Origin of the sequence: Microvirga splendida (genome assembly GCF_016427565.1) — a bacterium.
Taxonomy (GTDB): Bacteria; Pseudomonadota; Alphaproteobacteria; order Rhizobiales; family Beijerinckiaceae; genus Microvirga; species Microvirga splendida.
In genome coordinates this window covers 115344-230686 of record NZ_JAELXT010000005.1, presented here as the reverse complement: position 1 = coordinate 230686, position 115343 = coordinate 115344, and the positions used below count along the sequence as shown (strand labels likewise).

At 66.0% G+C, this 115343-nt stretch carries 97 protein-coding genes (1 of these 97 only partly in view); 62 read left to right on the top strand and 35 right to left on the bottom strand.

Annotated features, from left to right (window positions below):
- Positions 1 to 78 precede the first annotated feature (78 nt).
- Entirely contained in the window at positions 79 to 1710 is a 1632-nt protein-coding gene (locus JAO75_RS07830) for an alpha-D-glucose phosphate-specific phosphoglucomutase (RefSeq protein WP_199048061.1), read from the top strand.
- 25 nt (positions 1711 to 1735) lie between these two features.
- On the opposite strand, the gene JAO75_RS07825 is transcribed toward JAO75_RS07830, so the two are convergent.
- Entirely contained in the window at positions 1736 to 2149 is a 414-nt protein-coding gene (locus JAO75_RS07825; protein WP_199048060.1) for a VOC family protein, read from the bottom strand.
- Positions 2150 to 2509: 360 nt separating this feature from the next.
- Here JAO75_RS07825 and JAO75_RS07820 point away from each other — a divergent pair, with 360 nt between their 5' ends.
- Positions 2510 to 2890 (top strand): hypothetical protein, encoded by a 381-nt coding sequence (locus JAO75_RS07820; RefSeq protein ID WP_199048059.1) that lies wholly within the window; start codon positions 2510 to 2512, stop codon positions 2888 to 2890.
- A 7-nt stretch (positions 2891 to 2897) separates the two neighbouring features.
- Here the strand turns inward: JAO75_RS07820 and JAO75_RS07815 are convergent, their stop codons facing one another.
- Positions 2898 to 3305, bottom strand: a complete 408-nt coding sequence (locus tag JAO75_RS07815) for a hypothetical protein (protein ID WP_199048058.1) — start codon at positions 3303 to 3305, stop codon at positions 2898 to 2900.
- 136 nt (positions 3306 to 3441) lie between these two features.
- Positions 3442 to 4518: a LacI family DNA-binding transcriptional regulator gene (locus JAO75_RS07810; protein ID WP_199048057.1), complete on the bottom strand. Its 1077-nt coding sequence runs from the start codon at positions 4516 to 4518 to the stop codon at positions 3442 to 3444.
- A 257-nt stretch (positions 4519 to 4775) separates the two neighbouring features.
- Between JAO75_RS07810 and JAO75_RS07805 the strand changes: the two genes are divergently transcribed.
- From JAO75_RS07805 to JAO75_RS07775, 7 genes are all read left to right on the top strand, one after another.
- Positions 4776 to 6296, top strand: a complete 1521-nt coding sequence (locus JAO75_RS07805) for a sugar ABC transporter ATP-binding protein (RefSeq protein WP_199048056.1) — start codon at positions 4776 to 4778, stop codon at positions 6294 to 6296.
- Positions 6293 to 7291 (top strand): ABC transporter permease, encoded by a 999-nt coding sequence (locus JAO75_RS07800; RefSeq protein ID WP_199048055.1) that lies wholly within the window; start codon positions 6293 to 6295, stop codon positions 7289 to 7291. The genes JAO75_RS07805 and JAO75_RS07800 overlap by 4 nt, the downstream gene beginning before the upstream one ends.
- Positions 7292 to 7358: 67 nt before the next feature.
- A complete protein-coding gene (locus JAO75_RS07795; RefSeq protein WP_199048053.1) occupies positions 7359 to 8309 on the top strand; it encodes a substrate-binding domain-containing protein in 951 nt (316 codons plus the stop codon).
- 249 nt (positions 8310 to 8558) lie between these two features.
- A complete protein-coding gene (locus JAO75_RS07790; protein WP_199048051.1) occupies positions 8559 to 9620 on the top strand; it encodes a sugar phosphate isomerase/epimerase family protein in 1062 nt (353 codons plus the stop codon).
- An 18-nt stretch (positions 9621 to 9638) separates the two neighbouring features.
- Positions 9639 to 10814, top strand: a complete 1176-nt coding sequence (locus tag JAO75_RS07785) for a Gfo/Idh/MocA family protein (protein ID WP_199048049.1) — start codon at positions 9639 to 9641, stop codon at positions 10812 to 10814.
- Between the two features lie 127 nt (positions 10815 to 10941).
- Complete coding sequence (locus JAO75_RS07780) at positions 10942 to 11352, top strand: Fur family transcriptional regulator (protein WP_199048047.1); 411 nt, start codon at positions 10942 to 10944, stop codon at positions 11350 to 11352.
- A gap of 201 nt (positions 11353 to 11553) precedes the next feature.
- The gene (locus JAO75_RS07775; RefSeq protein ID WP_199048045.1) at positions 11554 to 12006 is read left to right on the top strand and encodes a Fur family transcriptional regulator; all 453 of its coding nucleotides are present in this window, start codon (positions 11554 to 11556) and stop codon (positions 12004 to 12006) included.
- Between the two features lie 81 nt (positions 12007 to 12087).
- Here JAO75_RS07775 and JAO75_RS07770 read toward each other — a convergent pair whose 3' ends face one another.
- Both JAO75_RS07770 and JAO75_RS07765 read right to left on the bottom strand, forming a co-directional pair.
- A complete protein-coding gene (locus JAO75_RS07770) occupies positions 12088 to 15183 on the bottom strand; it encodes an efflux RND transporter permease subunit (protein WP_199048043.1) in 3096 nt (1031 codons plus the stop codon).
- 9 nt (positions 15184 to 15192) lie between these two features.
- Positions 15193 to 16326: an efflux RND transporter periplasmic adaptor subunit gene (locus tag JAO75_RS07765; RefSeq protein WP_199048041.1), complete on the bottom strand. Its 1134-nt coding sequence runs from the start codon at positions 16324 to 16326 to the stop codon at positions 15193 to 15195.
- A gap of 162 nt (positions 16327 to 16488) precedes the next feature.
- Between JAO75_RS07765 and JAO75_RS07760 the strand changes: the two genes are divergently transcribed.
- The gene (locus tag JAO75_RS07760) at positions 16489 to 17058 is read left to right on the top strand and encodes a TetR/AcrR family transcriptional regulator (RefSeq protein ID WP_199048039.1); all 570 of its coding nucleotides are present in this window, start codon (positions 16489 to 16491) and stop codon (positions 17056 to 17058) included.
- A gap of 11 nt (positions 17059 to 17069) precedes the next feature.
- On the opposite strand, the gene JAO75_RS07755 is transcribed toward JAO75_RS07760, so the two are convergent.
- From JAO75_RS07755 to JAO75_RS07745, 3 genes are read right to left on the bottom strand one after another with little or no spacing between them, the layout of a single operon-like run.
- A complete protein-coding gene (locus tag JAO75_RS07755; RefSeq protein WP_199048037.1) occupies positions 17070 to 18242 on the bottom strand; it encodes a CaiB/BaiF CoA transferase family protein in 1173 nt (390 codons plus the stop codon).
- Positions 18243 to 18247: 5 nt separating this feature from the next.
- Positions 18248 to 19054 carry a 4-hydroxy-tetrahydrodipicolinate reductase gene (gene dapB, locus JAO75_RS07750; protein ID WP_199048036.1) on the bottom strand — a complete coding sequence of 269 codons (807 nt, stop codon included), beginning with the start codon at positions 19052 to 19054 and terminating at the stop codon, positions 18248 to 18250.
- A 12-nt stretch (positions 19055 to 19066) separates the two neighbouring features.
- Positions 19067 to 20266: an acyl-CoA dehydrogenase gene (locus JAO75_RS07745; protein ID WP_199048035.1), complete on the bottom strand. Its 1200-nt coding sequence runs from the start codon at positions 20264 to 20266 to the stop codon at positions 19067 to 19069.
- A 144-nt stretch (positions 20267 to 20410) separates the two neighbouring features.
- On the opposite strand from JAO75_RS07745, the gene JAO75_RS07740 reads away from it, so the two are divergent.
- Positions 20411 to 21307, top strand: a complete 897-nt coding sequence (locus JAO75_RS07740) for a LysR substrate-binding domain-containing protein (protein ID WP_199048034.1) — start codon at positions 20411 to 20413, stop codon at positions 21305 to 21307.
- On the opposite strand, the gene JAO75_RS07735 is transcribed toward JAO75_RS07740, so the two are convergent.
- Complete coding sequence (locus tag JAO75_RS07735) at positions 21298 to 22545, bottom strand: multidrug effflux MFS transporter (protein WP_425523163.1); 1248 nt, start codon at positions 22543 to 22545, stop codon at positions 21298 to 21300. The two genes, JAO75_RS07740 and JAO75_RS07735, sit on opposite strands and share 10 nt — an antisense overlap.
- Positions 22546 to 22837: 292 nt before the next feature.
- Between JAO75_RS07735 and bcsN the strand changes: the two genes are divergently transcribed.
- The 18 genes from bcsN (at position 22838) to JAO75_RS07645 (ending at position 48947) form a co-directional block, all read left to right on the top strand.
- Positions 22838 to 23776 carry a cellulose biosynthesis protein BcsN gene (gene bcsN, locus JAO75_RS07730; protein WP_199048033.1) on the top strand — a complete coding sequence of 313 codons (939 nt, stop codon included), beginning with the start codon at positions 22838 to 22840 and terminating at the stop codon, positions 23774 to 23776.
- Positions 23777 to 23939: 163 nt separating this feature from the next.
- Positions 23940 to 26135: a UDP-forming cellulose synthase catalytic subunit gene (gene bcsA, locus JAO75_RS07725; protein WP_199048032.1), complete on the top strand. Its 2196-nt coding sequence runs from the start codon at positions 23940 to 23942 to the stop codon at positions 26133 to 26135.
- 9 nt (positions 26136 to 26144) lie between these two features.
- Positions 26145 to 28703, top strand: a complete 2559-nt coding sequence (locus tag JAO75_RS07720) for a cellulose biosynthesis cyclic di-GMP-binding regulatory protein BcsB (RefSeq protein WP_199048031.1) — start codon at positions 26145 to 26147, stop codon at positions 28701 to 28703.
- On the top strand, positions 28700 to 29812 hold the full coding sequence (locus JAO75_RS07715; protein WP_199048023.1) for a family 8 glycosyl hydrolase: 1113 nt from the start codon (positions 28700 to 28702) through the stop codon (positions 29810 to 29812). The genes JAO75_RS07720 and JAO75_RS07715 overlap by 4 nt, the downstream gene beginning before the upstream one ends.
- Complete coding sequence (locus tag JAO75_RS07710; RefSeq protein ID WP_199048021.1) at positions 29788 to 31860, top strand: tetratricopeptide repeat protein; 2073 nt, start codon at positions 29788 to 29790, stop codon at positions 31858 to 31860. Before JAO75_RS07715 ends, JAO75_RS07710 begins: the two co-directional genes overlap by 25 nt.
- A 93-nt stretch (positions 31861 to 31953) precedes the next feature.
- On the top strand, positions 31954 to 32460 hold the full coding sequence (locus tag JAO75_RS07705) for a chemotaxis protein CheW (RefSeq protein ID WP_199048020.1): 507 nt from the start codon (positions 31954 to 31956) through the stop codon (positions 32458 to 32460).
- On the top strand, positions 32460 to 33890 hold the full coding sequence (locus JAO75_RS07700; RefSeq protein WP_199048019.1) for a CheR family methyltransferase: 1431 nt from the start codon (positions 32460 to 32462) through the stop codon (positions 33888 to 33890). The genes JAO75_RS07705 and JAO75_RS07700 overlap by 1 nt, the downstream gene beginning before the upstream one ends.
- 2 nt (positions 33891 to 33892) lie before the next feature.
- A complete protein-coding gene (locus JAO75_RS07695; protein WP_199048018.1) occupies positions 33893 to 34492 on the top strand; it encodes a chemotaxis protein CheW in 600 nt (199 codons plus the stop codon).
- Position 34493: 1 nt separating this feature from the next.
- The gene (locus JAO75_RS07690; protein WP_199048017.1) at positions 34494 to 36167 is read left to right on the top strand and encodes a methyl-accepting chemotaxis protein; all 1674 of its coding nucleotides are present in this window, start codon (positions 34494 to 34496) and stop codon (positions 36165 to 36167) included.
- A 26-nt stretch (positions 36168 to 36193) separates the two neighbouring features.
- Complete coding sequence (locus JAO75_RS07685) at positions 36194 to 38410, top strand: response regulator (RefSeq protein WP_199048016.1); 2217 nt, start codon at positions 36194 to 36196, stop codon at positions 38408 to 38410.
- 10 nt (positions 38411 to 38420) lie between these two features.
- Positions 38421 to 39488: a chemotaxis-specific protein-glutamate methyltransferase CheB gene (gene cheB / locus JAO75_RS07680; RefSeq protein ID WP_199048015.1), complete on the top strand. Its 1068-nt coding sequence runs from the start codon at positions 38421 to 38423 to the stop codon at positions 39486 to 39488.
- A complete protein-coding gene (locus JAO75_RS07675; protein ID WP_199048014.1) occupies positions 39485 to 41209 on the top strand; it encodes a response regulator in 1725 nt (574 codons plus the stop codon). Before cheB ends, JAO75_RS07675 begins: the two co-directional genes overlap by 4 nt.
- A gap of 14 nt (positions 41210 to 41223) precedes the next feature.
- On the top strand, positions 41224 to 43107 hold the full coding sequence (locus JAO75_RS07670; protein WP_246742411.1) for a response regulator: 1884 nt from the start codon (positions 41224 to 41226) through the stop codon (positions 43105 to 43107).
- Positions 43108 to 43362: 255 nt separating this feature from the next.
- Complete coding sequence (locus JAO75_RS07665; RefSeq protein WP_199048010.1) at positions 43363 to 44964, top strand: ABC transporter substrate-binding protein; 1602 nt, start codon at positions 43363 to 43365, stop codon at positions 44962 to 44964.
- A gap of 65 nt (positions 44965 to 45029) precedes the next feature.
- On the top strand, positions 45030 to 46040 hold the full coding sequence (locus tag JAO75_RS07660) for an ABC transporter permease subunit (protein WP_199048008.1): 1011 nt from the start codon (positions 45030 to 45032) through the stop codon (positions 46038 to 46040).
- A complete protein-coding gene (locus JAO75_RS07655) occupies positions 46037 to 46948 on the top strand; it encodes an ABC transporter permease subunit (protein WP_199048006.1) in 912 nt (303 codons plus the stop codon). Before JAO75_RS07660 ends, JAO75_RS07655 begins: the two co-directional genes overlap by 4 nt.
- Before the next feature lie 2 nt (positions 46949 to 46950).
- Positions 46951 to 47967 carry an ABC transporter ATP-binding protein gene (locus tag JAO75_RS07650; RefSeq protein ID WP_199048004.1) on the top strand — a complete coding sequence of 339 codons (1017 nt, stop codon included), beginning with the start codon at positions 46951 to 46953 and terminating at the stop codon, positions 47965 to 47967.
- Entirely contained in the window at positions 47964 to 48947 is a 984-nt protein-coding gene (locus tag JAO75_RS07645) for a dipeptide ABC transporter ATP-binding protein (RefSeq protein WP_199048002.1), read from the top strand. The genes JAO75_RS07650 and JAO75_RS07645 overlap by 4 nt, the downstream gene beginning before the upstream one ends.
- Positions 48948 to 48951: 4 nt before the next feature.
- Here the strand turns inward: JAO75_RS07645 and JAO75_RS07640 are convergent, their stop codons facing one another.
- Positions 48952 to 50970 (bottom strand): AI-2E family transporter, encoded by a 2019-nt coding sequence (locus tag JAO75_RS07640; RefSeq protein ID WP_199048000.1) that lies wholly within the window; start codon positions 50968 to 50970, stop codon positions 48952 to 48954.
- Positions 50971 to 51162: 192 nt separating this feature from the next.
- Between JAO75_RS07640 and JAO75_RS07635 the strand changes: the two genes are divergently transcribed.
- Both JAO75_RS07635 and JAO75_RS07630 read left to right on the top strand, forming a co-directional pair.
- A complete protein-coding gene (locus JAO75_RS07635) occupies positions 51163 to 51954 on the top strand; it encodes a dienelactone hydrolase family protein (protein WP_246742410.1) in 792 nt (263 codons plus the stop codon).
- A gap of 45 nt (positions 51955 to 51999) precedes the next feature.
- Positions 52000 to 54078: a M3 family metallopeptidase gene (locus tag JAO75_RS07630; protein ID WP_199047998.1), complete on the top strand. Its 2079-nt coding sequence runs from the start codon at positions 52000 to 52002 to the stop codon at positions 54076 to 54078.
- A 31-nt stretch (positions 54079 to 54109) separates the two neighbouring features.
- Here JAO75_RS07630 and JAO75_RS07625 read toward each other — a convergent pair whose 3' ends face one another.
- The 4 genes from JAO75_RS07625 to JAO75_RS07610 all read right to left on the bottom strand — a co-directional run bounded on the left by JAO75_RS07625 (position 54110) and on the right by JAO75_RS07610 (position 57545).
- Entirely contained in the window at positions 54110 to 54286 is a 177-nt protein-coding gene (locus tag JAO75_RS07625) for a hypothetical protein (RefSeq protein WP_199047996.1), read from the bottom strand.
- Between the two features lie 86 nt (positions 54287 to 54372).
- On the bottom strand, positions 54373 to 55386 hold the full coding sequence (locus tag JAO75_RS07620; RefSeq protein WP_199047994.1) for an aldose epimerase family protein: 1014 nt from the start codon (positions 55384 to 55386) through the stop codon (positions 54373 to 54375).
- A gap of 5 nt (positions 55387 to 55391) precedes the next feature.
- Positions 55392 to 56273, bottom strand: a complete 882-nt coding sequence (locus tag JAO75_RS07615) for an SMP-30/gluconolactonase/LRE family protein (protein WP_199047992.1) — start codon at positions 56271 to 56273, stop codon at positions 55392 to 55394.
- A gap of 87 nt (positions 56274 to 56360) precedes the next feature.
- Entirely contained in the window at positions 56361 to 57545 is a 1185-nt protein-coding gene (locus JAO75_RS07610) for an amidase (protein WP_199047990.1), read from the bottom strand.
- 156 nt (positions 57546 to 57701) lie between these two features.
- On the opposite strand from JAO75_RS07610, the gene JAO75_RS07605 reads away from it, so the two are divergent.
- From JAO75_RS07605 to JAO75_RS07565, 9 genes are all read left to right on the top strand, one after another.
- Positions 57702 to 58907, top strand: coding sequence for an ABC transporter substrate-binding protein (locus JAO75_RS07605; RefSeq protein ID WP_199047988.1), 1206 nt, complete (start codon positions 57702 to 57704; stop codon positions 58905 to 58907).
- Positions 58908 to 58986: 79 nt separating this feature from the next.
- Positions 58987 to 59415, top strand: a complete 429-nt coding sequence (locus JAO75_RS07600; protein WP_199047986.1) for an endonuclease domain-containing protein — start codon at positions 58987 to 58989, stop codon at positions 59413 to 59415.
- Between the two features lie 3 nt (positions 59416 to 59418).
- On the top strand, positions 59419 to 61266 hold the full coding sequence (locus JAO75_RS07595; RefSeq protein ID WP_199047984.1) for an ABC transporter permease: 1848 nt from the start codon (positions 59419 to 59421) through the stop codon (positions 61264 to 61266).
- Positions 61263 to 62039, top strand: coding sequence for an ABC transporter ATP-binding protein (locus JAO75_RS07590; protein WP_199047982.1), 777 nt, complete (start codon positions 61263 to 61265; stop codon positions 62037 to 62039). Before JAO75_RS07595 ends, JAO75_RS07590 begins: the two co-directional genes overlap by 4 nt.
- Positions 62036 to 62749, top strand: coding sequence for an ABC transporter ATP-binding protein (locus JAO75_RS07585; protein WP_199047980.1), 714 nt, complete (start codon positions 62036 to 62038; stop codon positions 62747 to 62749). The genes JAO75_RS07590 and JAO75_RS07585 overlap by 4 nt, the downstream gene beginning before the upstream one ends.
- A 132-nt stretch (positions 62750 to 62881) precedes the next feature.
- Complete coding sequence (locus tag JAO75_RS07580) at positions 62882 to 63196, top strand: 2Fe-2S iron-sulfur cluster-binding protein (RefSeq protein ID WP_199047978.1); 315 nt, start codon at positions 62882 to 62884, stop codon at positions 63194 to 63196.
- A gap of 70 nt (positions 63197 to 63266) precedes the next feature.
- Complete coding sequence (locus JAO75_RS07575; RefSeq protein ID WP_199047976.1) at positions 63267 to 64310, top strand: NAD(P)/FAD-dependent oxidoreductase; 1044 nt, start codon at positions 63267 to 63269, stop codon at positions 64308 to 64310.
- 198 nt (positions 64311 to 64508) lie between these two features.
- Entirely contained in the window at positions 64509 to 65747 is a 1239-nt protein-coding gene (locus JAO75_RS07570; RefSeq protein ID WP_199047974.1) for an allantoate amidohydrolase, read from the top strand.
- A gap of 10 nt (positions 65748 to 65757) precedes the next feature.
- Positions 65758 to 66198, top strand: a complete 441-nt coding sequence (locus JAO75_RS07565) for a GNAT family N-acetyltransferase (RefSeq protein WP_199047972.1) — start codon at positions 65758 to 65760, stop codon at positions 66196 to 66198.
- Between the two features lie 3 nt (positions 66199 to 66201).
- Here JAO75_RS07565 and JAO75_RS07560 read toward each other — a convergent pair whose 3' ends face one another.
- Positions 66202 to 66717, bottom strand: a complete 516-nt coding sequence (locus JAO75_RS07560; protein WP_199047970.1) for a GNAT family N-acetyltransferase — start codon at positions 66715 to 66717, stop codon at positions 66202 to 66204.
- Between the two features lie 80 nt (positions 66718 to 66797).
- Between JAO75_RS07560 and JAO75_RS07555 the strand changes: the two genes are divergently transcribed.
- Positions 66798 to 67103, top strand: coding sequence for a hypothetical protein (locus tag JAO75_RS07555; RefSeq protein WP_199047969.1), 306 nt, complete (start codon positions 66798 to 66800; stop codon positions 67101 to 67103).
- Positions 67104 to 67154: 51 nt separating this feature from the next.
- Here JAO75_RS07555 and JAO75_RS07550 read toward each other — a convergent pair whose 3' ends face one another.
- The 5 genes from JAO75_RS07550 to ugpB all read right to left on the bottom strand — a co-directional run bounded on the left by JAO75_RS07550 (position 67155) and on the right by ugpB (position 74024).
- Complete coding sequence (locus JAO75_RS07550) at positions 67155 to 68786, bottom strand: HAL/PAL/TAL family ammonia-lyase (protein ID WP_199047968.1); 1632 nt, start codon at positions 68784 to 68786, stop codon at positions 67155 to 67157.
- Between the two features lie 878 nt (positions 68787 to 69664).
- The gene (locus JAO75_RS07545) at positions 69665 to 70741 is read right to left on the bottom strand and encodes a sn-glycerol-3-phosphate import ATP-binding protein UgpC (protein ID WP_199047967.1); all 1077 of its coding nucleotides are present in this window, start codon (positions 70739 to 70741) and stop codon (positions 69665 to 69667) included.
- Between the two features lie 121 nt (positions 70742 to 70862).
- Positions 70863 to 71708 (bottom strand): sn-glycerol-3-phosphate ABC transporter permease UgpE, encoded by an 846-nt coding sequence (gene ugpE, locus JAO75_RS07540; RefSeq protein WP_199047966.1) that lies wholly within the window; start codon positions 71706 to 71708, stop codon positions 70863 to 70865.
- Positions 71708 to 72589 (bottom strand): sn-glycerol-3-phosphate ABC transporter permease UgpA, encoded by an 882-nt coding sequence (ugpA, locus tag JAO75_RS07535; RefSeq protein WP_199047965.1) that lies wholly within the window; start codon positions 72587 to 72589, stop codon positions 71708 to 71710. The genes ugpE and ugpA overlap by 1 nt, the downstream gene beginning before the upstream one ends.
- Positions 72590 to 72716: 127 nt before the next feature.
- Entirely contained in the window at positions 72717 to 74024 is a 1308-nt protein-coding gene (ugpB, locus tag JAO75_RS07530; protein ID WP_425523162.1) for a sn-glycerol-3-phosphate ABC transporter substrate-binding protein UgpB, read from the bottom strand.
- Positions 74025 to 74232: 208 nt separating this feature from the next.
- Here ugpB and JAO75_RS07525 point away from each other — a divergent pair, with 208 nt between their 5' ends.
- Complete coding sequence (locus tag JAO75_RS07525; protein WP_199047964.1) at positions 74233 to 74970, top strand: hypothetical protein; 738 nt, start codon at positions 74233 to 74235, stop codon at positions 74968 to 74970.
- A gap of 242 nt (positions 74971 to 75212) precedes the next feature.
- On the opposite strand, the gene JAO75_RS07520 is transcribed toward JAO75_RS07525, so the two are convergent.
- Entirely contained in the window at positions 75213 to 76421 is a 1209-nt protein-coding gene (locus JAO75_RS07520) for an NAD(P)/FAD-dependent oxidoreductase (protein ID WP_199047962.1), read from the bottom strand.
- Positions 76418 to 76846: an Lrp/AsnC family transcriptional regulator gene (locus JAO75_RS07515; protein ID WP_199047960.1), complete on the bottom strand. Its 429-nt coding sequence runs from the start codon at positions 76844 to 76846 to the stop codon at positions 76418 to 76420. The genes JAO75_RS07520 and JAO75_RS07515 overlap by 4 nt, the downstream gene beginning before the upstream one ends.
- A gap of 114 nt (positions 76847 to 76960) precedes the next feature.
- On the opposite strand from JAO75_RS07515, the gene JAO75_RS07510 reads away from it, so the two are divergent.
- The 4 genes from JAO75_RS07510 (at position 76961) to JAO75_RS07495 (ending at position 82531) form a co-directional block, all read left to right on the top strand.
- Positions 76961 to 78094: a saccharopine dehydrogenase family protein gene (locus JAO75_RS07510; protein ID WP_199047958.1), complete on the top strand. Its 1134-nt coding sequence runs from the start codon at positions 76961 to 76963 to the stop codon at positions 78092 to 78094.
- Between the two features lie 296 nt (positions 78095 to 78390).
- Positions 78391 to 79941, top strand: a complete 1551-nt coding sequence (gene amaB, locus JAO75_RS07505; protein WP_199047956.1) for an L-piperidine-6-carboxylate dehydrogenase — start codon at positions 78391 to 78393, stop codon at positions 79939 to 79941.
- 76 nt (positions 79942 to 80017) lie between these two features.
- Positions 80018 to 81697: a thiamine pyrophosphate-binding protein gene (locus JAO75_RS07500; RefSeq protein WP_199047954.1), complete on the top strand. Its 1680-nt coding sequence runs from the start codon at positions 80018 to 80020 to the stop codon at positions 81695 to 81697.
- Between the two features lie 576 nt (positions 81698 to 82273).
- On the top strand, positions 82274 to 82531 hold the full coding sequence (locus JAO75_RS07495) for a YjhX family toxin (RefSeq protein WP_199047953.1): 258 nt from the start codon (positions 82274 to 82276) through the stop codon (positions 82529 to 82531).
- Positions 82532 to 82564: 33 nt separating this feature from the next.
- Here JAO75_RS07495 and tal read toward each other — a convergent pair whose 3' ends face one another.
- Positions 82565 to 83536 carry a transaldolase gene (gene tal, locus JAO75_RS07490; RefSeq protein ID WP_199047951.1) on the bottom strand — a complete coding sequence of 324 codons (972 nt, stop codon included), beginning with the start codon at positions 83534 to 83536 and terminating at the stop codon, positions 82565 to 82567.
- A gap of 440 nt (positions 83537 to 83976) precedes the next feature.
- Complete coding sequence (locus JAO75_RS07485) at positions 83977 to 84867, bottom strand: LysR family transcriptional regulator (protein WP_199047949.1); 891 nt, start codon at positions 84865 to 84867, stop codon at positions 83977 to 83979.
- 118 nt (positions 84868 to 84985) lie between these two features.
- On the opposite strand from JAO75_RS07485, the gene JAO75_RS07480 reads away from it, so the two are divergent.
- The 6 genes from JAO75_RS07480 (at position 84986) to mmsB (ending at position 90034) form a co-directional block, all read left to right on the top strand.
- Positions 84986 to 86482, top strand: coding sequence for a CoA-acylating methylmalonate-semialdehyde dehydrogenase (locus JAO75_RS07480; protein WP_199047947.1), 1497 nt, complete (start codon positions 84986 to 84988; stop codon positions 86480 to 86482).
- A gap of 62 nt (positions 86483 to 86544) precedes the next feature.
- Positions 86545 to 86937: a DUF7662 domain-containing protein gene (locus tag JAO75_RS07475; protein WP_199047945.1), complete on the top strand. Its 393-nt coding sequence runs from the start codon at positions 86545 to 86547 to the stop codon at positions 86935 to 86937.
- Entirely contained in the window at positions 86938 to 87348 is a 411-nt protein-coding gene (locus JAO75_RS07470) for a PIN domain-containing protein (RefSeq protein WP_199047943.1), read from the top strand.
- Positions 87349 to 87393: 45 nt separating this feature from the next.
- Positions 87394 to 88545: an isobutyryl-CoA dehydrogenase gene (locus tag JAO75_RS07465; protein WP_199047941.1), complete on the top strand. Its 1152-nt coding sequence runs from the start codon at positions 87394 to 87396 to the stop codon at positions 88543 to 88545.
- A 162-nt stretch (positions 88546 to 88707) separates the two neighbouring features.
- The gene (locus JAO75_RS07460; protein WP_199047939.1) at positions 88708 to 89085 is read left to right on the top strand and encodes a DUF5367 family protein; all 378 of its coding nucleotides are present in this window, start codon (positions 88708 to 88710) and stop codon (positions 89083 to 89085) included.
- Positions 89086 to 89143: 58 nt separating this feature from the next.
- Positions 89144 to 90034 (top strand): 3-hydroxyisobutyrate dehydrogenase, encoded by an 891-nt coding sequence (mmsB, locus tag JAO75_RS07455; protein WP_199047937.1) that lies wholly within the window; start codon positions 89144 to 89146, stop codon positions 90032 to 90034.
- A 402-nt stretch (positions 90035 to 90436) separates the two neighbouring features.
- Here mmsB and JAO75_RS07450 read toward each other — a convergent pair whose 3' ends face one another.
- Positions 90437 to 91567, bottom strand: a complete 1131-nt coding sequence (locus JAO75_RS07450) for an FAD-dependent oxidoreductase (RefSeq protein WP_199047935.1) — start codon at positions 91565 to 91567, stop codon at positions 90437 to 90439.
- A 124-nt stretch (positions 91568 to 91691) separates the two neighbouring features.
- On the opposite strand from JAO75_RS07450, the gene JAO75_RS07445 reads away from it, so the two are divergent.
- Both JAO75_RS07445 and JAO75_RS07440 read left to right on the top strand, forming a co-directional pair.
- On the top strand, positions 91692 to 92903 hold the full coding sequence (locus JAO75_RS07445) for a peptide ABC transporter permease (RefSeq protein ID WP_199047934.1): 1212 nt from the start codon (positions 91692 to 91694) through the stop codon (positions 92901 to 92903).
- A gap of 91 nt (positions 92904 to 92994) precedes the next feature.
- A complete protein-coding gene (locus tag JAO75_RS07440) occupies positions 92995 to 94164 on the top strand; it encodes a M20 aminoacylase family protein (RefSeq protein WP_199047933.1) in 1170 nt (389 codons plus the stop codon).
- A 34-nt stretch (positions 94165 to 94198) separates the two neighbouring features.
- Here the strand turns inward: JAO75_RS07440 and ribA are convergent, their stop codons facing one another.
- Complete coding sequence (gene ribA, locus JAO75_RS07435) at positions 94199 to 95311, bottom strand: GTP cyclohydrolase II RibA (RefSeq protein WP_199048101.1); 1113 nt, start codon at positions 95309 to 95311, stop codon at positions 94199 to 94201.
- 257 nt (positions 95312 to 95568) lie between these two features.
- Between ribA and JAO75_RS07430 the strand changes: the two genes are divergently transcribed.
- Positions 95569 to 96522 carry a hypothetical protein gene (locus JAO75_RS07430; RefSeq protein ID WP_199047932.1) on the top strand — a complete coding sequence of 318 codons (954 nt, stop codon included), beginning with the start codon at positions 95569 to 95571 and terminating at the stop codon, positions 96520 to 96522.
- On the opposite strand, the gene JAO75_RS07425 is transcribed toward JAO75_RS07430, so the two are convergent.
- Together JAO75_RS07425 and JAO75_RS07420 are read right to left on the bottom strand one after the other, a co-directional pair.
- Positions 96485 to 97444 carry a DMT family transporter gene (locus JAO75_RS07425; protein WP_199047931.1) on the bottom strand — a complete coding sequence of 320 codons (960 nt, stop codon included), beginning with the start codon at positions 97442 to 97444 and terminating at the stop codon, positions 96485 to 96487. The two genes, JAO75_RS07430 and JAO75_RS07425, sit on opposite strands and share 38 nt — an antisense overlap.
- Positions 97445 to 97513: 69 nt before the next feature.
- Positions 97514 to 98254, bottom strand: coding sequence for an RT0821/Lpp0805 family surface protein (locus tag JAO75_RS07420; protein WP_199047930.1), 741 nt, complete (start codon positions 98252 to 98254; stop codon positions 97514 to 97516).
- Positions 98255 to 98461: 207 nt separating this feature from the next.
- Here JAO75_RS07420 and JAO75_RS07415 point away from each other — a divergent pair, with 207 nt between their 5' ends.
- Positions 98462 to 98713, top strand: coding sequence for a hypothetical protein (locus JAO75_RS07415; RefSeq protein WP_199047929.1), 252 nt, complete (start codon positions 98462 to 98464; stop codon positions 98711 to 98713).
- Between the two features lies 1 nt (position 98714).
- On the opposite strand, the gene JAO75_RS07410 is transcribed toward JAO75_RS07415, so the two are convergent.
- Together JAO75_RS07410 and JAO75_RS07405 are read right to left on the bottom strand one after the other, a co-directional pair.
- A complete protein-coding gene (locus JAO75_RS07410) occupies positions 98715 to 100493 on the bottom strand; it encodes an SLC13 family permease (protein ID WP_199047927.1) in 1779 nt (592 codons plus the stop codon).
- A gap of 75 nt (positions 100494 to 100568) precedes the next feature.
- On the bottom strand, positions 100569 to 101033 hold the full coding sequence (locus JAO75_RS07405) for a CAP domain-containing protein (protein WP_199047925.1): 465 nt from the start codon (positions 101031 to 101033) through the stop codon (positions 100569 to 100571).
- Positions 101034 to 101184: 151 nt separating this feature from the next.
- Between JAO75_RS07405 and JAO75_RS07400 the strand changes: the two genes are divergently transcribed.
- A complete protein-coding gene (locus JAO75_RS07400) occupies positions 101185 to 102456 on the top strand; it encodes a TIGR03862 family flavoprotein (protein WP_199047923.1) in 1272 nt (423 codons plus the stop codon).
- Entirely contained in the window at positions 102453 to 104255 is a 1803-nt protein-coding gene (gene recQ, locus JAO75_RS07395; protein WP_199047921.1) for a DNA helicase RecQ, read from the top strand. The genes JAO75_RS07400 and recQ overlap by 4 nt, the downstream gene beginning before the upstream one ends.
- A gap of 393 nt (positions 104256 to 104648) precedes the next feature.
- Here recQ and JAO75_RS07390 read toward each other — a convergent pair whose 3' ends face one another.
- From JAO75_RS07390 to JAO75_RS07375, 4 genes are all read right to left on the bottom strand, one after another.
- Positions 104649 to 105773: a Gfo/Idh/MocA family protein gene (locus JAO75_RS07390; RefSeq protein WP_199047919.1), complete on the bottom strand. Its 1125-nt coding sequence runs from the start codon at positions 105771 to 105773 to the stop codon at positions 104649 to 104651.
- A gap of 219 nt (positions 105774 to 105992) precedes the next feature.
- Entirely contained in the window at positions 105993 to 106778 is a 786-nt protein-coding gene (locus JAO75_RS07385; RefSeq protein WP_199047917.1) for an ATP-binding cassette domain-containing protein, read from the bottom strand.
- Positions 106778 to 107920, bottom strand: coding sequence for an ABC transporter permease (locus JAO75_RS07380; RefSeq protein ID WP_199047915.1), 1143 nt, complete (start codon positions 107918 to 107920; stop codon positions 106778 to 106780). The genes JAO75_RS07385 and JAO75_RS07380 overlap by 1 nt, the downstream gene beginning before the upstream one ends.
- 73 nt (positions 107921 to 107993) lie before the next feature.
- Positions 107994 to 108935 (bottom strand): sugar ABC transporter substrate-binding protein, encoded by a 942-nt coding sequence (locus JAO75_RS07375; protein WP_199047913.1) that lies wholly within the window; start codon positions 108933 to 108935, stop codon positions 107994 to 107996.
- 282 nt (positions 108936 to 109217) lie between these two features.
- On the opposite strand from JAO75_RS07375, the gene JAO75_RS07370 reads away from it, so the two are divergent.
- Complete coding sequence (locus JAO75_RS07370; RefSeq protein WP_246742409.1) at positions 109218 to 110063, top strand: MurR/RpiR family transcriptional regulator; 846 nt, start codon at positions 109218 to 109220, stop codon at positions 110061 to 110063.
- Positions 110064 to 110213: 150 nt separating this feature from the next.
- Here JAO75_RS07370 and iolG read toward each other — a convergent pair whose 3' ends face one another.
- Positions 110214 to 111203 carry an inositol 2-dehydrogenase gene (gene iolG / locus JAO75_RS07365; protein ID WP_199047909.1) on the bottom strand — a complete coding sequence of 330 codons (990 nt, stop codon included), beginning with the start codon at positions 111201 to 111203 and terminating at the stop codon, positions 110214 to 110216.
- A gap of 143 nt (positions 111204 to 111346) precedes the next feature.
- Between iolG and JAO75_RS07360 the strand changes: the two genes are divergently transcribed.
- The 3 genes from JAO75_RS07360 to iolE form a co-directional block, all read left to right on the top strand.
- Complete coding sequence (locus JAO75_RS07360) at positions 111347 to 113260, top strand: bifunctional 5-dehydro-2-deoxygluconokinase/5-dehydro-2-deoxyphosphogluconate aldolase (protein WP_199047907.1); 1914 nt, start codon at positions 111347 to 111349, stop codon at positions 113258 to 113260.
- An 84-nt stretch (positions 113261 to 113344) separates the two neighbouring features.
- Complete coding sequence (gene iolD / locus JAO75_RS07355; RefSeq protein ID WP_199047906.1) at positions 113345 to 115192, top strand: 3D-(3,5/4)-trihydroxycyclohexane-1,2-dione acylhydrolase (decyclizing); 1848 nt, start codon at positions 113345 to 113347, stop codon at positions 115190 to 115192.
- Positions 115193 to 115212: 20 nt separating this feature from the next.
- Positions 115213 to 115343, top strand: partial view of a myo-inosose-2 dehydratase gene (gene iolE, locus JAO75_RS07350; RefSeq protein ID WP_199047905.1) — the start only. 754 nt of this gene lie beyond the right edge of the window; only the first 131 of its 885 coding nucleotides appear in the window; the start codon lies at positions 115213 to 115215; the stop codon falls past the right edge of the window.

Below are 115343 nucleotides of genomic sequence, written 5' to 3'. Positions count from 1 at the left end.
GTCGCTGGTCCTGCCCAGGACCGGCGGGGACTCCGTAGGGCGTCCTCCAAGAGCCACGCAAGGAAGCGATCAGCCCCGATGGTGACCACGAGTATCCCGACGACACCGTTCTCCGATCAGCGGCCCGGCACATCCGGCCTGCGCAAGAAGGTCACCGTCTTCCAGCAGCCCCGGTATGTCGAGAACTTCATCCAGTCGATCTTCGACACCGTCGAGAATGCGCGGGGCGCGACCCTGGTGATCGGAGGCGACGGGCGCTACTACAATGATTCCGTGGCTCAGACCGCCATCAAGATGGCGGCCGCCCATGGCTTCGGCCGCGTGCTCGTCGGGCAGCAGGGTCTCCTGTCGACGCCGGCGGCCTCGTGCGTGATCCGCAAGCACAAGGCCATCGGCGGCCTCGTGCTCTCGGCAAGCCACAACCCCGGCGGCCCGGACGGCGATTTCGGCATCAAGTTCAACATGTCCCATGGCGGACCGGCGCCGGAATCCTTCACGGACGCCGTGTTCAAGCGGGCAAGCGCGATCACCGAGTACAGGATCGTCGACGCTCCCGACATCGATCTCAGCCGCATCGGCGCGACCAAGGTCGGCGAGATGAATGTCGAGGTCATCGATCCGGTGTCCGACTACGCCGAACTGATGGAGCAGTTGATCGATTTCGGGAAGATCGCCGATCTGTTCCGCTCGGGCTTTCGCATGCGCTTCGATGCCTTGAGCGCCATCACCGGCCCCTATGCGAAGGCGATCCTCGAAGATCGCCTCGGCGCGCCGGCGGGCACCGTCGTCAACGGGGAGCCGAAGCCCGATTTCGGCGGGCACCATCCCGATCCGAACCCGGTTCACGCCCAGGACCTTATGGAGCTGATGCTCGGGCCCGACGCGCCCGATTTCGGAGCCGCCTCGGACGGGGACGGCGACCGCAACATGATCGTGGCGCCTGGGCTTTTCGTGACGCCGAGCGACAGCCTCGCGATCCTCACGAGCCACGCGCATCTCGCGCCCGGCTATGCCGGGGGTCTGGCGGGCGTCGCGCGCTCCATGCCGACGAGCCGCGCCGCCGACCGGGTGGCGAAAAAGCTCGGCATCAATTGCTTCGAGACGCCCACGGGCTGGAAGTTCTTCGCCAACCTGCTCGATGCGGGGCTCATCACCCTGTGCGGCGAGGAGAGCGCGGGCACGGGCTCCAACCACATCCGCGAGAAGGACGGCCTCTGGGCCGTGCTGCTCTGGCTCAACATCCTGGCCGTCACGAAGAAGCCGGCGGATCGGATCGTGCGCGAGCATTGGGCCACCTTCGGCCGCGACTACTACACGCGCCACGACTACGAGGAGCTCGAGACCGGGCCTGCCAACGAGCTGATGGACGCGTTGCGCAAGAAGCTCCCGGCCCTTCCCGGCCAGCGCTTCGGCGGCCTTACGGTGCGATCTTCAGACGACTTCGCCTATACCGATCCCGTCGATGGATCGGTCACGCCGAAGCAAGGCATCCGCATCCTGTTCGAGGAGGACGCCCGCGCCGTGTTCCGCCTGTCGGGCACCGGCACCTCGGGCGCGACCTTGCGGGTCTATCTGGAACGCTTCGAGCCCAACACCGACCGGCACGACCTGCCGGTGGCCGAAGTTCTGGCCCCCATCGTGCAGGCCGCAAACGAGATCGCGGAGATTGCAGCCCGCACCGGGCGGACCGAGCCCAGCGTCGTCACCTGATTCCATGCTGACCGGGCTCTGGCGATCAGTACGTCGCCCAGAGCCCGGGCGTGGCCAGTTCGAGAACGTGCCCGTCCGGATCGCGGAAATACACGCTGGTGCCACCCCGCGACCAGGTCACCCGGCTCTCGATGGGGATCCCGCGCTCTTCCAGCCTTGCCTCCCATGCGGCCAGCTCGTCGGGCGCGATGGCGAAGCCGATGTGCAGGGGGCCTTGTCCGTCATGGCCGGGAATCGTGCCGCCGGGCGTGGTCATGTCCTGGCTCGAGCCGCCACGCAGGAAGACGAGCAGCACGCTCCTGCCACCCACATCGAACGCACACATGCGCTGGTTGGACAGAAGGAGCGGCAAACCGAGGCTGTCCTCATAGAATGCCCTGGCGCGGGACAGATCGTCCACATAGAGGGCCGTTTCGAGCACGGCGTTCAATTGGGGCATTCGGACCTTATGCGTTCCCATTGGCATCCATTGAGCCCTCGATGCCGCTCCCCTGTCCAGATTCCCTGAAGCCGAATTTCGGCAGAGAGGCGAAAAATTGGGCAATGATGCTGACCTTTTAATCTTGAACCAGGCCGGAACAGCTCTTACTTATTGCAGTGCAACACGGCGATTGGCGTCGCCTGTTGCAGCCCTTCTAGGGCGTTTCCTCCCTAAACTTCGGGCCGTTGGCAACAACGGCCTTTTTTCTTGTCCGCGCAATGGCTTCCGGCCTGACGGGCAGGCGGCGCAGCGGTCGCGGGACAGGAACCTCGCTCTCCTCCGGCGGTTTCCCCATCAGCGGAGCCCGGGAGAGCTTTCATGTCCACTCGTTCAGACAACCCCAACCAGACCGACATTCCTCGGACGCACACGATCAAGCCGATGGATGCCCCGCCCATGAACGCGGGCTCGACCACCGCGCAGTTGAAGGGCGACATCGACAGCGGCCGCACGGGGGACAAGAACGAGGTGTTCGACCCGGGCCTCTCGCCTCTCGGCACGGATGACGAGGCCGGCGGCAACCCGATGAAGCCGGAACAGATCGATATTGCCCGGCATCAGGAATCGGCGGCGCGCTGGCGGCATGGCAACGAAAAGGACAGCTATGCCCACGGGCACTCCCGCAAGGCGCTCGCCGGCTATGTCGGCTTCATCGCCCTCGTGCTGGTGCTGTTCGTCGGCGCGTTTTCGATGTTCTGACTCCCGCCTATTCCTGTATCGGCGGCCCCAACCTGCTGGGTTGGATGCGAACCCGGCCGTGACTCGCTCCGCTTGATCGATTCATCATCTGGGGACTTTCCCATCCTTCGGAGCGCCAGACCGTCTGCCGCTCGTCGAGGTCCAGTACGCCTTCCTGATCCAGAATGCTGACGATCTGGTCCACCTCGGCATCGTCGCATCGTACGATGACGACAGAACCGCCGCGAACGACACCCTCGACATAGGCATGGGCATCCGCCCGGGATACGCCATCGTCTTCCAGGAGAGGAGCCAGATTATGCGGGGTCGACCAGATGTCGATTGCGGCTCTCGAGACCCCCGCCTGCTCCAGACGGTCTGCCGCGGCCGCGGCATGTTGCTCGGTATGGAAGAGGGAGGTGACGGTCTTGGTCATCGGCTCGATCTCCTGCAAGGCTGCGCGGTGTCGAACTCACTTCCGAGGACTGAGGCGAAGAATGGTAAAGCATCGGCCTCCTGACGGAAACGGCCTTTTGGGATTAGCCTGACGCCCATGTCCTGAGATGCCCGGTTCAAGCCCGGGAGCTGCGCTCAAGGGATGCCACGCTGTCCCGGATCACGAGATCCGTTTCCAGGCGGATCCGCTTGGGTGAGGGCCGGCCCTGCAGGAGTGCGATCAGGGCAGATGCGGCCGCCTGTCCCAGTTCCCGCCGCGGCTGGTGGATCGTGGTCAGCGCCGGTTCGGCCACGGCAGCGAACTCGATATCGTCAAAGCCAGCGACCGACATATCCTGGGGCACCCTGAGGCCGGCGGAGAAAAGAGTTCGCATGAGTCCGATGGCCATCTCGTCGCTGGTGCAGAAGACCGCCGTCGGACGCGTGGCTCGCGCCACCAGGGCCTGGCCGGCCGCAACGCCGGATTCGATGGTATAGTCGCCGGGAAGCACGAGCGTCGGATCGAAGGGCTGGCCCGCAGCCTCCAAACCATCCTTGAAGCCTGAGAAACGCTCCCGCTCCAGGATGTTGTTGGCCGGGCCGCTCACATAGGCGATGCGCCGGTGCCCGAGCGAAGCGAGATGCTGGGTCATGCGCGAGGCGGCGGCGCGGTTGTCGATTTCGATCTGCGGAATGTCGGCACCCGGGATCGCCTCGCAAAGCGCTACAAGAGGAATGCTGATCCGGGCCGGCTGCCCCTCCCCTTCCCGGGTCTGTCCGAAGAGATGGCCGTTGAGCAGAATGGCGCCATCGACGCGACCTGCCGCCGTAAAGGCGGCGAAATGCGCCTCCTTCTCGGGCGAGCCGTCGAGATCGCTGATGATCATGCCGTATCCGGCCTCGAAGAGCGTCTCCTCGATGCCGCGCAGGATCTTGGAAAAGAAGGTGTTCGACAGGTCGGGCAGGACGACGAGCACCATGAAAGTCTTCTGCGACCGCAGGGACCGGGCGGCGGGATTGGGCACGTAGCCGGTCTTGGCGATGGCCTCGAGCACGCGGGCGCGCGCCTCCGGCGAGACCCGCTCCGGCGTGGCGAGCGCCCGGCTCACGGTGGCGGTCGAGACGTCGGCGAGCCGGGCGACATCCTGGATTCGCGCGGCGCGAACCCGCGTATCCTCCGGCTCGGTGCCGCCTGCCTGTCCCAGATCGTCCATGTTTTTTCCCCGACTATGGTTCTGTTTGACAGATGCCGCCATTTCGGTAAAGTTGCATGTAATCGATTACATGGGGTCGTTGTCGAGCCGTTCGACAGCCCTAGTTCAAAAAAGGTCCCGCCAGAGGACCAATCGACAAGCAGGAGGAAACGAATGCCCGCTCCCGAGCCGTCCAGCTGATCCGCATCCGGTAAGACTTTCCTGTGACCGCCTTCACGCGATCGAAGGCGAACGATTTCGCTCACCCGGAGCAGGTGATGGATCCCGTTCTTCGCGCCGAGAACATCTCGAAATCCTTCGGACCCATCGAGGTCCTGAGCGGCATTTCGCTGGAGCTGAGGCCGGGCGAGGTTCATGCCGTCATCGGCGAGAACGGGGCCGGCAAGTCGACCCTCATGCGCATCCTGTCGGGGCATCTTCCGCCCACGAAGGGGAGCCTGCACCTCAACGGCCGGCCGATCACCTTTTCAGGACCGGTGGATGCCGAGGCCCACGGCATCGTTCTGGTGCATCAGGAAATCCTGCTCGCCCCTGACCTGACCGTGGCGCAAAACCTTTTCCTGGGCCGTGAGATCAGGCGCTTCGGCTTCGTGGACGACAAGGCCATGCGCGAGCGTACGCGGGCCATCCTGCGCGAGCTCGGCACCGGAATCGATCCCGACCGCGAGGTCGGTCGCCTCTCCATCGCAGACCGGCAGCTCGTCCAGATCGCCCGCGCGCTCCTCGTGCCGCACAAGGTGGTCGCCTTCGACGAGCCCACCGCCGTTCTCACTCCCATCGAGGCCGAGAGCCTGTTCGAGATCATCCGCAAGCTGCGCTCGCAGGGTGTGGCGGTGCTCTACATCTCCCATCGCCTCAACGAGGTGAAGGCTGTGGCCGACCGCGTGACGGTGCTGCGCGACGGGCGCCACATCGCCACCCGAGACATCGAAGGACTCGAGCCCCTGGAAATGGCGCGCCTCATGGTGGGCCGCGACATGTCCAAGCTCTACCCGGAGAAGCCCGCGACCGCTTCCGACCAGGTCGTTCTCACAGTGCGCGACATGGCCGTGCCGGATTATGTGGAGAACGCCTCCTTCACCTTGCGTCGCGGCGAGATCCTGGGCTTCGGCGGCCTCATCGGCGCGGGCCGCACGGAGCTGTTCGAGGGCATCGTGGGCCTGCGCCCAAGCCACGGCACCGTCACCCTCGACGACAGGAACGTCCATTTCCGCGATGCACGGGAAGCGATGGCCGCCGGCATCGTCTATCTGTCGGAGGACCGGAAGGGCAAAGGCCTGCTCCTGCAGCAGAACCTTCGGATCAATCTCTCCCTCGCGGCTTTGGACAAGTTCGGTCGTGGATCGTTCATCGACACCGGCGCCGAGGAGAAGGCGCTCGATCAGGCGATCAAGGATTTCGACATCCGCACCCGAAGCCGCGACCTGCTGGCAGGCCAGCTCTCCGGCGGCAACCAGCAGAAGCTCCTGCTCGCCAAGATGATGCTGCTGGAGCCGCGCATCGTCATCATCGACGAGCCGACGCGCGGCGTCGACATCGGCACGAAGGAGCAGATCTACCGCTTCATCGCGTCGCTTGCGGCCGAGGGCAAGGCGGTCGTGGTCATCTCGTCCGAGATGCAGGAGCTGATCGGCCTTTGCCACCGGGTCGTCGTGATGCGCAACGGACGCGTCGCGGGCGAGGTCGCCCAGACCGATCTGTCGGAAGACGCAATCGTTTATCTCGCCACAGGCGTTCACGAAGAAAGGGCGGCGGAAATCGCCGCAGGCCACGCATGACCGAAACCGTGCTTCGCACCAGCCCCGAGAAGCGGCGCTTCTCCGTCGACATGCGGGCCCTTTCGCCCTTCATCGCGCTGATCGTGCTGATCATCGCCGGCGCGCTGATCAACCCCGACTTCCTGACCGCGTCGAACCTGCTCAACGTAGTGACGCGTTCCGCCTTCATCGCCATCATTGCGGTCGGCGCCACCTTCGTGATCGCAGGCGGCGGCCTCGACCTCTCGGTCGGCTCCATGGCGGCCCTCACAGCCGGCGTCATGATCCTCACGCTCAACAATCTCGGTGGTGGAGACCTGGGCACCCTGGCGCTCGGCATGCTGGCGGCGATTGCGTTGAGCGCAGCCTGCGGCATGGCGAACGGCCTCATCGTCACCTTCGGGCGCATCGAGCCCTTCATCGTGACGCTCGGCACCATGGGCATCTTCCGCTCGCTCGTGATCTGGCTGGCAGCGGGCGGCACCATCACCATGCGCAACTTCGAGCTGCGCGAGCTTTATCGCCCGGTCTATTTCGACAGCATTTTCGGCATCCCGATTCCGATCATCGCCTTCATGGTGGTGGCTGCCATCGGCGCCCTGATCCTCTACCGCACCTCCTTCGGCCGCCATGTGGTGGCGCTGGGCTCCAACGAGGATGTGGCGCGCTACTCGGGCGTGCCGATCTGGCGCGTGCGCACGCTCACCTACGTCATCCAGGGCATCTGCGTCGGCATCGCCGTGCTGGTTTATGTGCCGCGCCTCGGCTCCGCCACCCCGACCACGGGCCTGCTGTGGGAACTCCAGGCCATCACGGCCGTGGTGATCGGCGGCACAGCCCTGAAGGGCGGCATCGGCCGCGTCTGGGGCACCGTCGTCGGCGCGGTGATCCTCGAACTCGTCGCCAACATCATGGTGCTGTCGAACTTCGTGTCCGAGTTTCTCGTCGGCGCAGTTCAGGGCGCCATCATCATTATCGCCATGCTCGTGCAGCGGTCAGTCCACCGCGGGCGATGAAACCGGGCGAAGCCCACCGGAAAAGGGACGAAGGGCTTCAAAGACCAACCCCCCAGGGAGGAATGAAATGAAAGCAACGGTACTGAAGATCGCACTGGCAACGGGCCTCATGGCCGGCGTCGCCACCGGCGCGGTGGCTCAGAAGAAGGACGTCACGATCGGCGTCTCGATCCCCGCCGCGACTCATGGCTGGACCGGCGGCGTCGTTTATCACGCCCAGGAGACGGCCAAGCAGCTCGAAAAGGGTTACCCGGGCCTGAAGGTGATCGTGAAGACCTCGCCCGATGGCGCCGCGCAGGCGAACGCCATCGACGATCTGATGTCGCAGAAGGTGGACGCCCTCGTGGTCCTGCCCTTCAACTCGGACGAGCTGACGAACCCCATGCGCGAGGTCAAGAAGAGCGGCACCTTCGTGACCATCGTCGATCGCGGCCTCAAGGATCCGTCGATCCAGGACATCTACGTGGCCGGCAACAATCCGGAGTTTGGACGCGTCGCCGGCAAGTACTTCGTCGACAACCTGAAGCAGGGCAACGTGGTGGTCTTCCGCGGCATCCCGACGGTGATCGATGAGGAGCGCGTGACGAACTTCGAGAAGGCCCTCGAAGGCTCGGGCGTGAAGGTGATCGACAAGCAGTACGCCAACTGGAACCGCGACGACGCCTTCAAGGTGATGCAGGACTACCTGGCCAAGCACCCGAAGATCGACGCGGTCTGGGCCTCCGACGACGACATGGCGCTCGGCGTTCTCGAAGCCATCCGCCAGGCCAAACGCGAGGACATCAAGTTCGTTCTCGGCGGCGCCGGCATGAAGGACATGGTCAAGCGTGTCATGGATGGCGACAAGATGATCCCGGCCGACGTGTCCTATCCGCCGTCGATGATCTCGACCGCTATGGGCGTCACGGCTGCGCACTTCTACACCAATGCCCCCATGCGCGGCACCTACGTGCTGGACGCACAGCTGATCACGAAGGACAACGCCAAGGAACACTACTTCCCGAACTCCCCGTTCTAAACGGCGTCGCTCTCGCCCCTTCCTGGAAGGGGCGAGGCAACGGCAAGCTGCTCGCTAGCGCATCGTGCGGACCCAGAGGGCCACGTCAGTGAAAAGTGGTTCCGGTTTTCCGCACCGAACGATGCGCTCATCAAAGAAGGAGCATCGGATGGATCTCAAAAGTGCAAATCCACTTTTGAGTCCGATGCTCAGGGCGGTTTCCCCTTGCCGACATCCTGCTTCCCCTCACGCCACATCGGGAGTTCACCCATGAAGACCATGAAGGGCCCCGGCCTTTTCCTTGCGCAGTTCGCAGGCGACGAGGCTCCGTTCAACTCGCTCGACGCGATCTGCCGCTGGGCGGCCTCCCTCGGCTACAAGGGCGTGCAGATTCCCACCTGGGACGCGCGCCTCTTCGACCTGAAGAAAGCCGCGGAATCGGAGGCCTATTGCGACGAGGTCCAGGGCATCGTGCGCTCGCACGGCATGGAGATCACGGAGCTCTCCACCCATCTGCAGGGCCAACTCGTGGCGGTGCACCCGGCCTTCGACGAAGCGTTCGACGGGTTTGCGGCACCGGAAGTCAGGGGCAATCCGAAGGCGCGGCAGGAATGGGCCGTCAACCAGATGCTGATGGCAGCCAAAGCCTCGAAGCGCTTAGGGTTAAATGTCAGCGTGTCGTTCTCCGGCGCGCTCGCCTGGCCCTTCGTGTATCCCTGGCCTCAGCGTCCTGCGGGACTCGTCGAGACCGCTTTCGAGGAGCTGGGACGGCGCTGGCGGCCGATCCTCGACGCCTATGAGGATGCGGGCTGCGACGTCGCCTACGAGATCCATCCCGGCGAGGACATTCACGACGGCGCTACCTTCGAGCGCTTCGTGGATGCGGTCGGCGGACATGCGCGGGCCTGCATCAACTACGATCCCAGCCACTTCCTGCTGCAGCAGCTCGACTACGTCGCCTTCATCGATCTCTATCACGAGCGCATCAAGGCCTTCCATGCCAAGGACGCGGAGTTCAATCCTTCGGGTCGCGTCGGCGTCTATGGCGGCTATGAGAGCTGGATCAACCGCGCGGGGCGCTTCCGCTCGCTTGGCGACGGGCAGGTGGATTTCGGCGCGATCTTCTCCAAGCTCGCGCAATACGACTACGAGTCCTGGGCCGTGCTGGAATGGGAATGCGCCCTCAAACACCCGGAGGACGGCGCGCGCGAGGGCGCCGAGTTCATCAAGGCGCATATCATTCGCGTGACGGAAAAGGCCTTCGACGATTTCGCCGCCGGCGGAACGGACGAGGCAGCCAACCGCCGGATGCTCGGCATCGGCGCAGCGTAAGCGGCAAGGGGGCATATCATGACGATTGCAGGATCTCCGGATCAGAAGCTGAACCGCCGCTTGCGCCTCGGCATGGTCGGCGGCGGGCGCGGCGCCTTCATCGGCGCGGTGCACCGCATTGCCGCCCGCATCGACGACCGTTGGGAACTGGTGGCAGGCGCGCTTTCGTCCGATCCGGAACGGGCGAAGGCCTCCGGCGTGGACCTTCTCCTGAAGCCCGACCGCATCTATGGCGACTTCAACGAGATGGCACGCCGCGAGCGGCGGCTGAAGGACGGCATCGATGCGGTCGCCATCGTCACGCCGAACCACGCACATGCCGCCGCCGCCCGTGCGTTCCTGAAAGCCGGCATCCATGTGATCTGCGACAAGCCGCTCACGACCACCCGGCGCGAGGCAGACCAGCTCGCCAAGCTCGCGCGTGAATCCGGCCTCATCTTCGCGGTGACCCACAACTACACTGGCTATCCCCTGGTGCGGCAGGCCCGTGCCATGGTGCAGGCGGGAGAACTCGGTGCCATTCGCGTCGTGCAGGTGGAATACGCGCAGGACTGGCTGGCCACCCGCATGGAGGAGACCGGCAGCAAGCAGGCCGAATGGCGCACGGATCCGGCCCGCTCGGGCCCGGCCGGTGCCGTGGGCGACATCGGCACCCATGCCTTCAATCTCGCCGAGTTCATCGTGGGCGACGAGGTCGCGTCGCTCTCCGCGGAGCTGCACACCTTCGTGGAGGGCCGCAGGCTCGACGACAATGCCCACATGATGCTGCGCTTTGCATCAGGCGCGAAGGGCATGCTCTGGTGCAGCCAGGTGGCGGCTGGCCTCGAGAACGGTCTCAAGATCCGCGTCTATGGCGAGAAGGCCGGGCTGGAATGGCACCAGGAGAACCCGAACTACCTCACCTTCTCGCCGCTCGGCGAGCCGCCGCGCACCATCCGCCGCAACGGCTATGGTGCCGACGAAGCCTCCCGCGCCGCATCGCGCATTCCAGGCGGACATCCTGAAGGCTATCTCGAAGGCTTTGCCCAGCTCTATACGGATGTCGCCGAGCAGATCACGGCACGGATCGAGAAGCGCGAGCCCAATCCGTTCTCGCTTCAGGTTCCTACGGTGGACCAAGGCGTGCGCGGCGTGCGCTTCATCGAGGCGGCGGTGCGCTCATCGCAGCGCAAGGCGGCCTGGGTCGATCTCTAGGGATCCCAACCCGATGCTAAGGCCCTGCCGGAACGTCTTCGGCAGGGCCATCGGTGCATGTGTCTTGAAATCGCTTCCGCAATCATGACGTATAGGGCGACCACCCAGGCGGAACCGACGATTTCACATGGCTCACACGCATCACCACCATGGCCTCGAGGACTTGAACGAAACCCAGAAGCGGGTTCATCGGATTCTCTGCTCCGCTCAGAATCCGCTCTCGGCCTATGAGGTCCTCGACAAGATGCGCGCCAAGGGATCGGTCACACCGCCCACGGTCTACCGCTCCCTGGACAAGCTCATCGAGAAGGGCCTCGCCCACCGGCTCGAGAGCCTGAATGCCTATGTCGCCTGCCAGCATCCCCATGACGGTCAGGACATGGCAGCCTTTGCGATCTGCGAAAGCTGCGGCCTGGTGAAGGAATTCACCGATCCGCATATCAGCGATCGCCTGTCCCACTGGAGCGACGACCACGCCTTCTCGGCTAAGAAGGTGACGGTGGAAATCCGAGGCCTCTGCGAAACCTGCGCCAAGTAGCCTCTCCCCCCTGGAACTCACCGCTTTTTATTACGTTATTACGTGATGATTGCCTCTTCCGGGGCGCCGTCCGATGCATACGTCGTGCGTTCCGTTGAGGAAAATGTGTAGTTCCAGTATCTTTCGCAACGATAGCACATTGTCAAAGCCACATTTTACCTATATGAACATATAGGTTCCGTAATAACAGGAGTGTGGCTCATGAGCACCAAGGCCCTCAGGAAGGAAGAAGAGGAAAATCTTCTTCGTCGTGCAGACGATCTGTGCCGGCAGAACAACCTCAGGCTCACGCCGATCCGGGAGCGCGTGTATCGCGAATTGGTTCAGAGCGGCGGCCCGGTCGGGGCCTACGATCTGGTTGACCGCCTGAGCAACGAGAAAAAGCGTCTTGCTCCCGTAACCATCTATCGTGCCCTGGACTTCCTGCGCGACGCAGGCCTCGTCCACCGTCTGGCCACGCAGAATTCCTATGTCATTTCCCACGGCCAGCCGGACATGAACGCGATGAAGATCATGTTCGTGGACGCAAAGACCGGCGAAACCGTCGAGGTTCACTCGACCGAGGTTGCCGAGGCCGTTCGCAAGGCCGCCGAGCAGGCCGGCTTCAAGTCGGTCTCCCCCTTCATGGAAGTCGAAGGCGAGATCGCTCAGTAGATGCAAGAAGAGGCAGGACCACGCTGGCCTGCCTCTCCGGACGTTACGTAAAAGGCCGGGCAATGCCCGGCCTTTTCGTTGTCACTCCGCCGCAACGGGCTGACGGTGATGGTGCTGCTCGGGCGCCCGGTCCTCCGCCCGATGGGCACGGACCGTCTCCTTCGAGATGAAGGTGTAGAACATCGGCACCACGAAGAGCGTGAAGATCGTGCCGATGGACATGCCGGACGCGATCACCAGACCCATCGAGAAACGGGCAGCCGCACCGGCTCCGCTGGCATAGAGCAGCGGCGCGACGCCGAGCACCATGGCGGCCGTGGTCATCAGGATCGGCCGCAGGCGGACGCGAGCGGCCTCCTGGATGGCCTCACGCTTGCTGACGCCGTGCTTTTCCTTCTGCTCGTTGGCGAACTCCACCATCAGGATGCCGTGCTTGGTGATCAGGCCCACCAGGGTGATCAGGCCCACCTGCGTGTAGATGTTGAGGGTGGCCAAGCCCATGTTCAGGAAGATCATGGCGCCGAACATGGAGAGCGGAACCGACATCATGATGATGAACGGATCGCGGAAGCTCTCGAACTGCGCCGCCAGCACCAGATAGATCACGATGATGGCGAGCCCGAAGGCCAGGAAGATCGAGTTGCCTTCCTGGATTTCCAGGCGCGACTGACCGGCATAATCCTCGTAGAAGCCCTGCGGCATGACTTCCTGCGCGATGGAGCGCAGGGTGGCCAGGCCCTCCGAGGTCGTCACGCCCGGCAGAGGCAGCGCCGAAAGAGTTGCCGCGTTGAGCTGGTTGAACTGCTCGATCACCGCCGGCGCCGCATCCGTCTTGATGCTGATGAGGGCGGACAGCGGAACCATGGAGCCGTCGGATGCACGGACATAGTACCCGGTCAGGCGCTCCGGATTGAGACGGTCCTCCTGCCGAACCTGGCTGACGACGTCGTAGCTCCGGTTGTCCCGGTCGAACTTCGAGATCGGCGCACCGCCGACAAGAGCCCCGAGCGTGTTGCCGATCTCGGACACGGGTACGCCCAGAGCGGCAGCCCGGTCGCGGTCGACCGTGATGCGCGCCCGCGGCGTCTCATAGGAGATGGAGTTCTGGACAACGATGAACTTGCCGGACTTCATCGCCCGCTGGCGAACCTGCTCCGCAACCTCATAGGCCTGGGAGGAATCGCCGATCGTGCGCATCACATACTGGATCGGCAGGCCGTCACCGGCTCCCGGCAGGGACGGAGGCGCGAAGGCAAAAGCCTGGAGACCGGCATTCTCATTCAGGAGGTTCTGAATGTCCTGCTTGGTCTGGGCCCCCTTCTTCTCACGCTCGCTCCATTCCTTCAGCTTGAAGCCGAAGAAGCCGCCGCCGCCGCCGTCGATGCCGACGATCAGGAAGCTGTCGTCGATCTCGGGGATCTTCTCCGCCGCATTGGTGAACTGCTTGGAAAAGGCCTGCGTGTAATCCGCGGTCGCGTATTTCGGCGCATTGAGAATGCCGAGATAGGCGCCCTGATCCTCTTCCGGCGCAAGCTCGGAGGACGTCTTGGTGAACATGAACGCCGTGGTGCCGAGCAGGACGGCGACGATGACGAGCGTCACGCCGCGATAGTCCAGCGAGCCCTTCAGGCGCCGGGCGTACCAATTCTCAAGGCGGGTGAAGACACGGTCGACGAAAGCGGCAAACCGCCCCTGTCCGCCGTGCCCCTTCAGCAGCTTCGACGACATCATGGGCGAGAGCGTTACGGCGACGATGCCCGAGATGATCACGGCTCCGGCCAGGGTGAAGGCGAACTCGCGGAACAGAGAGCCCGTCAGACCCTGCGTGAAACCGATCGGCGCATAGACCGCCGCCAGGGTGACGGTCATGGAGACGATCGGCAGGAAGATCTCCTTCATGCCTACGACGGCCGCATCGACCGGCTTGAGGCCTTCCTCGATATGGCGGTGGATGTTCTCCAGCACCACGATGGCGTCGTCGACCACGAGGCCGATGGCGAGCACCATGGCCAGCAGGGTCAGCAGGTTGATCGAATAGCCCAGCGCATAGAGGAAGAAGCACACGCCCACGAGGGAGAGCGGGATCGTCACGATGGGGATCAGCACCGAGCGGAAGGAGCCCAGGAAGAGCAGGATTACCACCACGACGATGAGCGCCGCCTCGCCGATGGTCTTGAACACCTCCTCGATGGATGCCGAGATGAAGTTCGACGCATCGTACACGATCTCGACCGTCATGCCCTTGGGCAGGGTCGAGCGGATGCCCTCGATCGCCCTGGTCACCTCCTCGGCAACGGTCAGGGGGTTGGCCGACGGTGTCGGCACGATCCCGATGAAGGTGCCCTGGCTGCCGTTGAAGCTGACGATCGTGTCCGTGCTCTCAGGCCCGAGCTCCACATCGGCCACATCGCGCAGGCGCACGACCTGATCGCCGTTGGAGCGGATCGGCAGTGCGCCGAACGTCTCAGGCGTCTGCAGGGTGGTCTGCATGTCGAGCCTGTAGGCAACATACTCGCTCTGGGTCTTGCCCGGTGCCGCGAGGAAGTTGTTGGCCCTGATCGCGGCCACCACGTCGCCGGCGGTCACGCCACGAGAGGCCAGACGCACGGGATCGATCCAGACGCGCATCGAGAAGTCGCGCCCGCCCAGGATCTCGGCGTTGCCGACACCTTCGAGCGTCGCGAAGCGCGGCTGCACCACGCGGGTCAGGAACTCGGAGACCTGCTCCGGATTCATCTCCGTGCTGCCGAAGGTGATGTACATGAGGGCGAAGCTCTGGCCGGTGCCCTTCATGATCACCGGATCCTCAGCCTCGGAGGGAAGCTGCGCGCGGATCTGCTGCACCTTGGAGGTGACCTCGGTGAGCGCAGCGTTCGGATCCGTGTTCAGGCGCATGCGCACCGACACGGTGCTGACGCCCAGGCGGCTCTGCGTCGTCACGTAGTCGACGCCTTCCGCGCTCGACACGGACTTGGCGATCGGCGTGCTGATGAAGCCCTGGATCAGGTCGGCGCTGGCGCCCGTATAGGCGGTCGTGATCGTGATGGTGGTTTCCTCGACCTCAGGGTACTGGCGCACCTGGAGGTTCATCAGACCCTGCGCACCCAGCAGCAGGATCAGGAGGCTCACCACCATCGACAGGACGGGGCGGCGGATGAAAAGTTCTGTGAAGCTCATGGCTGATGCCTATTGCCCGTTCGCGAGCTTGGTCGTGTCGAGCTTGGTTACATCAATGGTGTTGTCGATCTTGACGGTCGAGCCGGCCTGCAGCTTGTTCTGGCCCGAAGCGACCACCTGCTGACCCGGGTTGAGTCCCGACAGGATCTCGAGAGCGCCGCCGCGGCGGCGGCCTGTCTTCACGAAGACCTGCTTGACGACCTGAACCTGCTGGCCCGCCCGCTCTTCCTGCTCGACGGTGTAGACGTAATCCCCGTAGAGGCTGGTGATAACCGCCGTCTGTGGCAGGGTCATGACGTCGGGCTGCTCCGGCAGGATCACCTCCACGTGGAGGAACTGGCCGGGGAGGATGGCCCCGTCCTTGTTGTCCTCGATCAGCGCCTGAACGGAGACGAGCCGGGTCGCCGGATCGACGCGCGGATCCTTGCCGATGACGCGCCCCTTGAAGAGCATGTCCGCCTCCGTCACGCCGACGCGGACCTCCTGGCCCAGCGCGATCTCACCGGCCCGCTGCTCGGGCACCGTGAAATCAACCTTCATGGACGACAGGTCCTGGAAGCTCGCCACCGCCGTGCCGGGCTGCAGGTATTGTCCCACATCGATCCGCGGAATGCCCGCGACGCCGCCGAACGGCGCCTTGAGGGCCTTCTGGTCGATGACAGCACGGGTGCGGGCTTCCTGAGCCCGGGCGGTCGCCAGGGAGGCTTCGTTCTGCTCCAGGGTCGCCTCGGCCGTGATGCCACGATTGGCGAGCGCCTTGGACCGGGCGAAATTCGCCTCGGCGAGCTTCACCTGAGCCTGTACATTGGCCAGATCCGCCCGGTCGACCGCATCGTCGAGCTGGACCATAACCTTGCCTTCGGGCACGCGCTCGTTCGGCTTGAAGTTGATTTCCTTCACCACGCCGCCGACCTGCACGGCCAGGTCGACGCCGTTGGCGGCCTTGGCCGTGCCGATGGCGCCGATGGCCGGCGTCCAGGTCTTCGCCTCGACCTTGGCGGCCGAAACCGTCTGCGCCGGCGGCTGCATGGTGGCGAAGAACTGCGTGATCATCTTGTCGCGGAAGAAGTTGAACCAGATCAGGCCTCCGCAGAGACCGACCGCGAGAATGAACACAAGACCGACTACAAGGCGCCGTTTCATAGGCTTCTTCCGAGATTCCGAACCCTATCGACGGGTTCATCTAAGACTAAGGAGGTGCGGCATTAACGGGGCTTTCCCTTGACGCCAATGCCGTGGAACAATTTATATACCGTCTGGACGGTTTAGTCGCAAGTGCGGCAGCGCACAAAACAAGAGTAGTCAATGCTGTTTCCCTGTACCAGAGGCCGTAAGAGTTCCCGAGAAAAAATTCTCGACGCGGCCGCAGAGCTTGTCGGCGAGATCGGGGCCGGCCGGCTGACGCTCGAAGCCGTGGCCGAGAAGGCTGGGCTCAGCAAGGGCGGGCTCCTCTACAACTTCCCGACCAAGGATGCGCTGCTCCAGGGCATGATTCAGCGCCTCATCGATAACGTGGCGGCCGAGAAGGAAGAGATCCGCAAGAGGACGCCCCCCGGGCGGAACCTGGAGGCCCGCCTTTGCACGGCAGCCCTGCTGAAGCTGTGCAGCGGCCAGATGAAGGACACGGCCAACGGGATGCTGGCCGCGACGGCCGAGAACCCGCGCCTTCTCGATCCGCTTCGGGAGGTCATCAGGGAAACCCTGAAGTCATTCAAGGAAACATCGGACGATCTCGATGCGGCTCTCGTGGCCTGGCTTGCCGTCGAGGGTCTCAACAGCTTCGAGATGCACGATCTCAGTCCCTTCTCGACGGAGGATCGCGACCGCATCCTGCAGGCGGTCGACCGCCTGCTCGCCAAAGGCATCGCCGAATAGCAGCCTGCCGTTCAGGCCATCCAGGACGGATCGCTCAAGACCTCGTCCGTATGCTCGCCGAGGCGCGGCGAGGGCCGCTGCGCCGCCATCGGCTCCCCGTTCATCACGATCGGAGAGCGCACGGACGGGATGGCGCCTCCCTGGGCGGCGGGCGAGGGAAGATCGATCCTCATGCCGCGCGCGATCACCTGCGGGTCGGCGAAGACATCGGCCACCGTGTTGATGGGGCCGGCCGGAACGCCCTGCTTCTCGAGCGCCGACAGCAAAGCCTCGCGCGTCGTCTTCACGGTGAGCTCGGTCAAGAGCGGAACCAGCTCGGCCCGGCGCCCGACCCGGCCCGCATTGGACCTGAAGCGCTCGTCCTGGGCCAGTTCCGGCCTGCCCAGCACGGACACGAAGCGGGCGAACTGCCCGTCATTGCCCACCGCGACGATCACATGGCCGTCCGCCACCGGAAAAACCTGGTAGGGCACGATGTTGGGATGGGCATTGCCCATGCGCCGGGGCGACTTGCCGGAGGCCAGATAGTTCATGGCCTGGTTCGCCAGCACGCTCGTCTGCACGTCGAGGAGCGCCATGTCGAGATGCGCCCCCTCCCCCGCCTGGTCGCGCCGGCGAAGGGCGGCCAGAATGCCGACCACCGCATAGACGCCGGTGAAGATGTCCACGTAGGCGACGCCGATCTTCTGCGGCTCGCCGTCGGGATCGCCGGTCAGGTCCATGATCCCGCCCATGCCCTGGATCATGAAGTCGTAGCCGGCGCGGGACGCATAGGGCCCGTCCTGGCCGAAGCCCGTGATCGAGCAATAGACGAGGCGCGGGTTGACCTTTTTCAGGCTCTCGTAGTCGAGGCCGTATTTCTTCAGTCCGCCGACCTTGAAGTTCTCGATCACCACATCGGCATGAGCTGCGAGCTTGCGCACGAGTTCCTGACCCTCGGGCGTCTCGAAATCGGCCGCGATGGAGCGCTTGCCGCGATTGCAGGAATGGAAGTAGGCCGCCGAGAGATCGCCGCCATCGGCCGCCTCCACGAAGGGAGGCCCCCAGCCGCGGGTATCGTCGCCAGCGCCCGGCCGCTCGACCTTCACCACATCGGCGCCGAGATCGGCGAGCAGCTGGCCGACCCAGGGACCGGCGAGGATGCGGGCGAGTTCGAGAACCTTGAGGCCTTCGAGCGGTTTCATGCGGATCAATCCATGATGGTGTCGAGGCCGCGCCGCAGGCCGGTGAAGGAGCCGACGCGTCGGGCGGCGAGCAAGGTGCCGGCCACATAGGGAGCTGCGGACGAGCCCGCATCGTGGCGGATCACGAGGCACTCGTTGTCAGCGCCGAACACGGCCTCGCAAGACAGGACGAAGGACGGCATGCGCAGGGAATGGACCTGCACCGGCTCCTTGGCACCCAGCGCCCCGCCGCGGGTCTCGCGGACGCCGGCCAGCTCGGCGACGGGCTTCGAGGTGGCAGGCTGGCGCGCTTCGCTCAGAAGCTCGGCCAGCTCGCGGGCGGTGCCTGAGGGCGTGTCGGGCTTCTTGGCTGAGGCGTAGTCGATGACCTCCACGTCCGGCACGTAGCGCGCCGCTTCCAGCGCGAAGCGGCGCAGCAGCGTCGCGGTGATCGAGAAATTGCCGGCTGCGAGCACGCCGCGCCCCACCTGCTGCGCCTGCGCGTCGATGTCGGCGTAATCCTCGGCACTCAGGCCCGAGGTGCCGACGACCACGTGCCGTCCCTGTGCCAAGGCCGTGAGGGCATGGGCCTTCACGGCGCCGGGCTTGGTGTAGTCGATCACCACATCGGACGGCGCCTTCAATGCCTCCTCGAGGGAGGCGCTGATCGGAACACCGAGGCGGGAAAGACCCGCGGCCTCGCCGGCATCCTGGCCCGCCGCGCTGCGGCTGATGGCACCTGCCAGCTCCAGATCGTCGGAAGCCGCAATCGCCGCCACGAGGGCCTTGCCGACCCAGCCGGTCGATCCTGCCAGGGTGATCCGAAGAGCCATGGGTGCGCCTTCTTAGAAGAATGCCTGCAGGCCCGTCTGGGCGCGGCCCAGGATAAGGGCATGCACGTCGTGGGTGCCCTCATAGGTGTTCACGGTCTCCAGGTTCTGCGCATGGCGCATCACGTGGTATTCCTCCTGGATGCCGTTGCCGCCATGCATGTCGCGGGCGATGCGGGCGAGCTCCAGGGCCTTGCCGCAATTGTTGCGCTTGACCAGCGAGATCATTTCCGGCGCCACGCGGCCCTCGTCGAAGAGGCGGCCGACGCGCAGGCTGGCGTGGAGACCGAGCGTGATCTCGGTCATCATGTCGGCGAGCTTCTTCTGAACGAGCTGCGTCGCGGCGAGCGGCCGGTCGAACTGCTTGCGGTCGAGGGTGTACTGACGCGCCCGGTGCCAGCAATCCTCGGCAGCGCCCAGGGAGCCCCACGAGATGCCGTAGCGGGCGCGGTTGAGGCAGCCGAAGGGGCCTTTCAGGCCCGACACGTTCGGAAGCAGCGCATCCTCGCCCACCTCGACGTTGTCCATCACGATCTCGCCGGTGATGGAAGCACGAAGCGAAAGCTTGCCGCCGATCTTCGGAGCGGACAGCCCCTTCATGCCCTTTTCCAGCACGAAGCCGCGGATCTGGTTGTCGTGGGCCTCGGACTTCGCCCACACGACGAACACGTCCGCGATGGGAGAGTTGGAGATCCACATCTTGGAGCCGCTGATCCGATAGCCGCCGTCGGTCTTCACCGCGCGGGTCTTCATGCCGGCCGGATCGGAACCCGCATCCGGCTCGGTCAGGCCGAAGCAGCCCACGAACTCGCCGGAGGCAAGCTTGGGCAGGTACTTGCGGCGCTGATCCTCGGAGCCGTAGGCGTAGATCGGGTACATGACCAGCGATGACTGCACGCTCATCATCGAGCGGTAGCCGGAATCGACTCGCTCCACCTCGCGGGCCACGAGGCCGTAGGCCACATAGGAAGCACCGGCGCAGCCGTAATCCTCCGGCAGGGTCACGCCGAGGAGGCCGAGCTCGCCCATCTCGTTGAAGATGGCCCGGTCGGTCTTCTCCTCGCGATAAGCCTCGATCACTCGGGGCAGGAGCTTGTCCTGTGCATAGGCACGGGCCGTGTCGCGGATCATGCGCTCGTCGTCGGTCAGAAGCTCATCGAGGAGCAGCGGATCCTCCCACTTGAGCTTCGCGAGTTCCTGTTGAGCACCGGCCATGATGATCATCCTTCCCATACGAGGAGTGCGGGGGCTGGCGTCAGGCCAGCCAAACCCATTGAATTTGAGTGGCAAAATCGCCCTGGACAGGCCAAAAGTAAATCGACATCTTCGCAGCAGGTTATTCTCAATCGGAATGAACGGGTGTTTCGTCGCGGCTTCCTGCCCAATGTGGGCAATCTCTTGGCCTTCGAGGCCACGGCCCGCCATGGCAGCGTGTCGCGCGCGGCCGAGGAGCTGAACCTGACGCAGAGCGCCGTCTCGCGCCAGATTCAGCAGCTGGAGGAATCGCTGGGCGTTTTCCTGTTCAGCCGCTCCCGGCAGCGGGTGGTGCTCACGGATGTGGGGCGCCTGTATGCATCTCAGGTGCGCAGCACCCTGTCCGAGCTGTCCGACGCCACCTATCAGGCCATTGCGTTGTCCGGCACGACCGGCGTGCTCAACCTCGCAACCCTGCCGACCTTCGGCACCCGCTGGCTCATTCCGCGCATTCCCGGCTTCTTCGCCCAGCATCCGGGGGCGATGGTGAACTTCGGCGTGCGGCTCGTGCCCTTCGACTTTGCCGCCGAGCCCTTCGACGCCGCCATTCATTTCGGTGAGCCGCACTGGCCCGGAGCCGTGTGCGAGTTGCTGCGGACGGAGGAGGCGGTGCCCGTCTGCAGCCCGGCCTACCGGGAGCGCGAGGACCTGCGCTCGCCGCAGGACCTGGCACGGGCCACGCTGCTGCAGCAGAGCACGCGCCCCACCGCCTGGGCGGAGTGGTTCGCCAGCGTCGGCGTGGAGGCGAGCAATCCATTGCGCGGCCCGCGCTTCGAGCAGTTCGCCATGGTGGCCCAGGCGGCTGCAGCGGGCCTGGGCGCCGCCCTCATTCCGCATTTCCTCATCGCAGACGAACTGGCTTCAGGCCGCCTGGAAATCCTTTTTCCGAACAGCCTCGTCAGCGGCGGCGCCTATTATCTCGTCTATCCGGAGCACAAGGCGGAGACGCCGCTGCTGCGCTCCTTCCGCGACTGGATCCTGGACCAGATTCGTCAGGGATAGACCCGCCTCGGCTTCATCGTGCGGAAGCTCAAGGTGAGCGCCACGAGGGCGCAGGCGAAGATGGCGCTCACCATCGAGACGGGCGTGCCGTCATAGAAGGCGCTGACCAGCGCAATGATCACGGCACCCGTGCTGAGCTGGAGGGTGCCCATGAGCGCCGAGGCCGTGCCGGCCACGGGGCCGTGCTCCTCGAGGGCCAGCACCGCCGTGGAAGGAATCACGAATCCGAGGCAGCCGAAGGACACGAAGAGAAGCCCCCACAGGACGAAGACACTGTCGACGCCGAGCATCGTCAGCAGGAAGAGCAGCGTCACGAGGCTGGCAAAGCAGGAGATCGCGATGCGCACGACCCGCTCGGCGCCGAAGCGGCGCATGAACGTGCTGTTGAACTGAGCGCTCCCGATGAACGCGATGGCGTTCGACGCGAAGATCATGCTGTAGGCAGACGGCGTCATGCCGAAATGCTCGATAAAGATGACCGAGGAACCGGCGAGGTACGCAAAGAAGCTCGCCTGGCTGAAGCCGCCGATGAAGGCAAGACCGAGGAAGCGCCGATCCTTCAAGAGGCTTCCATAGGTCCGGAAGGCCTGGGCGATGCCTCCTCTGCCCTGATCGGGCTTGTGGGTTTCGGGCAGGAGGAAGAGCACGACGGCAAGGCCGCCAAGTCCGATGAGGGCAATGGCCCAGAAGATCACGCGCCAGCTGAAGAACGCAGTCAACGCACTGCCGGCCAGCGGCGCCAGGATCGGGGAGACGCTGAAGACCAGCATGCTGGTCGCCATCAGGCGGGCCGCCTCATGGCCGGTGTGGAGATCGCGGATGATCGCCCGGGGAATCACCATGGTCGCGCAGGAGCCGACGCCCTGCAGGAAGCGAAACGCGATCAGGGTCTCGACGTTGGGGGCGAAGCTGCAGCCGATGCCCGCCAGCACGAACAACCCCAGGCCGAAATAAAGCGGCGGCTTGCGTCCGAACCGGTCCGAGAGCGGTCCATAGGCGATCTGGCACAGGGCCACCGCCAGGAAGAAGCTCATCAGGCTCATCTGCACGCCGCTCACATCGACCTGGAAATCCCGGGCGATCGCCGGGAAGGCGGGCAGGTACATGTCGATGGCAAACGGTCCGACGGCGGAGAGCATGCCGAGGATCAGCGCGTTGCGCAAAAAGGCGGATTTCATCGGAGAGGCTTTCTTGAAGCCCGGCCTGCCCGCTTCACCGGACGGGCCAAGCACTGTCATCAGGAAATCCTGGTGGCCTTCCTGAGCCAATCGTTCCTGCGAACGATGTGCCGTTTGTATGCCGTCCGGCGGCGAGGTCAAGGCGAAGCCCATCAGGAACGGATAAAAGTCCGCGCCCTTGGTGTCGCTTACTTTTCGTTAACCATGAATGGTCATAGCTGATGGGACATCCAGCTGAATGGGCCCATCCGCTCCAGGGCACGTCCCTCCGGCGAGCCAGCCTGCCTCGGCTGGCCGGCTGGCCACCAGAGTTCCTACGCTCCTCATGATCGCTTCGCTGCACAGGAATCAGATGCCCTTCGGCGCCGCAGCGCCCGAAGCCGGCAGCGGCCATCGGCAGGCGGGCGGTCTGGGCCCGTTCCTGAAGCTGCTCGCCGCTGTCGCTCTGATGAGCGTTGCCGCATGCGCAGGCCGTTCGGATCTCGGCTACGCGACCCTGACCACCGAGGTCCCGGCAACCCGCGCGATCGTCGTCCCTCCCCCGGGAGGCCCCTCCATCGTGGCCGTTCTGCAGCGCCTTTATCAGAACGGGATCGCCCAGGAGATCGCCCTGTCGACGGCCTCGCGCACGAGCGGCCAGAATGCCTTCTACGTGAGCCTGCTCAACAACACCGCGAGCAACATGGAGATCCCGGAGACGCTCTCCCTGCCCCCTCTCACACCGGACCGGATCGAACGGGAGATGGAGGAGCGGATCCCCGGGGTCGCGATGCAGACGTCCCTCGTCTACGTCCAGAACAAGTTCGGCCCCTTCGGATTCGCCACCGGGCGCTCCCCGCAGGGTGACCTTTGCCTTTATGCCTGGCAGCGGATCGAACCCGAAGAGCCCGCCATTCTGGTTCCGGGCGGGGCGATTTCGGTCCGCCTGCGCCTGTGCGGTGCCGATGCGAGCATCGATCAGCTCCTGCGGATCATGTACGGCTACACGATCTCGGCCTATTACCGCCAGGAATCCTGGAATCCCTACGGCGATCCGCCGTCGCCGCCCGCCGGCTTCGGGCAGACCGATGCGCCCATGTATCCGCTGGGCCTCGACAGGAGGGAGGACGCCACCGTGATCCGCCGACGCGTCCTGCCGTCGGAAAGCCATCGCGCGGTTGTGCCCGACGAGCCGTCGGGCCGCGTCATCGACAAGGACACGGTCCTCCCTCCCGTTCCGGCCCCGACCGTGCCGCAGACGACATCGCCGCTGGGCGGCTATCCTGTGGTGCCGCCTCCCCCGACCCAGTAAAGCCAAGTCTAGTCTATTTAATGTAATAACATTGTATATCGGTTTATTTACCGATGTGACAATAGGCCTAAGCAACGATAGAGATATATTAATAGACCTGCCTGCAGTGTTGAATTAAGCGTGCACTCTCTCACGCGAACACTCAGGCCGAGAATCCCGACAAATGCGAGCAGGTCTTATCGTGGCCCTTTGGGCAGTGGCGGCGATCCTGATTGTCTCGCTTGTCGTTCTTCCCATCAGCCTTCAGGCGCATCTGGTTGCAGGCCTCACCGTCGTGGCCTGCATGATCATCATCAAGTTCTTCCGGGCTCAGGGCATCTGGCGTCAGATCGCCCTGGCGCTGGGCACCGCCATCGTCCTGCGCTACGTCTTCTGGCGGACCACCAGCACCATCCCGCCGATCACGGAACTGGCGAACTTCATCCCCGGCTTCCTGCTGTATCTGGCCGAGATGTACAGCGTCATGATGCTGTTCCTGAGCCTCTTCGTCGTCTCCAGCCCGATGCCCTCGCGCAAGGCGCCCCAGATCGACCCGCACAACCTGCCGACCGTCGATGTCTTCGTCCCGAGCTACAACGAGAGCGCGGAACTGCTGGCAACCACCCTTGCCGCAGCCAAGGCGCTCACCTACCCGGACGACAAGCTGACGGTCTGGCTCCTGGACGATGGCGGCACGGATGAGAAATGCAGCTCCCAGAATGCCATCGCGGCCCAGCAGGCCCGGGAGCGCCGCGCGGAGCTGCAGGCCCTGTGCGCCGCGCTCGATGTCCGCTACCTGACCCGCGCCCGCAACCTGCACGCCAAGGCCGGCAATCTCAACAACGGCCTCGAGCACTCCACGGGCGATCTGGTCGCCGTCTTCGACGCCGACCACGCCCCGGCCCGGAACTTTCTGGCCGAGACCGTCGGCTACTTCACGGCGGACAAGAATCTGTTTCTCGTCCAGACGCCCCATTTCTTCATCAATCCCGATCCGCTCGAGCGGAACCTCGGCACGTTTCAGACCATGCCGTCGGAGAACGAGATGTTCTACGGGGTCATCCAGCGTGGCCTTGACAAGTGGGATGCGTCGTTCTTCTGCGGCTCGGCCGCCGTGCTCCGGCGCGAGGCGCTTCAGGAGACCAACGGCTTCAGCGGGGTCAGCATCACGGAAGACTGCGAGACCGCCCTCGAGCTCCATTCCCGTGGCTGGAAGAGCGCCTATGTGGACAAGCCCCTGATTGCGGGCCTGCAGCCGGACAGCTTCGCCAGCTTCATCGGCCAGCGCTCGCGCTGGGCGCAGGGCATGATGCAGATCCTCCGCTACAAGTTCCCGCCCTTCAAGCGCGGGCTGAAGCTGTCGCAGCGCCTGTGCTACATGTCGAGCAGCATGTTCTGGCTGTTCCCGTTCTCGCGGTTCTGCTTTCTCGTTTCGCCGCTCTGCTATCTCTTCTTCTCGCTGGAGATCTTCACCGCATCCGGAGGCGAGTTCTTCGCCTACACGTTCACCTACATGATGGTGAACTTCATGATGCAGAACTATCTCTATGGCCGCTATCGCTGGCCGTGGATTTCGGATCTCTACGAATATGTCCAGACGATCTATCTTCTGCCCGCCGTGCTGTCGGTGATCGCCAATCCGAGCAAGCCCACCTTCAAGGTCACGTCGAAGAACGAGACCATGGACGAGAGCCGAGTCTCGGAATTGGGAACCCCCTACTTCATCATCTTCGGCATCCTTCTCCTCGGCGTCGTGGCCACGGGCGTGCGGGTCTGGGCGGAGCCCTACAAGGCGGACCTGACCCTCGTCACGGGTGCCTGGAACATCCTCAACCTGGTCATCGCGGGCTGTGCGCTGGGCGTCGTGTCGGAGCGCGCGACGCGCCGCCAGAGCCACCGGGTCCGCGTCGAGCGCCCCTGTCGCTTTGTCATGGGCGACGAGATCATCGATGCCGTGCTGCGGGACGTATCGGTCGGCGGCGCGAGGCTTCACGTGCCTCCCTCGGTCGAGCCGAGCCTGAAGAAGGGAGCCTCAGGCACCCTCGAGTTCCAGCCTTTCGCCAACCTCCCCATCCAGCATCTGCCGGTGGAGATCCGCAAGGTCGGCATGGACGACGACGGGCTGCTGCTGGGGTGCCGCTTCATGATCGAGAAGGCCGAGCACCGGAAGATGATCGCGGACCTCGTCTTCGCCAATGCGGATCAGTGGAGCGAATTCCAGAAGAACCGGCACTACGACATCGGCGTGCTGCGCGGAACGCTCTGGTTCTTCATGGTGGCGTTCTATCAGACCGGCCGGGGCCTCTCCTATTTCCTGGGCCTGCAGCGGATCGGCCGATCCTCCCCTCCGGCTCCATCTGTCGCCGCAGCCGTCAAGTAGAGGTGTGTCGTGCGCCCCGTTCTGATCCTCTTCCTGCTGGGGCTGCAAGCGATCGGCGCACCGGGCGCGCTCGCCCAGGCGACGCCGTTCAACATGGCGCCCGGCGGCTCCAACGCGCCACAGGCAGGCCCCGCGCCTGCGCCAAGTCAGGCCGCACCCTTCGACATGCGCCAGCCCGGCTCGCCGCCTGCTGCTGTACCGGCCCCACGCCCGGCAGATCCGCAGCCGGCGCCGCCAGCCGGCACAGCCGCGCCTTTCAGCATGGGACCGCGCAATGCGGCTCCCGCGGCAGGTGCCGTTGGCAATGTTCCTCCGCCCGTTCGTGCGCCGGTCGCCGCCAATGCTCCGGCGGCGCGCAGCGTTGCGCGCATCGAGCGGCCGATCCTGCCCTTCGAGACGCTCCGTTTCGAGGGTGAAACAGACGCCAGAGCCTGGACCTTCCATCTCACGCAGGACGAAGCCGCGAGCGGCGCCACCTTCGCGATGGGATACAAGAACGCGGTCGTGGCCATGCCCGAGGGCTCCCGCCTGAGGATCGCGATCAACGGGGAATCCGTTCTCGACACGCCGATCTCCTCGGCAAACGACATCAGACGCGTGACGGCTTCGATCCGCCCCGGCCTCCTGCGCGCGGGGCAGAACATCATCCGCATGGAAGCCCTTCAGCGCCATCGGACGGACTGCACCATTGCGGCGACCTACGAGCTCTGGACCGATGTGGATTCGGCCTCCACGCGCCTGATCTTTGCCGAGGGAGCGACCAAGACCCTTCGCGGCCTGGACGATCTGCCGGCCGTCGGCGTCGACAACGCGGGTGTCACGACGATCCGGGTGGTTGCTCCCAAGATCTACCGCCCCGAGATGCGGGACCGGCTGCTGCGTCTCGTGCAGGCGATTGCCCTGCGCGGACGCTATGCCCATCCCGTGATCCAGGTCATGGAATCCGATCCGGGCCCCTCGCCGGTCGGAACGATCAAGGTCGCCATGGGCCTGGCCGGCGAGCTGCGCGGCCTCGTGACCGGCATTTCCGACGCGGCTTCCGTGCAGCCCCTGACCATGATGATGCAGGAGCCGGGCTCCATCGGCTCGACTCTGGTGGTCGCAGGCCCCACCTGGCAGGATCTCGACACGGCGATCGGGATCGTCAGGGCTCAGTCCGTCAATCCTCTCAGTGTCGAGCGCGGGATGATCGATACGGCCTCCTGGCACTGGCCCGAGGTTCCGACGGCGTTCGGCGACCAGTCCTTCCGCTTCGCGGACCTGGGCGTGCCGACGCAGGAGTTTTCCGGTCGACGCCTGAAAGCCGATCTCGCCATCAATCTCCCGTCGGACTTCTATGCCACCGAGTACGGAGAAGCGATCCTGCATCTCGATGCGGCCTATACGTCGGCGGTCCGGCCCGGCAGCCATGTGAACGTGTTCGTCAACGGCATGATCAGCACGCAGATGACGATCACCACGCAGGGCGACATCGTCCGGCGGCATAGTGTGCGGGTCCCGCTCAAGAACTTCAGATCGGGGCTCAACCGCATCACCCTCGAGGCAGCCCTGATGACGGATGCGGACCAGCGCTGCGCACCGGGCGAAACCCTCTCCGAGACGAATCGCTTCGTGCTGTTCGACACCACCACAATCGAGTTTCCGAAGTTCGGCCGGATCGGCCGCCTGCCCGATCTCGCGGTTCTCGGGGCCGGCCGCCTCTCGGATGAGGACCTGCCCACCACCGTCGTCCTCGCGCGGCCCGACCCGCTGAACCTGTCCGCCGCCGGAACCCTGCTGGCCCGCATGGCGCGCAGCGCCGGCCGGCCGGTGCGGGCGCAGTTCGCCAATGCGGCCTCCGCCGACACCGAATCCGTTCTGTTCATCGGCGCCGTCGACCAGATCCCTCCCGGCATGCTCAGCCGCGTGAGGGTGACGGAGCACCTGCGCATGCTCTGGCCCTCGACGCCGGTTGCCGGCAGCAAGGGAGCGGCACAGACGGCAAGCGCGGATTTCACCATGCCGCTGAGCCAAGCGTCTTCCGAACAGATCACGACGGCATCCACAGACGAGGTCCGTCGGCGCTGGTCCGACACGTTCCAGCGCCGCGGCGTCATTCAGCAGACGGTCGGCGCCGTGCAGGACTGGCTGGAGAAGACCTTCAGCCTGTCCCTCTCGTCATTGCGGCTGGAAGAGCACACCGATGCACCTTACGAACCGCCGCAGCGCGCCTCCCTGCTCATGGCGCAGAGCCGAACGGAAGACTCAGGCGTCTGGACGCTCGTGACGGCCCGCACGGACCGCGCTCTGGCGGACGAAATGGCCCGCCTGGCCAACCCCCTGCTCTGGTCGCAGGTCTCGGGACGGGCCATCGCCCTGGAGCCCCGGGAGATGAAGCTGCAGGTCGAGCCCATCAGCGATTTCCGCTTCGTGCAGACCCAGCCGCTTTCGCTGACGAATCTTCGCCTCGTGGCGGCGAACTGGATGTCCGCCAACATCCTCCAGTATGCGCTCGTCATGCTGGCATGCTGCACGTTCCTCGGCGTCGCCACCGCCCTGCTCCTGAGCCGGCTGGGACGACGCTCATGACGTTCCGGGTGTCTCGCCGCGCATTGCTCCTGCCATGGCTCATTGCCATGCTCTCCTTCGTCATGGTGATGAGCGCATCGTCCCAAAATCTCTCCGTGCAGCCGCTGAAGATCGCGGGAACCGTCTCGTCGGCCGATTGGGAGGCCTACCGCTCCCGGTTCGTCGAGGACAGCGGCCGTGTGGTCGACACCGCCAACGGCAACATCAGCCATAGCGAGGGGCAGGGATACGGCCTGCTTCTGGCTCTTGCAGCCTCCGACCGGCGCTCCTTCGAGCAGATCTGGAACTTCACCTTCACCGAACTCCTCATCCGGGACGACGGCCTGGCGGTGTGGAAATGGGATCCCGAGGCAAAGCCCCGGGTGACGGATCGCAACAACGCCACGGATGGCGATCTTCTCATCGCCTATGCGCTGGCCAAGGCCGGGGAGTTCTGGCAGGAGCCCCGCTATACCGCTGCCGCCCGGAAGCTCGCCAAGGCCATCGGCAAGAACACTTTTGGGCACAGCGGACGCTCGCGCGTTCTTCTGCCCGGCGCCAACGGCTTCGGCGCCGGGGACCGTCCCGACGGTCCGGTGGTCAACCTCTCCTACTGGGTCTTCGAGGCCTTTCCGGTGATGGCGGCGCTGGCGCCGGAATACGAATGGAACCGCGTCTGGCGCGACGGGGTCCTGCTTCTTCAGCAGGCAGCCTCGGGCCGCGTGAGGCTCCCGGCGGACTGGCTCTCCCTCCAGAGCGGATTGCAGCCCAAGCCCGCGGACGGCTTCCCGCCCGAGTTCGGTTACAACTCCTTAAGGATACCGCTTTACCTGTTGAGGGCAGGGATGACTGATTTGGAGTGGCTCAGGGCTCTCAAGCAGCGCTGGTCTGCGGAGAACGAAGGGGTTGCCGTGGTCAACGTGGTGACCGGACAGGCTCGGGAACAGCTGGCGGACCAGGGCTATGCCATGCTCCACGCCGCGCTGGCCTGTGCGCTCGACGGAACGCCCGTTCCGGCAGCGCTGAGAACCTTTGAGCTGAGCCTCTACTATCCGTCGACCCTTTATCTTTTGGCGAAATCCCTGCTGGGTGAGAAATATCCGCAATGCGTCTCGTCGGCAGCGCCATAACGACTGCGGTCCTGATCCTGGGATTTGCAGCGATCGCGCAGCAGACCGGCCCCGGCGGCTCCCAGCCGCCCGCCGGACCGCCGCCGTCCGAGTCACCCCCCGCCAACGGATCCCAGCCGCAGGTCGATGAATCGGCGCTTCGCTATTTCGCATCCCAGGGCGATACCCGCCGGGTGAATGCGGAGATCGCCCGGCTCCGCGCACTTTATCCCAACTGGACTCCGCCCAGCGATCTGTCGCAGCTCTCGGCCGGCGCCGCCGCGCCGCCCGATCCGATCATCGAGCGCCTGTGGAACCTCTATCGGGAGGACCGGATCGCGGAGGTCCGCGCGGCCATCGCCGAGCGCCAAGCGTCCGATTCGAACTGGAAGCCGCCTGAGGAACTGGTCGCGGCGCTCGAGACGGTGGAGGCGCGCCGCCGTCTGGTCAACGCCTCCGATTCCGGCCAATGGCAAACCGTGCTGTCGGTGGCGACCGAGGCACCCGGCCTCCTCACCTGCACGAATGTGGATGTGCTCTGGCGCGTGGCGGAGGCCTTCGCCCGGACGGATCAGCCCACCCGGACCCGGGATGTCTACACCTATCTCCTGACGAACTGCGCCAACCCGGCCGAACGCCTCGCGACTCTGCAGAAGGCGCTCACGCTCCTACCCGAGCAGCAGGTCGCCGATCTGCTCCAGTTTGAGCGCCGGACCGGCGACGCCCCGGACGATTTCGGCTCCATCCGCGACGAGCTGGCGCGCCGCCGGGTCGAGCGGGCGTCTCTCGACAGCAAGATGACCGCATCGGCGGAAGATCTTGCGGCGGTCGAGCGGCTGATCCGGAACACGAACGAGGCCGGCCCCGTGCTGATCCTCGGCTGGTACAACTACCACCACGGCAATCCGGCACGGGCGCTCGAGCTGTTCAAGACCGCCCTCGACCGCGACGGCGGCGCCAAGGCGGCGGAAGGCTACGCCATGTCCTTGAGGGCGCTCGAACGGCTCACGGAGGCCGAGGCCTTCGCCTATGAGTGGCGCGAGCGCGCGCCCGAGAACATGAAGGTCTACCTGGACATCGCCACGGCGCTCCTCAGCCAGGATCCGCCGCCGCGGCTCGAAGCCCGGGTGGTCGCCCGGATCGTGCCTGTCGTGACGGCGCAGCGCTTCGCCGACGCCGCCCAGGCGCTCGGCTGGTATTCCTACAACACGCAGCAGATCCGCACCGCGAGGGACTGGTTCCGCACGGCCCTCAACTGGAAGCCCGAGGACGAACCCTCGGCCTATGGCCTTGCCCTGTCGACGCAGCGCCTGAACGAGCGCGCGGCGTTCAACGCCATCGTGGCGCAATGGCGGGAGCGCTCCCAGCGCATCGCCGATCTGGCGGATGCAGCCAATCCTCGTTCTGGGCGGCGCTCCGCTCCGGTTCAGCCTCGGGCCGAGATGGAGGCCGCCCCCCGCCAGGCCGCCATCGAGATCGAACAGCCCCTCGTGCGCACCGAGGAAGCCGTGCGGCGCCGGCAGTCCGAGGCCCGCTCCGTCCTGGGACGCAGCTGCGCCATGACGCGCAATCCCGCAGGCCTCTCGGGCGATGCGGCCCTCACCCGCGGCTGGTGCCTGATGGAGATCAACCGGCCCCTGGAGGCCGTTGCGGCCTTCGACCGGGCGATTGCCACCGGCAGCGGCCGTGTCCGCGAAGAGGCGGCCTACGGCAAGTCCCTGGCCTACCTGCGCAAGAACCTGACCTCCGAGGCCGCCGTCGCGGCTGCCGAGGCGCCGCAGACCCGGTCGCGCCAGGTGGAGCTCGGGGCATCGATCCTGACGCAGCGGGCGCTGGCGGCGTATCGCGACAAGCGCTACGTGGAAACCCTTCTGGCCCTGAGCGAGCGGGCCCGGCTGGTGCCGGAGCAGAACGATCTGCTGCTGATTCGCGGCTGGTCCTACTTCAATCTCGGCCGCTACAAGGATGCCGAGCGGGTGTTCCGGGCGGTCCAGCAGACCGGTTATTCGGAGGAGGCCGGCGTCGGCCTGAACGCCATCCGCGAGGCCACCGACCAGGCGTCCCCGTAGCCGGCGGCGCGGTTGCCCGAGGCGGCCCGGTGCCTATCTAATGCTCTCCAAACCTTGATCCCTTCCTCCAACCGGCGTCCGACGATCCCATCCATGGCGAGCCTGCAGATCATAATCTTCGATGTGTGCGGCACCGCCTGTGCCCTGCACCGGAGCGCCGTGCGCGAATTCCTGCCCCTGCCTCGCCTGTGGCGTCCGCCGGCCCTGCCCCGGCCGGTCGCCGGCTTCTTCAATCTCGGCGGAGATGCGGTTCCGGTCCTCCGGCTCGACGTGCTGTTCGGCCTTCAGGCGGGCGAGGAGGATCGGGATGCCGATCTCTACCGGCACCTGATCCTGATCGGAACCGGCGGGACCGCCGGTGCCACCGCGCTCCTCGTCGACCGCGTTCTGGACGTGGCGACGGTGAACGCCCGGCAGGTCTCGGACGTGCCGCAGGCCGAGACCCTGAACGGCTGCGTGGAAGCGGAGGTCACCTGGGGTGATCGGCTCGTCCATCTTCTCTCCGCCGAGAGGATCCTGCTGACGGAAGAACAGCAGGCGCTGGCGGAGCTCGGACGCCATGCGCAGAGCCGCCTCGACGAATGGGCGGTGCCGGCCTGATGGCCGCACGACCGGCTCCCGTTCCGCTGCCCGATCCCGGCTTCCCTCACCTGAAGAGCCGCGTGATCGAGCGCACGGGACATTTCTACTACCAGGACAAGGACGATCTTCTGTGGGAGCGCGTGCGCAAGCGCCTGCGCGCCACGGGCCTGACCGATTCCGGCGCGTATATGGCGTTGCTGGAAGACCCGATCTCGGGCCCGGCGGAATGGGGCAAGCTGGAGGCCGAGATCACCATCGGCGAAACCTTCTTCTTCCGCTACGCGGAGCAGTTCGCAGCCCTGCGCGAGACCATTCTGCCCGAGATCATCGCCCGCAAGGCCTCGACGCGGCGGCTGCGGATCTGGAGCGCTGGATGCTCCAGCGGAGCCGAGCCCTATTCCCTGGCCATTCTCGCCCATGAGATCCTAGGCGAGAGCCTCGATGCGTGGCGCGTCAGCATTCTCGGAACGGACATCAACGACAACGTCCTGAAAGTGGCCCGGCAGGCCCGGTTCGGCAAATGGGCGCTGCGCTCCATGCCGGACGAGCAGCGGAACCGGTATTTTGTGAACGCGGGCAAGGACCAGTGGGAGGTACGGCGGGAGTTCCGCTCACTCGTGCGGTTCGAGCGGCACAACCTGCTGAGCCTTCTCGACGGCACGTCGCCGCTGGAGTTTGCCGATTTCGACCTGATCCTGTGCCGGAACGTCCTGATCTACTTCCATCCCGACACGGTGGCCCGGATCGTCGGGGCTCTGCGCGACCGCCTGGGCGACGACGGCTGGATGCTGCTGGGCCATGCCGAGCCCAATCCCCTCTTCTCGACGATGATGCGGGCCCTGAACCTGCCGGGGACCATAGCGTATCGGCGCGGCGCCGGCGATGCGCTGTCGCCAGCGCCGGCGCCGCCGCAACCCAAAGCCGCTCTGCAGGAGTGGAGGCCGCTCCTGCCCGCCCCCAAGTCCAGGGCGCCGGCCTCCAAATCGGCCCTGCCACATCCCGTGAAGGCTTCGACCGCTCCCTCCCGTCGGGCGGCCGGCGACTTCCTGGGCGATATCAGGGCACGCGCCGATGCGGGGGAATTCGTCGCGGCAGCGGACCTCTGCCGGACGGCGCTCGTCACTGAGCCCTTGAGCGCTGCGCTGCATTTTTACCATGGCCTCATCCTGCGGGCGCTGGGCCGTCCTGGCGAGGCTGAGAAAAGCTTCCTTAAGAGCCTTTATCTCGATAAACATTTCGCCATGGCTCATTACCATCTCGGCCTTCTGCTGCTCGCCGAGGGACAATCGACCCCCGGGCGGCGCTCCCTGACCCATGCGGCCCAGAGCGTCGCAGCGATGGCGGACGACTGCCCGCTCGACGAAGGCGACGGGGTGACCGTGAAGGAGCTGCGTGACCTGATCCGCATGCACCTCGACGCGGCAACGCCGTCTCGGCGGAAGGCATGACCATGGCGAAATCCGCGCGCCGCAAGCTGAGGCAGATCGAAAGAGGCAGGATCCGTTCGGCCGAGGAACGGGTGCAGCATATTCTCGACGAGAGAACCGAGAGCCTCGCATCGCGCCGCAAGGAGGCTGCGGCCCTGGCACAGGCCCTGCCGCGCGCACTCGTTTGCAGTTCGGGTCGCGAGCGCTTCGGGATCCTGATCGAAGCCGTCGCCGAAGTTCTGCCGCCTCAGAAATACATGCCGGTTCCGGACGGACCGCCGGCACTCGTGGGCCTGTTCGGCCGCAGCGGCCGGCTGGTGAGCGTGATCGATCTCGCGCTCGCGCTTGGGATCGACCCCTCCTCCACGGAGGACGAAGACCATCATTTCGTGCTGCTGCGTCGGGACGACTCGCAGGTGGCTCTCAGGGTCGAACGCGCCCACGCGGTTGCCGACATACACCTCCTGACGGGCGAGGAGGCCACGGGCTTCCGCACCGATGCGGTGACGGGCTATGCCCGCATGCAGGATGCCGCCGGCGATCCGGCCGACACCCTTTCCCTTCTCGACACCGAGCGGCTTCTGCGCCCCTTCCTGTTTCCTTCCCCAGTTCCCGGAGTCTGACGTGACGATCTCGATCGCCAACCGTATTCTTCTCGGCTTTGCCGTCATCATCGTCTTGATGGTCGGGCTGAGTGTCTACTCCATCAACCGGCTCGACGAGGTTCGCCAGACGACGGAGCGGATCGTCTCGCGGGACATCGCGCTGATGCGGCAGCTGGAGGTCATCGACGACGATCAGAACATCATGCGCAACCTGCGCCAGCAGATCATGGCGGGTTATCTGCTGAGAGCCCTCGGCCAGCAGGTTTCCTTCGAGGATCGCGTCCGGGAATGGACGAGGCAGGCCGCGAAGGCGGAGGCCGATATCGTCCAGGCGACATCCATGGCAAGCGTCTTCGCCAGAGAATCCATCTCTGCGGAACGCAAAGCCGCCTGGCAGCGGGTCGTGGAACTGCTCAGTGAAGCCAGCGAAGGCCTCCTCCAGTTGAGAGCCGCCAGCGAGCGGCAATTCGCGGAGCTGCAAAGCGGCGACCTTGCGACGATGCAGAGAACCCAGGCGATCCTGGACGAGCGACGCAGCGAATGGATCAGGACCCTCGACAGCGCCAGAGCCGTTCTGGCCGAAGCCAATGCCATCGGCCAGCGGCAGGCTGGCGAGATCTACGAGAGAAGCCGGACCTCGATCATCGTCGCCCTTGCAGGCACCGCTCTTCTCAGCCTGATCATCAGCTATCTCCTGCGCTCCTCCATCATCACACCCCTTGGCGCCTTCATGGGTTTCGTCGAGCGCATCGGGCGCGGCGAGCTGGGCGGCCAGAAGGCCATGACCGGCAAGGACGAGATCGGCCATCTCGGCGCGACGCTCAACTCCATGGTCGAGGGCCTGCGGCAGCTGGCGAGCCAGAGCCGTGAAGCGACCGAGAACCTGAATGCGGCCGCGGCGGAAATCCGCGCTTCGACCCAGGAGCAGGCGGCTTCCGTGGAGGAGCAGCTGGCCGCCGTTCAGGAGACTGCCGCGACCGTCGACGAGATCACCCATTCGGGCGCCCAGATCGGCAAGCGTGCGCAGGAGGTCATCGCCTCAGCGCAGGCGGCGGCCCAGACCAGCATGTCCGGCCTCCAGGCCGTCGACGATACGGCGCGCGCCATGGATGCGATCCGCGAGCAGGCCGAGGCGGTGGCGGAAAACATCGTGGCGCTCAGCGAGAAGACGCAGGCCGTCGGCGAGATCATCGCATCCGTCAACGACATTTCCGAGCGCACTCATCTTCTGGCCCTCAACGCGGCCATCGAGGCGGCAGCCGCCGGCGAGAACGGCCGCAGCTTCGCGGTCGTGGCCTCCGAGATGAAGACGCTCGCCGATCAGGCCAAGGATGCGACCACGCAGGTGCGCTCGATCCTGGGCGACATCCAGCGCGGCATCAACTCGTCGGTGATGCTGACCGAGGAGGCCGTCAAGCGCGTGGCCGCCGGCAAGGAGCGCACCGACATCACGCAGCAGACGATCACCGGCATCTCGGGCCAGATCCAGGAGAGCGTGCAGACCTTCCAGCAGATCGTGGCCTCCACCAACCAGCAGCAGCTCGGCATCGAGCAGGTGATGGGCGCGCTTCAGAACATCCGTCAGGCAAGCCAGCAGACGGCCGCCGGCACCCGCCAGCTCGACACGGCGGCGGCCAATCTGTCCCAGCTCTCGCAGCAGCTCCTCGGCCTCGCCGAACGCTACCGCCTGTAAGTGGGCGGAACGGGGATGCGCGCATCGTGACGGATATCCGCAAACAGTTGCTGGCGGCCTTCGAGGCGGAACATCGGGAGCATCTCGATGCGATCCGATCCGCGCTCGATCATGCCGGCCGGGGCGAGATCGACCTGACGGATGTCTTTCGCCGTGCGCATAGCCTCAAGGGCGCGGCCCGAGCCGTCGACCTGCCCGCGGTGGAAGAGGTTGCGCACCAGCTCGAAGCGGTTTTCTGGCAGGTTCTGGAAGGGGAGCAATCCCTCGATGAGCCGACGATCGTCACGGTGCGGCGGAACCTGGATACGATCGAAGATCTCGTTGCCGATCTCCTGAAGCCGCAGGCTTCCCAGGCGCCGGTGCAGCCCGCGCCGGTATCGGCGACGGCGCCTCGCGAGCCGGAGCCCCCGCTCCCGAAACCCGACGCGGCCGCCGAGACCGGCGGCAGCGCGTACCTGCGCGTCTCGGCCGAGCAGATGGAGGAATTGTCCACCTCCATGCACCAGCTTCTGACCGTGCTGCAGGCGAACGAGAGCCTGGATGACGATCTGCGCCAGATCGAGCTCGACAGCCGTGGCTTGAGGCGGAGCTGGGATCGCCTGCATGAGCAGATGAACGCCTCGGGTGTGGCCCCGCAGGAGGGATTCAGTCTCACTCGGCGCATCGCCTCGTCGTTCGCCCCGCGCCTGCGCGATTTCGATCAGGATTTGAAGGGGCTGCTGCGCAGGATCTCGGCCCTGACCCGCGAGCGCCGGCAGTCGAGCTGGTCCATCGAGCAGGCCGCCCGGCAGATCCGCGACAACATCGACCGGGTGTCCCTCGTCTCGGCCGAGACGGTGTTCGGCGGCTTCGGGCAGATGGTGCGCGAGATCGCCCGCAAGGCCGGTCGGGATGTGGACTTGCGCAGCATCGGTCTCGACATCCAGGCCGACCGGCAGGTGCTTCAGGCCCTCAAGGATCCCGTGATGCATCTCCTGCGCAACGCGGTGAGCCATGGCGCGGAGCCGCCCGAGGAGCGGATCGCCAAGGGCAAACCCGAACGGGCCGAGGTGACCCTGGAGCTAGCCTCGCGCGGCGGCCGGCTCGTCATCAGCATCCGCGACGACGGACGCGGGCCCGACCTCGCCCGGATCGAGCAGACCGCCATCGAGCGCGGCCTGCTGCAGCCCAGGGCTCCAGCCCACCCGCCGCCGATGATGGATCAGCTTCTCGGCCTCGTCTTCACGCCCGGCTTTTCCACGGCCGGCGAGGTCGACCGGTTGTCGGGCCGCGGCATGGGCCTGTCCGTCGTGGCCGAAGCGGCCCGCAAGCTGCAAGGGTCCGTTCTGCTCCGGCCTCGCTATCCGCACGGCACGGAGGTTCTGCTGAACGTGCCGTTCACGGCCGCCCGTCAGCCTCTGCTGCTCGTCGAGGTGGAGGGCCGCATGCTCGGGCTCCCGGCCCATGCGGTGGAGCGCCTCCTGCGTCTGCGTACGGAGACCCTGGAGAGCGTGGAGGGCCGCCCGGCCGCACGGATCGAGATCGGGGGGCAGGACATTATCGTTCCAGTCGTTGCCCTCGCGGCTCTCACAGGATCCCCCAATGCCCCCCTGCCCATCGAGGCCGGACACGTGAAGGCCGTTCTCGTCCGCCATGGCTCCCGAACCTGCGCCCTTGCGGTCAACGCGTTCCACGACGTGCGGACGATGCTCGTCAGCGACGTCCAGGCCATCGGGTTGAACGATATGGTCTCCGGAACCGTGCTCATGGAAGACGAGATGCCGGCCCTCGTGCTCAGCCCGGACCGGCTGATCGAGCATTGGACCAGGAACGAAGGCAGGCTCGCGGCCGGCGGCCTGGGTCTCACCGGATGGGCCCAGGAGGAGGAGCGCCAAGCCCGGACGATTCTCGTGGTCGACGATTCCATCACCACCCGCACCCTGGAGAAGAGCATCCTCGAGGCGCAGGGCTACGAGGTCATCCTCAGCGTCGACGGCCTCGATGCCCTGCACAGGCTGCGCTCGGGCGAGGCCCTGATCGATCTTGTGATCGCCGATGTCGAAATGCCGCGCATGGACGGCTTCAGCCTGCTGCAGGCGATCAAGGCCGATTCGAGACTTTCGGCCCTCCCGGTCATCCTGATGACGTCCCGCGCCGACCCGGAGGACGTGCGCAGGGGTCTCGATCTCGGCGCGAGCGCCTATATTACCAAGCAGAAGTTCGATCAGCGCGAGCTGCTGGCCACGATCGGACAGGTGTTGTGAGTTCCATGTGATGAGTATGGCGCCTCAGTCGCGGGTTCGGGTGATGGTCGTCGAGGATTCCCTCGTCGTCCGCCAGTTGCTCGTCCATATCATCACCAGCGACCCGCGCCTTGTGGTGGCGGCTGCCGTCAGCTCGGCCGAGGAGGCTCTGCGGGAGATCGGCCGCGTTCAGCCGGACGTCATCTCCATGGACATCCGCCTCCCCGGGATCGACGGGCTGGAGGCCACGCGCAGGATCATGTCGGAGCACCCGACGCCCATCGTGGTCATCGCCGACAGCATCGAGGATTCCTCGCTCAAGATTTCCATGAACGCCCTGCGGGCCGGCGCGCTGACGGTGGTGGAGAAGCCCGTCGGCCTTTCCAGCGCCGGTTATGCCGCCATCGCCAGCACCATCTGCACCCAGCTCTACATCATGAGCCAGGTGCCCGTCGTGCGGCAGCGTTCGCTTACGTCGTGGCGGGAGACCAGTGCATCCCGGCGCGAACCGGAATGGGGCATGACGCGCCCGAGCGTCATGGGAATTGCCGCGTCGACCGGCGGCCCCCCCGCGCTCGCGAAGGTTCTCGGCTCCCTGGCTCAGGGCTTTCCGCTGCCGATCCTGCTCGTCCAGCACATGGGCGCACCCTTCATGGAGGGCTTCGCCTCCTGGCTGAACGGGCTGATCCCCCTCGAGGTGCGTCTCGCTCAGGACCAGGAGATTCCGACGCCTGGCCGGGTTTATGTCGCACCCGGCGACCGGCACCTCCTTCTCTCCCCCGCCGGCACCCTGAAGCTGAGCGCGGAGCCGCCGCTCGGCAACCAGCGGCCCTCGGCGACGATGCTGTTCCAGTCGATGGCCCGCTCGCTCGGGCGCAGGGGCCTGGGGGTGATCCTCACCGGCATGGGCGAGGACGGTGCCCAGGGCCTCGTCGAGCTGCGCCAGGCAGGCGGCTATGTGGTTGCGGAAGACGAAAGCACCGCCGTCGTCTACGGCATGCCGGCGGCGGCGGCACGCATGGGCGGCGTCAATGTCAGCCTGCCCATCGACATGATCGCACCCCGCATCCTGCGTCTTGCCCGGGGAGAAGGCGAATGAGCGCAGGCTCCATGACACAGGCTGCAGAAATCCTTCTTGTCGAGGACTCGGAGACCCAGGCCCTGCAGCTCCGCCACATGCTGGAAACGAACGGCTTCCATGTCTCCTGGCGTTCGACCGCGGAGGCCGCCCTGGATGGGCTCAATGAGAAGCTCCCCGACCTCGTCATCGCCGATTTTCACCTGCCGGGCATGAACGGGGATGAGCTGACCCGGCAGATGCGCCTGAACGTCCGCACCCGGGCCATTCCCGTGATCATGCTCACGGAGGCTCGCGAACGCACCGTCGAGCGGCAGGGTCTGGAGAGCGGAGCCGACGCCTACATCTCCAAATCCGCCGAACAGGAGCTGATCCTCCTGCGCATCAAGGCGCTGCTGCGCCGGCGGTCGCTGCCGGTCGGCGACTCGCGGGAGGAGCGGCAATCTCCGAGTTTCGGAACGTTCCGCCGGGCCTGCATCCTGATCGTGGACGACAGCCTCACGCAGCGCACCTACCTCCAGAACATGCTGGCCCACGAGGGCTATGCGGTGACGACCGCGGCGGATCCCGCCGAGGCTCTCCGGCTGGTGCGCTCCAGCGACGCCACCTGGGACTGCATCCTGGTGAACCTGTTCAGCCCGGGCTTCGACGGCATCGAGCTGTGCCGGCAGCTCAACGTCTACCGGGGCCTGGCGCCTCTGCCGGGAGTGGACGCTCCGAGCTTCGCCATCGTGGGCCTCGGCAACGAGGAGGGCGGCAACCTGCTCGCCCGGGCCTTTTCCGCGGGCGTGGACGACATCGTTCCCTCCAACATCGAAGCCGACGGGATGCGGGTGCGCATCCGTGCGCTCGTGCGGCGCAAGCTCATGCAGGACGAGAACTGGCGCATCGAGGCGGAGCTGCGCGAGCGCGAGATCGCCCTCGCTCGGGCCCGGGCCGAAGCCGCCTCGGCCGATGCCCTCGCCAAGGCGAATCGCGAGCTGGAGGAGGCCAACGACCTTCTGAAGGGAACCCAGGCCCAGCTGGTTCAGGCCGCCAAGATGGCCTCTCTCGGCGAGCTGGTGGCCGGCATCGCCCACGAGATCAACAATCCCCTGGCCTTCATCCAGGCCCACCAGGGAACGGTGGAGCGGCTTCTGACGGAGATCGCCGCCAAGGTGCCGCCTGAGGCCGGCCTCGAGCGGCAGGTTCAGAAGTCCCGCGACCGGATCGGCGCCATGAAGCTGGGGCTCGGCCGGATCCAGGAACTGGTCCTGAACCTGCGGCGCTTCTCACGCCTGGACGAAGGCGATTTCCAGACCGTCAACGTGCCCGAATCGATTGAGACCGTGCTGGCCCTCCTAGGGCACAAGCTCGGCACCCGGATCGACGTGCGCCGCCGCTACAATGCGGTTTCGGACCTCTACTGCTCGCCGGCGCTGCTCAATCAAGTCGTGATGAACATCGTCGGCAATGCCGCCGACGCCATCAAGGGAACCGGCGGCATAGACATTGAAACCGAGAGTAACGAGACAACCTATACGATCAGGATCACCGATACGGGGCCGGGAATATCACCTGAATTGCGGGAACGCATCTTCGAGCCGTTCTTCACCACCAAGCCCGTCGGGTCTGGAACTGGACTTGGGCTGGCCATCGCCTATAGCGTGGTCCAGGCCCACAAGGGGTCGATCACGGTGACGGCAGGGCCGGCGGGCGGCGCCAGCTTCGTCATCACGATCCCGAGGCAGATTGTTTCATGACCTTGCCGAGCGAGATGACTTCAACGAATGGCACGATCCTCGTCGTCGACGATGAACCCGATATCCTGATCGCCCTCGAGGACCTGTTCGAGAACGATTACCGGGTGCTGACGGCCTCGTCTCCCGTCCAGGCCCTGGACATCCTTCGCCGCGAGCCGGAGGTCGCCATCATCATCTCGGATCAGCGCATGCCGGAGATGCAGGGCGACGAGTTCCTCGCCAAGGCGCGAAGCGTGTCGGATGCCGAGGCGATCCTTCTCACGGGCTATGCGGACCTGAAGGCAGTCATCGGCGCGGTCAACAAGGGCCGCATCATGGCCTACGTGCCCAAGCCCTGGGATCCCACCGCCCTCTCCAACATGGTTGCCGCCGCCTACCAGAGGCGCCTGCTGGCCCGGGAGCTCGACACCGAGCGCGCGCTCCTGCACGGGCTCATGGAGAGCACGGGCGACCTGATCTCGTTCAAGGATCCGGAAGGCCGCTTCGTGCGCCTGAACGCCGGCAAGGCGAAAAGCCTCGGATGCGCGGCCGTCGACTGCCTCGGCCGCAAGGAAAGGGATTACGTCTCCCCGGAGCGGGCGGCGATGATCGAGGAGGCGGAGCGCCGCGCTATCGAAGCGCGCCAGCCCGACGAGGTGATCGAGGAGCGCACGCTGCCCGACGGCAAGACGCAGTGGCTTCTCATCAACCACATCCCGATTCTGGACGAGCAGGGCAGCGTCGCCAACCTAGCCACGATCGAGCGCGACATCACGGAGCGCAAGCTGATGGAGATGCGCCTGCGCCAGGCCGACAAGATGCAGGCGCTCGGCACCCTCGCCGGCGGCGTGGCGCACGATTTCAACAACCTGCTGATGGCGGTGTTGGGCAGCCTGGATCTCGCCTCGCGCCGGGCACCCGACGATCCGCGCCTCACGCGTCTTCTGCAGAACGCCACCTATGCGGCGGAACGGGGCGCGTCCCTGACCCAGAGGCTCCTGAGCTTCAGCCGCCAGCGGGACCTGAGATTGCAGGCCGTGGACGTGAACCAGGTCATCACCGGCATGAGCGACCTGCTGACCCGCACGCTCGGCGGCGTGATTCGGATCGAGCGACATCTCACGGACGAACTCTGGGCCGCCATGGTCGACCCGGACCAACTCGAGCTCGCCATCCTGAACCTGTGCATCAATGCCCGCGATGCCATGGCGGAGAACGGAGTTCTCACCCTCTCCACGCGGAACGAGGCGGTCGAGGAAGACCGGATCACCGATCTCGCCGGAGGGGATTACGTGGTGATCTCGGTGGCGGATACCGGCATGGGCATTCCGCCGGAAGTGCTGGCGCGGGTGCTGGAACCCTTCTTCACCACCAAGGAGGTGGGCAAAGGCACGGGCCTGGGACTTCCCATGGTCTACGGCCTGGCGCAGCAATCCGGCGGCACGGTGACGATCCACAGCACGGTCGGGGCCGGGACGACCGTGGAGCTCTACCTTTCGCGCGCCGCGAAGGCGCAGGACGACGGACACCACGAGGAGCAGTCCATTGCCCCAGATGCTCCCAAGGTGCGCATCCTGCTCGTGGATGACGATGCGGAGGTGCGCACGGTCACGGCGGCCTACCTGAACGAGATGGGCCACCGGGTCGTGGAAGCGGCCGACGGATCGTCGGCCCTCGACATCCTGAAGGCCGACGATCAGCTCGACGTGCTGATCGCGGACTTCGCCATGCCGGGCATGACGGGAACCGAGCTCGCCGACAAGGCCCGCGAGGTGCGTCCCGGCCTCGGCATCCTGCTCGTCACCGGATACGCCGATCCCAAGCGCGTTCCGGACGGCTATCTGATGCTGCACAAGCCGTTCAGCCGCACCGATCTCGCCACCAAGGTCGGCGAGGCGACCAAGCGGGGGCAGAAATGATGGTCTTTCCTGCCGGGCCGATGCCCAGCCCGGTTGTGGACAAGCCTGCCCAATAGAAAATCGTCCAGATTGTGAAGAATCGCGGAAAATTGACCCCAAAACGCTCTGTTTTGCGCTGCCGCGCGGGCAGAAAATGGTAAATTTCCTCTAAAAATTATCCATTGTTGCATGGACAGATTGACAATATCGGGGCTTCGCACCTTAACTCCGTCACAGAACGGCCATGAGTAGAGCCGTCTCAGAGGACCAAAGGTAATGAAAAAATCAGCCCTTTTCGCAGCCATCTGCGTTCCGGCCTTCCTGGCCGCCGCTCCGCTGGCCGCCAAGACCCTCGTCTACTGCTCGGAAGGCAGCCCGGAGAATTTCTACCCCGGCGTGAACACGACCGGCACGTCCTTCGACGCCGCCGAGCAGATCTACAGCCGCATCGTCGAATTCGAGCGCGGCGGCACGAAGGTGATGCCGAGCCTCGCCGAGAGCTGGACGGTCTCCCCCGACGGCACGGTTTACACCTTCAACCTCCGCAAGGGCGTGAAGTGGCACTCCAACAAGAACTTCAAGCCGACACGCGACATGAACGCCGACGATATCGTGTTCATGTTCGAGCGTCAGTGGAAGGAAGAGAATCCCTACTTCAAGGTCACCAGCCCGAACCACTCCTACTTCAACGACATGGGCATGCCCGCCCTGCTGAAGTCGGTGGAGAAGGTTGACGACCACACGGTTCGCATCACCCTGAACCGCCCTGAGGCTCCGTTCCTGGCCAACCTCGCCATGATGTGGGCGAGCGTGCAGTCGAAGGAATACGCCGATGCCATGCTGAAGGCCGGCACGCCCGAGAAGATCGACCAAGAGCCGATCGGCACGGGTCCGTTCTCTCTGGTCAACTACCAGAAGGATGCGATCATCCGCTACAAGGCCTTCCCCGAGTATTTCCGCGGCAAGGCGCCCCTCGATGACCTCGTCTTCTCGATCACCCCGGACGCTTCCGTGCGCTGGGCGAAGCTCCAGAAGGGCGAGTGCCATGTCATGCCGTATCCGAACCCGGCTGACCTGGAGGCCATGAAGAAGGACCAGAACGTCCAGATCCTCGAGCAGCCCGGCCTGAACGTCGGCTACCTCGCCTATCAGACCACGAAGAAGCCCTTCGACGACGTGCGCGTCCGCAAGGCCTTCAACATGGCCATGAACAAGAAGGCGATCGTCGACGCCGTGTTCCTCGGCTCGGGCGTTCCGGCCAAGAACCCGATCCCGCCGTCCATGTGGTCGTACAACGAGAACGTGAAGGAAGACGAGTACAACCCGGAAGCGGCCAAGAAGCTGCTCGCCGAGGCTGGCTACCCGAACGGTCTCGAGACCGACCTGTGGGCCATGCCGGTGCAGCGTCCGTACAACCCGAATGCGCGCCGCATCGCCGAGCTCATGCAGGCCGACCTCGCCAAGATCGGCGTGAAGGCCGAGATCAAGAGCTTCGAGTGGGGTGAGTACCGCAAGCGGGCTCAGGCCGGCGAGCACCAGATGGCTCAGCTCGGCTGGACCGGCGACAACGGCGATCCGGACAACTTCCTGCACACCCTGCTGGGCTGCGCCTCGGCGCAGAGCAACTCGGGCTCCAACATCGCCAAGTGGTGCTACAAGCCCTTCGACGATCTCGTGACGAAGGCGAAGGTCACCACGGACCAGGCCGAGCGCACCAAGCTCTACGAAGAAGCACAGAAGATCTTCAAGGAGCAGGCTCCCTGGTTCACGGTGGCTCACGCCGTGCAGCTGAAGCCGATCCGCAAGGAAGTCGTGGACTTCAAGCTCTCGCCCTTCGGTCGCCACACCTTCTACGGCGTGGACATCAAGGGCAAGTAAGCTAATCCCTTCAACCTACGGCGGAGCGGCTTTTTCGAGCCGCTCCGCCTTTTTACGTTCAGACGATGCTCAGATTCATTCTCACCCGCGTCAGCCTGATCATTCCGACCTTCCTCGGAATCACGCTGCTGGCCTTCTTCCTGATCCGCCTCGTGCCGGGCGATCCGATTGAAACTCTCGCAGGCGAGCGCGGTATCGATCCCGCCCGCCTCGAAGAACTGCGCAAGGTGTACGGCTTCGATCAGCCAATCCTCGTGCAGTACGGGATCTACCTGTCCCGCGTCCTCCAGGGGGACCTGGGCAAGTCGATGATTACGCAGGAGCCGGTGCTGAGCGAGTTCGCGGCGCTGTTCCCGGCAACCATAGAACTCGCCACCTGCGCGATCATCTTCGCTCTTCTTCTCGGCCTTCCGGCCGGCATTATCGCGGCCATCAAGCGAAACTCGATCTTCGATCACGGAGTCATGGGCATTTCGCTTGCCGGCTATTCCATGCCGATCTTCTGGTGGGGCCTCATCCTCATCCTGCTCTTCTCGGTGCAGTTCGACCTGACGCCCGTCTCGGGCCGCCTCGACGTGCTCTACTACATTGAGCCGATCACCGGTTTCCTGCTGATCGACACGCTCCTATCCGATGAGCCGGAGGCCTTCTGGTCGGCGGTCGAGCACCTGATCCTGCCCACCATCGTGCTGGGCACGGTGCCGCTTGCGGTGATCGCCCGCATGACCCGCTCGGCCATGCTGGAGGTTCTCGGCGAGGATTACATCCGCACCGCCAAGGCCAAGGGCCTCTCGCGCTTCCGGATCGTCGCCCTCCACGCCCTGCGCAATGCGCTGATCCCGGTCGTGACCGTGATCGGCCTGCAGATCGGCGTGCTGTTCACCGGCGCGATCCTGACCGAGACGATCTTCTCCTGGCCCGGCGTGGGCAAATGGCTCATCGATGCCATCTTCCGGCGCGATTATCCCGTCCTGCAGGGCGGCGCGCTGCTGCTCGGTGTGGTTGTCATGAGCGTGAACCTTCTCGTCGACCTCGCCTACGGCCTCATCAATCCTCGCATCAGGCATACGCGATGACCACTGAAACCATGGAAGCTCCGGCCGTCGCAGCGCCGACGGCCACCCCTCCTCACCCCTTGCGCGAGTTTTGGGGCTACTTCAGCGCCAATCACGGCGCCGTCGCCGGTCTGGTTGTCATCGTGGCCGTCGTGCTGGTGGCGCTGCTGGCCGACGTGCTCGCGCCCCACTCGCCCTACCTGACCGACACCTCGATCGCGCTCAAGCCCCCGTTCTGGCAGGAAGGCGGCACGCTTGCCTATCCGCTCGGCACGGATCCAATCGGCCGCGACATCCTCTCCCGCCTGATCTACGGCGCGCGCCTGTCGCTCCTCATCGGCATCTTCGTGGTCGCGATCTCCATCCTGGTCGGCACGGTGCTCGGTCTCGTGGCGGGTTTCTTCCGCGGCCTGACCGAGATCTTCATCATGCGCCTGATGGACATCATCCTCACGCTGCCGAGCCTGCTGCTCGCCATCGTAATCGTGGCGGTGCTGGGCCCGGGCCTGATGAACGCCATGCTGGCGGTCGCTCTGGTCATCCTGCCGCATTACGTGCGCTTGGCCCGCGCGGCGGTGATCACCGAAACCTCCAAGGACTACGTGACGGCCGCCCGCGTCAGCGGCGCCGGTACGACGCGCCTGATGTTCAAGGAAGTGCTGCCGAACTGCACCGCGCCCCTGATCGTTCAGGCGTCGCTCGGCATCTCGACCGCGATCCTGGACGCTGCGGCCCTGGGCTTCCTCGGCCTCGGGGCACAGCCGCCGTCTCCCGAATGGGGCACCATGCTGGCTGATGCCCGCGAGTTCGTGCTCCGCGCCTGGTGGGTCGTGACCTTCCCCGGTCTCGCCATCCTCATCACGGTGCTTGCCTTCAATCTTCTGGGTGACGGTCTTCGCGACGCCCTCGATCCAAAACTGAAGCGCTGATCATGGCTCTTGTTGAAATTGAAAACCTGTCGGTCGAATTCCCGACCCAAGGCGGCATCATGCGGGCCGTCGACGGCGTGAGCCTCACGCTCGAAGAGGGCGAGGTTCTCGGCGTCGTGGGCGAATCCGGCTCCGGCAAAAGCGTCACGATGTTGGCCCTCATGGGCCTCATCCCCTTCCCCGGCCGCGTGCGCGCCGACAAGCTCGCGTTCAACGGCCGCGACCTCCTGACGATCTCGGACAAGGACCGGCGCAAGCTCACGGGCAAGGACGTCGCGATGATCTTCCAGGAGCCGACGACCAGCCTGAACCCATCCTTCACCATCGGGTTCCAGCTGACCGAAACCCTGCGCCTGCACGAGGGCATGGACCGGAAGGCTGCTGAGCGCCGGGCCGTCGAGCTTCTCGGTCAGGTCGGAATTCCGTCGCCGGAAAGCCGCCTATCGGCCTATCCGCACCAGCTCTCGGGCGGCATGAACCAGCGCGTGATGATCGCCATGGCGATTGCCTGTAACCCGAAGCTGCTCATCGCCGACGAGCCGACGACCGCCCTGGACGTGACGATCCAGGCGCAGATCCTTGATCTGCTCATCTCGCTCCAGAAGGAGCGCAACATGGGCCTCGTCATGATCACCCACAACATGGGCGTGGTGGCCGACACCGCGCAGCGCGTGATGGTGATGTATGCGGGGCAGATCATGGAGGAGCGTTCGGCTGCCGACCTCTTCGCCTCGCCGCAGCATCCCTACACGGCGGCCCTCCTGGCGGCTCTGCCGGAGCGCAGCGAAGGCGGGCGTCTCGCGACGATCCCCGGCGTGGTGCCGGGCCTCTACGACCGTCCGAAGGGCTGCCTGTTCAGCCCGCGCTGCGCCTATGCCACGGAGCATTCGCGCAGCGTGCGCCCTGACCTGCGCGCCTGGGCCGGCGGTCACATCCGCTGCCACTATCCCCTCGGCGACCCGAACCGGAACGCCGAGATCCAGCATGATCATCCCGTTGGGACGGAGGCTGCATCGTGAAGGCTCCCGTTGTCGAAGCCAAGGGCCTGAAGCAGGTCTATAAAATCAAGCGCGGCCTGTTCAAGGATCCGGCCGAACTGCAGGCGGTCGGCGGCATTTCCTTTGCCATCGAGCCCGGCAAGACCCTTGCGGTCGTGGGCGAATCCGGTTGCGGCAAGTCCACGCTCGCCCGCATGGTGACGCTCATCGAGAAGCCCACCGAGGGCGAGCTGTCTCTCGACGGCATCGATGCGGTCAACCCGCCGGCAAACCACGCCAAGGATCTGCGCCGCATGGTGCAGTTCGTGTTCCAGAACCCTTACGGCTCGCTCAACCCGCGCAAAAAGGTGGGCACGATCCTGGAGGAGCCGCTGGCCATCAATACCAAGCTCTCCGCTTCAGAGCGCACCGAGCGCGCACGCGCGATGATGGCGAAGGTGGGCCTGAGGCCCGAGCACTACAACCGCTATCCGCACATGTTCTCCGGCGGACAGCGCCAGCGCATCGCCATTGCGCGCGCGCTCATGCTCTCGCCGAAGCTCGTGGTGGCGGACGAGCCGGTCTCGGCCCTCGACGTGTCGATCCAGGCGCAGGTGCTCAACCTTCTTGCCGACCTGCAGGAAGAGATGGGGCTTGCCTATCTCTTCATCTCACACGACCTCGGCGTCGTCCGGCACATCGCTCATGACGTGCTGGTCATGTATCTCGGCAATGCCGTCGAGCACGGCCCGAAGGAAAAGATCTACGCGCGGCCGCTGCATCCCTACACGCAGGCGCTCCTGTCCTCGACGCCCGGGATCACCGGCGTGAAGCGCAAGCGCATCGTGCTGAAAGGCGAACTCCCCTCGCCGCTCGATCCGCCGAAGGGCTGCGTGTTCTCGACCCGCTGCCCCTATGTGACCGAGCGCTGCAAGGTCGAACGTCCAGCCCTGCGGGAACTCGACGGGCGGCAGGTGGCCTGCCACTACGCCGAGAACTTCCTGAAGGAAGACGCAGCTTGAACCTTCAGGCAGGCAGCGGCAGCCGTTTGGCCGCCGTTGCCTGCTCTGCATCCGATGAATTGGCCGGCTCCGGCAGCTTCTCCTCGCCGGTGGCTGCCTTCAGGCACTGCACAACCGCATCTCGCAGGGACGAGACGTAGTAATTGGCGCCGAGCGTCGCGCGCATCGTCTCGCTCTTCAGCACCGCATCCTCCGCCGGCCAGAGGCCGACCAGGGTCGGAGCCTTCGCCTTCTGCTTCAGCCGCCGCAACAGGTAGCGCAGATGCGCGGGCGTGCCGCTGATCTCCAGATAGCTGATGCACACCATCTGCACGCCGGTCATGTCCAGGTTGAAGATCTGCCGGCGCGACACGGCCTCGTGCGGCACCACGCGGGTGCCGAGCCCGTGCTTGCCGAGGAGCTGCGCCAGCATCTCGGAGGCCGCCTCGTCGAGGGGACCGCGGCCCGCGATGCACAGCACCGCGCCTTCAGCCCTCCAGGCCTCCGGAACCAGGCTCTCCTCCGGCAGCGCTTCGGGCACCGCCGGATCCTTGTTGGCAGGTTTCTCGCTGGCAGGAGCCGCAACCGGCTCATCCTCGGTGTCCTCCGGCTCGGGTTCCACATCGTCATGCCCGCCCAGATCCTGCACCAAGGCCCGGATCACGTCCTTGACCTGGTCGAGCTGGCGATAGGTGAGAACGCCGCGGGTCGCATCGTTGGCGGCGAGCTGAAGCCCGCGCAGCGCAACCTCGTCGTAGTAAGATGTGAGCGAACGCTCCTTGAGGAGGACTTCGGCCGATTCGAGCGCCTCGTCCGGATCGCCGGCGAGCATGCGCTGATAGAGGTTCTCGGCCGGCGTCAGGGCCGGCCTGTCGCCGAGCAGCACGTCGAGAAACTCGAGCCGCTCCACATGCCGGCCTAGCACCACGAGGCAAAGGGTCAGGGGTGTTGCGATGAGCAGGCCGACCGGTCCCCAGATCCAGGTCCAGAAGATGGCCGAGATGACCACGGCGAAAGGCGAGAGGCCGGTGCTCTGCCCATAGACCACGGGCTCGACCACATGGCCCATCATCGGCTCGCCGATCGCGTAGAAGGCGAGCGTCATGAGCGCCATCGACCAACCGGGATCGACGGCCGCGGCCAGCAGGATCGGCGGCACGGCGGCAAGGAACGAACCGATATAAGGCACGAAGCGCATGAGGGTGGCGAAGACGCCCCACAGGATCGGACTCGGCACCCCGATCAGCCAGAGGCCGACGGCCGTCACGACGCCGAAGGATGCATTCAGCGCGAGCTGGGTCAGGAAGTACCGGCTGAGGCGCCGCGCGGCATCGTCCATGGCGGCGGTGGCGCGATGCAGGTCGCTGGCTCCGAACAGGCGGATCATCCTGTCACGCAGATCCTCGCGCTGCATCAGGATGAAGACCAGAACGACGAACACGATGCCCATGGTGGCCAGCGGCTCCAGCAGGGGCACGAGCACGTTCTGGGCGACCTGGGCCGGCGTCGGCTCCGGCTCGTGCACCTCCACCGGCAGAGGATTTGGCTCCGCGGGTGGCGGGGGCGTGGTGGAACTGGGAGATGCGGGCGCCTGCTGCTCCGGAGGCGGCTCCGCGACGGCCCGATCGATGCGACGGCCGAAATCCTTCAGGAGCGCCGGCAGCTTGCCGAGCGAACCCTCGCGCAGGGAGCCGATCTTGGTCTCGATGGTGCTCTGGTAGCGCGGCAAGTCGGATGCCAGGCCCGCCACCTGGAAGCCGATGACCGTCGCCAGGGACACGATGATCCCCAAGGCAACCAGAACGGCAATGATGACCGCCGGAACCCGGCCCAGTCGCCACCGGCGCAGCAACTCGACGAAGGGCGCGAGCACGAAGGCCAGCAGGATCGCGAGCACGACGGGCAGGAACACTTCCCGCCCGACATAGAGCGCAGCCAGCACGACAACACACACGGCCAGGGTGAGAAGGCCCGAAAGCCCCGGAACGCCAGGGGGCTCGATTTCCGTCTCCGGAGGGGGCACAGGGGTAGGTCCGGGGCGCATTCAGGTCATCTCTGCATGCCGGCGAGACGATCTCGCTGGCCTGCAAACAACGTGCTCAAGCCTGAAACGATCCTTAAGCTTGGCCGAAAGCTTGTCTGAGCGAAATGCTGGGACCTTTTGCCATCTGCAAGCCTTAGGGACGCGCACCCATTTCAAGGGGACGAAATTCCCGCCGAACGGCTTCAAACTCCCATGTCGATCACCAGACGAAACCTTCTGATCGGGGCAGCCCTTGCTGCCTCTTCCAGTGCCCAGGCCAAACAGGACAAGTCCCTCTCGATGCCCGTCACCGCACAGCGCAACTCGTTCACGAGCGGCGGCAAGGCCATTGCCGTCGAAACCTTTCAAGGCTCCGGCGCCTCGCCCCGCCCCACGCTCCTCATGCTGCACGGCGCCGATGGCTTGAGCTACAACTCCCAATATCGGGACGCGGCCCGCGAGGTGGCGGCCGCCGGCTATCAGGTTCACCTGGTCCACTATCTCGACCGGACGGGCGAGAAGCGGGCCTCATTCAGCACCCTGTTCCAGAACTTCATGCCGTGGATGAGCACCGTCCAGGATGCCCTCGCCTTCGCGGCAAAGCATCCGGGTGCCGATTCGAGCCGGGTCGGCATCGTGGGCATTTCCCTGGGTGCCGCCTTGGGGCTGGCCGTGTCGAGCACCGATCCTCGTGTGAAGGCGCTGGTGAACTATTTCGGGCCGCTGCCGCAGGGCGCCATTCCCACCACGTCGCGCCTGCCGCCGACCCTGGTGCTGCACGGCGCGGCCGATCCCATCGTGCCGGTGGCCAATGCCTATGCGGTGGAGGCCCTGCTGCGCCAGCAGAACGTGCCGCACGAGATCAAGGTCTATCCTGGCCAAGGCCATGGCTTCAGGGGTGCGGCGGAGGAAGATGCGACCCGCAGGGCGCTCGCCTTCCTGCAGCGTCACCTTGCCGGTAGCCGGGCCGCATTAAACTCGAGCCCCCTTTCCGTGGGTGGCTGACGCGATTAAAACTTCAGGCCTCCCAATCAACAGGCAGGAGCGATCATGACGGCTTCAGACGCGGCTCTCGCAGGCAATCCCCTTCTCACGCCATGGACGACCCCGTTCGGTCTTCCGCCTTTCGAGAGCATCGCGCCGGAGCATTACAGGCCGGCCTTCGATCATGCCCTTGCCGAACAGCAGACCCAGATCGGGGCGATTGCCGAGAGCACGGAAGCGCCCACCTTCGCCAACACCATCGAGGCGCTTGAGCGCAGCGGCCGGACGCTCAAGACGGTGGGCGGCGTGTTCTTCAACCTCGCAGGCTCGCACACCAACGACGCGCTCCAGGCCATCGAGCGCGAGATGGCGCCGGTTCTCGCCAAGCACCGCAACAGCATCTTCATGAACGAGGCGCTCTACCGGCGCGTGGCGGCGCTCTACGAGAAGCGCGAGAGCCTCGGGCTCGATCCTGAGCAGATGCGCGTTCTCGACCGCTATCACACGATCTTCGTGCGCGCCGGCGCGAAGCTCGGGCCCGAGGAGAAGAAGCGGCTTGCCGCCATCACCGAACGGCTGGCGAGCCTCGGCACGCAGTTCTCGCAGAATGTGCTGGCGGACGAGAAATCCTACCAGCTCGTTCTCGACGGCGAGGCGGATCTCGAAGGGCTGCCGTCCTTCCTGCGCGAGGCAGCCGCGCAGGCCGCAGAAGAGCGCGGGCTCAAGGGCAAGCACGTCATCACCCTCTCCCGCTCCAGCATCGAGCCGTTCCTGCAATTCTCCAAGCACCGCGACCTGCGCGAGCAGGCCTTCAAGGCCTGGGCCGCACGCGGCGATAACGGCAATGCGACCGACAACAAGGCCATCATTGCGGAGACGGCGGCCCTGCGCGCCGAGCGGGCAAAGCTCCTGGGCTACGAGACCTTCGCGGATTTCAAGCTCAGCGATACTATGGCCAAGACGCCCGACAACGTGATGAAGCTCCTCAAGGACGTGTGGGCGCCGGCCCGCGCCCGTGCCCAGCAGGAGCGCAACGACCTGCAGGCCCAGGCGCAATCCATCGGCGACAACATCGCCATCGAGCCGTGGGACTGGCGCTACTATGCCGATCAGGTCCGCATGGCGCGCCACAATCTCGATGAGGCGACGATCAAGCCCTATTTTCAGCTCGACCGCATCATCGAAGCATCCTTCGAGACGGCGCATCGGCTCTTCGGCCTGAGCTTCCAGGAGCTGAAGGACTTCCCGAAGTACCATCCCGACATTCGCGCCTGGCAGGTGATGGATGCGGAAGGCCGGCATGTGGGCACCTTCATCGGCGACTACTTCGCGCGCTCGTCGAAGCGCAGCGGCGCCTGGATGAGCGCCTTCCGGTCGCAGGAACGGCTCACCGGCGACATTCGCCCTATCATCGTCAACGTGATGAACTTCGCCAAGGGCGGCGCGGGCGAGCCGTCGCTCCTGAGCTTCGACGATGCCCGCACCCTATTCCATGAGTTCGGCCACGGCCTGCATGGTCTTCTCTCGAACGTGACCTATCCGCTGCTGGCGGGAACGGCCGTCTCGACAGATTTCGTGGAGCTGCCCTCGCAGCTCTACGAGCACTGGCTCTCGCAGCCTGACATCCTGCGCCGCTACGCGACCCATTACCGGACCGGCGAGCCAATTCCCGAAGAACTGCTCGAGCGCCTGATGGCGGCGCGCAACTTCAACCAGGGCTTCGCCACGGTCGAGTACCTCGCCTCGGCCTTCGTCGATCTCGAACTGCACCGCCGCAGGGATCTGAGCAATCTCGACGCGTCGGCCTTCGAGGCGGAGACGCTGGAGAAAATCGGCATGCCGCGCGAGATCATCATGCGCCACCGCACGCCGCATTTCACGCACGTGTTCTCCGGCGACGGTTATTCGTCGGGCTACTACAGCTATCTCTGGTCGGAGGTGCTGGATGCGGATGCCTTCACGGCCTTCGAGGAAACGGGCGACGCCTTCAACCGGGACATGGCCGACAAGCTGAAGCGCTTCATCTACTCCGCCGGCAATCTGCGCGATCCGGCCGAAGCCTACACGGCGTTCCGCGGACGGCTGCCGACGGCGGACGCTCTCTTGGCCAAGCGCGGGCTGGTCGCTGCGGGTGCAGATGCTTGAGTGAGAAAGGTGGCGGGCTCGACAGAGCCCGTCACGCCGTTCCAGTGACGGCTTCGCGCACCCGCCTCGGGATGTGAAGCCGGATCCGGGCGATCCGGGGACTATCCTTTGGGGTTACCTCGGAAGAGGCGAGCGGGCGCAGAATGCTCTTGAGGAAAGTCATTCCTTTGGGATCAATTTCCAAAGCTTTGGCATCGAGCACCGGCATGAGCGCCTTCCCCCACCGTGTTGTGTTTGTCTGAGAACGCAACGCCTACAAAGAAGAACAACCCTGCGTGAGCAAAGTTCCTTCCGTCAGCGAGAGAACCTGAGTTCGCTGACCTGGCGAGACACCTGACCGGGCATCAGAACAGACGACGGAAAATGGGCTTTATTGGGGCTGTCGGGGAAGCGCTGCGGCTCGAGGCAGAGCCCTCCATGCCGGCCATATCGAACCCCTCCGAGGCCCTGGACCGGCATGTCCATCAGGTGACCGTCATAGAACTGGAGGCCGGGCTCGGTGGTCCAGAGATCCATGGACACCCCGCTCTTGCGCGACGCCAGGGTCGCGGCGTGCCGAAGCTCCCCGTAAGGTCCGTGAAGCACGTAGTTGGTGTCGTAGAGGATGCGCTCCTGGGTGAACTCGGCCGCCCCGATGGGCCTCAAGGTGGTGAAATCGTAGCCCGTGTTCGCCACGCGCCGGATCTCCCCCGTCGGGATGAGGTCGGGACGGGTCGGCGTGGTGTAATCGGCGGCAATCATGAGGTGGTGCGAAAGGACGTCCGCGCTGCCGTCGAGGTTGAAATAGCCGTGGGTGGTGAGATTGACCGGCGTCGGCTGGTCGCAGGTGGCCTCGAGCACGATCCGCAAGCCGCATGAGGGCAGGAGCGTGTAGGTGCAGGTGGCGACAAGCCGGCCCGGATAGCCCATGTCGCCGTCCTCCGACACGAGGCTTAAAGTGACGCTGGTGTCGGTGTGATCGATGATGCTCCAAAGCCGCGTGCCGAAGCCCATCGAGCCGCCATGCAGCTGGTTGCGACCCTCGTTGGCATCGAGACGATAGGCCTCCCCGTTCAGGGTGAAGCACGCGCCACCGATGCGGTTGGCGTGGCGCCCGACGATGGCGCCGAAATAGGGGGAATGGGCGACGTAATCCTCGATGGAGTTGAGCCCGAGCACCACCCGCTGGGGACCGGCCTTGGACGGCACGACGAGGTCGCGCACCACGGCGCCCCAGGTCAGGACCTTCATCTCCATGCCGTCAGGACCTACCAGCGAGACCTGCAGGACGTCCTGCCCGTCGAGGGAGCCGAAGCGCTCGATGCTCATGGTGCCTACCCTTCGAAAATGTTGGTCTTCAGCCCACGGATGCCGCCCGTCTCCACCTTGAAGAGATGGCCGGCCATCACGTCGATATGCGGATCCCGGCCGATGGACGCGGTGGTGATGTAGAGGGTGGTGAGATCGGGCCCGCCGAAGGCGCATTTCGTCACCTGGGCGGTCGGGACCGAGACGGTCCGCTCCACCGTGCCGTCGGGAGCAAAGCGCGTGATGCGCGAGGCGCCCCAGTGGCAGACCCACACATGCCCTTCCGCATCGACCGCCATGCCATCCGGATAGCCCCAGCTCTGCTCGAAGCGCGCGAAGGGACGCGGTTCGCCGATGGAGCCCTCGCCTGCATCGAGGGCAAAGATCGTCTGGCCCATGGTGTCGGTGGCGTAGATCCTGCGGCCGTCATGGCTGAAGGCTGGGCCGTTGGTGACCACGATGCCGGAATGGAACTGGGTCAGTTCCCTCCCGTCCCAGCGCCAGAACGCCCCGGAGGCGCTCTCCTCCTCGTCGTCCATGGTGCCGAAATAGATCGCCCCGTCCGGCCCCACATGGCCGTCGTTGATGCGGTTGCTGGGCTTGTCCTTGTCGGGAGATACGATGGGTTCGACCGCGCCGGTCTTGAGGTTGAAGCGGGCGAGGCCCGACTTGAAGCCCGCGACCACCACATCCTCATCCGGCGTCAGGGCGATGAAGCCGATCCGCTCGGGCGCGTCGATGCGGAAATGCTCCTTCGTCTCCGCGCGATAGCGCCAGACACCCGGGTTCTTGATGTCGACCCAGAACAGGGTGTTCGAGCGGTGATCCCACACCGGCCCTTCGCCCAGCACGCAGGCGCTGGCCACCGCCACATGCGGCGTTTCCGGGTGAACGGCTGGATGCGTCATGGCTTCCCCTCGTGAGGCTCGTGGTTTGCTTCTCGCTCTGCCGGTAACTCCGGCCGCGTCCGATGGGTCCCCGATGGGTGCCCTCGGCTATGCGCCTTCCGCGATGCGGCGCGCCAGCCGCACGAGGCTCAGGTCCGACCCTGCCGGCCCCATGATCGACAGCCCCAGCGGAGCGCCGGACCGGGAGGCGAGCGGGATCGAAACCTGGGGCAGGCTGGAGAGCACCGACAGGCAGAGCAGGTTCAGGGCGTTGTTGCGATAGTCGTTCAGGGATGCGTCGCTCTCGGTGAGAAGCGGCGCGATATCCGGCATGGTCGGCAGGATCAGCACGGCGCCGTCGAGCATGGCATTGAAGCGCTTGCGGAACGCAGCGCGAATCACCTGGGCTTCCGTGAACTGGTTGTCGGTCACCGCCTTGGAGAACTCGAACCGGTCGGCCACGCCGGGGCCGAGGGGCGGGTTGTAGCGCTCGATCATCGGCCCATCGGTCGCCCAGGCCTCCCGGCTCTGGATATAGCGCATGGCCCAGTAGAGCGCCGTGAAGCCCTCCGTGGCCACCTCGACCTCCTGGGGCTCGCCCAGCACGGCCTCGGCCCGGCGCAGGGCCGGCGCGAGGGCCTCCCGCACCTCTTTGTGAAGCAGCCCGAATGCGTCCAGCCCCAGGAGCACCCGGGGCGTCTGCGGCAGGGGCGTCGGATCCTCGCCCAGCAGCACCTCGCCCACCCGCTCGAAGGTGGCACCGTCGCGGGTGAAGTAGCCGCAGGTGTCGAACGAGGGGGCAAGGTCGTGGCAGAGTTCCAGGCTCACCCGGGCATGGGTCGGCCGGATGCCGAAGAGGCCGCAATGATTGGCCGGTGCCCGCACCGACCCCCCGGTGTCGGTGCCGAGGGCGAAATCGCACAAGCCATTGGACACAGCCGCCGCCGACCCGGAGGACGAGCCGCCGGGAATCCGGTCGGGCGCCCCGCCGTTCACCGGCGTGCCGAAATGGGCGTTCTTGCCGCTCATGGAGAAGGCGAGCTCGTCCGTGATGGTCTTGCCCACGAAGCGCGCGCCGGAGTCGAGAAGTCTCTGGACGGTGGGCGCCGTGCGGGTCCTGACGCCTGACATGGCCAGCATGTGGGGCGATCCGGCGCTGGTCGGATAGCCCGCCACGTCGAACAGGTCCTTGGCGGCGAAGGTCAGGCCGGATAGCGGCCCCGTCGGCGCATGGGGAGCCGGTACGGCCGGATAGGGCATGAAAGCATGGGCGGGGTCACGGTCGAGAAGCATGAGCCTGTCACTCGAGGGAACGAAGGAGGAGCGAATGTGTCATCCTCTCCCGGTGACGGGCAAGGCAGGATTTCACGAACCTTGGCGGTTTGTGTCTTTCTTCTCGACCCGGTTGGCCCTAAATCCAGGCACATTCTCGATGGAAGGGATGCCGTGATGGCGACAATATCGACGATCCGCTGGCTTGCTCTTGGAGCGGCGCTCGCCCTTGGGGCGCCGGCGGCTCAGGCGCAGCAGCCTCCGATCAAGATCGGCGAGCTGAATTCCTATGCGCAGTGGGCGGCATTCACGGTGCCCTACCGCAACGGCTGGCAGATGGCCATTGAGGAGATCAACGCCAAGGGCGGCGTGCTTGGACGCAAGATCGAGATCATCTCCCGCGACGACGGCGCGACCCCGGGCAGCGCCACCCGCGTCGCGGACGAGCTCGTGAGCCGCGAGGGCGTCTCGCTGCTCTTCGGCTCCTTCCTGTCGAATGTCGGCGTCGCCATGGCGGATTTCGCCAACCAGAAGAAGATCGTCTACATCGCGGCCGAGCCGCTCACCGACGCCATCACCATGGCGCAGGGCAACCCCTACACGTTCCGCGTCCGGCCCAACAACTTCATGCAGGTCGGCATGCTGGTGGAGCAGGCCAAGGCCTCCGGCGCCAAACGCTGGGCCATCGTGGCGCCGAACTACGAATACGGCCAGTCGGCCGCCGCCGTGTTCAAGCGCCTGATCCAGGAGCAGGTGCCGGGTGCCGAGATCGTTGCCGAGCAGTATCCGGCGCTCGGCAAGATCGAGGCCGGCGCCACCGTGTCGGCCCTCGAGCAGGCCAAGCCCGACGGCATCTTCAACGTGCTCTTCGGCCCCGACCTCACCCAGTTCGTCCGCGAGGGCAACACCCGGGGTCTCTTCGAGGACGCGACCGTTCTCTCTCTCCTGACCGGCGAGCCCGAATGGCTCCTGCCGCTGAAGGACGAGGTGCCCGAGGGCTGGACCGTGACCGGCTATCCCTGGGACGAGATCAAGGAGCCCAAGCACAAGGCCTTCATCGACGCCTACCGGGCCAAGTACAACGAGACGCCGCGCCTCGGCTCGCTGCTGGGCTACATGGTGGCCTACATGATCCGCGACGCCATCGAGCGCGCCGGCTCCACCGAAACGGAAGCCGTCATCAAAGCGCTCGAGGATGCGAAGTTCGATACCGTGATCGGCCCCGTCACCATGCGCGGCATCGACAACCAGTCCACCATGGGCGCCTGGGTCGGCAAGCTCGTCCAGAAGGGCGCAACCGGCGGCATGACCGACTGGACCTACAAGGACGGCGCCGCCTTCATGCCGAGCGAGGCCGACGTGAAGGCGGCCCGGAAGGATTGACGCTCCTTCACCCTCCCCTTGAGGGGGAGGGTCGGCGCACAAGCGCCGGGGTGGGGTGGCACCGCAACCGAAAGCAATCATGCCCGACATCAGCCGCTTCAGACGCGAAAGAGCAAAGCAGCTCCGCTCGAACACCACCGAGCCGGAGCAGCGCCTCTGGCGCGCCCTGAAACGCATCCCCGTCTATGGCAGCCACTTCCGCCGCCAGGTCCCCATCGGTCCCTATGTCGCCGACTTCGCCTGCCTGAAGGCGCGCCTGCTGATCGAACTCGACGGCGGCCACCATTCCCAGAATGAAATCGCCGCCAAGGACGAGGCCAGAACCCGATGGCTCGAAGCGGAAGGCTATCGCGTCGTCCGCTTCTGGAACGCCGAACTCTCCGAGAACCTGAACGGCGTTCTCGACACCATTTACGCGGCCCTGTATGGCTTGCCTCACTCGGAAGCGCTTGCGCTTCCCACCCCACCCCGGCCTGAAGGCCGACCCTCCCCCTCAAGGGGAGGGTAAGGAATGGACCCTGCCTTCCTAGCCGTGCAGGCGCTCAGCGGCCTGTCCAGCGCCTCCTCGCTCTTCATCACCGCCTGCGGCCTGACGATCGTGTTCGGCGTCACGCGGATCGTGAACTTCGCGCACGGTTCGCTCTACATGATCGGCGCCTACACGGCCGCGACCCTGGTGCCGCGGCTGCTCGAACTCTCCTTCGGCCCCGTCACCTTCTGGGCCGGCATTCTGGCCTCGGCGCTTATCGTCGGGGTGATCGGCGTCATCATCGAGGTTCTTCTCCTGCGGCGAATCTACGGCGCACCGGAGCTGTTCCAGCTGCTCGCCACCTTCGGCGTCGTGCTGGTGGTGCAGGACCTCGTGGTGCAGGTCTTCGGCCCGCAGGACATTCTCGGCCCGCGCGCTCCCGGCCTGCGCGCGCCGGTAGAGATCCTCGGACGGCGCTTTCCGTCCTATGAGCTCGTGCTGATCGCGGCCGGCCCCATCGTGCTGGGACTCGTGTGGCTCCTGCTGCGCAAGACCCGCTTCGGCGTGCTGGTGCGCGCAGCCACGCAGGACCGGGACATGGTGGCGTCACTCGGGGTCAACCAGGCCCTGCTGTTCACCGGCACGCTGTTTCTCGGCGCGTTTCTCGCAGGCCTCGGCGGCGCGCTCCAGATCCCGCGTGTGTCAGCCAATACGGGCATGGACCTGTCCATCATCGCTGAGGCCTTCGTCGTCACGGTGGTGGGGGGCATGGGCAGCGTGCCGGGTGCCTTCCTTGCGGCGCTCATCATTGGACAATTGCAGGCTTTCGGCATTCTGATCTTTCCGAAGAGCACTCTGGTCGTCGTCTTCCTGCTCATGGCCGTGGTGCTGGCGATCCGCCCCTACGGTTTCTTCGGACGCGCGGAAGTCATCGGCGGAACCCACGCGGTGGGCATCGCGAGCCGCACGCCGCTGCCGGGCCGCTCGCTCATCCTGCTCGTCGTCGTCGCGATTCTCGCCGCCTTTCCCCTCGTGGCGGATGCCTATCTCCTGAAGGTCGCCACCGAGATCCTGATCTTCGCGCTCTTCGCCTTCAGCCTGCAGCTCCTCATCGGCGTCGGCGGCATCGTGAGCTTCGGCCACGCGGCCTTCTTCGGCCTCGGCGCCTATGGGGCGGCGCTCGCCGTCAAGTGGTACGGGGTCTCGATGGAGGCGGCCTTGCCGCTCGGGCTGGCGCTGGCCGCCCTGGGGGCCGCGCTGGTCGGCGCCTTCGTGGTGCGCCTGTCCGGCATCTATCTCGCCATGATGACCCTGGCGGCAGCGCAGATCCTCTACGCGGTGGCATTCCAGTGGGTGGAGGTGACCGGCGGCGACAACGGCATCGTTGGCGTCTGGCCCTCGCCCTGGGCGGGCGGCCCGGTTCCCTATTACCTGCTGACCGCAGCCCTGACCGTCGTGACGGTGCTGCTTCTGAAGCGCATCATCGACGCGCCCTTCGGCTATTCCTTGAGGGCGGCCCGCGATTCGGAAGCGCGTGCGGAGGCCATCGGGCTGAAGGTTCGCCAGCATCGCTGGCTCGCCTTCACCATCGCCGGTGCCGCGGCAGGCCTCGCGGGCGGCATCTATGCGTTTTCCCGTGGCTCGGTGGACCCGAGCCTGCTCGGCATCTCGACTTCAGTGGACGCGCTCACCATGCTGCTGCTCGGCGGCATCCAGACCGTCATGGGGCCGCTGGTGGGCGCGGCGGTGCTGCATGCCTTGCGCGACTGGATCATGCCGCTCACATCGCTCTGGCGGCTGCTGCTGGGCCTGAGCATCATCGCCATGGTGCTCATCTTCCCGCGCGGCCTTGTGGGCACCGTCCGGGACCGGTGGGAGGCGCGGGCATGACGCTTCTTGCGGTGAACGGCCTGCACAAATCCTTCGGCGGCGTGGTGGCGGCCCGTGACGTGACCTTCACGGTGGCGCGCGGCGAGATGTTCGCCATCATCGGGCCGAACGGCGCCGGGAAATCCACGGTGTTCAACATGGTCGGCGGCCAGCTCGAGCCGGATCGCGGCCAGATGCTGCTCGACGGGCAGGACATCACCCACGCGTCGCCGCAGAAGCGCTTCCGCCGCGGCGTGGGCCGCACTTTCCAGGTGGCGCAGACGTTCCTGTCCATGAGCGCTGCCGAGAACGTCCAGATGGCGCTGATCAGCTGCTACCGGCAGAGCAACGGTCTCTGGAGCCCGGCCCGGGACCGCCATCGCGAGAAGGCCCTCGAGTTGCTCTCCCGGGTCGGCATGGCGGAGGCGGCGGATGTGCCCTGCTCGGCGCTTGCCTATGGCGATGTGAAGCGGGTGGAGCTCGCCATCGCGCTTGCCGGCCAGCCCAAGCTGCTCCTCATGGACGAGCCTACTGCGGGCATGGCTCCGCGCGAGCGGGCAGCGCTCATGGACCTGACCGCCTCCATTGCCGAATCCCAGGGCATCGGCGTTCTCTTCACCGAGCATGACATGGACGTCGTCTTCGGCCATGCGGCTCGGGTGCTGGTGCTCCTCCGAGGTCAGATCATCGCCTCTGGAACGCCCGACGAGGTCCGGCAGGACGAGCAGGTCAGGCGCGCCTATCTGGGCGACGAGCACGCCCTGGAACGGCCGAAAGGGATGAGCCCGGCATGACAACGCCGCTTCTCGAGGTCTGGAACCTCTGCGCCTCTTACGGTCGCGCCCAGGTGCTGTTCGACCTGACGTTCAGGCTGCATCAGGGTGAGGTCCTGGCCCTGGTCGGCCGCAACGGGGCAGGCAAGACCACGACCCTGAAGGCGATCATGGGACTGGTCTCGGCCTCGGCCAAGCAGGCCACCTTCAAGGGGAAGTCCCTGGCGGGGCTGCCGACCTACAAGATCGCCCGCCTGGGCCTCGGCTACGTGCCGGAGGACCGGCGCATCTTCACCGACCTCACCGTCGAGGAAAACCTGGAGACGGGCCGTCGGCCGGCCCCCGCCGGACGCTCGCCCTGGACCCCGGAGCGGCTGTTCCGGCTCTTCCCCAACCTGGCCGAGATGCGGGGGCGGCGCGGCAACCAGATGTCCGGCGGCGAGCAGCAGATGCTCACCATCGCCCGCACCCTCATGGGCAACCCGGACGCGATCCTGCTCGACGAGCCATCCGAGGGCATCGCCCCGGTGATCGTCCAGATGATGGCGGAGGCGATCCGGGCCATGAAGGCGGAAGGCGTGGCCGTGCTGCTCTCCGAGCAGAACTGGGCCTTTGCCGCCGGCATCAGCGACCGGGCCTGCGTGATCGAGCGCGGCGAAATCCGCTTCCAGGGCTCCATGGACGAGCTCATGGCGGACGAGGCCCTGAGAGCGGAAACCTTAGGCGTCTAGGGGCAGCCCGCTGCCGGAAACAAACGGGGCCCTTAAACCATTGACGGGGCGGGCCGAAAGGCCGATATCCAGCCCATCCGGCGCACCCTCCTGCGCCATACCCCAGAATCCGCGCAGAGGAATTCCCGCTTCATGGGCGTCATCCATGTGACCGACCGGGCCGGCCAGCGCCACACCCTTGAGGCGATCGAGGGCTGGCGGGTCATGGAGATCATCCGGGATTGGGGCCTGCCCATCGAGGGCCTGTGCGGCGGCGCCTGCGAATGCGCCACCTGCCACGTCTTCGTGGCCGAGGATTGGCTGGGTAAGCTCTACCCCGCCACGGAGGAGGAGGAGGACCAGCTCGACACCGTGGTGACGAAGCCCAATTCCCGCCTGTCCTGCCAGATCCTGTGGACCCCCGAACTCGACGGCCTGGAAGTCACCCTGGCGCCCACCGGGGACTAACTGCCAGCCTGCCACATTGCCAAGACGGAGAGACCATGCTTCTCAAACGGTCTCTCGAAGGAGCCTGTTTATGACCGACCATATCGAAACCGACGTCGTCATCATCGGTGCCGGGCCCGTGGGCCTGTTCGCCGTGTTCGAACTCGGGCTCCTCGACATCAAATGCCACCTCATCGACATCCTGCCGAAGGTGGGCGGCCAGTGCGCCGAGCTCTACCCTGAGAAGCCGATCTACGACATCCCGGGCTTTCCGATGGTGACGGGCCAGGGCCTCGTCGACAACCTGATGGCGCAGATCGAGCCGTTCAACCCGACCTTCCACCTGAACGAGATGGTGGAGAGCCTGGAATCCATCGGCACGCCCGAGGCGCCCCTGTTCCGGGTCAAGACCTCCGAGAACGGCACCACGTTCGTCTGCAAGTCGGTGATTATCGCGGCCGGCGGCGGCTCGTTCCAGCCCAAGAAGCCACCCATCGACAACATCGAGTCTTACGAGGGCACGAGCGTGTTCTACGCTGTGCGCAAGATGGAGATGTTCCGGGGCAAGAAGGTGCTGATCGTCGGCGGCGGCGATTCCGCTCTCGACTGGACCGTGAACCTGCAGCCCATCGCCAAGCGCCTCACCCTGCTCCACCGCCGCGACGCCTTCCGCGCCGCGCCCCACACGGTGGAGAAGATGCGCGCGCTGGTCGCCGCCGGCGACATGGACCTTCACCTGGGCCAGGTGAGCGCGCTCAAGGGCGAGAACCACGTGCTGGAAGGCGCCGTGATCCGCAAGGACGACGGCTCGGAACACGTTGTCGATTGCGACGTGATGCTGCCCTTCTTCGGGCTCACCATGAAGCTCGGGCCCATCGCCGAGTGGGGCCTGAACCTGCACGAGAACCTGATCCCGGTGGATACCGAGAAGTTCGAGACCAACGTCCCCGGCATCTTCGCCATCGGCGACATCAACACCTATCCGGGCAAGCTGAAGCTGATCCTCTCCGGCTTCCACGAGGGCGCGCTGGCGGCGCAGAAAGTGCACCGCTACGTGTACCCGGAGAAGAAGCTCCTGTTCCAATACACGACCTCGTCGACGAGCCTGCAGAAGAAGCTCGGCGTCGCTGCGTAAGGCTTTTTGGTACGAACCCCAATCGTCATGGCCGGGCTTGTCCCGGCCATCCCGCTTCTGTAAAGCGCTGCGCTCTTTAAATCGGGATCACCGGCACAAGACCGGTGATGACGTGGGCGGAATCAGAGCCCGCTGAATCCTCCTTCGGGGCTCCCGCATCCTCTTGCGAAGCGGGCCGGTTCCTGAGACTCTTGCCGGATGACGCATTCATCCGATCTCACCCTTGGCCGCCGCGTGATGGCGATGATCGAGGACCTCGCCCAGCACACGGACGAGGCCGGCCGCATCACGCGGCTCTACCTGTCCACCGCCCATCGCAGGGCCGCCGACGCCACCCTCGTGATGATGCAGGAGGCCGGGCTCGACGCGCATATCGATGCGCTTGGCTCCGTCATCGGCCGCATGGAAGGCGCCGATCCGCAAGCGCCCGCCCTCATCATCGGCTCCCACATCGATTCCGTGGTCGATGCCGGCCGCTATGACGGCAATCTCGGCGTGGTGCTCGGCATCGTGGTGGTCGAGGCCCTGCGCCGGCAGGGGATCACACCTTCCTGTTCCATCGAGGTCGTGGCCTTCGGGGACGAGGAGAACGTGCGCTTCCCGACCAATCTCTCCACCTCCTCGGCCCTTGCCGGCCGCTTCAACCCTGCCTGGCTCGACGGCCGGGATCAGGACGGCATTGCGCTGCGCGATGCGCTGGTCGCCTTCGGGGGCGATCCGGACGGCGTGGCGGCCCTCGCCCGCGATCCGGTGCGCTATCGCGGTTATCTCGAGGTTCATATCGAGCAGGGCCCGCAGCTCGAAGCCAAGGATCTGCCCGTCGGCATCGTGTCCGCCATCAACGGCATCACCCGGGCCCGCGCTCATGTGATCGGCGAGGCGGGACATGCCGGCACCGTGCCGATGAATATGCGCCGTGATGCCCTGGCGGCGGTGGCCGAGATGATCGGCATCGTGGAGCGCGCAGGCTCGACGCGCACCGACACGGTGGCGACGGTAGGCGTCGCCCAGGTGCAGCCCGGCGCGATCAATGTGATCCCCGCGCGGGTCGACTTCACCCTCGATGCCCGCGCGCCGGACGATGCGGTCCGCGAGGCCATGGTGCAGGACATCATGGCGGAGTGTCAGGCGGCGGCCCAAAGGCGCGGTGTCGAGCTCGTCATCGAACCGTTCATGGATTCGCCCGCCACCCCCATGGACGAAGCCCTGATCGAGCAGTTGGAGGCCGCCGTGCGGAGTTTGGGCATCGAGCCGCTTCATCTCGCCTCCGGCGCAGGCCACGATGCGGTGGCGATGGCCAATCTCTGCCCCTCCGCCATGCTCTTCGTGCGCTGCGAGGGCGGCATCAGCCACAACCCGGCAGAGTCGATCACCGTGGAGGATGCGGATGCGGCCGCGCGGGTGCTGCTCGCGGCCGTCAGGCAGATCGCCGGGTGAGGTTCATCCGATGACGCAGGCGCCGACACTCGCGTTCGTCGAGGACAATTACGGCCTCCAGGAGATCGTGCTCGCCGGCGTGCGCGATTTCAACAGGGCGCTGTTCGCCAAGCATCCGCCGGGGCAGGATCTCGCCATCGCACTTCGCGATCCGGAGAGCAATGAGCCGGTGGGAGGCCTCTGCGGCCGCACGGCGGGCGGCTGGCTTGCCATCGAGCTGATCTTCGTGCCCGAGGCCTTCAGAGGCATGGGCCTTGCCACGCAGCTCGTCGCCATGGCCGAAGAGGAAGCCCGGCGCCGCGGCTGTCATTCGGCCTGGCTGGATACGCTGAACCCGCAGGCGCTCCAACTCTACCAGCGCCTGGGCTACGAGATCTTCGGCGAGCTCAAGAACTATCCGGCCGGGGGCAGCCGCTTCTTCCTGCAGAAGAAGCTTGTGGCCGCAGCCTGAACATCAACCGTTCCATTCGTCCACCAGCACCGCCCAGCGTTCATGATCGCGCCACTCGCCGTTGATCTTGAGATAACGGGGCGAGAAGCCCTCCTGCCGGAATCCGAGCCGCTGGACGAGGGCGCGGGAAGGCTCGTTGGCAGGCTGGATATTCGCCTCCACCCGGTGCAGAGCGAGATCGTGGAAGGCGTGCGTAACCACGAGGCTCACCGCCTCGCTCATCAGCCCCCGCCCGTTCATGCCGGCCGTGCCGTAATAGCCCATATAGGCGCTCTGGAAGAAGCCGCGCACGATCTCGCTCAGGTTCACCACGCCGACGATGCGTCCGCTCTCCCGCTCGTGGGCGATGAACCCCATTGACCGCTCCCCGTCGCAGCGGGTGAGGTAACCGAGGAAGCTCGCATGATCGCGGCAGGGCGACACCCAGGGCTCGTGCAGAGCGATGCTGGCGAGGTTGGCCCTCACCAGCTCGGCGCCATCCGAGGCTTGGACGGGACGGATCGTAACGCGTGACAACATGAGGTTCATCTCAACTTCAGGAACCATGGCATAGAGCTGCCGTTGTCGTCAGCTCCTCCGCGAACCATAAGGAATGGACCATGCGCGCCATCATTCTCCCCGCCTTCGCTCTTGCTTTCGGCCTCGGCTTCTTCGCCGCTCCCCAGGAGGCTCATGCGCGTTTCAGCCCCGAGCAGATTCAGGCGCCGTCGCTCGTGGACGATGTGGCCTGCGTGACCCGCCGCATCCGCACCGTGCGCCCCAACGGCCGCGTAATCTATCGCACTGTGCGCCGCTGCGGCGTTCCCGCCTGGCAGCGCCGGGTGGACCGCTGCCGCACCGTGCGCCAGCGCATCGTTCAGCCGAGCGGTCGCGTGATCTACCGCACCATTCGCCGCTGCCGCTGATCGGCGCCCCATACAACGCTTCAGGGCCCGGCATCGCGGGCCCTTTTCACTTCATTCTAGCTCACCAATGGCGTTCTCGACCGCCTCGACGACGGCGCCGGAGCGCACGAGGTCCAGCGCCTGGCGCATCTCGGTGGCGTACCAGCGGTCGCCTTCGAGCGCCGGCGGAATCACGGCGCGGATCGCTTCTATCGCGGCGCGCGAGCCCTTACCCAGCGGATAGTCTCCGGCGAGCGGCTCCACGAGGGTCAGCGCCTGTGCGGCCATCAGCAGTTCGCCGGCCACGATCTGCTCCACGTTCTCGACGATGATGCGGGCTTTCCGTCCGCACCAGGTGGAATTGGAGACGTGATCCTCCGCGTTGGATTTGCCGGGGATCGAGTCCACCGAGCCCGGCGTGGCAAGCCCGCGGTTTTCCATCACCAGCGCCGACATGGAGCACTGCACGGTGGCAAAGCCCGTGTTGAGCCCGCGCTTGCCGGCGAGCAGGTTGCGCGGCAGACCGTAGGACATGGTGGGATCGATGAGGCGCGCGAGCCGCCGCTCGGAGATCGCGCCGAGATCCGCCATGGCGATGGCGAGAAAATCCATGGCCTGCGCCATGTACTGCCCGTGGAAGTGCCCGCCGGAGATCGACACGTAGCCGCCCTGCCCGTCGTCGAAGATGAGCGGATTGTCGGTGGCGGAGTTCATCTCCGTGCCGATGATGCGCTCCACATATTCGACCGCCTCGACGGCAGGCCCGTGAACCTGCGGCGTGCAGCGCAGGGAATAGACGTCCTGCACCCGGGGCGATGCGGGCTGGCCGGGCTGGCGCGGCTCGTCCGGGAAGACGATGTCGCGGGCGGCTTGCGAGCAGCGCTTCGTGCCGTCGAGAATCCGCAGCAGGTTGCGCGCGACCTTGGCCTGGCCCGGATGCGGGCGCGCCTTATGCACGCGCGGATCGAAAGCAGCCAGCTCGCCGCGCATGGCCTCGAGCGAGAGGCACATGGCGATGTCGGCCTGCTTGAGCAGGCGGCGCGCATCGTGGGTGGCGAGCGCGCCCAGGGCCAGCGACGTGGTCGAACCGTTGATGAGTGCGGAGGCATCCTTGGCGCCGAGCTCGAAATCCGGATCGAACCCCGCCATGCGGATGGCCTCGCGGGCCGGCATGACGCGGCCCTGATAAAACATGTCGGCTTCCTCGAAGCCGCAGACGGCGCCGGCCATGTGGGCGAGCGGCGCGAGATCGCCCGATGCGCCGACCGAGCCTTTCTGCGGGATCACCGGATGCAGGCCCGCATTGAGGAACGCGATCAGCCGCTCGACCAGTTCGACCTGCGGGCCGGAATAGTTGGATGCGAAAGCGTTGGCCCGCAGCAGCATCATGGCTCGCGTCACATCCTCGGCGAAGGGCTCGCCGACGCCGGTGGCGTGGGCATAGACCGTCTTGCGCTGGTAGGCCGCCATGTCGGCGATCAGCACCCGCTGGTCCTTGAACAGGCCGACCCCCGTGTTGAAGGCATACATGAGCGGGGCGTCGTCATGCATCCAGGTGCGGTCGATATAGTCCCGCGTTGCGGCGATCCGCTCGCGCGCCTCGGGCGCCAGGGCCGCTTGCGCATAGGTCCCCTGAGCATCGCGGCGCGCCACGCGCACCACGTCCTGAATGCCGAGAGTGGCCCCGTCGAGCTTGACCGTCATCGCTGTTCCTCACGTTGATGCAAAAGGGATACCGGGGCTTCGTATACGGCGCAACCGCCGTGTGGCGGCGATTGCCGCCTTGGTGTCATCCCGGATCTGCGCTCACGCTCCGTCCGGGATGACGCTCTCATATCTGTCAAAGAGCCAGCACCTGTGGGCCCGCAGCGGGTGCTGCGAGCCTGTGGTGAGATCGAGGGTGGCGCGTCGGGCAGCCCGGCTCGCTGTGTGATGGTGAATGGAAGAGCCAGACTGCCTCTTCGCGCACGGTTTGTTTCAGCGGACCTGGTCAGGCCAGGATCGGCCACCCGCGATCACAGGGGTGCGAGCCCTGCGGCGGGACCGTGCCTGCTCCCACACTGCAACGCCTCGCGAGCGCGCCCCTCTGAGGAGCAGATCTACGCAACCTTATAGCTAAGATTGAGGTCGTTGTCAAGAACAAAATGAGAACATGCACGTGCCTTCCCTCTCCCCTTTGCGGGAGAGGGTGGCCCTCGCGTCAGCGAGGGTCGGGAGAGGGGCTGTGCTTGTCATCTACGCCCCCTCTCCCGGCTCGCTCCGCTCGCCACCCTCCCCCGCAACGGGGGGAGGGTTCGCGCCACTCTTGTCTACGGATCGCACAACCCTCCGCCCTCATCCTGAGGAGGCGCGTCAGCGCCGTCTCGAAGGAGGATCCAGAGAGCACTGGACGATCCTTCGAGACGCAGCCTCACGGCTGCTCCTCAGGATGAGGCTGAGGGGTGGGCAGCAAAGACGTGGATCCCCGGACCAAGTCCGGGGATGACGAAGAAAGTGTCGGACCGGGAGAGAGCAACAAAAAGGCCCTGGATCGCTCCAGGGCCTTGAGACGCTTCGATGCCAGGCTTAACGCCGATCAGGAATCAGACCCGACCCAGACGCTTCGTGGTCTGCGGGTCGAAAAGGTGGACATTCCCGGGGTCGACCGCCAGCGTGAGATTGCGGGTATCCGCCGGAAGCTGGCCGGTGGAGGCCTGCACGATGAACTCGGCGCCGGCCACCTTGCCGTGGAAGAGCTGGGTGGCGCCGAGCTCCTCGACGAAGTCGATGTCCATGGACAGGGAGCTTGCGCCTGCGCCGCCCGCCTGCACGTCCTCGGGACGCAGGCCCACCTCGATGGCGGAGCCCGGCGTGAGGCCCTCGCGCATGTCGGTGACGGCGATGGACTGGCCGCCCACCGAGACGCGGCCGGGGCCTTCCACGGTGCCGGGCAGGATGTTCATGGGCGGGGAGCCGATGAAGGTCGCGACGAAGCGGGTCTCAGGACGGCGGTAGACCTCCGCGGGCGAGCCCACCTGCTCGATCTGGCCGCCGGACATCACCACCAGCTTGTCGGAGAGCGTCATCGCCTCGACCTGATCGTGCGTGACGTAGATCGAGGTCACGCCGAGCGCCCGCTGCAGGCGCTTGATCTCCACGCGCATCTGCACGCGCAGCTTGGCGTCGAGGTTGGAGAGCGGCTCGTCGAAGAGGAACACCTGGGGCTTGCGCACGATGGCGCGGCCCATGGCCACGCGCTGGCGCTGGCCGCCGGAGAGCTGGCGCGGCTTGCGGGCGAGGAAGGACTCGATGGCGAGGATGCGGGCTGCTTCCTTCACGCGCCTGTCGATCTCGTCCTTGGGCGTCTTACGGTTCTTCAGGCCATAGGCCATGTTGTCGTACACGCTCATGTGCGGATAGAGGGCGTAGTTCTGGAACACCATGGCGATGTCGCGGTCGGCGGGCTCCATCTGGTTCACGACCCGGTCGCCGATCTTCACCTCGCCGCCGGAAATCGTCTCGAGGCCGGCGATCATGCGCAGCAGCGTGGACTTGCCGCAGCCCGACGGGCCGACGAGCACGCAGAAGGAGCCGTCCTCGATGCCGAGCGACACGCCCTTCACGGCCTCCACGTTGCCCGCGTATATCTTCCTGACGGTATCGAGCGTTACCCCTGCCATCGTCCTGTTCCTTTTCAACCGTGGCCCGCTCCGCTCAAGGCGCCGGGCATAATTCGTTCAAGCTTCTTGAGAAGGAGCCCTCACGGCCTGTCGCCGCGAGGGCCATGCGCCGGTCGGCACGTCACTTCTCGGTTTCGACCAGACCCTTTACGAAGAGCCGCTGCATGAAGATCACCACCAGCACCGGCGGCAGCATGGCGAGCACCGCGGTGGTCATGGCGACATTCCACTCGGTCAGGGCATCCGTGGTGGTGATCATCATCTTGATGCCGATGACGATGGTCTGCATGGAGCTCTTCGTGGTGATCAGCAGCGGCCAGAGATACTGGTTCCAGCCGTAGATGAACTGGATCACGAACAGGGCCGCGACCGTGGTGAGCGACAGCGGAAGCAGCGTGTCCTTGAAGAACCGGAAGGCCCCCGCGCCGTCGATCTTCGAGGCCTCCAGGAGCTCGTCCGGGATCGTCATGAAGAACTGCCGGAAGAGCAGCGTGCCGGTGGCCGACGCGATGAGCGGCAGGATCAGGCCCGTATAGGTGTCGAGCAGCCCGAGATCGGCCACGATCTTGTAGGTCGGGTAGATGCGCACCTCGACGGGGAGCATCAGGGTGATGAAGATGATCCAGAAGGCCGTCTTGCGGAACGGGAACTTGAAGTACACCACCGCGAAGGCCGAGAGGATCGAGATCAGGATCTTGCCGACCGCGATCCCCATGGCCATGACCATCGAGTTGAGCATCATCATGCCCACGGGCTGACGGGCATGCATGCCGCCGTAGAACAGGGTGCGCGAGTAGTTCTCGGCCGCCTGATCGCCCGGCACCAGGGGCATGTTGCCGTTGATGATGGTGGCCGTGTCGAAGGTCGAGGCCATGATGGCCAGGTAGACCGGGAAGGCCACGATGACGACGCCGAGGGCGAGCGTCAGGTAGGCCATGAACTGGGCGAAGGGACGATTCTCGACCATCAGTACTGCACCTTGCGCTCGACATAACGGAACTGGACGGCGGTGAGCGCGATCACGATGATCATCAGGATCACCGACTGGGCGGCCGAGCCGCCGAGATCGCCGCCGAGGCGGCCGTCCGCATAGACCTTGTAGACGAGGGTCGTGGTCTGCCCGGCGGGTCCGCCGCCCGTGACCGCGTCGATGATGCCGAAGGTCTCGAAGAACACGTACACGATGGTGACCACGAGCAGGAAGAAGGTGGTCGGCGACAGCAGCGGGAAGATCACGGTCCAGAAGCGGCGGATCGGGCCGGCGCCGTCGATGGCAGCCGCCTCGATGACGCTCTTCGGAATCGACTGAAGGCCCGCCAGGAAGAACAGGAAGTTGTAGCTGATCTGCTTCCACGTGGCCGAGAGCACCAGAAGCGTCATGGCATGGTTGCCGTTGAGCATGGGGTTCCAGTTGATTCCCAGCGCATTGATCGGACGCGACAGGGTGCCGAGCGTCGGATGGAACATGAAGAGCCACAGCACGCCCGCGATGGCGGGAGCCACCGCGTAGGGCCAGATCAGCAGGGTCTTGAAGGCTTGCCCGGCGCGGATGTTCTTGTCGGCCTGGGTGGCCAGAAGCAGCGCGCAGGCGAGCGAGAAGAAGGCGACCAGCGTCGAGAAGATCACGGTGGTGACCATGGCCCGGTAGTACTCGGGCTGCTCGAACAGGAAGACGTAATTCTCGAAGCCGACGAATTCGGACGCGAGGCCGAAGGCGTCTTCCCGCAGGAAGGACTGCCAGATCGCCTGAGAGGCCGGCCAGTAGAAGAAGACGACTGTGATCGCCATCTGGGGAAGGATCAGCAGGAGCGGCAGCGTCCAGCCTGAAATGTGAGCTCGTTTTTCCATCGCTTTTGCGGCTGTCCGAGGATGGGGCAGATGACGGCGGCAACCGGTCTGCGAAGGGGGTCCATAAGATCATCCCGGGAAGCCTTGCGAGCTCCCCGGGATGAAAGGCGGTCAGGTTCAGGTCAGCTTAGCGAACGGTGCGCTCGAACTGACGCAGGATCTGGTTGGAGCGGTTCACGGCGGAGTCGAGAGCGTCCTTGGCGGGCTTCTGGCCGGCGAGGGCGGACTCGATCTCTTCCGAGATCACGTCGCGGATCTGGACCATGTTGCCGAAGCGCAGGCCGCGGGAATTCTCGGTCGGCTCCTTGTTGGTCAGCTCGATCAGCGCCGTCTGGAGAGCGGGGTTCTTCTCATAGAAGCCCGACGCCTTGGTCTTCTCGTAGGCGGCCTTGGTGATCGGGAGGTAGCCCGACTCCTGGTGCAGCTTGGCCTGACGGTCCGTGTCGGACAGGAACGAGAAGAACTTCGCCACGCCCTTGTACTCGTCGGACTTCTTGCCGCCCATGACCCACAGCGAAGCGCCGCCGATGATGGAGTTCTGCGGAGCGCCCTGGACGTCCGGGTAGTACGGCATCGGCGCATTGGCCCAGTCGAACTTCGCATTGGCTTTCACGTTGCCGTAGAAGCCAGAGGAGGTGAGGAAGATCGGGCATTCGCCGGAGGTGAAGCGGCCCTCGGACTTCGAGTCGCGGCCCGAATAGTCGTAGGTCTTGTCCTTCTGCAGGTCGACGAGGTTCTGCAGGTGCTTCACGTGCGTCGGGGAGTTGAACTTCATCTCCGCGTCGAAGCCGTCGAGGCCGTTAGCCTTGGTCGAGATCGGAATGTTGTGCCAGGCGGAGAACTGCTCGATGTGAGCCCAGGAGGCCCAGGCATTCGAGAAGCCGCAGGTGTCGTGGCCGGCAGCCTTGAGCTTCTTGGCGGCGTCGAACACCTCGGGCCAGGTCTTCGGGATCTCGTTGACGCCGGCCTTCTTCAGCGCGTCCTTGTTGACCCACATGACCATCGAGGAGGAGTTGAACGGCATGGAGAGCATCTCGCCCTTCGCCGTGGAGTAGTAGCCGGTGATCGCCGGGAGATAGGCCTGCGGGTCGAACTTCTCGCCCGCTTCCTTCATCATCTCGTGGACCGGCTTGATCGCCCCGCGGGCGCCCATCATGGTCGCGGTGCCGACCTCGAAGACCTGCAGGATGTGGGGAGCGCCGCCCGCACGGAACGCGGCGATGCCGGCGTTCAGGGTATCGGCGTACTGGCCCTTGTAGGTCGGGACGACCTTGTACTCGGTCTGGGACTTGTTGAACTCGTCAGCGAGGCGGTTCACGACGTCGTTGTTGGCGCCGGTCATGGCGTGCCACCACTGAAGCTCCGTCTGGGCGAAGGCGGAGGTGCTCGTCGCAAGGCCCAGGGCCAGAGCGCCGAGAAGGGACTTCTTCATCATTCTGATCTCTCCCGTATCATCCCGTCTGGGACGTTCTTGTCGTTCATCACCCCAGCGTTAAGCCCGGATGACGGTTCTATGACGGAAACATGACAATCATAGCCGGCTTCAAAATGGAAGCCCCTTTCCACCAAAAGGCTTAATGGCCGCCAGTGGGAACAGGCCGAAGCGCCTCTTCGTTGAGGGAGTAACCATAGGTGAGAGCCCCATGCCCCAGATGATCACAGCCCTGTTCAGGGATCCCGCCCAGGCCCGTCAGGCCCTCCAGTCCCTGCTCGAGATGGGAATCGCCCAGCATAGGATCGTGGCCGTCGGCACCGAGGATGCCCGCGAGATCTCCTCCATCTCGGGCTTCCGCACCCTCTCGGCTCGGGACGATTCCATGGAGGCGCTCCACGACCTGAACCTGCCGGATGACGACAGGCGGATCTTCCAGCAGGGCCTTCGCCGGGGCCACACCCTGATCGCCGCCCAGGTCGACCGGGATAATGCCGAGGAGGCCGTGCGCGTGCTGGAGATGTTCGACCCGGTCGATCTCGACGGCAGCAGCCGCGAGTGGCTCTCCTCGAACGACTCCGATCAGTCCAGTTCCGATCAGCCCAGCTTCGATACAGGCGCACCGCTGGGCGCGGGCATCACCGGCGGCTCCGGGGGCGGCACGACCACCACGAGCAGCCTGCCCGGCATGGGCCTGATGGCGGAAGGCGCGGACGATCTCGGCACCGCCGATCTGAGGGCGGACGGGTTCGCCCAGACCAACCAGGGATCGAGCACGACTGTCGGCACCGGCGCCCGCCGCAGCGACGAGCGGGCGGATCGCGAAGGTGTGAACGAGCTCGCCGTCGATACGCGCCCCTCCGCCGACCGGCCCGGCCTGATGCAGCGCCACATGAACCGCGGCGGCCGGATCTGGGCCTACAGCACCTCCGACGAGATGGGGCTCTGACAGCTCCAACAAGACACCTCTTGTCCTGAGAGCATGACTCATAAAGGACCGGTAGCCCTCCTCACGCCATCACCGGCCTTGTGCCGGTGATCCCGATACGGTGAGGTGCTGCGCTTTTCAGCATCGGGATGGCCGGGACTGATCCCCGGATCAAGTCCGGGGACGGCCATGACGAAAACCGAGGCGCGTTCCTTTTTATGAGCCAGCCTGTGAGGATGAGCCCGGGGGTTACGTCAGGCGCCCTAAATCACGTTGCGCTCGAGCAGCGGCCGGTTGGTGAGCACGCGCTCGTAGCCGAGCTCCGACAGGTCGAGGCTGCGGTAGCCGCCGTGGACGATCAGCTCGGCGAGCCCCCGGCCGACCGCCGGGGCCTGCTGCAGGCCGTGGCCCGAGAAGCCGTTGCAGAGATAGAAGTTTTTCAGCTCGCCCGCCTGGCCGATGATGGCGTTGTGGTCGAGCAGGCACATGTCATAGGGGCCGGACCAGGCGCGGCCGGGCCTGATCGCCTCGAAGGCGGGAACGCGGTGGGCGAGCGACGGCCAGATGAACTCCTCGAAAAACGCGTGATCGATCTCCTGGCTCGCCGGATCGTCATCGGACCAATCGAGATCGAGATCGGCTTCAGGCGAGGCGCCGCAGATGAAATGCCCCTCGCCTTCCGGGCGCACATAGGCGCCGGACGTGTCGATGAGCAGCGGGCAGTTTTCCACCGGCTCCTTGCAGGCGAAGGTGAAGACGAAACGCCGCTTGGCCTGCACCGGGATGTCGAGGCCCGCCATGGCGGCGATCGCCCGCCCGCCGGAGCCGGCGCAATTGACCAGCGTGCCGCAGGCGATCCGCGTGCCGTCCTTCAAACGCACCGCCGTGACGGCGGCGCCGTCCCGCTCCACCTCGGCCACCTCGCCCTTCACGTATTCCGCGCCGAGCGACCGCGCCTTTTTGCGGAAGGCCTGGAGCAGGCCCCAGCCGTCGAACCAGCCCTCACCCGAGCGGCCCCAGGTGCCCGCCGCGAGATCCTCCACGTTGAGCCAGGGGAAGCGGCGTTTCAGCTCATCGGGCTGCAGGAAAAGGATGTCCGCGCCCTCCGCCGCCTGCAGCGCCTGGTTCTCGCGCAGAACCTGTTCGCCGGCCTCCGACGCGCAATAGAGATAGCCGCCTTCGCGCAGGCCGATCTCCGGCCGCTCGCCATCGACCGCCAGATGATCGCCGATGCTGCGCAAAAACTGGATGCCGTAGAGCGAGATTCGGATGTTCACCGCGCTGGAATATTGCTGCCGGATCGACGCGGCCGAGAGCGCCGAGGCCGAGAGCTGGTAGGTCGGGTCCTTCTCGACCACGATGACACGCCCCTTGAAGCCGGAATCGGCGAGCAGGTGATAGGCCGCCGAGGAGCCCATGACGGCGCCGCCGACGATTACGACATCGGCGGAAAGGGAGGTGGCTGGGGTCATCGTTCGAACTTCGTTGAGAGGATGATGGAGGATTGCGTGCGCTCCACGCCTTCGACCGCGCCGATCCTGTCGATGGCGGCGTCGAGGGAGGGAACGTCCTGAGCCTCTACCACCGCCAGAAGATCGAAAACACCCGCGACGGAATGAAGCGCGCGCAATTCAGGCATGCGCTGAAGCGCCGACACCACCCCGCCCGACGCCTTGGGCGCCACCACGATGGTCACGTGCGCCCGCACCATACGACTCGCGACCTCCTCGGCGAGGCGCAGGGTGTAGCCGACGATGACGCCGCGCCGTTCCAGGCTCTCGACCCGCGCCTGCACGGTCGTGCGGGAGAGATTGAGGCGGCGCGCAGCCTCCGCATGGCCGATGCGGGCATTCTCCCGCAGGAGGGCGATCAGGGCACGATCCGTGGCGTCCAACATCACTTCGACCAGTCATAACGGCAATCTGCCGATATCTACTCGGCTTTCCGTCAGCCTGTCTATGGCGCTTTGCAGGCATCTGCCTTTTTCTTATCGGATCATACGGAGGTTTGAATGCACTCGATTCTCGTCATCGGCGCCGGCAAGATCGGCTCCACCATTGTCGACATGCTCCACGAGACCGGCGATTACAGCGTCACCGTTGCGGACGCCTCGGCCGAGGCCCTCGCGGCGGTCGCCAAGGATGGGGTCAGGACGATCCAGCTCGACTTCAGTGACGCGGTCGCCCTGCAGAATGCCCTCAAGGGCCACTACGCGGTGCTGAGCGCCGCGCCCTATCACCTGACCAGCCACGTGGCCAAGGCGGCGCGCCTCGCAGGCGTCAACTACTTCGACCTCACCGAGGACGTGGCCACCACCCGCATGGTGAAGGAATTGTCCGAGGGCGCCACGACCGCCTTCATTCCCCAATGCGGCCTCGCTCCCGGCTTCATTTCCATCGTGGCGCACGACATCGCGAGCCGCTTCGACAAGCTCGACACGGTGCGCCTGCGCGTCGGCGCCCTGCCGCAATATCCGTCGAACGCCCTGTCCTACAACCTCACCTGGAGCACGGACGGCGTCATCAACGAGTATATCGAGCGCTGCGAGGCCGTGGTCGACGGCAAGCTGCGCGAGGTTCCGGCCATGGAGGAGCTCGAGGAGTTCTCCCTCGACGGCACGCGCTATGAGGCCTTCAACACCTCCGGCGGCCTCGGCACCCTGTGCGAGACGCTCGAAGGCAAGGTGCGCAACCTGAACTACAAGACCATCCGCTATCCGGGCCACTGCGCCCTGATGCGGGTGCTGCTCAACGACCTGCAGCTGCGCAACCGCCGCGAGGTCCTGAAGGACATCCTGGAGAACGCTGTGCCGGCCACCATGCAGGATATGGTCATCGTGTTCGTAACCGTGACCGGCGAGCGCGACGGCCGCTTCGTGCAGGAGACCTATGCCCGCAGCGTCTACGGCCAGAACGTCGCCGGCACCCAGCGCACCGCCATCCAGGTCACCACCGCCGCCGGCATCTGCGCCATGCTCGACCTGCTCATCGCCGGCAAGCTGCCGAAGCAGGGCTTCGTGCGCCAGGAGGCAATCGACCTCGACAGCTTCCTGGCCAACCGCTTCGGCCGCGTCTATGCGGGCGAGCGCCTGGACGAGGGCCAGGAGCCGGCGGTGAAGAACATCCGCCTCGACGCCGTGGCTTAAGGAGAGTGTCATTCCCGGCCGGAGCGCAGCGGAGGGGAAGGGAATCCATAGCGCCGCGCGTGACAGTGGATCCCCTTCCCTCGCTGACGCTCGCCGGGGATGACAATTCACCTTGTGAGGCGGGAGCTGCCCAGCTTCTTGACCAAACCGCATGACCCTATTCGGGAAAAGCAGTTCCCTGCTTGTCCCGAAATGCTTTAAGACGGTGGCCTGACAGCCGCCGTCGTTTCGTTCCAAGGACCAGCGACGGCCAGGGCTCCATGGCGAGCCTTAAGCCCGCATCGAGGGAGATAACCATGACCGCGAGCCTGAAACCCGTATCCTCCGCGCCTGCCTCCGTGGCGGACGAGGCCCGCGCCATTCTCGCGCGCCTCGGCGTGCCGGACAGCGCCTTCGCGCCTGGCGGCCGCCCGGCCCGTTCCCCGATCACCGGCGAGGTGATCGCCCATGTGCGCGAGACCACGCCGGACGAGGCCAAGGCCGCCATCGGCCGGGCCGACGCCGCCTTCAAGGCCTGGCGCAAGATCCCGGCGCCCCGGCGCGGCGAGTTCATCCGCCTGCTCGGCGAGGAGCTGCGCGCCACCAAGGACGATCTCGGCCGTCTCGTGACCCTGGAAGCCGGCAAGATCGTCTCCGAGGGCCTCGGCGAGGTGCAGGAGATGATCGACATCTGCGATTTCGCCGTCGGCCTCTCGCGCCAGCTCTACGGCCTGACCATCGCCACCGAGCGCGCCGATCACCGCATGATGGAGACCTGGCATCCGGTCGGCGTCTGCGGCGTGATCTCCGCCTTCAACTTCCCCGTGGCCGTGTGGTCCTGGAACGCCGCGCTCGCGCTGGTGTGCGGCGACAGCGTGGTGTGGAAGCCCTCCGAGAAGACCCTGCTCACGGCGCTCGCCACGCACGCCATCGTGGAACGCGCGGCCAAGCGCTTCGGCGGCGTGCCGGAGGGCCTGTGCGAGGTGATCCTCGGCGGCCGCGAGATCGGCGAGATCCTGGTCGAGGACCACCGCGTGCCGGTTCTCTCCGCCACCGGCTCCACCGCCATGGGCCGCCAGGTCGGCCCGAAGCTCGCCGAGCGTTTCGCCCGGGCGATCCTGGAGCTCGGCGGCAACAACGCCGCGATCGTCGCTCCCTCGGCCGACCTCGATCTGGCGCTGCGCGGCATCGCGTTTGCCGCCATGGGCACGGCGGGCCAGCGCTGCACGACCCTGCGCCGCCTCTTCGTGCACGAGAGCGTCTATGACAGCCTCGTGCCGCGTCTCGCCAAGGTCTATGGCAGCGTGAAGATCGGCGATCCGCGCGAGACCGGCACGCTGGTCGGCCCGCTGATCGACCAGGCCGCTTTCGACGGCATGGAGCGCGCGCTCGACGAGGCTCGGGCTGCCGGCGGCAAGGTGCATGGCGGCGGACGCTACACGGATGTGGCGGGCGACGGCGTCTATGCCCGCCCCGCCCTCGTGGAGATGCCTGGCCAGACCGGCCCGGTGACGCGCGAGACCTTCGCGCCGATCCTCTACGTGATGCGCTATTCGAGCTTCGACGAGGTGATCGAACTGCACAATGCGGTCGGCGCCGGCCTGTCCTCCTCGATCTTCACGCTCAACATGCGCGAGGCCGAGGCCTTCATCTCGGCGACGGGCTCCGATTGCGGCATCGCCAACGTGAATATCGGCCCCTCGGGCGCCGAGATCGGCGGAGCCTTCGGCGGCGAGAAGGAGACGGGCGGCGGACGTGAATCCGGCTCGGATTCCTGGAAGGCGTATATGCGCCGCGCCACCAACACGGTGAACTACGGCAACACGCTTCCGCTCGCTCAGGGCGTGAAGTTCGACGTGGACGCCTGATCACTGCACACTTATCGAACGGAGGGCTCATGCCCTCCGTTTTGCTATCTAAACCCTCTTACATCGCGAGCTTTCCATGACAGCGCCCTCCCGCACCGGCGGCCAGATTCTTGTCGATCAGCTGACCCTTCACGGAGTCGATCACATCTTCTGCGTTCCGGGCGAGAGTTATCTGGCCGCGTTGGATGCGCTGCACGATGCCAACATCACCATCACGGTCTGCCGCCAGGAAGGCGGCGCGGCCATGATGGCCGAGGCCTACGGCAAGCTCACCGGCCGCCCGGGCATCTGCTTCGTGACCCGCGGCCCCGGCGCGACCAACGCTTCGCCGGGCATTCACATCGCCAAGCAGGACTCGACCCCGATGATCCTGTTCGTCGGCCAGATCGAGCGCGGCATGCGCGAGCGCGAGGCGTTCCAGGAGCTCGACTACCGCGCCGCCTTCGGGCCGCTCGCCAAATGGGCCACGGAAGTGGACGATCCGGCGCGCTTCCCCGAGATCGTCTCCCGCGCCTTCCATGTGGCCACCTCGGGCCGTCCCGGTCCCGTCGTGATCGCACTGCCGGAAGATGTGCTCACCGAGATGGCCACAGTCGCGGACGCGCCGCGCTATCAGGTGATCGAGACGCATCCCGGTCCCGCCCAGATGGCGGAGCTGCAGAAGCTGCTGCACGGCGCGAAAAAGCCGGTGGCGCTGCTCGGCGGCAGCCGCTGGTCGGAAGACGCCGTGCAGCGCTTTGTGCGCTTTGCCGAGCGCTTCGAGCTGCCGGTCGCCTGCACGTTCCGCCGCCAGATGCTGTTTCCCGCCGACCACGCCTCCTATATCGGCGATCTCGGCCTCGGCGTGAATCCGAAGCTGCTCGCCCGCATCAAGGAGGCGGACCTCGTGCTGCTCGTCGGCGGACGTCTCTCCGAGATCCCAAGCCAGGCCTATACGCTGCTCGACATTCCCGCGCCGAAGCAGACACTCGTGCATATCCATCCCGATTCGAGCGAACTCGGCCGGGTCTATGCGCCGCATCTCGCCATCAACGCTTCGCCCACCGCCTTCGCGGCGGCGCTCGAGGGCGTGCATCCGCCGGCTTCGCTCCCCTGGAGCGAGGGCAAGAAGGCCGCGCATGACAGCTATCTGGCCTGGAGCGACCCTGGCGAGATCAAGCATCCCGGCGCGCTGCAGATGGGCCAAGTGATGCGGCATCTGCGCGAGGTCATGCCCACCGACACGATCTTCTGCAACGGCGCCGGCAACTTCGCCACCTGGGTGCATCGCTTCTGGCCGTTCCGCCAATATGGCACGCAGCTCGCCCCCACCTCCGGCTCCATGGGCTACGGCGTGCCGGCGGCTGTCGGCGCCAAGCGCCTGCGACCCGACAGCCCGGTGGTGGTGTTCGCCGGCGACGGCGACTTCCTCATGAACGGCCAGGAGTTCGCCACCGCCGTGCAATACGACCTGCCGATCCTGGTGGTGCTCCTCGACAATGGCATGTACGGCACGATCCGCATGCACCAGGAGCGCGAATATCCCGGCCGCGTCTCGGCCACCATGCTGCAGAACCCGGACTTCGCGGCTTACGCCCGCGCCTTCGGCGGCTACGGCGAGCGCGTCGAGATGACGGAGGATTTCGCCCCCGCCCTCCAGCGCGCGCTCACCTCCGGCAAGCCGGCGATCCTGCACTGCATCCTCGACCCGGAGGCGATCACGCCCTCGATGTCGCTCTCGGCCATCCGCGAGAAAGCGCTGGCGGAGAAGAATTAAAGGCGCGCTAGGTCAGGTGTCATCCCGGACGGCGTAAGCCGATCCGGGATCGCAAGCAGGATAGAACGCCACTTCCCCTCCCCCCTTGCGGGGAGGGTGGGCGCGCCAGCGCTCGGGTGGGGGTCGCAAAGTCGGAACGCCGCCCCCGACACAACAGTCAATGCCCATCCTACCACGTCATCACCGGCCTTGTGCCGGTGATCTCGATTGCTTGGAACGCCGAGCCTCACCACATCGGGATGGCCGGGACAGGCCCGGCCATGACGGAACGGGCTCACCCGGTCGCACCACCCCCACCCCTGCCCCTCCCCGCAAGGGGGAGGGAAGAGTGCGCCACTCTCGTCCAACGATCCCGGATCTGCGCTGCGCTTCATCCGGGATGACGCAGCCTGACGATTGACGATCCCATACGGCGGCGCTTATAACGGCGCCGTTTCCTTTTGGAGCTTTTATGCGCGGAGAGACCGAGACCCGGTAAGGCCCGCTGGCAGACCGGCGGGCAGCGGCTGATCGAGATCAGCCGAACGCGCACGTGCGCGCACTCTCCGACACACCATAAAGCTTCAGGTTATTCCCGTGAACGTTTCACGCAATGGGCAGCGCGTGCTCCACGTGCTCGCGCAGGGCGGCGTCATCCGTCACTACAAGGACGAGAACGGCCGTCTTCTCGACATCGAATGTCTCACCCGCGAAGGGTGGCTCCTGTCACTCTGCACGCTCGATCTGTTCAAGGCGCTGCGCCAGAAAGGGCTGATCGCATCAATGAACGGCGGCCCCTACCGCATCACGCGGCAGGGATTGCAGGCGGTGAGAAGCCGGCCCGACAACCGTTGAGCCGGCTCCGATAGATATAAGCGGGAGGCGGCGTCAGGCCGCCTCCTTCTCCTCCAGCCGCTGCGCCACCAGCGTGCGAAGCGAGCGCAGATCCTTCACGAAGGAGCGGATGCCCTCGGCGAGCTTTTCCGTCGCCATGGCGTCCTCGTTCATGGCGAAGCGGAAGCTCTTCTCGTCCGTGCGCGGCAGCGGCGCGATCTTGTCGACGCTGTCGGCCGAGAGCTTGCGCGGCAGCTCGCCCTGCGCATTCGCCAGCTCGTCGAGGAGCGCGGGCGAGATGGTCAGCCGGTCGCAGCCGGCAAGCGCCTCGATCTCGCCGACATTGCGGAACGACGCGCCCATCACCACGGTCTCGATGCCTTGCGCCTTGTACGACGCATAGATCTTGCGCACCGACAGCACGCCCGGATCGGTCTCGCCCGTGTAGGGTCCGCCGCCCGCCTTCACGTGCCAGTCGAGGATGCGGCCGACGAAGGGCGAGATCAGGAACACGCCGGCCTCGGCGCAGGCCTGGGCCTGGGCCTGCGAGAACAGGAGCGTGAGATTGCAGTCGATGCCTTCCTCCTGGAGCACTTCCGCCGCGCGGATGCCCTCCCAGGTGGCGGCGATCTTGATGAGAATGCGCTCGCGCCCGATGCCGCGCTCCTCATAGGCCTTGATGATGGCCCGCGCCTTGGCGACCGTGGCGTCCGTGTCGAAGGAGAGGTCCGCATCCACCTCGGTGGAGACCCGGCCCGGCACGATGCCGGCGAGTTCCGCCCCGAAGGCCACCGCCAGCCGGTCGCAGATCGCCGCCACCACGTCCTCGCGGTTGCCGCCCTGGGCGCGGCCCCAGGCCAAGGCCTCGTCGACGATATGGCCGTAGGCCGGATTCTCGACCGCCTTCAGGAGCAGGGTCGGGTTGGTGGTGCAATCCTGGGGCTTCAGGCGGCGCACCGCATCGAGGTCGCCCGTATCGGCGACAACGACCGTCATGGCGCGCAATTGGTCGAGCTTGGAGGGCATCGGGATCTCCGTGGGGTTCGTTTGGATCTGACTTAGTGGGTTCAGGGGACTTCGTGAAGCCCTGGAAGCCGTCGCATTCGGTGTGCGCTCTCCCCTCCCCCTTGCGGGGATGGTGGGCGCGCAGCGCTCGGGTGGGGGTGTTTGGCCGGGTGAGCAGGAAAACCAGCATGACGTTTCTCCCTCTCCCGTGTGGGAGAGGGTTGGGGTGAGGGAAGGCCGGTGCCGAATGAAGCGCAACGGGTGACGTGCTGCATCGGACGTGTCGGCGTTAAGCTGGTGAAGCCGCATACCCTCACCCCTGCCCCTCTCCCGCCCGGGAGAGGGGATCTGTAGCAGCGTTTATGCCTCTTGAAAGAAGCGCTCCGCTCCGACTTTGCGCCCCCACCCGACCGCTACTGCGGCTCTCCCTCCCCGCAAGGGGGAGGGAAGCGGTCGGCGCCTCACACGAACAGCCCCCGGTTCGCCCTCACGCGGCTGAGGATGAAGGAATAGACCTCCTCCACGCGCCTCAAGGACCGCACATCCGCATGGGTCACGAGCCAGTAGGTGCGCAGATACGACACCTCGGGCAGCACCACCTCAAGCTCCGGGAATTGCCGCACGGCGTAATCGTGCAGGATGCCGATGCCGATCCCGGCCCGCACGGCCTCGGCCTGCGCCACCACGCTGGCGCATTCGAAACGGCGGGCGGTGTGCTTCTCAAGGGCCGAAAAGTAGTCGAGCACCGGGCTGTAGAGCAGGTCCGCCACGTAGGTCACCAGGGTCTTGCCCGTGAGATCGGCCAGCTCCGTCACGGGACCGTGGCGCTTGAGATAATCTTTCGAGGCGTAGAGCCGCAGCCGATAATCCGTGAGCTTGCGCGACACGAGGCGTCCTTCCGTCGGCTGCTCCAGGGTCACGGCGATATCGGCCTCGCGCTTGGAGAGCGAGAAGGTGCGCGGCAGCGCCACGAGTTGGAGGGTGAGGCCCGGGTGCCGCTCGGCGAGCGCCCCGAGTTCAGGGGCGAGGAAGTAGGTGCCGATCCCGTCCGGCGCGCCGATGCGCACGGTGCCCGTCAGCGCGAGGTCCGCCCCGCCGAGCTCGCTCGCGACCGCCAGCGCCTGGGTCTCCATGGCCTCGGCGTGCCGGAGCAGCCGCTCGCCGGGCTCGGTCAGGGTGTAACCTTGAGGGCTGCGCTCGAAGAGCTTGGCCTTGAGGGACGATTCGAGCGCCGAGATCCGGCGCGACACGGTGGTGTGGTCCGCCTCCAGCTGCCGGGCAGCCGCCGTGAGCCGGCCGGCGCGGGCGACGGCCAGGAAGAAGCGGAGATCGTCCCAATCGAAGGCGCTCATGCGGCCTCCCTTGATATTGGCGTTTTCGCACAACGGTGCCTCGGTTTCACCCATAGTCGTGCGATTTCAACAATGATAGAAGAAGGGTACGAAAAAACCCATGAGGAGGAGAGACGCCATGCGCGAGGTCGGACATTTCATCGGCGGCAAGCAGGTCCCCGGCAAATCGGGCCGCACCACCGAATTCTTCCAGCCCATGACCGGCGAGACCATCGGCCGGGTCGCGCTGGCGTCCAAGGACGAGCTGCGCCAGGCGGTGGAGAACGCCAAGGCCGCCCAGCCGGCCTGGGCCGCCACCAACCCGCAGCGCCGCGCCCGCGTGATGATGAAGTTCCTCGAGCTCATCGCCCAGGAAACCGATTCGCTCGCCGAGCTGCTCGCCCGCGAGCACGGCAAGACCATCGTGGACGCCAAGGGCGACATCCAGCGCGGCGTCGAGGTGGCGGAGTTCTGCACCGGCATCCCGCACCTGCTGAAGGGCGAGTTCACGGAAGGCGCCGGCCCCGGCATCGACATGTACTCGATCCGTCAGCCGCTGGGCGTCGTGGCCGGCATCACGCCGTTCAACTTCCCGGCCATGATCCCGCTGTGGAAGCTCTCGCCGGCCATCGCCTGCGGCAACGCCTTCATCCTGAAGCCCTCCGAACGCGATCCGGGCGTGCCCATGCGCCTGGCTGAGCTCATGATGGAAGCGGGCCTGCCGGCCGGCATCCTCAACGTGGTCAACGGCGACAAGGAAGTGGTGGACGCGATCCTCGACGATCCTGACATCAAGGCCGTGGGCTTCGTCGGCTCCTCGCCGATCGCGCAATACGTCTATTCGCGCGCCACCGCCAATGGCAAGCGCGCGCAGTGCTTCGGCGGCGCGAAGAACCACATGATCATCATGCCGGACGCCGACCTGGACCAGGCGGCCGACGCCCTCATCGGCGCCGGCTACGGCTCGGCGGGCGAGCGCTGCATGGCGATCTCGGTGGCAGTACCCGTGGGCCGGGCCACCGCCGACGCCCTCATGGACAAGCTGATCCCGCGGGTCGAGAGCCTGAAGGTCGGCTCCTCCACCGATCCGTCGGCCGATTTCGGCCCGATGATCACCCGGGCCCACATGGAGAAGGTGCGCTCCTACGTGGATATCGGCGTGCAGGAAGGCGCCAAGCTCGTGGTCGACGGCCGCGACTTCAAGATGCAGGGCTACGAGAACGGCTTCTACATGGGCGGCTGCCTCTTCGACGAGGTGACCACCGACATGCGCATCTACAAGGAAGAGATCTTCGGCCCCGTGCTCTCCGTGGTGCGCGCCAAGGATTACGAGGATGCGCTTCGCCTGCCCTCCGACCACGAATACGGCAACGGCGTCGCGATCTACACCCGCGACGGCGACGCCGCCCGCGACTTCGCCTCGCGCGTGAACGTGGGCATGGTGGGCATCAACGTGCCGATCCCGGTGCCGCTCGCCTACTACACCTTCGGCGGCTGGAAGGCTTCCGGCTTCGGCGACCTCAACCAGCACGGCCCGGACGCGGTGCGCTTCTACACCAAGACGAAGACCGTCACGTCCCGCTGGCCCTCCGGCATCAAGGAAGGCGCGGAATTCTCCATTCCGACGATGAAGTAACTGCCCTTGACGGCGTAGTAACTATGTGTAACTATGAGTTACTACGCCGTTAGGAGGGTACTGTGTCGAAGTACGAGCCGCTGAAGCGTCACCTCGCAACGTTGCCTGTTCCGGTGTGGCGCACAAGTTTCAGAGAGATCGAGCGCATCCTGGGCTTTCCGCTGCCTCCGTCTTCACGCCGGCACCGTGCGTTATGGTCGAACAATCCTCAAAACCACGTCATGACCAAAGCTTGGCTGAATGCCGGCTGGCTCACGGAGCAGGTCGACCTTGAGAAAGAGGAGCTCGTCTTTCGCAAAACCGTCTCCGGTGGGAATGGAAACTCCTCGGCGGGATCGTCTCAGGCAGCGCAGTCTCCCTTCGCAGGGTTGAAGGGGACGGTCCGTATTCATGCGGATTTCGACATCACTGAACCGACCGGAGAGGAATGGTCCGCCGAGAGTGGAACCCTCTAAGTGGCGACACTTCTTCTCGATACCTGTGCCGTGCTTTGGATCGCCAATGGCGAAGAGATTTCAGAGAATTGCCGCCAAGCCGTTGACGAGGCTGCGCAAGCGGACAAGATCCTGATCTCTCCCATAACGGCATGGGAGATAGCAACCCTTGTGCGGAAAGGCAGAATTGCTTTGAGCATGGCACCTGAAGTCTGGTTTGAGGCTGCTCTCGCCTTGCCCGGGATGAGGTTGGCTCCAATGCCTCCACGCACGCTGATTGCATCTGCCTTTCTGCCGGGGACGCCACCGGCAGATCCCGCCGACAGGATCATCGCCGCAACGGCTCGAGCCGAGGATCTCATTCTCGTAACCCGAGACCGGAAACTCTTGTCCTACGGCGAGGAAGGGCACGTTCGTGTCCTTGCCTGCTGATCGAACGATACTCCTTGGCCGCCACTCCAGCTGTGCGGGATTGAAATGAACCAATTCTCTCTGACAGACGATCAAATCGCCGTCCGCGACATGGCGCTGGCCTTCGCGGCGGACAACCTCGCGCCCCATGCCCTTGAGTGGGACGAGAAGAAGCATTTTCCCGTGGACGTGATGCGGGAAGCAGCAAGCCTCGGCATGGCGGCTATCTACACCCGCGACGACGTGGGCGGATCGGGCATGACGCGGCTCGACGCGGCGCTGATCTTCGAGGCGCTCGCCATCGGCTGCCCGGCGGTGTCGGCCTATCTGTCGATCCACAACATGGCCGCCTGGATGATCGACCGCTACGGCTCGCAGGAGCAGCGCGAGCGCTACATCCCGCGCCTCGCCACCATGGAGCTGATCGCGAGCTACTGCCTCACCGAGCCGGGCTCGGGCTCGGACGCGGCGGCGCTCAAGACCAAGGCGGTGCGCGACGGCGACCATTACGTGGTCAACGGCGTGAAGCAGTTCATCTCCGGCGCCGGCACCTCGGACATCTACGTGACCATGGTGCGCACCGGCGAGGACGGCCCCTCCGGCATCTCGACCCTGGTGATCGAGAAGGACATGCCCGGCGTGTCCTTCGGCGCGCAGGAGAAGAAGATGGGCTGGAATGCGCAGCCCACCGCCGCGGTAATTTTCGAGGACGTGCGCGTGCCCGTGGCCAACCGGCTCTCGGATGAAGGCCAGGGCTTCAAGATCGCCATGTCGGGCCTCGACGGCGGGCGCATCAATATCGGCGCCTGTTCGCTTGGCGGCGCACAGGCCGCGCTGGACAAGGCGCTCGCCTATACGGGCGACAGAAAAGCCTTCGGCAAGCGGATCGCGGATTTCCAGGCGCTGCAGTTCAAGCTCGCCGACATGGCGACTGAACTCGAAGCGGCCCGCACCTTTCTGTGGCGCGCGGCCTCGGCTCTCGACGCCAAGGCGCTCGACGCCACCAAGCTCTGCGCCATGGCCAAGCGCATGGCCACCGATGTGGGTTTCCAGGTGGCGAACGACGCCCTGCAGCTCCACGGCGGCTACGGCTATCTCGCCGATTACGGCGTTGAGAAGATCGTGCGCGATCTGCGCGTGCACCAGATCCTGGAGGGCACCAACGAGATCATGCGCCTGATTGTGGCGCGCGATCTGGTGGGGCGCGGAAATCGGTGAGCGTGAGAGACGTGCTCTCAACACAAGCCCTCATCCTGAGGAGGACCGTCAGGTCCGCCTCGAGGTCCCGGACTCTGTCCGGGCGCGAGGGCGCCTCCAGTGACCACTGGACGATCCTTCGAGACGCAGACTGCGTCTGCTCCTCAGGATGAGGCTGAGTCTATGAGTCTTGGTGTCAAATCCCTCATCCTCGGCTTCGGCATCGCCGCTGCGATCTTCGCGCTGTTCCATTTTGCCGGCCTGTGGTTCTTCCTCGACGGGCGCCGGCCGTTCCAGCTCAACTTCACGGCAGGGGCCGCTCTTGGCCTCGTGCTCGGGCTGCTGATCCATCGCGTTCTGCAAATTCCCAGGAAAGCCGCGGCCCAGGCCATGGCGCTCGTCGCCGTCCCGGGCATGCTGATCATGGCGGCCGTGGGTTCGCACTTCGCGGTGTTCTTCCCGCGGCTCGACCCTGCCCTCGACAAGGTCTTCGGGTCGCTGATGCTGTGGTTCTACGGCTTCTCGCTCGCGGGAGCCCTGTGGGTGGCGCGGCGCTCATGATGGCAGCCTTCATCGAACAATTGACTCAAGCATCACACGACAACACGGGAGGATTCTCATGACCAGCATCGCGTTCATCGGCCTCGGCAACATGGGCGGACCCATGGCGGCCAACCTCGTCAAGGCGGGGCACAGCGTCACCGGCTTCGACCTCTCTTCCGCCTCCTGCGATCAGGCGAAGAGCGACGGCGTGAATATCGCCGGCTCCACAGCCGATGCGGTGCGGGATGCGGAGATCGTCATCACCATGCTGCCCGCCGGCAAGCACGTGCTCTCGGTCTGGTCCGACATCCTGCCGTCGGTGAAGGACGGCACGCTGCTGATCGACTGCTCCACCATCGACGTGGAGAGCGCCCGCAAGGCGCACGGCCTGGCCCAGGAGCAGAACCGCAACCTGACCAGCCTCGATGCGCCGGTCTCCGGCGGCGTCGGCGGCGCGAAGGGCGCGACGCTCACCTTCATGGCGGGCGGTTCGAAAGAGGCGTTCGACCGCGCCGAGCCGGTCCTGTCCAGGATGGGCAAGAAGGTCGTGCATTGCGGCGAGGCCGGCTCCGGCCAGGCGGCGAAGATCTGCAACAACATGATCCTCGGCATCTCGATGATCGGCGTCTCGGAAGCCTTCGTGCTGGCGGAAAAGCTCGGGCTGTCGCATCAGGCGCTGTTCGACGTCGCCTCCACGTCCTCGGGCCAGTGCTGGTCGCTCACCACCTATTGCCCGGTGCCGGGCCCGGTGCCGACCTCGCCGGCCAACAACGATTACAAGCCGGGATTCGCCGCCGCCCTGATGCTGAAGGACCTGAAGCTCGCGCAAGAAGCGGCGCTCGCCTCCGGCGCCTCGACGCCGCTGGGAGCGGAGGCCGCGAAGCTCTACGCGATCTTCGCCGATGCCGGCCACGACGGCGACGACTTTTCGGGCATCGTCAACTTCATTCGCGAGCAGAAGGGGTGATCGTCGGCAAAGAACGTTGTCGGCGACACTCCGTTTTCGCCCTGAGTCGCGCACAACCAAGCCCTCCTCTCCCTTGTGGGGAGGAGTTGGAGGTGGGGGTGTCGGCGCCACGCTCCTCGCTTGAGCATTCAGCGTGCCGAAGCATCACCTCTCCCCGGTGGGGAGAGGTCGACGCACGTCAGTGCGGCGGGTGAGGGGGAGAGCGCTCTCCGGATAAACCTGTAACCCCTCACCCGGACCTGAAGGTCCGACCTCTCCCTCAGGGAGAGGTGAAGGGCGCCAGACCCATACAGGTTGGCGCTCACACCCCCACCCGGCTGCTGCGCAGCACTCCCTCCCCATAAGGGGGAGGGAAACCAGCGCTACAGCTTTTCGATCAGATTCTGAGAAGATCCGAAATTATCAGGCGAACCGGCGCATGAAGCGCCGGTCGATGACATCCTTCAGCCGCCACGCGAGGCGGCCCTCGAAGGCGAGAAACCGGCCGCGGCCGCCGATGGCGCGGCCGTCGCCGGTTGCGATCAGCAGCAGGTGATCGCGCTGCGGGATGGTGGTTTCGAGCGCCTCGCCCCGAACGGCCCGTCTTAAGTTTTGGGCCAACACAGGCCCTTGCCGCACGGCGAAGACGCCGGCCTTCGGGCGCGGATGCGCGATCATCGTGGCGCAGTCGCCAACGGCGAAAGCGACCTCGTCGTTCAGGATCTGGAGCGTGGGACCGATGGCCAGGAAGCCGCTCTCGTCCTTGGCCCAATCCGTCGCGGCGAGCACCGGCGGCGGGGCCGCATGGGTCGAGATCAGAACGGCATCGGCCGGCACGCACCGGCCGCTCGCGAGAGCCACGCCATCTCCGTCGATGGACACCGCCGCATCCTCGACGTGAACCGCAATCCCGCGCCGCTTGAGCGCCCGCGCGATGCGGCGGCGCATGCCGGCATTGATGCCCGGTGCCTCGGCGGCGCCGATCAGCGAGACCTCGATCGCATCGCTCAATCGATTCCTGAGAAAGGCCGTAACCGCGAAGGCGAGACAGATTCCCGCTGCCCCTCCCCCGACGATGGCGAACCGGCGGGGACCGTTCGGCGCGAGGGCGCTTTCCACGAGCCTGTCCCATTTTTCCAGCAGGCTGCCGATGGGCTTGACGGCGAGTGCATGCTCCTCCGCGCCGGCGATCCCCGACAGATCCGGCGTGATGCCGATATCGACCGAGAGGATGTCGTAAGCCAGTTCCCCGCCGCCCTTCAGCCGCACCCGCCGGGCCGCCCGGTCGAAGCCCACGGCCTCGTCGCAGATCAGCCTGGCGCCGCTGGCCTGGGCGAGGCGCTCCAGGTCAATGTGGATCTCGTCCCTCGTGTAGGTGCCAGCCAGGTGTCCCGGCAGCATGCCGGAATAGGGCGTCAGGCGGTCCCTGCTGACCAGCGTGATGGCGAGGCCCGGCTCGGGATGGCGGGCAAAGGCTTCCAGCACCAGGACGTGAGCGTGCCCGCCGCCGATCAGGACGAGGCGCTTGCCGGCAGTCTCGGCGTTCGATGCCATGGAGGTCGGGCTCTCAGGAGGGGACGCAAAGGAACGGGATGTGTTGCATGACACCTACAGCTTTTGGCGACTTCGTCCATTAGGCTCCCGTTCCCTGAATGTCCCAAGGTCGATAGCCCACCGCATGGTCCGCCCCGCTTCCCAGACGGCCAACCCTTCCGCCGATGCCGCCGCCGTGCTGCGGCGCCTCGGCTTCGCGACCCTGTTCTTCGCCGTGCCCCTGGCAGCCCTGTTCACGCGGCGCGCCCTTGTGGTGATGGCGCCGCTCGCGGTGATTCTCCTTGTCCTGGCCTCGGTGCTGGACGGCAGCGCGAGGCATGCCTGGGAGAAGATGCTGGCGCTCGCGACCTCCACGGGCGGGATCGCCGGACTCGTCCTGCTGTTCTGGGCCGGGCTGTCCCTGGTCTGGACCCCCTTCCTGCCCGAGGCCTCGGAGCGCCTGTTCAACATCGCCGGCATGATCCTCATGGGGCTGGGCGGCTATCTCGCCGTTCCGGAGCGGATGCGGGCCGCCAATCTCTATCTCCTGCCCGTCGGCGTCGGGCTGGCCGCCGTCATCGGCATTCTCCTGGCGGTCCAGGGCGGCAGCCGCTTCGACCCGGAGGGCCTGAGCCTCGAGCGCGGCATGCTCATGCTGGCCCTGCTGATCTGGCCGGCGCTCGCCTGGCTCCACTCGCGCGGCAGGAACCTGGAGGCCGTGGCGCTCGCGCTTGCGGTCGCGGTCGCGGCCCTTCTCACCCGGGAGGGGCTGCCCCTCTACGGGCTTGCCGCCGGCGCCATCGTGTTCGTGCTCACCGCCGCGAGCCCCCGTGTCGGCCCGCGTCTGGTCGGGATGGTCATGGCGGGCCTCCTGCTGCTCGCCCCGCTCCTGCCCTTCCTCCTGAAGCCCCTTGCGGCGGGCCTCTTCGGCGCCAGGGCTCCCGTCACGGCGAGCCTCGAAATCTGGCGCCAGATCATCCTCAACGAGCCCCTGCGGCTGCTCACCGGGCATGGGCTGGAAACCGCCTTGCGCGGCCGGTATTTCGGCCTGGTGCCCCACAAGGCTCCCTCCACCCTGCTGTTCGAGATCTGGTACGAGCTCGGCCTCGTGGGGGCCGTGGCGGCAAGCCTGCTGCTCTACCGGGCCGTGGTGGCGATCCGCAGCCACCGCGCCACCGTGGCGCCCGGCATCATGGCGGCCTTCGCCTGCGCCTATGCCCTGGGCTGCCTCGGCATCGGCACCACGCAGGTGTGGTGGTTCACCGCACTCGTGGTGCTCGTGCTGATTTTCGTGGCCATCGAGCGGGGGCAGTTCCGCACCACGCGGCCCAAGGCGGTCTTCCGCAGGAAGCCCTGACATCTCGCAGCCGGTGATGCCGAAACGGTTGACGGAGGGCCCCTGCCTCTGCTTGGCTGAGGGTTCCCGCATCCCTGCTCGAGGAACCTTCATGCCGATCATCAACCGCGTCGCCGACCTCGCCGATGAAATCACCGCCTGGCGTCGCGACTTCCACGAAAACCCGGAGATCCTGTTCGACGTTCACCGCACCGCCGGGATCGTCGCCGAGAAGCTCAAGAGCTTCGGCTGCGACGAGGTCGTCACCGGCTTGGGACGGACGGGCGTCGTCGGCGTGATCAAGGGCCGCACGAACACCTCGGGACGGGTCATCGGCCTGCGCGCCGACATGGACGCGCTGCCCATGGATGAGGCGACGAATCTTCCCCACGCCTCCAAGGTCCCGGGCAAGATGCATGCCTGCGGCCATGACGGACACACCGCCATGCTGCTGGGCGCCGCCAAGTACCTGGCCGAGACGCGCAACTTCGACGGCACCGCGGTGGTGATCTTCCAGCCGGCGGAAGAAGGCGGCGGCGGCGGCAACGAGATGGTGAAGGACGGCCTCATGGAGCGCTTCGGCGTGCAGGAGGTCTACGGCATGCACAACATGCCGGGCATTCCCGTGGGCCAGTTCGCCATCCGGGCCGGCGCCATGATGGCGGCCGCCGACCGGTTCACCATCACCATCGAGGGCAAGGGCGGCCACGCGGCGCGTCCGCATGACTGCATCGACCCGGTGGTGATCGCCGCCCACGTGATCACGGCCCTGCAGACCATCGCCTCCCGCAGCGCCGATCCGCTCGAATCCGTGGTGGTGTCGGTGTGCACCGTGAAGGCGGGCGAGGCCTTCAACGTGATCCCGCAGACCGCGATGCTGCTCGGCACCGTGCGCACCCTGTCGCCGGAGGTGCGCGACCTCGCCGAGACGCGCATCCGCGCCATCGTGGAGAACGTGTGCGCGGCCTTCGGGGCGAAGGCGGAGGTCGATTACGACCGCGGCTATCCGGTGACCATGAACGATCCCGACAAGACCGAGTTCATGGCCCGCGTCGCCCGTGCGGTCGGCGGCGAGAACGCGATCGACACCACGATTCCGCCGCTCATGGGTGCGGAGGATTTCTCCTACATGCTGGAGCAGCGGCCGGGCGCCTACATCTTCCTCGGCAACGGCGACACGGCGGGCGTCCATCACCCGGCCTACGACTTCAACGACGAGGCGAGCCCCTACGGTGTCTCGCTCTGGGCGAAGATCGTCGAAACCGGCATGCCGGCGCGATAAGAAGAAGCTGGGAACAGGATTGGGGGCTTAGCCCTCAATCCTTGCTCTGGCAGGCGAGCATGCCCTCGAGGTCGATGTAGTGACCGGCCCGGTCGCGCTTGGCCGCGAGGTAGCTCACGTTCTCCGCCGTGGGGCGGCCTAGGACGCGGTGGTCCGAGGTAACCTCGAGCCCCGCCTGGCCGAGGGCCGCGATCTTCTCGGGGTTGTTGGTCATGAGGCGGACCTTGCCGACGCCGAGGGCTTTGAGCATGACGGCGGCGAAGTCGAACCGGCGCTGATCCGCCTCGAAGCCCAGCACCTCGTCGGCGTCGTAAGTGTCATACCCTTGAGACTGCAGCTTGTAGGCGCGGATCTTGTTGGCGATGCCGTTCCCGCGCCCTTCCTGGTCGAGATAGAGCAGGATGCCGCCCTCAGTCTGGGCCATGAAGCGCACCGTTTCGCGCAGCTGGTCGCCGCAATCGCATTTGAGGCTGCCGAAGAGATCGCCCGTCAGGCAGGCCGAATGCAGCCGCACGGCAACGGGCTTGGACAGGTCAGGCTTGCCGATGACGATCGCCACCTGATCGCGCAGGCCCTCGCCGCCGCGGAACACCACGAACTCGCTGGTGGGCGCGCCGTCCAGCGGCACAGGCGCGCGGCTGACGATGGAAAGGTCCGCCGCCCTGGCGCGCCGGTAGCCGCGAACCGCCTCGCCGAGCACGCGAACCACAGACGGATCGATCGCGATGCCCTTGGCCAGCGGCACCACGACCACGGCGGGCAGGACCAGCGACAGGCGGGCGAGTTCCAGCGCCTCCTCGTCGAGGGTGTCGATGGGGCGGACCGGCGCATCGATACGGCCATCCACCTTCAGGGCCAGGGTTTCCACCCGCGCGCGCTCGACCACCGGCAGGGCCACCCGTCCGGGCCCCTCGCGCTCGAGCCCGAGGCGGCGAAGCCTCGCGGCTGGCAGAACGAGATGGGCATGGGAGCCGGCGACGGCCCCGATCTCGGCAGCTCTCGCCTCGTCCAGATCCTCGACGCCGATCACGAGCGCGCTTCCCTCAGCCCCGTCGATCACGACGGGACGGGCGCTGCGGAACTCCATGATCGCCCGCTCGACCAGGGTCGTGGCGGGGTTGTCGGACAGGCTCAAGGTCAGGCGCATCATCGAAAACTCGGGCAAACAGCCTCACATCTGGCGAAAAGTCGGGTGTCCGGGGCCATAAACCCCATGAAGCCAAGCTTCGGAACCGACAGCACCCTACCACAGGCAGGCCCCGATCCCTAATGCCAGAGATGTGACATCAGCCATGCCGGATCAACACGCTGCCATGCAAAGATCGCTTGGCTCGACGGCATACCCGGCCCGCGCTATCTCTCCGCCTCGACCAGCCCCGCTTGCGCACATATCGGACAATCTCGATGCTCCTTCCCAGGCTCCTCGCCTTCGGCTTCCTCGGCCTTGCCACCACGGCCGGCGCCGCCACCCTCGACGGGCTGGCGGTCGAGGTGACGAACACCAGCGAGCCGGTGCTCTGCGCCGAGAAGGACAACGTGGCGGTGAACTTCGCCTCGCCCGAGGTGCGGCATTTCCAGATCGAGGCCGTGCATCCGGCCTATATGGGAGCCCTCCAGCAGGATCGCTGGGAGCCGGACTGGACCGCCTGCGAGGACATCTCGGAGGAGACCTCCACCAAGCCGCACCCGACCATGTCGACCCTCTACGAGGACGGCAACGTGCGGATCGTGGGCCTGTCCTTCACGGAGTTCTGGCGCCCGAGCGACGTGACGGTGACCATAGGCAGTAAGGTCGAGCGCAACATCCACCTGCTCCAGCTTCTCAGGAAGCGCGGCGACAAGGCCATCGAGGTGCTCGTGATCTATCCGGGCGACGGCTACTGGCGCATCAAGCCACTTCCCCCTGAGCATCTCGACTGGACCTCCTACGGCTCGTCTTTCCTGGTCGGCCCGGTGGAGTTCGACCAGCGCCCCGTGGTGAACCTGAAGGATGTCGCCTTCGACCCGGCGACCATGACCTTCACCCTGACCCTGGCCAAGGGCGGCAAGGCGCGTGTGGCCATGAAGGCGCTCAACGAGGAGCGCATGACCCTCGACGTCGCGTTCGATCAGCCGGTGTCCGGCCTGCCCTTCGCGGGCCTGCGGTCCATGTACGTGACCGAGTTCAACGCGGACGTGGCGCGCATCGCCGTGCGGGAGGAAGGCGCCCGCTCCTGGCGCGAGGAGCCGATCATGGCCTTTCAGGGCGGCAAGGCCACGGATGCCTGGATGGGCCGGCTCGTGCCGTCGCGCCACAACACCAGCGCGCCGGACATGATGTTCAACCGTTTCCGCGCAGCGCCAGCCGCTTCCCGCTGAACCGAACCTTCAGGGCCGAGATCGCGCGGCCGTCGATCAACACGAGCCCTGCGCCGATCAGCGCCATGCCGGCGATGTGGCGCGGGGCCAGGGTCTCGCCGAGGAGAAGCACGCCGAGCAGGATGGCGCTCACCGGGATGAGGAAGGTGACGAGCCCCACATTGGTGGCGCCGGCCCGCGCCAGCAGGCGGAAGAAGATCAGATAGGCGAAGGCCGTGGACACAAGGCCGAGAGCCGCAAGCGACAGAATGGCTTGCGTGCTCGGCATGGCGAGCGTCCAGGGCCGGTCGACGACCAGCGCCACGGGCAGCAGGAGTGCGCTCGACACCGTCACCTGCCCGGCCGCGGTGGCGAGCGGCGGAATGCCCATGGTCTTGAAGCGCCGCCCGAACACGCCGGAAAAGCCATAGGACAGGGCGGCGGCGAGCACCGCGAGCTGCGCCAGGATGCTCGCATCCCAGGAGGCGAGAGCGGCGGCGCCGATCATCACGGCCACGCCGATGAACCCCACGATCACGCCGGAAACCTTCTGCCCCGTCAGCCGCTCGTCGTCCGTGAAGTACTGCGCCACGATCACCGTGAAGAGCGGCGTGGTGGCATTGAGAATGGAGGCGAGCCCGCTCGGGATGTGGCCCTGCCCCCAGACGATGAGCGTGAAGGGAATGACGTTGTTGAGGATCGACATGCCCAGGAAGGCGCCCCAGGCCTGACGGGTGCGCGGCAGCCGAACGCCCATGACCCTCAAGGCGAGCAGCAGGGCGAGGGAGGCTGTGAGCACCCGGACCGCCACGATGGTCAGCGGCGGCAATTCGCGAACCGCAACGCCGTTGAACAGGAAGGAACCGCCCCAGACGATGGAGAGGACAGCGAGCAGCGCCCAATCGGACGCGGTCATGGTTTTCTGAACGGCGGCTTGTGTCATGTCCGACCCTCCCGGCTGCGCTCACGGACATGACATGGGGCAGGCGACGTGGCGACCCGTTTCCTGTGCTCAGGACAGGGCGTACCATTCGCCCCTGCTGCGGCAGGCCAGCATGTCGCCCTTGCGCACCGTTGCGCCGCTGCGCCACTCACGCAGGAAGGAGCGGCAGTCGAGGCCGCCGAACATCCGCTTGTCCATGGACTTGAGCGTCACTTTGCCGGACGCACCCGTGGCGGGGTTGCGCCAAGCGGCGCTGTTTCCTGCCCCTCCTTCGAGGATCGACAGCACAGCCTGGGCCTCCAGCGGACGATCCGCATCGGGGACGAGCTGCTGTGCCTGTCGCTGAGCTTCGGCCTTCGCGACGTCGGCGCTCGCCTGGGCCCGGATGCCGGCCAGCTGGCCGGCCATCATGGCGTTCCCGGCGCCCCGCATGGCGAGGCTGGCGGCGGAGCCCGACAGGCTCATCCCGCCGGTGAGCGCAGCGTCGATGCCGGCCTGTGCCGCCGATTGCGCCATCTTGGCCGATTGCCGGGCCATGGTGGCTGCAATCTCCCGGTCGACGGGGGCCATGTAGTTCGGGCCCGACGTATCGCCGGCTGCGATGTCCTTCAAGCGTGGGGCCATGGCACTGAAATCGGCCTGAGAGGAATCGTCCTCGGCCTCGGCCAGATCCATGGCGACGCCCGAAAGCCCCGTCGGGTCCAGAGCCGAGGCAACGCCCAACGCCGTCGAGCCGGCGCCGGTTTGATTGCAGGCCGCCAGTATCAGCCCAATGGCCACGATTCCGAACCCGGTCGACGCTCTGCGCATGATTCCCATTGCCCCATTACGATATTCAGTATCGTAATGGGTGAGGCTCGAAAAAGGAAGACATCACCCGAGCCCCGCACCGCCCGAACCGGAGACCTGGAAAGACTTCGTTTACGCTGGTGTGGAGAACTTCGGCGCCTTTACCTCTCCTTCACCGGCGCCGGGCGAGCCTCCCGCTCCCGATCCAGTCCCGCGTAGCGTCAGACCATGAACCCGCAGCTGTCCCGTGCTTCGTCAGCCAGCCTCCGCCCGCAGGCGGCCAGATCGAGCTTCTGCGTGATGCCGCACGATCCGCGTCCGGCGCGGACCGCCAGCTTCATCTTCGGCCGCTCGGATTCGCGCTACAGGCCGCTCCTCAATCAGGAGGAACGGGACCGGCTGCACATCTGGGCCATGATCGTGGCCCTTTCGTCCTCGGCGGCAGGCACGACCCTGCTGCTGGCCGCCTTCCTGAATTAAGCTAGCTCAACGGCCAGAACAGCATGATCAGCGGCGTGCCGATCACCACCACGATGATCGAGAGCGGCAGGCCGAGCCGCCAGTAATCGCCGAAGCGATAGCCGCCCGGACCCATCACCAGGGTGTTGCACTGGTGCCCGATGGGCGTGAGGAAGTCGCAGGCCGCGCCGATCGCCACCGCCATCAGGAAGGCGTCCGGCCGGAAGCCGAGCTGGGTGGCGAAGCTCGCCGCGATGGGAGCCATCACCAGCACGGTCGCGGCATTGTTGAGGAACGGCGTCACCGCCATGGCCGACACCATGATGAGCACGAGGGCCCCGGTCGGCGGCAGCATGTTGGCCGCGGACGACAGCCACTCGGCGATCAGGTCCGTTCCGCCCGTGGTGCGGATCGATTCGCTGACCGGGATGAGCGCGCCGAGCATGACGATGATCGGCCACTCGATGGTCTCGTAGGCCTCGCGCAGGGTGATCGAGCCGAACAGCATGAGAAGCACGCCGGCCCCGAAGAAAGCAATGGCGACCGGCAGGATGTTGAAGGCCACGAGCACCATGGTGCCGATGAGGATGGCGGCGGGCAGGAGACTGCGGCGCGCGCTCCCCAGGCGGATCTCGCGCTCCGCGAGCGGCAGACAGCCGAGGTGCCGGAGGGTATCGGGCAGCCGCTTGAGATTGCCCTGGAGCACGATCACGTCGCCGGCCCGCAGGGTGATGGTGCGCAGCCGCTCCTTGAAGCGCTCGCCGCTGCGGCTCACCGCGATGAGGTTGACGCCGAAGCGTTCGTAGAGGGCGATACGCTCCGCCGACAGCCCGGTCAGCACCGAGCCGGGGCCGACGATGGCCTCGATGGCGCCGATCTCGTCCGTGGCCTCGTCGGTTTCCGGCTGCCGGTGGTCGCGACTGAGCTTCAGCCCGGCCCGCGCGACGGCGCTCTCCAACGCATCCGATTCGCCCTCCAGCATGAGCACGTCGTTCTCGCGGATGGTGGCATCGGGCAACGGGCTCGAGCTGCGGGTCTCGTTGCGGATGATCGCCGCCACCTTCACCTCGCCGTTGGCGAGCCGGTGCAGGTCCGCCACCGTCTGGCCGATCACGTCCGACTCAGAGGTCACGCGGGCTTCGGTCACGTAGTCCTTGATGTTGAGGGCCTCGTCCAGGGACGCCGCTCCCTTGCGGCCCTGCGGCAGCAGGCGGTAGCCGAAGGCGAGGAACACGACGCCCGCGACCGCGATGCCGACGCCCACGGGCGTGAAGTCGAACATGCCGAAGGGCTCGCCCAGCAATTCGGCCCTCATCCGGGACACGATGATGTTGGGCGAGGTGCCCACCAGGGTCACGATGCCGCCGAGAAGCGACCCGAAGGCCATCGGCATGAGGAAGCTGGAAGGCGGCGTGTTGGTGCGCCGGGCGATCTGGAACGCCACGGGAATCATCATGGCCAGAGCGCCGATGTTCTTCACGAAGCCGGATAGCACCGTCACCACGGTCACCAGCACCACGACCTGGATCTGCGTGGTGCGCAGGTAAGGCCCGACACGGTTGAGGCCCGCTTCGAGAATGCCGGATTTCGCCACGGCGGCGCTGACCAGAAGTGCGCTCGCCACGATGATGACGATGTCGTCGCTGAAGCCCTCGAACGCCTTGTCCGGCGGCACGATGCCGACCAGCACGGCCGCCAGGAGCGCGAGAACCGCCACGAGGTCGTAGCGGAAGCGCCCCCAGACGAAGAGAGCCATCATCCCGGCGACGATGGCGAAGGAAAGCATTTGCTGGTGGGTCATGGGGAGCGTGAAGCGAGAGGAACCGGAGTCCTAACGCTCTACGCTTCTATTGGTGCCAGGACTACTGCCCCGCGCCTATTGCCCGAGGACGAGCGCCCAGTAGCGGCCGTAGCGGTTGTCGGCATCCGCGCGGGCGAGGCCGATCTTGCGGGCCTGGGGCATCAGGAGGTTGCTGTTGTGGCCGGGCGAGGCCTTCCAGCGGCTGATGGCGCCATCGACCGAGGCCGAGCCGGCGGAAAGATTCTCGGCCGAGTAGCCGACGATGCCGTAATCGTCCATGCGCTTGACGAAGCTGCCATGGCTGAGGCGGCCGGCTGCCGCCACCGCGCGGGCCTGGTGCTCGGCCGCCCGGTTGAGGGAGGAATCCACCGTCACGGGGCTCAGGCCCCGCGACACCCGGTATTCGGAGATCAGGCGCGCGGCCGCGGCCGCATCGCTGGTCGAGCTCGCCAGCACGGCATCCTTGGGGGTCAGGGCCGAATCGCCGGCGCAGCCGGCCAGACCCAGCGCCACCAGAGCGCAGATGGTAAGAGCACGCATCGCATTCCCCTTCGGGCGGCGTTGAGGCGCCGCTCCCCTTGAAAAAAGACCTTCTGGCGTTCATGTGCAGGGGCCATGAACCCGATGCCGCTGCATGCCATGTTGCAGCGTGAGGGTCCAGATTCCTCGTCAACCCGCGTCAGCTGACCGCATGCCCCCATCCCCCTCATCGTTCGAAGTCGCCATCATCGGCGGCGGCCCGGCGGGCCTGATCGCCGCCGAGGTCCTGAGCCGGGCGGGCCTTGTCGTCATCGTCTACGACCGGATGCCGTCGGTGGGCCGCAAGCTGCTCATGGCGGGCCGGGGCGGGCTGAACCTGACCCATTCGGAAGATTTTGGGCGCTTCGTCGCCCGCTACGCCGAGGCCCGGCCGAAGCTCGAGCCCCTGATCGAGGCCTTCCGTCCCGAGGATCTGCGCGCCTGGTGCGAGGGCTTAGGGCAAGAGACCTTCGTGGGCTCCAGCGGGCGCGTGTTCCCCAAGGCCTTCAAGGCCTCGCCCCTGCTGCGCGCCTGGCTGGCGCGGCTGGACGAACGCGGGGTCCGCTTCGCCCTGCGCCACCGCTGGCAGGGCTGGGACGACGAGGGCCGCCTGATCTTCACCGATGCGGCGGGCGCGCCCGTGCAGGCCAGGCCCGACGCCACCATCCTGGCGCTCGGCGGCGCAAGCTGGCCCCGGCTCGGCTCGGACGGCACCTGGGCGGACCTGCTGGCCCAGCGCGGCATCGCGGTCTCGGCCCTGCGTCCGGCCAATATGGGCTTTCTCTGCCCCTGGTCCGAGATCATGCGCAGCCGTCACGAGGGCGAGCCCCTGAAGCGAATCGCGCTTACCTTCGAGGGCGCCACCGTGAGGGGCGAGGCCATCGTCACGCGGGACGGGATCGAGGGCGGGGCGGTCTATGCCCTGTCGGCAAGGCTCCGCGATGCCATCGCACAGGATGGCAGTGCCCTGCTCCACATCGATCTCCGGCCCGACCTCTCCCATGAGGCTCTGCTGAAGAAACTGAGCCTGCCGCGAAAAGGCCAATCCGCCTCCACCTTCCTGCGCAAGAGCGCGGGCTTGAGCCCGGTCGGCATCGCGCTGCTGCGGGAGGCCTCCCCGGCCCTGCCGGGCGAGCCCGGGGCGCTGGCCCGCCTCATCAAGGCCGTGCCCCTGCGGCTCACCGGCACGAAATCTCTCGACCGGGCCATTTCCAGCGCCGGGGGCGTGCCGTTCAGCGAACTCGACGAGCACCTGATGCTGCGCCGGATGCCGGGCGTGTTCGTGGCGGGCGAGATGCTGGACTGGGAGGCGCCCACCGGCGGCTACCTGCTCCAGGCCACCTTCGTCACCGGCCTCGCGGCAGCCCGTGGCGTGCTGGCGCGCTTAAGGATTCCCGATGCCGCATTGACCTTGAAGCCGCCATCGGCCACACGGCAGACGTGATCGATCCGGTTAAGATTCTCCACGACGTTTTCGGCTTTCCCTCCTTCCGCGAAGGGCAGGAGGAGATCGTGCGCGCAGTGCTGGCCGGCGAGGATGTTCTGGCCGTCATGCCCACGGGCGCGGGCAAGTCGCTCTGCTTCCAGCTGCCGACGCTTGCCCGCGAGGGCCTGACCCTCGTGGTCTCGCCGCTGATCGCCCTCATGCGCGACCAGGTGGCGGCGTTGCGCCATTTCGGCATCGAGGCCGGCAGCCTCAACTCCGCCAACGACCCGGAGGAGAACCGCCGCGTGGTCGATGCGGTGCGCGACCGGCGCATGCGCATCCTCTATGCGTCGCCGGAGCGTCTTGCCAATACCGGCACCACCGAATGGCTCGGCCGCGCGGGCGTGAACCTGCTCGCCATCGACGAGGCGCATTGCGTCTCGCAATGGGGGCACGATTTCCGGCCCGAATACGCCATGCTGGGCGAGGTGCGCCAGCGGCTCGGCAACGTGCAGACCATCGCGCTCACCGCCACGGCCGACGTGGCGACGCGCGGCGACATCATGCACCGGCTGTTCGAGCAGGAGCCGCGCCTCTTCATCCACGGCTTCGACCGGCCGAACCTGCGGTTGGCCATGCAGGCCAAGGAGAATTCCAAGCGCCAGCTCTTCGGCTTCCTCGACAAGCACCGGCACGAGAGCGGCATCGTCTACTGCTCGTCGCGCGACGCGACGGAGAAGCTCGCCGATTCGTTGAGCCAGGCAGGCTACCGCGCCCTTCCCTATCATGCGGGCATGCACCAGGGGGACCGGGCCAAGAACCAGGACATCTTCCTGCAGGAGGACGGCGTGGTGATGGTGGCCACCGTCGCCTTCGGCATGGGCATCGACAAGCCCGACGTGCGCTTCGTGGCGCATGCGGCCCTGCCGAAATCCATCGAGGCCTATTACCAGGAGATCGGCCGCGCGGGCCGCGACGGCGCGCCCGCCGACACGCTCACCCTCTACGGCCTCGACGACATGCGCCTGCGCCGCCTGCAGATCGAGGAGAGCGACGCGGCCGACGAGCAGAAGCGCGTCGAGCGCCAGCGCCTCAACGCGCTCGTGGCCCTGTGCGAGGCCCCGCGCTGCCGCCGCCAGACGCTGCTGGCCTATTTCGGCGAGACCACCGAGCCCTGCGGCAATTGCGACCTGTGCATCGACGGCGTCATGTCCTTCGACGGCACCATCGAGGCCCAAAAAATTCTCTCCGCCATCGTGCGCACCGGCGAGCGCTTCGGCACCGAGCACCTCATCAGCATCCTGACGGGAGAGGCCACGGATTCCATCCGCCGCTTCGGCCACGACAAGCTGAAGACCTTCGGGGTCGGCAGCGACCGCTCGAAAAACGAATGGCGCTCGCTCCTGCGCCAGATCTATGCCGCGGGCCTCATCGGCCTGGAGCTCGCCGAATACGGCCGCTGGACGCTGACCGACAGGGGCGTCGCCGTGCTCAAGGGCCAGGAGGGAATCGAGCTGCGCTCCGACGTGCTCATGAAGCCCGCCGACCGCCGCCGCCGGCGCGGCCGGATGGAAGCGGATTCGGTCGTGCCGTCCGACGATCCGCTCCTCCTCGACCTCAAGGCCCTGCGCACGAAGCTCGCCAAGGAAGAGGGCGTGCCGGCCTACGTGATTTTTTCGGACCGCAGCCTCATCGACATGGCGGTGAAGCGCCCCGTGACGTCACGCGCCTTCGGCGAGATCCACGGCGTCGGCCAGGCGAAGCTCGACCGCTATGCGGATGCGTTTCTGGATGTGGTGAAGGCCCACGCGGGTTGAACGCTCCCTCCCGTCATGGCCGGACTTGTTCGGCCACCCACGTCTTTGAGAATGACGGAAACCCGAAGCCCTCATCCTGAGGAGGCCGTCAGGCCGTCTCGAGGTCCCGGACTATGTCCGGGCACGGGGGCGCATCCAGTGCTCTCTGGATCCTCCTTCGAGACGCAGACTACGTCTGCTCCTCAGGATGAGGCTGGAGAGAAACAAAGTGGAGCGAAGACGTGGATCCCCGGGACAAGCCCGGGGATGACGTGAGAGGGTGTCATTCCCGGCCGGAGATGGCGAACGCCATTGGAGGGGAAGGGAATCCACGATCAGGCTCCACGTCATGGATCCCCTTCGCGTACTTCGTGCGCCGGGGATGACACGGCGGGTCGGGCGGCGCCTGTCTCGTTACCCGCCTTGCGCGACTTCCACCCACCGCCCCTCATGAGCACTCCGCGCAATCGCGTCCACCGTGCGCTCGATGCGGATGCCGTCCTCGAACGTGATCAGATGCGCGCTCTCGCCCGCGATGCAGCGGATCAGCTCGCGGCACTCGATGATCTTGAGGTCGTTGAAGCCGAGCCCGTGGCCCGGCGCGGGGATGAACTTGTCGTAAGGCGGATGCTGCGGCCCGGCGAGAATGGTGCGGAAGCCCTGGGTCTCCTTTGAACCATCCACTGTATAAAGCTGCACCTCGTTCATGCGTTCCTGGTCGTACACGATGGTGCCCTTCGATCCGGAGAGCTGCACGACAATGCGTCCCTTGCGACCCCAGGCGGAGCGGTTCAGCGCGATCACCCCGGAGGCGCCGGTCTCCAGCTCGATCAGGGTCGTGGCGATGTCGCAGGTCTCCACCGAGCGCCGTCCACCGCCCTGCACCGGGCGATCCGCATAGGGCTTCGCCATGTGACCGCACACGCGCCGCACGCCGCCGAACAGCGTCGCAATCAGGCTGAGCGCATGGACGCCGAAATCGTCGAGCGCGCCATGGCCGGACGTCGCCTCGCTCTTCCAATAGAACAGCGCCTCCGGATCGGCCATGAAGTCCTCGTCCATCTCGAGGCGCACATGATTCACGTCCCCGATTCTGCCCTCGTCGAGAAGACGCCGGATCAGGCGGATGATCGGGTTCTGGATGTAGTTGTAGCCGAGCGCAGCCACCTTGCCCGAAGCGCGGGCCGCAACGAGCATGCGCTCCGCATCCTCAAGCTGCGTCGCCATGGGCTTCTCGCACCACACATGCTTGCCCGCCTCGAGCGCCGCAATCGCCATCTCGGGATGGAAGGCGTTGGGCGTGGTGATCGACACCACGTCGACGGCCGGATCGGCGACGAGCGTGCGCCAGTCGCCGGTGGCTTTGTCGAAGCCCAGCTCGCGGGCTTTAAGCTCGGCCAGATCCTGCGAATGCTCCGCCAGCACCGCAAGGCGCGGCCGCGCTACGTCGCCGAACACCGCTGCTACGGCGTTCCAGGCGAGCGCATGGCACTTGCCCATATAACCGGTGCCGATGAGGCCGATGCCGAGAGATGTCATGCGCTTGCTCCTAAACCGATAGACAACCCTCTGCCTCATCCTGAGAGGCGGCGCGATCCTCCCTCTCCCGTGCGGGAGAGGGTTGGGGTGAGGGAAGGCCGGTGCCGGAGGAGGTGCAGTCGGATCCGTGCTGCAGTGGGCGCGACGGCGCCTTGCTGGTCCAGCGCCACGCCCTCACCCCTGCCCCTCTCCCGCACGGGAGAGGGGAGGCTGCTGTCCTCACACCATCCCGCCCAAATCTTCCGACACCGCCTGCAGCTCCTTGCCGCCGGCCATGAGGTTCTGCAGCTCCTCGATGGCGATCTCGGATTTCGCGTAGGTGCCGAGCGTCTTGCCGCGGTTGAGCACCGTGAAGCGGTCGCCCACTGCATAGGCATGGCGCACGTTGTGGGTGATGAAGATCACGCCGAGGCCCTTCTGGCGCACCTGATGGATGTATTTCAGCACCATGGAGGTCTGCGCCACGCCGAGCGCCGAGGTGGGCTCGTCGAGGATCAGCACCTTGGCGCCGAAATAGACCGCGCGGGCAATCGCCACGCATTGCCGCTCGCCACCCGACAGCGTGCCCACCGCCTGATGCGGATCGCGCACGTCGATGCCGATCCGGTGCATCTCCTCGCGGGTGACCTCGTCGCAATGGTCGAAGTCGACGCGGCGGAACGGCCAGACGCCCTTCACCGGCTCGCGGCCCATGAAGAAGTTGCGCGTGACCGACATGAGCGGGATCATCGCGAGATCCTGGTAGACCGTGGCGATGCCCGCATCGAGCGCATCGCGCGGGCTGGAGAAGCTCACGGGCCTGCCCTCCACCAGGAACTCGCCCGAGGTGGGCTGGTGGACGCCGGCGAGCGTCTTGATCAGCGTCGACTTGCCGGCGCCGTTGTCGCCGAGCAGGCACATGACCTCGCCGCGATTGACGGTGAGCGACACGCCCGAGAGCGCGATCACGGAGCCGAAATGCTTGACGAGATCGCGGATCTCGATGAGGGGCACATTCGCGTCCATCAGCGCTCTCCCGTGACTTTCCGGCGGATGAAGTTGTTGAACAGCACCGCGAGCAGCAGCATGGCGCCCAGGAAGACCTGGAACCAGTCGGAATCGAAGCGCGTGTAGGTGAGGCCGATGGACACCATGCCGAAGATGATGGCGCCGAAGAACGCCCCGATGGCCGAGCCGTAGCCGCCGGTGAGCAGGCAGCCGCCGATCACCGCCGCGATGATGGCCTCGAACTCCTTCTGGAAGCCGCGCCGCGCGTCCGTCGAGCCGGCATCGAGCACCGTGAGAATGGCGACGAGCGCCGCAGACGCGGCGGTGAGCATGAACAGCGCGGTCTTGACCCGGTCCACCGGCACGCCGGAATTGCGCGCCGCGTTGGAATCGCCGCCCGCGGCGAAGATCCAGTTGCCGGCGCGGGTGCGCAGGAGGATCCACGTCGCCAGAAGGGCGAAGCCGATGAACCAGAGGATCGACACGGGCACGCCCGTCACCGTCGGCGTGCCGTTCGGAAATTTCGCCACGAGGTCGTCGGCGGCAAGCCACGAGAAGAAGCCCTCGAGGGCATTGCCGGAGAAGATCTCGCGGATGAAACCCTCGTCGGCCTGCCCGGCGATGCCGCGCATCTGGGTCGAGCCGCCGGTGGCCCATTTCAGCCCCACGAGCGACAGGCCGCGCAGGATGAACAGGAAGGCCAGCGTGACGATGAAGGAGGGCAGCCGCGTGCGGATGACGATCTGGCCGTTGATGCCGCCGAGCACGGCAGCCACGACGAACGTGGCCGCGATGGCGGCGAGCAGGGGCCAGCCGCTGAGCGTCACGAAGGCGCCGAAGACGAGGCCGGTGAAGGCCACCATGGACCCGATGGAGAGATCGAACTCGCCGCCGATCATCAGCAGGGCCGCGGCAATCGCCAGTATGCCGAGCTGCGAGGCGGGCGAGAGGATGTTCATGATGCCGGCCAGCGTGAACATCGACGGGTCGGCGGTGGACGCGAAGAAGATCGCCACCAGGACGAGGCCGGCCAGCGCCCCGAGCTCGGGGCGCCGCATGATCCTGGTCACGAGAGAGACGTCCCGCAGGCGCTCGTCCTGGATCTTTCCGACGGCGGGAGACGGAGACAGGCCGGCGGTCGGCTGGGTGGTGTTCGCCATGGGCGCCTCCCGGAACGAATGCATGAAAGACAAGGAGCCCGCGGTCACTGCGACCGCGGGCTCCGGAAGAGGCTTAGCGAATGCCTTTGGCGGACAGCTCGACCACCTGGTTGGCCTTGTCTTTGGTGATCAGGTTCGGGCCAGAGGCCACGTCGCCGCCCGGCATGAGGCCGTACTTGGCATGGTTCGCCAGGAACACCACCGGCAGATAGCCCTGGAGGTATTGCTGCTGGTCGATGGCGAACGCCGCATCGCCGGCGGCCACCGACTTCAGGAAGCCCGGGGACATGTCGAAGGTGGCAACCCGAATGGCGCCGGTCTTGCCCGCTTCCTTCACGGCCGCAACCGTGGGCTCGCCCGCCGTGGCGGCGCCCAGCGCCAGGATCGTGTCGACGGAGCTGTCGGACGCGATGGCCGCCTTCACCTTGGCGCGCACGTCCGCCGGGTCGTTCGTGACCGGCAGCACCGTCACCTTGCCGCCGAAGCCCTCCGTGAAGCCCTTGCAGCGCAGGTCGAGCGAGACGTTGCCGACCTCCTGGTTCACGCACAGGCCGACCTTGCCGCCCATCTCTTTCAACTTCGCGCCGGCAATGCGCCCGGCCTCGACCTCGTCCTGGCCCACATGGAGCTGCGCGCCGAGCTTCTTCGACACGTCGGAGCCCGAGTTCATGGAGATCACCGGAATGCCGGCAGCCACCGCCTTCTGGATCGACGGCCCGAGCGCCGAAGCGTCCGGGATCGACACGACGAGGCCCGCGGGCTTCTGGTTCACGGCCGCGTCGATGAGCTGGCTCATGGCGACCATGTCGAAGGTCTCGGGCGCCCGGTAGTCGACCTGCACCTTCATGTCTTCGCCGGCCGCCGCCACCCCGTTCTTCACCACCGACCAGAACGGATCGTTGGCCTGGCCGTGGCTGACCACGATGATGCGGGAATTCTGCTGCGCGGCGGCTGGAGCGACCGCCGCGAGGGTCAGAGCGGCAGCTGTGGCAAGGCCTGTGACAAGTGATTTCATGTGCTTCCTCCCAACTGGTATCTCATGCGCTCCAACTGCCAAGAATTTGGCGTGCCGAGCGCCGCGGCTTTCATGGCCGCTGGTATGAGCTGTCAGAGAAATGCCTGAGATTCGCGTAAGAATCGGGCCTTCCTTGACGTTTCCCCTGGCAGTTCGGTCATCCCTTGTGCGGAACGCCAGAACCTTTTTCTTTATATATTGGAATTTTTATTCCATTTTTGTAGGATCGGGTCAAGCCCGCGATCCGGGCTTGGGGTCGAGGGCATGGAGCCAGGGGACAGCATGAACGGCGCAGCCGCGGACGTGAGCGAAGCCCCCGGCGACTACGAGGGGCTCAAGGCGCTCCTGCTCAGCCGTCGCGATGCCCTGCCCAAGCGCCTGAAGCAGCTTGCCGCCTTCGCGCTCGAACACCCGGAGGACGTGGCCTTCGGCACGGTGGCGGGCATCGCCGAACACGCCGGCGTGCAGCCCTCCACCCTGGTGCGCTTTGCCAAGAGCCTGGGCTATGACGGCTTTTCCCACCTGCAGCAGATCTTTCGCGATCGCCTGCGGGAGCGCTTTCCCGATTATCGCGAGCGGCTGAAGGGGCTGCGCGAGGCAGAAGGCCACCATGTCCATGCCGCGTCCCTGCTCGAGGGCTTCACTCATGCGGCCACCGTGTCGCTGGAGCGGATGGGCGATTCCGTGCGCCTGGAGGAATTGTCCCGCGCCATCGAGACGCTCGCCAAGGCCGACACGATCTATCTGCTGGGCGCCCGCCGGGTGTTCCCCGTCATCGCCTATTGCGCTTATGCCTTCGGCAAGCTCGGGGTCCGGGCCATTCTCATCGACCATGTGGGCCAGCTCGGCCCGGAGCAGCTCGCCATCGCCACGAAGCGCGACGCGGTGCTCGCCATCAGCTTCACCCCCTATGCGCCCGTGACCGCCGACCTTGCGGCCGCGGCTGCGCAGCGCGACGTGCCGGTTGTCGCCATCACGGATTCGGCCTTCAGCCCGCTGGTGACGAGCGCCGACGTGTGGCTCGAAGTGGCCGAGGCCGATTTCGGCGCGTTCCGGTCGCTCTCCGCATCATTCGCGCTGGCGATGGCCTTGGCGGTCGGCACGGCGGAAAAGCGGGCGGAGGGATAAGGGCAGGCGTCATCCCGGACGGCGAAAGCCGATCCGGGATCGTGTGCAGGATTGGGCGCGCACTTCCTCTCCCTCAGGGAGAGGTGAACCAGCCCCATACTCGTTCGACGATCCCGGATCGTCGCGGCGCTTCGTCCGGGATGACCCGTGTCAGAGCCGAACCGGCTTTCCTTCTTTCGCCGACTCAGTCGCCGCATCGGCGAGGCGCTGGGCCATGAGGCCGTCCTGGCCGGTGGGGTTGCACGGCTTGCCGTCGCGGATGGCGTTCAGGAACGTGGTGAGCTCGTCGCGATAGGCGTCCGCGTAGCGTTCCAGGAAGAAGTCCTGCACCGGGTCGGCGGTGACACCCGAGGCGTTGGCCACCTCCACGGTCGTGCGGTGGATGTTGCCGGCGCGGATCATGCCCTTCGAGCCATGGACCTCGATGCGCTGGTCGTAGCCATAAGTTGCGCGGCGGGAATTGGAGATCTGCACGATCCGGCCCTTGGCGGTCTTCAGCATCACGGCGGCGGTGTCCACGTCGCCCGCCTGGCCGATGGCCGGGTCGACCAGGGACGAGCCCACCGCATGCACCTCCACCGGCTCGTCGCCGAGAAGCAGGAAGCGGGCCATGTCGAGATCATGGATCATCATGTCCCGGAACAGGCCGCCCGAGGTGGCGATGTAGCTCACCGGCGGGGGGCCGGGATCGCGGGAGAGAATGGTGACGAGTTCCACCTCGCCCACCTCGCCGTCGGCGAGGCGACGGCGGAGGGACGCGAAGTTCGGGTCGAAGCGGCGGTTGAAGCCGATCATCAGCGGCGTGCCGGCTTTTTCGACCGTGGCGAGGCAGGCCTCGATGCGGGCGCTCGAGAGATCGACCGGTTTCTCGCAGAACACCGCCTTGCCGGCCCGCGCCCCGCGCTCGATCAGGTCGGCGTGGGTGGTGGTCGGCGTGCAGATGAGGATAGCGTCCACGTCGGGGCGCTCGACGATCTCGTCCAAGGCGGCAATTTCCGCGCCGGTGGCCGCCGCCAGTTCCTGCGCCGAGGGGGCGTGCGGATCGGCGACCGCCACGAGGCGGGCATCGGGATGGCTGGCGGCGTTGCGCCCGTGAATGCGGCCGATTCGGCCCGCGCCCAGAACGGCGATCCTGATCATGTTTCCCCTCAGATCCTTTGCCGGCTACGGCAACATTTGGAATTGATATTCCAGCATAAGCTGCTAATAGAATAAACGTTCTATAACTGCAAGGGCCGAACGCAGCCCACACGGTTCGCCGAACCGGCAGCGGGAGGAATAGCATGAAGCCAGCCCTCGATGTCATCACCATCGGCCGCTCCTCGGTCGATCTCTACGGCCAGCAGGTGGGCGGGCGTCTCGAGGACATGGCCTCCTTCTCCAAGGCGGTCGGCGGCTGCCCTGCGAATATCGCCATCGGCACGGCGCGCCTGGGGCTGAAATCGGGTCTCGTCACCCGCGTCGGCGACGAGGCGATGGGCCGCTTCATCCGCGAGCAGATGGAGCGCGAGGGCGTCTCGACGCAAGGCATCGTCACGGACAAGCAACGCCTGACCGCTCTCGTCATCCTCGGCGTGCGCGACGAGGACTCATTCCCGCTGATCTTCTACCGCGACAACTGCGCCGACATGGCGCTGACGGAAGATGACATCGACGAGAGCTTCATCGCCTCCGCCGCAGCAGTCGTCGTCACAGGCACGCACTTTTCACGGGAAACAACTGCTGCTGCGCAGAAGAAGGTAATTCGCATCGCGAAGGCCAACGGCCGCAAGGTGGTGTTCGACGTGGATTACCGCCCCAACCTCTGGGGATTGCTCGGCCATGGCGCGGGTGAGTCGCGCTATGTGCGCTCGGATGCCGTGACGGAGCACTTGAAGCCGATTCTGGCCGATTGCGATCTGATCGTTGGCACGGAAGAAGAACTTCATATCGCGGGCGGTTCGGAGAATACACTGGAAGCCATCCGCGCCATCCGCGCGGTCTCGAAGGCCACCATCGTGTGCAAGCGCGGACCGATGGGCTGCGTGGTGTTTCCCGATGCCATTCCGGCTTCGCTTGATGACGGCGTGAAGGGTCCGGGCTTCCCGGTCGAGGTCTACAACGTGCTCGGCGCCGGTGACGCCTTCCTGTCCGGCTTTCTGCGCGGATGGCTGCGCAATGAGCCGCTCGAGACCTGCTGCGCCTACGCCAATGCAAGCGGCGCCTTCGCGGTCTCGCGCCTGCTCTGCTCGCCCGAGATCCCGACCTTCCCGGAGCTGCAGCATTTCCTGAAAACCGGCAGCCGGCACAAGGCCCTGCGCTTCGACGAGAACATCAATCACATTCACTGGGCGACGACGCGTCGGCCGCAATCCGAAACCCTCATGGCGCTCGCCATCGACCATCGCATGCAGCTGGAGGCGATGGCGCAGGAGATCGGCGCGCCGGTGGAGCGCATCCCCGACTTCAAGGTGCTCGCCGTGGAGGCTGCAGCGCGGGTGGCGGACGGCCGCCCTGGCTTCGGCATGCTGATCGACGGCACCTATGGCCGCGAGGCCCTGTTCCGCGCCGCCGATCATCCGTTCTGGATCAGCCGCCCGGTGGAGCAGCCGGGCTCGCGTCCGCTCGATTTCGAGGGCGGCGGCTCGCTCGGCGCGAAGCTCGTCGAATGGCCGGTGGGGCACACCATTAAGTGCCTGTGCTTCTATCATCCCGACGATCCGCCGGACCTGAAGGAGCGTCAGGAGCGCGACCTGCTGCGCCTCCATGACGCCGCACGCCGCATCGGTCGAGAGCTCCTGGTCGAGATCATCGCCGGCAAGCATGGGGCGCTGCAAACAGACACCGTCGCGGGCATCCTCCAGCGCCTCTACGATCTCGGCATCAAGCCCGATTGGTGGAAGCTCGAGCCGCAGCGCGACGAGGCCGCCTGGCATGCTATCGGCAAAGTGATCACGTCGAACGATCCCTATTGCCGTGGCATCGTGCTGCTCGGCCTCGAAGCGCCGGAGAACGAGCTGGAGGCGGCCTTCGCGGCTGCCGCCAGGGAGCCGCAGGTGAAGGGTTTCGCGGTCGGCCGCACGATCTTCAACGACGCCGCACGGCGCTGGCTGAAGGGCGAGATCTCGGACGAGGCCGCCATCAGCGACATGGCCTCCCGCTTTCAGCGTCTCGTCGATGCCTGGCAGCGGGCATCCAGTCGCGCAAAGGCGGCGTGAGTTCAACAGAGATGTTATCCTGAAAGCCAACTTGAGAAGGCTGCGCCCCTCCTCCAAGGCCGGCGCTATTCGAGAGGAAGACCCATGAGCACGATCCGCCTGACCATGGCGCAAGCCGTCGCCCGGTTCCTGACGGCGCAGAAGACGGAGATCGACGGACAGGCGGTGCCGCTCTTCGGCGGCGTCTGGGCGATCTTCGGCCACGGCAACGTGGCCGGCATGGGCGAGGCGCTGCACGGGGTTCGTGACACGCTTCCCACCTTCCGCGCGCATAACGAACAGGGCATGGCCCATGCGGCCATCGCCTTCGCCAAGGCCTCGCGTCGGCGGCGCATGATGGCTTGCACCACCTCCATCGGCCCGGGCGCTACCAACATGGTGACGGCCGCCGCCGTCGCCCATGTGAACCGCCTGCCGGTCCTGCTTCTTCCCGGCGATGTGTTTGCCAACCGCAGGCCCGATCCGGTGCTGCAGCAGATCGAGAATTTCTCCGACGGCACGGTCTCGGCCAATGACTGCTTCAAGCCCGTCTCGCGCTATTTCGACCGCATCATGCGCCCGGAGCAGATCATTCCCGCGCTCCAGCGCGCCATGGCTGTGCTCACGGACCCGGCCGATTGCGGCCCGGTGACCCTGGCGCTGTGCCAGGACACGCAGGCCGAGGCCTACGATTATCCGGAGAGCTTCTTCGCGGAAAAGATTTGGGTGCCGCGCCGCATCCGCCCCGACGACGCTGAGCTGGCGCAGGCCGCCGACCTCATTCGCCATGCGAAGAAGCCGTTCATCGTGGCAGGCGGCGGCGTGCTCTATTCCGGCGCGGAACAGGCGCTGGCAGATTTCGCCGAGAAGCACGGCCTCTCGGTCGGCGAGACCCAGGCCGGCAAGTCGAGCTTGGCCCATGACCATCCGGCCAATCTCGGCGCGGTGGGCGTCACCGGCACGGGCGCGGCCAATGCGCTGGCCGAAGATGCCGATGTGGTAATCGCCGTAGGCACCCGCCTGCAGGATTTCACCACCGGCTCCTGGGCCCTGTTTAAGAACCCGGATCGGCGCATCATTGGCCTCAACGTGCAGCCTTTCGACGCGACGAAGCACAATGCTCTGCCGCTCGTCGCCGACGCCCGTGTCGGTCTCGAGGAGCTGAGCCGGGCGCTCGGCCCCTGGAAGGCTCCGGAAGCCTGGACCGGGAAAGCGCGGGAAGAGAAGACCCGCTGGTTCGACACCGCCGCGCGCTTCACGGATCCGACCAATGCGGAGCTGCCCTCCGACGCACAGGTGATCGGCGCCGTGCAGCGCAATTCGCAGCCGACCGACGTGGTGGTGTGCGCGGCCGGCGGCCTGCCGGGCGAGATGCACAAGCATTGGAAGGCTCTGCAACCGCTCGGCTACCATCTGGAATACGGCTATTCCTGCATGGGCTACGAAATCGCCGGCGGCCTCGGCGTGAAGATGGCGGATCCCACCCGCGAGGTCATCGTGATGGTGGGCGACGGCTCCTATCTCATGATGAATTCCGAACTCGCCACATCCGTGATGCTGGGGCAGAAGCTTACTGTCGTGCTCCTCGACAACCGTGGCTATGGCTGCATCAATCGCCTTCAGCGCGCCACCGGGGGCGAGAGCTTCAACAACCTGCTTCAGCACACCAACCACGTCACCCTTCCCGAGATCGACTTCGCCGCGCACGCGGCAAGCCTCGGTGCGCAGGCCGTGAAGGTGAAGGGCATCGGCGAACTGGAGGACGCGCTGAAGAAGGCGCGCAGCGCCGAGCGCAGCACCGTGATCGTCATCGACACCGATCCCCTCGCCTCCACGGACGAAGGCGGCCATTGGTGGGATGTGGCGGTGCCGGAGGTTTCCGTGCGCCAACAGGTGAAAGCCGCCCGCAAGGATTACGAAGCAGCCCTCGCCGCGCAGCGGGTGGGCGACTGACATAACAGAAGGATAACAACATGACGATCCGCATCGGGGCGAACCCCATCGGCTGGTCCAACGACGACATGCTGGAACTCGGCGGCGAGACGCCGCTGGAGGTGTGCCTGGCCGAGGCCAAGGAAGCAGGCTTCGAGGGCATGGAGCTCGG

What these genes read in the sequence shown, in the direction of transcription:
- JAO75_RS07830 (WP_199048061.1), top strand. Translation starts at nt 79, where the DNA reads ATGGTGACCACGAGTATCCCGACGACACCGTTCTCCGATCAGCGGCCC.
- JAO75_RS07825 (WP_199048060.1), bottom strand. Translation starts at nt 2,149, where the DNA reads ATGCCCCAATTGAACGCCGTGCTCGAAACGGCCCTCTATGTGGACGAT.
- JAO75_RS07820 (WP_199048059.1), top strand. Translation starts at nt 2,510, where the DNA reads ATGTCCACTCGTTCAGACAACCCCAACCAGACCGACATTCCTCGGACG.
- JAO75_RS07815 (WP_199048058.1), bottom strand. Translation starts at nt 3,305, where the DNA reads ATGACCAAGACCGTCACCTCCCTCTTCCATACCGAGCAACATGCCGCG.
- JAO75_RS07810 (WP_199048057.1), bottom strand. Translation starts at nt 4,518, where the DNA reads ATGGACGATCTGGGACAGGCAGGCGGCACCGAGCCGGAGGATACGCGG.
- JAO75_RS07805 (WP_199048056.1), top strand. Translation starts at nt 4,776, where the DNA reads ATGGATCCCGTTCTTCGCGCCGAGAACATCTCGAAATCCTTCGGACCC.
- JAO75_RS07800 (WP_199048055.1), top strand. Translation starts at nt 6,293, where the DNA reads ATGACCGAAACCGTGCTTCGCACCAGCCCCGAGAAGCGGCGCTTCTCC.
- JAO75_RS07795 (WP_199048053.1), top strand. Translation starts at nt 7,359, where the DNA reads ATGAAAGCAACGGTACTGAAGATCGCACTGGCAACGGGCCTCATGGCC.
- JAO75_RS07790 (WP_199048051.1), top strand. Translation starts at nt 8,559, where the DNA reads ATGAAGACCATGAAGGGCCCCGGCCTTTTCCTTGCGCAGTTCGCAGGC.
- JAO75_RS07785 (WP_199048049.1), top strand. Translation starts at nt 9,639, where the DNA reads ATGACGATTGCAGGATCTCCGGATCAGAAGCTGAACCGCCGCTTGCGC.
- JAO75_RS07780 (WP_199048047.1), top strand. Translation starts at nt 10,942, where the DNA reads ATGGCTCACACGCATCACCACCATGGCCTCGAGGACTTGAACGAAACC.
- JAO75_RS07775 (WP_199048045.1), top strand. Translation starts at nt 11,554, where the DNA reads ATGAGCACCAAGGCCCTCAGGAAGGAAGAAGAGGAAAATCTTCTTCGT.
- JAO75_RS07770 (WP_199048043.1), bottom strand. Translation starts at nt 15,183, where the DNA reads ATGAGCTTCACAGAACTTTTCATCCGCCGCCCCGTCCTGTCGATGGTG.
- JAO75_RS07765 (WP_199048041.1), bottom strand. Translation starts at nt 16,326, where the DNA reads ATGAAACGGCGCCTTGTAGTCGGTCTTGTGTTCATTCTCGCGGTCGGT.
- JAO75_RS07760 (WP_199048039.1), top strand. Translation starts at nt 16,489, where the DNA reads ATGCTGTTTCCCTGTACCAGAGGCCGTAAGAGTTCCCGAGAAAAAATT.
- JAO75_RS07755 (WP_199048037.1), bottom strand. Translation starts at nt 18,242, where the DNA reads ATGAAACCGCTCGAAGGCCTCAAGGTTCTCGAACTCGCCCGCATCCTC.
- dapB (WP_199048036.1), bottom strand. Translation starts at nt 19,054, where the DNA reads ATGGCTCTTCGGATCACCCTGGCAGGATCGACCGGCTGGGTCGGCAAG.
- JAO75_RS07745 (WP_199048035.1), bottom strand. Translation starts at nt 20,266, where the DNA reads ATGGCCGGTGCTCAACAGGAACTCGCGAAGCTCAAGTGGGAGGATCCG.
- JAO75_RS07735 (WP_425523163.1), bottom strand. Translation starts at nt 22,545, where the DNA reads ATGACAGTGCTTGGCCCGTCCGGTGAAGCGGGCAGGCCGGGCTTCAAG.
- bcsN (WP_199048033.1), top strand. Translation starts at nt 22,838, where the DNA reads ATGCCCTTCGGCGCCGCAGCGCCCGAAGCCGGCAGCGGCCATCGGCAG.
- bcsA (WP_199048032.1), top strand. Translation starts at nt 23,940, where the DNA reads ATGCGAGCAGGTCTTATCGTGGCCCTTTGGGCAGTGGCGGCGATCCTG.
- JAO75_RS07715 (WP_199048023.1), top strand. Translation starts at nt 28,700, where the DNA reads ATGACGTTCCGGGTGTCTCGCCGCGCATTGCTCCTGCCATGGCTCATT.
- JAO75_RS07710 (WP_199048021.1), top strand. Translation starts at nt 29,788, where the DNA reads ATGCGTCTCGTCGGCAGCGCCATAACGACTGCGGTCCTGATCCTGGGA.
- JAO75_RS07705 (WP_199048020.1), top strand. Translation starts at nt 31,954, where the DNA reads ATGGCGAGCCTGCAGATCATAATCTTCGATGTGTGCGGCACCGCCTGT.
- JAO75_RS07700 (WP_199048019.1), top strand. Translation starts at nt 32,460, where the DNA reads ATGGCCGCACGACCGGCTCCCGTTCCGCTGCCCGATCCCGGCTTCCCT.
- JAO75_RS07695 (WP_199048018.1), top strand. Translation starts at nt 33,893, where the DNA reads ATGGCGAAATCCGCGCGCCGCAAGCTGAGGCAGATCGAAAGAGGCAGG.
- cheB (WP_199048015.1), top strand. Translation starts at nt 38,421, where the DNA reads ATGAGTATGGCGCCTCAGTCGCGGGTTCGGGTGATGGTCGTCGAGGAT.
- JAO75_RS07675 (WP_199048014.1), top strand. Translation starts at nt 39,485, where the DNA reads ATGAGCGCAGGCTCCATGACACAGGCTGCAGAAATCCTTCTTGTCGAG.
- JAO75_RS07670 (WP_246742411.1), top strand. Translation starts at nt 41,224, where the DNA reads ATGACTTCAACGAATGGCACGATCCTCGTCGTCGACGATGAACCCGAT.
- JAO75_RS07665 (WP_199048010.1), top strand. Translation starts at nt 43,363, where the DNA reads ATGAAAAAATCAGCCCTTTTCGCAGCCATCTGCGTTCCGGCCTTCCTG.
- JAO75_RS07660 (WP_199048008.1), top strand. Translation starts at nt 45,030, where the DNA reads ATGCTCAGATTCATTCTCACCCGCGTCAGCCTGATCATTCCGACCTTC.
- JAO75_RS07655 (WP_199048006.1), top strand. Translation starts at nt 46,037, where the DNA reads ATGACCACTGAAACCATGGAAGCTCCGGCCGTCGCAGCGCCGACGGCC.
- JAO75_RS07650 (WP_199048004.1), top strand. Translation starts at nt 46,951, where the DNA reads ATGGCTCTTGTTGAAATTGAAAACCTGTCGGTCGAATTCCCGACCCAA.
- JAO75_RS07640 (WP_199048000.1), bottom strand. Translation starts at nt 50,970, where the DNA reads ATGCGCCCCGGACCTACCCCTGTGCCCCCTCCGGAGACGGAAATCGAG.
- JAO75_RS07635 (WP_246742410.1), top strand. Translation starts at nt 51,163, where the DNA reads ATGTCGATCACCAGACGAAACCTTCTGATCGGGGCAGCCCTTGCTGCC.
- JAO75_RS07630 (WP_199047998.1), top strand. Translation starts at nt 52,000, where the DNA reads ATGACGGCTTCAGACGCGGCTCTCGCAGGCAATCCCCTTCTCACGCCA.
- JAO75_RS07625 (WP_199047996.1), bottom strand. Translation starts at nt 54,286, where the DNA reads ATGCCGGTGCTCGATGCCAAAGCTTTGGAAATTGATCCCAAAGGAATG.
- JAO75_RS07620 (WP_199047994.1), bottom strand. Translation starts at nt 55,386, where the DNA reads ATGAGCATCGAGCGCTTCGGCTCCCTCGACGGGCAGGACGTCCTGCAG.
- JAO75_RS07615 (WP_199047992.1), bottom strand. Translation starts at nt 56,273, where the DNA reads ATGACGCATCCAGCCGTTCACCCGGAAACGCCGCATGTGGCGGTGGCC.
- JAO75_RS07610 (WP_199047990.1), bottom strand. Translation starts at nt 57,545, where the DNA reads ATGCTTCTCGACCGTGACCCCGCCCATGCTTTCATGCCCTATCCGGCC.
- JAO75_RS07605 (WP_199047988.1), top strand. Translation starts at nt 57,702, where the DNA reads ATGGCGACAATATCGACGATCCGCTGGCTTGCTCTTGGAGCGGCGCTC.
- JAO75_RS07600 (WP_199047986.1), top strand. Translation starts at nt 58,987, where the DNA reads ATGCCCGACATCAGCCGCTTCAGACGCGAAAGAGCAAAGCAGCTCCGC.
- JAO75_RS07595 (WP_199047984.1), top strand. Translation starts at nt 59,419, where the DNA reads ATGGACCCTGCCTTCCTAGCCGTGCAGGCGCTCAGCGGCCTGTCCAGC.
- JAO75_RS07590 (WP_199047982.1), top strand. Translation starts at nt 61,263, where the DNA reads ATGACGCTTCTTGCGGTGAACGGCCTGCACAAATCCTTCGGCGGCGTG.
- JAO75_RS07585 (WP_199047980.1), top strand. Translation starts at nt 62,036, where the DNA reads ATGACAACGCCGCTTCTCGAGGTCTGGAACCTCTGCGCCTCTTACGGT.
- JAO75_RS07580 (WP_199047978.1), top strand. Translation starts at nt 62,882, where the DNA reads ATGGGCGTCATCCATGTGACCGACCGGGCCGGCCAGCGCCACACCCTT.
- JAO75_RS07575 (WP_199047976.1), top strand. Translation starts at nt 63,267, where the DNA reads ATGACCGACCATATCGAAACCGACGTCGTCATCATCGGTGCCGGGCCC.
- JAO75_RS07570 (WP_199047974.1), top strand. Translation starts at nt 64,509, where the DNA reads ATGACGCATTCATCCGATCTCACCCTTGGCCGCCGCGTGATGGCGATG.
- JAO75_RS07565 (WP_199047972.1), top strand. Translation starts at nt 65,758, where the DNA reads ATGACGCAGGCGCCGACACTCGCGTTCGTCGAGGACAATTACGGCCTC.
- JAO75_RS07560 (WP_199047970.1), bottom strand. Translation starts at nt 66,717, where the DNA reads ATGTTGTCACGCGTTACGATCCGTCCCGTCCAAGCCTCGGATGGCGCC.
- JAO75_RS07555 (WP_199047969.1), top strand. Translation starts at nt 66,798, where the DNA reads ATGCGCGCCATCATTCTCCCCGCCTTCGCTCTTGCTTTCGGCCTCGGC.
- JAO75_RS07550 (WP_199047968.1), bottom strand. Translation starts at nt 68,786, where the DNA reads ATGACGGTCAAGCTCGACGGGGCCACTCTCGGCATTCAGGACGTGGTG.
- JAO75_RS07545 (WP_199047967.1), bottom strand. Translation starts at nt 70,741, where the DNA reads ATGGCAGGGGTAACGCTCGATACCGTCAGGAAGATATACGCGGGCAAC.
- ugpE (WP_199047966.1), bottom strand. Translation starts at nt 71,708, where the DNA reads ATGGTCGAGAATCGTCCCTTCGCCCAGTTCATGGCCTACCTGACGCTC.
- ugpA (WP_199047965.1), bottom strand. Translation starts at nt 72,589, where the DNA reads ATGGAAAAACGAGCTCACATTTCAGGCTGGACGCTGCCGCTCCTGCTG.
- ugpB (WP_425523162.1), bottom strand. Translation starts at nt 74,024, where the DNA reads ATGATGAAGAAGTCCCTTCTCGGCGCTCTGGCCCTGGGCCTTGCGACG.
- JAO75_RS07525 (WP_199047964.1), top strand. Translation starts at nt 74,233, where the DNA reads ATGCCCCAGATGATCACAGCCCTGTTCAGGGATCCCGCCCAGGCCCGT.
- JAO75_RS07520 (WP_199047962.1), bottom strand. Translation starts at nt 76,421, where the DNA reads ATGACCCCAGCCACCTCCCTTTCCGCCGATGTCGTAATCGTCGGCGGC.
- JAO75_RS07515 (WP_199047960.1), bottom strand. Translation starts at nt 76,846, where the DNA reads ATGTTGGACGCCACGGATCGTGCCCTGATCGCCCTCCTGCGGGAGAAT.
- JAO75_RS07510 (WP_199047958.1), top strand. Translation starts at nt 76,961, where the DNA reads ATGCACTCGATTCTCGTCATCGGCGCCGGCAAGATCGGCTCCACCATT.
- amaB (WP_199047956.1), top strand. Translation starts at nt 78,391, where the DNA reads ATGACCGCGAGCCTGAAACCCGTATCCTCCGCGCCTGCCTCCGTGGCG.
- JAO75_RS07500 (WP_199047954.1), top strand. Translation starts at nt 80,018, where the DNA reads ATGACAGCGCCCTCCCGCACCGGCGGCCAGATTCTTGTCGATCAGCTG.
- tal (WP_199047951.1), bottom strand. Translation starts at nt 83,536, where the DNA reads ATGCCCTCCAAGCTCGACCAATTGCGCGCCATGACGGTCGTTGTCGCC.
- JAO75_RS07485 (WP_199047949.1), bottom strand. Translation starts at nt 84,867, where the DNA reads ATGAGCGCCTTCGATTGGGACGATCTCCGCTTCTTCCTGGCCGTCGCC.
- JAO75_RS07480 (WP_199047947.1), top strand. Translation starts at nt 84,986, where the DNA reads ATGCGCGAGGTCGGACATTTCATCGGCGGCAAGCAGGTCCCCGGCAAA.
- JAO75_RS07465 (WP_199047941.1), top strand. Translation starts at nt 87,394, where the DNA reads ATGAACCAATTCTCTCTGACAGACGATCAAATCGCCGTCCGCGACATG.
- JAO75_RS07460 (WP_199047939.1), top strand. Translation starts at nt 88,708, where the DNA reads ATGAGTCTTGGTGTCAAATCCCTCATCCTCGGCTTCGGCATCGCCGCT.
- mmsB (WP_199047937.1), top strand. Translation starts at nt 89,144, where the DNA reads ATGACCAGCATCGCGTTCATCGGCCTCGGCAACATGGGCGGACCCATG.
- JAO75_RS07450 (WP_199047935.1), bottom strand. Translation starts at nt 91,567, where the DNA reads ATGGCATCGAACGCCGAGACTGCCGGCAAGCGCCTCGTCCTGATCGGC.
- JAO75_RS07445 (WP_199047934.1), top strand. Translation starts at nt 91,692, where the DNA reads ATGGTCCGCCCCGCTTCCCAGACGGCCAACCCTTCCGCCGATGCCGCC.
- JAO75_RS07440 (WP_199047933.1), top strand. Translation starts at nt 92,995, where the DNA reads ATGCCGATCATCAACCGCGTCGCCGACCTCGCCGATGAAATCACCGCC.
- ribA (WP_199048101.1), bottom strand. Translation starts at nt 95,311, where the DNA reads ATGCGCCTGACCTTGAGCCTGTCCGACAACCCCGCCACGACCCTGGTC.
- JAO75_RS07430 (WP_199047932.1), top strand. Translation starts at nt 95,569, where the DNA reads ATGCTCCTTCCCAGGCTCCTCGCCTTCGGCTTCCTCGGCCTTGCCACC.
- JAO75_RS07425 (WP_199047931.1), bottom strand. Translation starts at nt 97,444, where the DNA reads ATGACACAAGCCGCCGTTCAGAAAACCATGACCGCGTCCGATTGGGCG.
- JAO75_RS07420 (WP_199047930.1), bottom strand. Translation starts at nt 98,254, where the DNA reads ATGCGCAGAGCGTCGACCGGGTTCGGAATCGTGGCCATTGGGCTGATA.
- JAO75_RS07415 (WP_199047929.1), top strand. Translation starts at nt 98,462, where the DNA reads ATGAACCCGCAGCTGTCCCGTGCTTCGTCAGCCAGCCTCCGCCCGCAG.
- JAO75_RS07410 (WP_199047927.1), bottom strand. Translation starts at nt 100,493, where the DNA reads ATGACCCACCAGCAAATGCTTTCCTTCGCCATCGTCGCCGGGATGATG.
- JAO75_RS07405 (WP_199047925.1), bottom strand. Translation starts at nt 101,033, where the DNA reads ATGCGTGCTCTTACCATCTGCGCTCTGGTGGCGCTGGGTCTGGCCGGC.
- JAO75_RS07400 (WP_199047923.1), top strand. Translation starts at nt 101,185, where the DNA reads ATGCCCCCATCCCCCTCATCGTTCGAAGTCGCCATCATCGGCGGCGGC.
- JAO75_RS07390 (WP_199047919.1), bottom strand. Translation starts at nt 105,773, where the DNA reads ATGACATCTCTCGGCATCGGCCTCATCGGCACCGGTTATATGGGCAAG.
- JAO75_RS07385 (WP_199047917.1), bottom strand. Translation starts at nt 106,778, where the DNA reads ATGGACGCGAATGTGCCCCTCATCGAGATCCGCGATCTCGTCAAGCAT.
- JAO75_RS07380 (WP_199047915.1), bottom strand. Translation starts at nt 107,920, where the DNA reads ATGGCGAACACCACCCAGCCGACCGCCGGCCTGTCTCCGTCTCCCGCC.
- JAO75_RS07375 (WP_199047913.1), bottom strand. Translation starts at nt 108,935, where the DNA reads ATGAAATCACTTGTCACAGGCCTTGCCACAGCTGCCGCTCTGACCCTC.
- JAO75_RS07370 (WP_246742409.1), top strand. Translation starts at nt 109,218, where the DNA reads ATGAACGGCGCAGCCGCGGACGTGAGCGAAGCCCCCGGCGACTACGAG.
- iolG (WP_199047909.1), bottom strand. Translation starts at nt 111,203, where the DNA reads ATGATCAGGATCGCCGTTCTGGGCGCGGGCCGAATCGGCCGCATTCAC.
- JAO75_RS07360 (WP_199047907.1), top strand. Translation starts at nt 111,347, where the DNA reads ATGAAGCCAGCCCTCGATGTCATCACCATCGGCCGCTCCTCGGTCGAT.
- iolD (WP_199047906.1), top strand. Translation starts at nt 113,345, where the DNA reads ATGAGCACGATCCGCCTGACCATGGCGCAAGCCGTCGCCCGGTTCCTG.